Here is a 111,477-nt window from a genome sequence, read left to right on the forward strand (position 1 = left end):
GGGTTGGGGTCGGGGCAGGCTTTGTGTTCGTCATCGGTGCGACTTGGGCGAGCACACTGCCCGCCGCAAGGCCGGCGCCGCCCGTCAATATCGTTGCCGCAAGCGCAGCCGTAAGAACCCGCATCGTCCATTTCCCCGAATAGCTTGGCGTCATTCATGACGGTGTCTATCGCGGTCCGCAATGCAGTCCGACCAGACAACGGCCCTGGATGGCCTTCCCAAGCCCCGCCGGTTCCTCGCGATCGCCGCCATCTCGGCAGGCACCGCGCTGACCATCATCGACGGCGGCGTCGCCAATGTCGCGCTGCCGACGATCGCACGCGATCTGGGCGTCGACAGCAGCGCGGTGGTGACCGTCGTCACCGTCTATCAGCTGATCCTGGCGATGGCGCTGCTCCCCTTTTCGGGGCTCGGCGACCGGATCGGGCTGAAGCGCATGTATCAATATGGCCAGCTCGTCTTCACCGTCGCGACCCTGCTCTGCTTCTTCGCCAAGAGCCTGCCCTTCCTGCTCGTCGTCCGCGCCGCCCAGGCGCTCGGCGCGGCGGCGGCGCTCAGCGTATCGTCCGCGCTGATCCGCTCGATCTACCCGTCGCAGCAGCTCGGCCGCGGCCTCGGCATCAACTCGGTCGTGGTATCGAGTTCGGCCGCGCTCGCGCCGACGCTGGGCGGGCTGGTCCTCGCGGTCGCGCCCTGGCCCTGGGTCTTTGCCAGCGCGGTGCCGTTCGCGATCCTCAGCCTGGTCCTTGGGCGCGCCCTGCCCGATCCAAGCCCGCGGAGCGAACCGTTCGACGTACTCGGCGCGGTCATGTGTGCGGCGATGATCGGGCTCGTCATCGGCGGGTCGGAGACCGCGGTGCACGGCGACAGCCCCGTCGTCTCGGCGGCGATCGTGCTGACCGGGGTGGCGATCGGCTGGGTCTTCGTCCGGCGCGAACGCGGCGAGACCAAGCCGATCCTGCCGATCGACCTGCTCGCGCGCCCTGTCCTCGCGCTGTCGGCGATCGGCGCCTATACCGCGTTCATCGCGCAGATGACGCTGCTGCTGTCGACGCCGTTCCGGCTGACCCAGGCTTACGGCTTTTCCGCGGCCGAGGTCGGCGCGGCGATCGCGCCCTGGCCGCTTGCCAACATGGTCGTGGCGCCGCTGTCGGGATGGCTGTCGGATCGCTATCCCGCCGGGCTGCTCGGCGGCATCGGCATGGCGGTCTCGATCGCCGCGCTCTTGCTGCTCGCGTTCATGCCGGCCGATCCGAGCTATTTCGCCATCGCCTGGCGGATGGCGTTGTGCGGCTCTGGGTTCGGGATGTTCATGGCGCCGAACGCGCGGCTGATCATCGGCTCGGCCCCGCGCGAGCGGGCCGCCGCCGCCGGGGGCCTGATCTCGACGGTCCGGCTGGTCGGCCAGACCACCGGCGCCACCGTCGTCGCCGCGCTGCTCGCCATCGGGGTCGGCGCGGGCACGACGCCGCCGCTGGTCGCCGCCGGCATGGCGCTGGTCGCGGGCCTGTGCAGCGTGTCGCGCCTGCGCCCCTCGATCCGCAACCCACCGATCGACGAGACCCGCGACGTCCAGCCGGCCGCGCAGGCGCGCTAGCCGCCGCCTCCCGTTCAGAACGCCGCGATCGGCCTCGGCTCGCCCAGCATCGCCTGCCGGACCAGCGGGATCGGCGGCCCGCCATAGCGCAGCAGCCTGTCGTGGAACGCCTTCCACGCACGCCGCCCACCCCGCTCCGCGGTCCAGTCCTCGCGCAGCCGGCGGATCATCAGCTTGCCCATCGTGTAGTTGAGATAGGCCGGATCATAGGTGCCGCGCAGCGCCTGTTGCCGCGCATTGCCCTCGTCCTGGTAACATTGGTCGACGAACAGCGTGAACGCCTCCGCCTGGCTCATGCCGCGCGCATGCATCCCGATCGCGGCGAGGAACCGGCAGTCGCGCAGCAAAGCGTTCGACAGCTGGCCGATATGGATGTCCGCGCGGCCGCCGCCCAGCCCCGCCTCCCACATCATCTCCTCGGCGTAATGCGCCCAGCCCTCGGCATAGCCATAGCCGACGAACACCCGCCCGATCAGCGACGGCACGCGATTGGCGTGGAGGAAATGGACGAAATGCCCGGGCATCGCCTCGTGGATCGAGGTGAAGAGCAGGTCCGCCTTGCCCGGCACGAACGCATCCCGCACCGCCTGCGTCCAGCGCGGGTCGGGCGGCGAGATGTAATAGACCGACGGCACACCGCGATCGAACGGGCCTGGCGGATCGATATAGGCGAGGTTCTGCCGGCTATAGGGCGGGCTCTCCTCGACCAGCGCCTCCTCGTTACCCGCCAGGGTCAGCAGGTCGCGCCTGACGATGAACGCGCGCAGCATCGGGATCTGGCGGCGCGCCTCGGCGACCGGTCCGTCGACCGGCTTGTCCGCATTCACCTGCGCCAGACAGTCGCGAACCGTCAGGCCGAACGCGAACCGGGCACAGGCCGCGACGAGCGCACGCTGGTTGCGCGCCAGATCGGCCCGCCCCGCCGCCTCGAGCGTCGCGATCGGCGTGTCGACCCCCTCGGTCTCGCGCAGCATCTTCGCGAACAGCGCGGGCCCCAGCGCGAATGACCGGGTCGCGGTCGGCCGCTGCGTCTCGACCCAGAGCGCAAGGTCGCGCATCGCCTCCGACGCGGTCATCGCCGCATCGGCGAGCTCGCGCTGCAGCCCCTCGTCGGCGACCCCGGCGAACGCCTTGACCGAATCGTCCATGTAATAGGACGCGAAGCCGCGGAACGCATTCGCGGCATAGTCGACATGGCTGATCGGCATCGGCGTCGCGAGGTTCTGCTGGATCTGCAGCGTCGCCGCCGGGATCCGGCGCAGCAGCGCGATCAGCGCGCGCATCCGCCGGACCGGGTCGGCATAGGCGCGCACGACATAGACATTGGGGTCGAGCCCGCCCGCGACATACCAGGCCGGGTTGCGATGCGGCGCGTCCGCCGCCTCGAGCCAGAACAGCTTGTCGCGCGCGACCATCACCAGATAGTCGCGCTCGAACCGCTGCTCGGAGCTGAGCGCCGCCGCCTCGAACCGTCCCGCCGCCGCGATCGACCGGTGCAGGAATGCCGCCTGCCGACCCAGCCCGTCCGCGCTCCAGTCGGGCAGCCCGCCATCATGCTCATGCCGCCCCTGATAGACCGCGAAGGCCGGGTCGAGCGCGAACCACGTCGCGACGAACCGGTCGCGAAACGCAGTCCACGCATCGGGCGCGATCGCAGTGACGGGCGCGGCAACGGGCGTGGCGGCGACGCGGTTCCGCGTCTGCGGATCGTCGGGCGTACAGCTGCCCAGCGCCAGCAGCAGCGCCGCCGTCCTCGCCGGGAACCTCGTCCGCATCAATCTCCCCCCTCACGCCGTAGCGTGCCCGCAATGCTGCCAGCGGAATCGCGCGGACGCCAGAGTTGGAACGGCCAATAGCCCGGACCGTTGACGTAAGGACTTTGGCGACAACCCCGGAGATTGACATGCCCTTCATTAAGACCCGAGACGGCACAGACATTTACGTCAAGGACTGGGGCAGCGGGCGGCCCGTGATCCTGACGCATGGCTGGCCATTAAATGCCGACAGCTGGGACGCGCAGGCGATGGCGCTGGCCGAGGCGGGGTTCCGCGCGATCGCCTATGACCGTCGCGGCTTCGGCCGCTCGGGCCAGCCCTGGTCGGGCTATGACTATGACACGCTGACCGACGATCTCGCCGACGTCATGGCCGCGACCGGCGCGACCGAGGATGCGACGCTGGTCGGCTTCTCGATGGGCGGCGGCGAGGTCGCGCGCTACATGAGCCGCCACGACGGCAAGGGCGTGATCGCCGCCGGACTGATCGCCTCGGTCGTGCCCTATATGCTCAAGACCGACGACAATCCCCACGGCGTCCCCGAAGCGACGCTCGCCAGCATCGGCGCCGGGATCAAGGAGGATCGCCCCGCCTTCTTCCGCACCTTCCTGCAGCAGTTCCTGGGCGTCGGGTTCATCACCTCGCCGGTCAGCGACGAGATGGTCGACTGGGTCTGGGGTCTGGCGATGCAGGCGGGGCTGCGCCCGACGCTCGCCTGCGCCGAGTCGTTCGGCCATACCGACTTCCGCGCCGACCTTGCCGCGTTCCGCGTGCCGACGCTGATCGTCCACGGCACCGCCGACAAGACCGTCCCGATCGACGCCACGGGCCGCGCCGCGGCGAAGGGCATCGCGGGTTCGCAGCTGGTCGAATATGACGGCGCCCCGCACGGGCTCACGCTCACCGAAAGCGACCGCTTCACGCAGGACCTGCTGCGCTTCCTCGGCCGGTAACCCCGCCTATCAATCCTCCCCCGCAAGGGGGAGGATCGTAAGTCAGTTCCCCAGCGGCACGATCACCTCGTCCGGGTGCGCGACGTTCAGCTCCTTGCGGACCATCTCGTCGACCATGTCCGGATTGGCATGATCCGGGTTGAGCAGCGCCACCCGGTTCTTGAGCACCTCGCGCTTGCGGTCGAGCACGGCATAGTCCCGCTCCCGCTTCGCCAGCTGCCGCTTGTAATCGCCGTACGCGAACATCCCGTTCGGCCCGAGCACGGCATAGGCGCCGAAGAACGCCATCAGCGTCAGCCCCAGCGCAGGCCAGGCGGCCTTGCGCATCGTCCGCCGCAACTTGGTGCTCTTCGTCGTGCTCGTCGTGCGCGCCATGCCGTCCTCCGGGTCTTAGCCTATCAGCCGCCGATCAGGATGTCGCGACCCGCATAGCGCGCCGCGTCGCCCAGCTCTTCCTCGATCCGGATCAGCTGGTTGTACTTGGCGAGCCGGTCCGACCGCGCAAGGCTGCCCGTCTTGATCTGCCCGCAATTGGTCGCGACCGCGAGGTCGGCGATCGTCGAATCCTCGGTCTCGCCCGAGCGATGCGACATGACCGCGGTGTACTTGGCGCGCTGTGCCATCGACACGGCTTCCAGCGTCTCGGTCAGCGTGCCGATCTGGTTGACCTTCACCAGCAGCGAGTTGGCATAGCCGCCCTCGATCCCGCGCTTGAGGCGCTTCGGGTTGGTCACGAACAGATCGTCGCCGACCAGCTGGACCTTGTCGCCGATCAGGTCGGTGAGCGTCTTCCAGCCCTCCCAGTCGTCCTCGCCCATGCCGTCCTCGATCGAGAAGATCGGATAGCGGCGCGTCAGGTCGGCCAGATACTCGGCCATTTCGGCGCTCTCGAGGATCTTCCCCTCGCCCGAAATGTCGTACTTGCCGTTCTTGTAGAATTCGGTCGCGGCGCAATCGAGCGCGAGCATCACGTCCTCGCCGGGCTTGTAGCCGGCCTTCTCGATGCTCGACATGATGAAGTCGAGCGCCTCGGTCGTGCTGCCGATGTTCGGCGCGAAACCGCCCTCGTCGCCGACGCTGGTCGACAGGCCCTTCGCGCTCAGGCCCTTCTTCAGCGTATGGAAGATCTCCGAGCCGCAGCGCACCGCCTCGAGGATGTTCGACGCGCCGACCGGCACGATCATGAATTCCTGGAAATCGATCGGGTTGTCGGCATGCTCGCCGCCGTTGATGATGTTCATCATCGGCACCGGCAACAGGTGCGCCTGGACGCCGCCGACATAGCGGTACAGCGGCAGGCCGCGCGCTTCGGCGGCCGCCTTGGCCGCGGCCAGGCTGACGCCCAGGATCGCGTTCGCGCCCAGCCGTGCCTTGTTCTCGGTGCCGTCGAGCTCGATCATCGCGCGGTCGAGGTCCGACTGGTCCTCCGCGTCCATGCCCAGCACCGTGTCGGTGATCTCGTCGTTGACCGCGTCGACCGCGCTGTCGACGCCCTTGCCGCCCCAGCGCGTGGCGTCGCCGTCACGCTTCTCGACCGCCTCGTGCGCACCGGTCGAGGCGCCCGACGGCACCGCGGCGCGGCCGAAGCTGCCATCCTCGAGCAGGACGTCGACCTCGATCGTCGGATTGCCCCGGCTATCGAGGATCTGGCGGGCGTGAATGTCGATGATTGCGGTCACGTAACGATGCTCCTACAAATCCCCAAGCTGGTCGATCGCCCGGGACGTTCGCGCTGTCTCTACCGCCTCGCGTCATATCGGGCAATCGGGCCGACTAGGGGAACCGTGCCTGCGCACCGGTGTTGAGGGCGTAGCATTTCGAAAGGGACGACCATGGCCGATACCGACGCACAGCCGATGACCACAGGCGATGTCGCCGCCGCCGGCACTGCCACCATCGCAGAGCCGCTGAAGGGCGGCGTCACGCGTCTCGACGACGCCGCTGACACCACCGGCACCAAGGCGACCGAGGCCAAGCAGGTGATCAAGGACAATGCCAGCAAATATGGCCAGCAGGCCGCCGACAAGGCGCGTCTGTTCGCCGAGGACGGCAAGGCCCGCGCCGGCACCGCGCTAGAGCAGGTCGCACAGCTGCTGACCGACGCCGCCGCACAGGTCGACGACAAGCTCGGCGCGCAATATGGCGGCTATGCCCGCAGCGCCGCCGACAGCGTCTCGGGCTTCGCCGAGCAGGTCCGCGCCAAGGATATTGACGCGCTCGTCGACGACGTCACCGCGCTCGTCCGCAAGTCGCCCGCCGTTGCGGTCGGTGCGGCCGCGGCCCTCGGCTTCGTCGTGGCACGGCTGGTCCAGTCGGGCATCGATGCAAACCCGAAGGACTGAGGTCTTGGCGGATCCCATCCCCTTTGCGCTCGATGGTGAAGAAAGCCTGACCGCGGTCGTCGGCCGTCTGGCCGGCGAGACGCGCGCGCTCGCGACCGCGGAAATCGCGGTGTACAAGGCGAAGTTCGGCGAGACGGCGACGGCGTACAAATCGGCGGCGATGTTCTTCGCCATTGCCGGGGTGTTGGCGCTGGCCGCGTTGATCGCACTTCTGGTCGGTGCGATCTTGACGCTGGCGACGCTGGTGGGGCCAGGATGGGCGACGGCCATCGTCGTCCTTGTCGTGCTGGCGATCGCCGGCGCGCTCGCGATGGTCGGCAAGTCGAAGCTCAAGCCCGAAAGCGAGCCCGCCACATGACATCCGCCAAAGTCGCCGCCGCAGAGATCGAAGCGGCCCTTGCCCGTCAGCGCGTCATGATGACGATCGGGCAGTTGCAGGACCGTCTCAATCCGCGTCGGCTGGCGCTCAACGCCAGCCGCGACGTTGCTGATGTCGGCACCGCCGCGCTCAATGCCAGTGTCGAGACGGTACGCCGCAACCCCGGTCCCGCCGCGGGCGCCGCGGCGGTGGCGGGACTGTTTCTCGCTCGTCACCGTATCGTCGGACTGTTTCGCCGCGGGCGCTGATCGCGCCCCAACCATATTGTCCCGGCCGCGTCCCGATGGCGCCGCCGGAAATCAGAAGGACCGTCCCATGACCGACGCCCACACCAAGATCGAAAACGCCGAACATCGCCTGCGCGAGGGTCTCGACACCGTTCGCGACACCGCCGCCAAGGTCTATCATGACGCCGGCGACAAGGCCGCCGAGGCGCTCGACGCGTCGAAGGAAACCGCACGTCGCACCGTCAACAGCCTCGAATCCAACCCGCTCGGCATTCTCGTCGGCGGTCTGGTCGTCGGGGCGCTCGCGGGTGTGCTGATCCCGCGCTCCGCGCGTGAGAAGTCGTTGCTCGCGCCGCTCGGCAAGCGTCTCGGTGAGACCGCGATCGCCGCCACCGCCGCCGCCAAGGCTGCCGGCCAGTCCGAGCTCGGCGAGCTTGGCCTGACCAAGGACAATGCCCGTGGCCAGGCCAAGGGTCTCGTCGAGGGAATTGTCAAGGCGCTGACCACCGCGGGTTCCGCAGGTGCGAAGGCCGTTTCGCAAAAGACCCCCGGCTAAAGGACCGGTCCGCAAAGGGTTCAAAGCGCGGGTCGAACACGCTAGGGCGTCTGCAACCCCCATTCCAAGGACAGCAGCGCATGAGCAAGCTTCATCTCGTATTCGGCGGCCGCGTCAGCGACCCGCGCACCCTGGATTTCAACGACCTCAGCAAGATCGAATTTGTCGGCGTATTCCCCGACTATGCCAGCGCCGAAAAGGCCTGGCGTGCTGCAGCGCAGCGCACGGTCGACGATGCCGAGATGAAGTTCGTCGTCGTGCATCTCCACCGCATGCTCGAACCGAACCTGACCACTAACCCGACGGCGTAACACGCCGCGCGGCGACAAGGCGGCCCGGACCGCGGTCGGCACCCAGTGCCCGACCGCCCACCGCCTCAACCCGCTATGGCTGGCGCAAGACGTCCATCCCCCTCCCGTCATCCCGACGAAAGTCGGGACCCAGAGCCACAGGCGACACGTTCCGTAACTCTGGGTCCTGACGTTCGTCAGGATGACGGAAGAATTTGGGACCGCTAAACCCGCACCCGGCAATCAAGCCGTCCGGTACCGCCACAACAACAACGGCCGCGCGAGCACCAGCCCCGCCAGAAACCCGCCGATATGCGCGCCAACCGCGATCGAGCCATTGGCCCCGACCGACGCGCCGAACCCCGCGACCCCCATCATCAGCTGGATGCCGATCCACGCCGCGGCCAGCCACAGCACATGCACGACCCCCGCCGGCACCGGTCCGATCGCGCGCGCGCGTCGCTCACCATAGAGCAGCGCATAGGCGCCCACGACCGCCGAGATCGCGCCGCTGGCGCCGACCATCGGCGCGATCGATCGCGGATCGAGCACCCATTGCCCGGCCGCCGCGAAATACGCGCCGACGATGTAGAGGACGACGATCTGCGCGGTACCGATCGCCCGCTCAACGAACTGTCCGCAATAGACCAGCATGACGAGGTTGAGCGCGAGATGCGCCCAGCCGCCATGGAGCAGCGCCGCGGTCAGCGGCGTCGCCCAGGCGGGGATCGCGAAGTCGTGACCGCCCGCCATGCCGAGCTCGGTCAGCCGGAGCGGGATGAAGCCCGCATTCACCACCCAGTATGGCAGCGCGCCGGTCACCAGCAAAAGCCCCGAGATCACGACCGTCACGATCGTGATGATCGCCGTCGCCCGCGTCTCGAAAAATGTCATGATGCCTAGATGAACTCGATCTTGGAGACGACGTAATAGCGCTCGCCGGCGGGCACCGTGACCTCGACCTCTTCGTCGAGCTTGCGCCCGATCAGGCCGCGCCCCAGCGGCGAGTTGTACGAGATCCGGCCGGTCTTGGCGTTCGCCTCGGTCTGGCCGACGATCTGGTACTTCACCGGCTTGTCGTTCTCGTCGAGCAGCGTGACGGTCGCGCCGAACACGACCTTGTCGCCCGAAAGCTCCTTGGGGTCGATGATCTGCGCGCGGCTCAGCTTGTCCTCAATGTCCGAGATCGATGCCTCGACCTGACCCTGACGCTCCTTGGCGGCGTGATATTCGGCGTTTTCCGACAGGTCGCCATGCGCCCGCGCTTCCTCGATCGCATCGACGATCGTCGGGCGTTCGGCCTTGAGGCGCTTCAGATCCGCGGACAGCGTCTCATAGCCCTCTTGCAGCATTGGCATCTTTTCGACGGTCGCCATATCTCGTCCCCAATTCATTACCCAACGCAAGCCGTTACGCGGCCCGCTCACACATCACGCTCTCATGTCGGGATCAGTTGTGCGACTGCGAATAATAGGATTGCAAGGGCCGTACTTCAAGGCTGTGCGTCGAAAGCTTCGCGATCGCCTTGGCCGCCTCGAGCGACGCGGGGGCGGTCGTGAAGTAGGGAATCCGCTGGCCGAGCGCGGACGCGCGGATCGGCTGCGAGTCCTTCAGGCTCTGCCACCCCTCGGTCGTGTTGAAGATCAGCGCGATGTCGCCGTCCTTGATCCGGTCGACGATATGTGGCCGTCCCTGCGCGACCTTGTTGACCGTCTCCACCGGCAGGCCGGCGCGGGCGAGATGCTCCGCAGTGCCCCCGGTCGCGACGATCGAGAAGCCGGTGTCGACCAGTGCCTTGACCGCCTCGACGATCATCGCCTTGTCGCTGTCCTTCACGCTGACGAAGACGCTGCCCTTGGTCGGCAGGATCGTCCCCGCCCCCAGCTGTGCCTTGGCGAAGGCGATCGTGAAATCGGGATCGATTCCCATGACTTCGCCGGTCGACTTCATCTCGGGTGACAGCACGGGATCGACGCCCGGGAACTTGTTGAAGGGGAACACCGCCTCCTTCACCGCATAATAATCGATATGCCGGTCGATCTTCGGCAGGTCCTTCAGCTGCTCGCCCGCCATCACGCGCGCGGCGATCTTGGCGATCGGCGCACCGATCGCCTTGGCGACGAACGGCACGGTCCGCGACGCGCGCGGATTGACCTCGATAAGGTAGACCAGCCCGTCCTTGACCGCGAACTGGATGTTCATCAGCCCGACGACCGACAGCGCATGCGCGAGCGCGACCGTCTGCCGCTCGATCTCGGCGACGATCTCTGCCGACAGCGAATAAGGCGGGATCGAGCAGGCGCTGTCGCCCGAATGGACGCCCGCCTCCTCGATATGCTGCAGCACGCCCGCGACGACGACATCGGTCCCGTCGCAGATCGCGTCGACATCGACCTCGATCGCATCGCGCAGATACTGGTCGATCAGCACCGGCGAGTCGCCCGACACCTGCACCGCGGTCGCGATGTAGTGCTCGAGCTGCCCCAGCGTATCGACGATCTCCATCGCCCGCCCGCCGAGCACATAGGAGGGCCGCATCAGCACCGGATAGCCGATCCGCTCCGCCGCCGCGACCGCCTCGTCGCGGCTGCGCGCAAGGCCATTGGCGGGCTGGCGAAGCCCCAACTTGGTGATCAGCGCCGCGAACCGCTCGCGGTCCTCCGCCAGATCGATCGCGTCGGGCGTCGTCCCCAGGATCGGGATCCCGGCGGCTTCCAGCGCGCGCGCGAGGTTCAGCGGCGTCTGCCCGCCAAACTGCACGATCACGCCGACCAGCTCGCCCTTCGACGCCTCGACATGCAGGATCTCGAGCACGTCCTCGGCGGTCAGCGGCTCGAAATACAGCCGGTCGCTGGTGTCGTAATCGGTCGACACGGTCTCCGGGTTGCAGTTGACCATGATCGTCTCATAGCCCGCATCGGCCAGCGCGAAGCATGCATGGCAGCAGCAATAATCGAACTCGATCCCCTGCCCGATCCGGTTCGGCCCGCCGCCAAGGATGACGATCTTCTTCCGGTCGGTCGGCGCGGACTCGTTCTCGGGCTCGCCGAAGCTCGGCGCCTCATAGGTCGAGTACATATACGGCGTCTTGGCGTCGAATTCGGCCGCGCAGGTATCGATCCGCTTGAACACCGGCCGCACGCCGAGCTTCAGGCGATGCTGGCGCACCTCCTCCTCGGTCACGCCGCCGGTCATCGCCTTGACGACCTCGTGGATCAGCCCCGACCCGCGCGCGATCCCGCGGTTCATCCCGCGCAGATTGGCGGATTGCAGCGCGAGCCAGGCGAGCCTTTTGTCGCTGAACCCCATGCTCTTCAAGCGGCGCATGCCCTGTGCGTCGATCGGCAGCCCGTCCTTCATCACCTCGGCCTCGGCCGCGATGATCTCGGCGATCCGCTCGAGGAACCACGGATCGTACTTCGCGATCGCGTGCACCTCGGCGACCGTGAAGCCCTCGCGCAACGCCTGCGCCGCGACCAGCAGCCGGTCGGGGGTCGCGACGGCCAGTGCCGCCTCGATCTCCGCGCGCGGCGCGCCGACCAGATGGTCGACCTGGTTGAAGCCCGACAGCCCGGTCTCGAGCCCGCGCAACGCCTTCTGCATCGATTCATGGATGTTGCGGCCGATCGCCATCACCTCGCCGACCGACTTCATCGCGGTGCCCAGCGTGCTCGACGCACCCTTGAACTTCTCGAACGCGAAGCGCGGGATCTTGGTGACGACATAGTCGATCGTCGGCTCGAAGCTCGCGGGCGTCGCGCCGGTAATGTCGTTCTCGATCTCGTCGAGCGTGTAGCCGACCGCGAGCTTGGCCGCGACCTTGGCGATCGGGAAGCCCGTCGCCTTCGAGGCCAGCGCCGACGAGCGCGACACGCGCGGGTTCATCTCGATGACGACGAGCCGGCCGTCCTTCGGATTGACTGCGAACTGGACGTTCGAACCGCCTGTTTCGACACCGATTTCCCGCAGCACCGCGATCGATGCGTTGCGCATGATCTGGTATTCCTTGTCGGTCAGCGTCAGCGCCGGCGCGACCGTGATCGAATCGCCGGTATGGACGCCCATCGGGTCGACATTCTCGATCGAGCAGATGATGATCGCGTTGTCCTTGCGGTCGCGCACCACCTCCATCTCATATTCTTTCCAGCCGAGCAGCGACTCCTCGATCAGCACCTCGGTGGTCGGCGACAGGTCGAGCCCGTTGCGGACGATCGCGATGAACTCCTCGCGGTTATACGCGATCCCGCCGCCCGATCCGCCCATCGTGAAGCTCGGCCGGATGATCGACGGAAGCCCCGTCTTTTCAAGCCCTTCCAGCGCTTCCTCGACAGTATGTGCGATCGCCGAGCGCGCGCTTTCCAGGCCGATCCGGTCCATCGCGTCGCGGAACTTCAGCCGGTCCTCCGCCATGTCGATCGCATCGGCATCCGCGCCGATCATCGTCACGCCGAACTTCTCGAGCGTGCCGTCATGGAACAGCGCGAGCGCGGTGTTGAGCGCGGTCTGCCCGCCCATCGTCGGCAGGATCGCGTCAGGCCGCTCCTTCTCGATGATCTTGGCGACGATCGCGGGCGTGATCGGCTCGACATAGGTCGCGTCGGCCAGCTCGGGATCGGTCATGATCGTCGCGGGGTTCGAATTGACGAGGACGATGCGATAACCCTCCTCCTTCAACGCCTTGATCGCCTGCGTGCCCGAATAATCGAACTCGCACGCCTGGCCGATGACGATGGGTCCTGCGCCGATGACGAGGATCGAGGAGATGTCGGTGCGTTTTGGCATAACTAAGCGTCTATTCCAATTTGCTTCATCAGAGCGGCGATCAGCGCGGCGGCGAGCCCGCCAACCACCTCTTTTTCGTAACGTGCAACCAAATATTGCAAAGATTGAATAAGCGTAAGTTGAAGAAAATAGACCCGGAACGAACCGGCGCGTATCAACTCCCTCCCCGCCTTAAGCTGACCCAATATAAGTTCCCGAAGGCCCGCGACGCCTCCAATTTGGTTTTGAGCCGCAACGGCGTCGATAACCTCAGAAGTCTGCTTATCGAGCTCGGACATCTGATTGTCGGAAAAAGTAACAATCCGACCCGATGCCGGAGCGAGTCCCATCAATGGGATTTCGTCCTGGCCCTCTAAGACCGAAGATATATATCCGGTAAAAACGTCTGGAAAAAATCTAGCACCAATTCTCTGACCAGCATTGTAGATCGGATCTTGTACTAGAACTTTGTTCCGGTACTCTTGATAAGCTTGGGCTCGAAACGTCAGATATTCGCCAGCAAATTGAACAGCTTCGCGATAAATGACCTTCGCCGCAATTAATTCGTCTGCGATTAATTCGGCTAATGGAGGCGCTTCCGTCACGTCCGCAAAACCAACATCTGAGAGAAGTGATTTCACCCGCTCGACAATCACGGAAACCAATTCTGATCGTCGGAGCGGAGTTTCCGCAATTCCCAATTTGCCATACGATTGGATAAACAGCGTTCGAACATATGGATCGATTTCAGCCACGCGCCGAACGCCTATTGAGCGACCCCACAAAGCGCTCGAACAGATACAGGCTATCTTGCGGCCCCGGGCTCGCTTCCGGATGATACTGCACCGAGAAGGCCGGCTTGTCGGTCAGCTCGAGCCCCGCATTCGACCCGTCGAACAGCGACACATGCGTCTCGCGGACGTTCGCCGGCAGGCTGTTGCGCTCGACCGAGAAGCCGTGGTTCATGCTGGTGATCTCGACCGCGCCGTCGGACAGGCGCTTGACCGGATGGTTGGCGCCGCGGTGGCCCTGGAACATCTTGGTCGTGGTCGCGCCGACCGCGAGGCCGAGCAGCTGATGGCCCAGACAGATGCCGAACAGCGGCTTGCCCGTCTCAAGCAGCTCGCGGATCACCGGCACGGCGTATTTGGCGGTCGCGGCGGGATCGCCCGGGCCGTTCGACAGGAAGATGCCGTCGGGGGCGAGCGCCATCACCTCGTCATAGCTCGCAGTGGCGGGCACGACGGACACCTTCGCGCCAGCGGCGACGAGGTTGCGGAAGATGTTGCGCTTCGAGCCATAGTCGATCGCGACGACATGCGGGCGGGCCGCACTCGCGACGGGGGCATCGCCTTCGCCCGGCGCGAACGGTTGGGGCGACGCATCCCCTCCCCCGTTCGTGCTGAGCGCAGTCGAAGCACCGCCCTCCCCATACCCAAACCCAAGCCGCCACGTGCCGCCCGGCGCCTGATCCCCCCAGCCATAATGCATCTCGGTCGACACGCCCTTGGCGAGGTCCATGCCCTCGAGCCCCGGCCAGCCCCGCGCCATCGCCAGCAGCGCGGCGACGTCGAACTCGCCGCTCGCCGAATGCGCGATCACGCCGTTGGGCGCGCCGCCGACGCGGATCCGCCGCGTCAGCGCGCGCGTGTCGATCCCCGACAGGCCGATCCGCGCATGCCGCTTCATCCAGCCGTCGAGGCCCTCGACGGCGCGGAAGCTGGACGGCTGCGTCACGTCCTCGCGGACGATGATACCCAGCGCATGCGGGTCGTCCGCCTCGATATCGTCGGGGTTCGCGCCGACGTTGCCAATGTGCGGAAACGTGAAGCAGATCATCTGCCCGGCGAAGGACGGATCGGTCAGCACCTCCTGGTACCCGGTCATCGCGGTGTGGAAGCACACCTCGCCGACCGCCTCGCCCTCGGCGCCGAACCCGCGCCCCCAGATCACGTCGCCATTGGCAAGCACGAGCACGCCGGTCGCGCCGGCGGGCTTTGCCGAAGACATGGGTGTAGGCTGGGCGTCGGCCATCAGGCTGGGCACTCTCTTTACGTTGACGATGTCGCTAAGTGGTGTCCGCTAAGGCCGGCGTGCCGCAGCGTCAATCTGTTAAACCTTGGCTCGACGCGCTATCGCGTCCGGCTATCCCGAACCGCCTGAAAGACCCGTATATGATTCGCGACGACATCAAGGCCGCGCAGCTCACCGCCATGAAGGCCGGCGACAAGGAGAGCCGCAACGCCATCTCGTTGATCCAGGCCGCAATCAAGAACCGCGACATCGAGGCGCGGACCGGCAAGGCGCCCGAAAGCGACGACGCGCTGGTGATCGAAGTGCTCCAGAAGATGGTGAAGCAGCGCCGCGAGTCGATCGAAATGTTTTCGAACGGCGGCCGCCAGGAACTCGCCGACGCCGAGGCCGCCGAGGTTGCGGTGATCGAACGCTTCCTGCCGGCCCAGATGAACGAGGCGGAAACGACGGCCGCGATCCTCAAGATCAAGGACGAACTCGGCGCGACCGGCATGAAGGACATGGGCCGCGTCATGGCCGAACTGAAGGCGCGCCACGCGAGCGAGCTGGACATGAGCAAGGCGAGTGGCCTGGTGAAGGCGGCGCTGTCCTAAGAAGTTTTTGTTCGCGCGGAGGCGCGGAGGCGCGGAGGTGTTGCGCTCGCCGGGAGCGGGCGAGCACCACTATCGCCGCGCAGCGGCAGGGTAGATCGACATTTGCGCTGACGCGCAGCATTAGCCCCGGACGCACCCCCTCCGCGCCTCCGCGCCTCCGCGCGAACAAACCCTGCTTCTTCTCCTCTTCGGATTGCAGGTATCACTCCAATAGTGATACCGAGCTATACTCGCGCGCATGGCCCTGACCCCGCAATTTCTGGACGAGCTGCGCGGCCGTACGTCGCTGTCGGCGCTGATCGGCAAGACCACCAAGCTCACCAAGGCGGGGCGCGAGCACAAGGGCTGCTGCCCGTTCCATAACGAGAAGACGCCCAGCTTCTACGTCAACGACGACAAGGGCTTCTACCACTGCTTCGGCTGTTCCGCGCATGGCGACGCGATCAAGTGGATGACCGACCAGCGCGGCCTGCCGTTCATGGACGCGGTCAAGGAACTGGCCCAGGCCGCTGGGCTCGACATGCCCGCGATGGACCGCCAGTCCGCCGCCAAGGCCGAACGCGCCAAGGGCCTGCACGAGGTCATGGCCGACGCCGCCGACTGGTTCGTCGAGCAGCTGAACGGCCTCGCGGGCAACGACGCGCGCGCCCTCCTCGACCGCCGCGGCATCACCCCCGAGACCGCCCGCGCGTTCGGCATGGGGTTCGCCCCCGACAGCCGCGGCAAGCTCAAGACCGCACTCAAGACCTACGGCGACCCGATGCTTATCGAATCGGGCATGCTGATCAACGTCGAGGGCAAGGACCCCTATGACCGGTTCCGCGGCCGGCTGATGATCCCGATCCGCGATCCGCGCGGCCGGACGATCGCGTTCGGCGGGCGCGTGCTCGACGGCGGGGAGCCCAAATATCTCAACTCCCCCGACACCCCGCTCTTCGACAAGGGCCGCACGCTCTACAATCTGGACAAGGCCGCCCCCGCCTCGCGGAAATCGGGCCGCGTGCTGGTCGTCGAAGGATACATGGACGTCATCGCGCTCGCCCAGGCAGGCTTTGGCGAAGCGGTCGCCCCGCTCGGCACCGCGCTCACCGAGGCACAGCTCGAACGGCTGTGGCGGATGGTCGACGTCCCCCTCCTCTGCTTCGACGGCGACTCTGCCGGCCAGAAGGCAGCCCTGCGCGCCGCGCACCGCGCGCTCCCCCTGCTCGCGCCCGGCCGCAGCCTCGCCTTCGTCACGCTCCCGCAGGGCCAGGACCCCGACGATCTGGTGCGTGCAGGCGGCCCCGGCGCGTTCGAGGCGCTGCTGAAGGCCCCCGAACCGCTCGTCGACCGCCTCTGGGCGTCCGAAGTCGCCGCGGAGGCGCTCGACACCCCCGAACAGCGCGCCGGCCTCAAGCGCCGCCTCCACGAGCTTGCCGAAGGGATCGCCGACGCGTCGGTGAAGCAGGAATATCAGTCCGAGTTCAAGGACCGCTTCTACAAGCATTTCAAACCCGTCCGCGCGCCCTTCGTCCCCCGCGGCGAACGCCCCAAGGGCGGGTGGAAGCCCCCCTCCGCGCCGGTCACCGAAGACGCAAAGGCCTTCCTCGCCACCGGAATCGACCGCGTGCTGGCGAAGGCGGTGCTCGCCGGGCTGATCCGCCATCCGGTCGAGATCGCCCGTCACATGGAGGTGCTGGGGCCGCTGCAACTCATCGACGGCGCGCTCGGCCGGCTGTTCGAGGCGGTCGTGGATGTTGCACTTGAGGACCAGAAGCTTGATAGCGGCCGCTTGCTCACCATATTGGCGAGGTCCGGTTTCAATTCAGTCGCGAGTGACCTGTTGCGAGCCGATACGATGCCCTACTCGTTCACGCAGACCACGGCCGATCCCGCCCGCGTCCGCGCCGACCTAGACGAGGCGATCGCGATCATGGTCGCGCGTCCCGAGGTCGATGCGGCGCTCAAACAGGCGACCGCGGCGATGCAGACGCACTTCACCGAAGATGCGTTCGAACGACAAGTGGCAATGGTAAGAGAGAAACAGGCGTTGGAAGTCCGACTTGCAAATCTTGTACAGTCGAACGAAGACGCCCGAGCGTTGGGTACCGAGGGCGATTGATGGCTAAGGCGAACATGGCGGAACCCGCCGAGACGAACGACACCGGCGATGCGCCACTGATCGACATGAACGATGCGTCGATCAAGAAGGTCATCGCGCGCGCCAAGAAGCGTGGCTACATCACCTATGATCAGCTCAACGAGGCCTTGCCGCAGGGCGAGATGTCGTCCGACCAGATCGAGGACATCAGCGCCGCGCTGAGCGAGATGGGCATCAACATCGTCGACAACGACGAAGCCGGCGAGGAAGGCGAGGCCGAGCCCGCCAAGGACGACGACGACGAGCCCGAGGCCGCCGACGCCGAAGCCGACACAGGCCCCGCGATCGAGAAGAAGAAGGAGACCGTCGATCGCACCGACGATCCGGTCCGCATGTATCTTCGCGAGATGGGCGCGGTCGAGCTGCTCAGCCGCGAGGGCGAGATCGCCATCGCCAAGCGGATCGAGGCGGGTCGCGACACGATGATCCTGGGCCTGTGCGAATCGCCGATCACCTTCAACGCGATCATCGACTGGTCGACCGCGCTCAACGAGGGCACGATGCAGCTGCGCGAGATCATGGATCTCGACGCGATGCTCTCGAAGGACCCCGCGCCCGAGGCGATGGCCGAGGACGGCGAGGCCGACGACGGCGAGATCAGCGAGAAGAACGCCGGCCCCTCGTTCAAGGAAGAGGCCGAGCCCGAAGAGCCGTCCGCCGACGAGGACGAGGATGGCGAGCGCCGCGCCCCGCGCGCGTCCGACGACGAGGAGGAGGACAACACCCTCAGCCTCGCGCAGATGGAAGAGCAGCTCAAGCCGATCGCGCTCGAGCGCTTCGCCAACATCACCGCGCTCTACAAGAAGTTCAGCAAGATCCAGCAGAGCCGCGTCGACGCGATGGGCATCGGCGGCGATTTCTCCGCGGCCGACGAGCGCAAGTACCAGAAGCTGCGCGAGGAGTTGACGGCCGAGGTCGAGAGCGTCCAGTTCCACAACGCCAAGATCGAATATCTCGTCGATCAGCTCTATGCCTATAACCGTCGCCTGACCGCGCTGGGCGGCCAGATGCTGCGCCTCGCCGAACGCCACAAGGTGCCGCGCAAGGACTTCCTCGATCGCTATATCGGTCACGAGATCGACGAGAACTGGCTGGCGACGGTCAACAAGGTCGACAAGAAGTGGACCGCGTTCGTCGCCAACGAGAGCGAGGCGGTCGAGCGCATCCGCGCCGAGATCGCCGACATCACGCAGCAGACCGGCATGGCGCTCACCGAGTTCCGCCGGATCGTCAACATGGTCCAGAAGGGCGAGCGCGAGGCGCGTATCGCAAAGAAGGAGATGGTCGAGGCAAACCTGCGTCTCGTGATCTCGATCGCCAAGAAGTACACGAACCGCGGTCTTCAGTTCCTGGATCTCATCCAGGAGGGCAATATCGGCCTGATGAAGGCGGTCGACAAGTTCGAGTATCGCCGCGGCTACAAGTTCAGCACCTATGCGACCTGGTGGATCCGCCAGGCGATCACCCGCTCGATCGCCGACCAGGCCCGCACGATCCGCATCCCGGTCCACATGATCGAGACGATCAACAAGCTGGTCCGCACCAGCCGCCAGTTCCTCCACGAGCAGGGCCGCGAGCCCACGCCCGAGGAGATGGCCGAGCGCCTCTCCATGCCGCTCGAGAAGGTCCGCAAGGTGATGAAGATCGCCAAGGAGCCGATCAGCCTCGAAACGCCGATCGGCGACGAGGAGGATTCGCATCTCGGCGACTTCATCGAGGACAAGAACGCGATCATCCCCGTCGATGCCGCGATCCAGGCCAACCTCAAGGAAACCGTCACGCGCGTGCTGGCGAGCCTCACCCCGCGTGAGGAACGCGTGCTGCGCATGCGCTTCGGCATCGGCATGAACACCGATCACACGTTGGAAGAGGTCGGCCAGCAGTTCAGCGTCACCCGCGAGCGCATCCGCCAGATCGAGGCGAAGGCGCTGCGCAAGCTGAAGCATCCGAGCCGCAGCCGGAAAATGCGGAGCTTCCTCGACCAGTAAGGGTTGGGGAATTTCTGATCGAACGAACGGGCCGCGGTGGAAACACCGCGGCCTTTTTCGTTTTCGTACCGGCGTCAATGCGAGAAAGCACTGGCCCCCATATCCCCCGAACAACGACGAGCCGGCGTTCGCAAGACACCATGCCCTCCCCTGTTCTCCCGCGAAGGCGGGAGCCCAGTCTGGATCCCCGCCTTCGCGGGGAAACACGTCTTATGTGTCGGAAAGGGATAGCTGCCGAGAGCATCCGCAATAGCTTGCGTGAGCTTAACGCCACCCTCAGCCCGCCGGCGCTTCATGCAGCGTCGCTAGGCCATTCTGGACAGTGCAAGAAGCGGATCGTTTGGCGACTGCGACACGTCATGCGGGGATGGAGAACCACGCGCGATAATGCAGGTCGCGCTAGGCGTGTCATAATCGCCAGAGAGGCTAACCGGGTATACGGGGTAAACCGCGCTCACTCTTGTTAGAATTGCCCCCTCGCAAATCTCTAGCAATTTTTGGGCCTAGGGCGCTAGCATGTTCGGACTTGGAGATGCCGCAATGACCGACCCGACGATGGAAGAGGTTGCTCTGTATAATGATGTGACCGCCTTGGGAAAGGATTTATGGGATATATCCAAGGAGATTGAGGGTCTTACCAATGATCCCAAGATGTTATCTATAATGCTATTTAGACGGCTATGGAGCAATCATCAGGGCTATACATTGCTTTGGAAGAGTGAAATGAATTTAGAAGCCTCAATCGTTCTGCGGTCTGCGGTTGAGGCGGCTATATGCATTGCTGCCAATAAAAGTCTGGGAGCGGAATTTGTGATTCTAATGCTTCAAGATACAGCGTCTACTATAGAGGGACAAATCAGTGTCCAAGATAGCCATTTCGGCGGCAAGTCAGTAAAAGAGGCCAAGGAGGTATTGCAGATCATAAAGGCCAAAATGCCCGCCAATACCGTGTCTAAAAGGCTAAACTGGCCTAATCTGGCAAAGAAGGGTGGCGTTGACATTTTATACGGATTTCACAGAATGTTATCCGCGGGATCGTCTCACGTCACTGGAATCTCGATTTTACGAGGCGTGACCAGCGTTGGTTTAAAAACAGACATGATTGCGGTGGAAGCGTTAGAGCGTCGAATACATTTTATGCAGCTGGCGTGGACGACCCTTTTAGGGGTGCAGTTACACGCTGAAATGATCGGGGCCGATGCCGTTGCACAGCGTGCCCGCGAGGCTGGTGCGCGTATGGCTATTGCCTCCTCATCATGGGCTACTGTTTGTTAAATTGCCGCATCATCGTATAAAATAACTCGGCTCCTATTGCCTGGAGTTAGTACAAAGGGCTAATACAACGGTCCCGACGCCGAAATAAAAAGCCTTTGCTTATCAGTAGTTAGCGGGTTTGCCGGGGCTTCCCCTGGGCTCCACCGATACAGCCTTGCGAAGCGACAACTGCGGTCGAAACCAACTCGGAATCCCGCTAAAGCCCCGCCATGCCCCGCCTGATCCTCTTCAACAAACCCTACGACGTCCTCAGCCAGTTCACCGACGAGAAGTCGCCGACGCCGCGCGCGACGCTGTCGCAGTTCGTCGAGGTGCCCGGCGTCTATCCGGCGGGGCGGCTGGATCGGGACAGCGAGGGGCTGTTGCTGCTGACCGACGACGGCCGCCTCCAGGCGCGGATCGCGGATCCGAAGTTCAAGCTGGCCAAGACCTATCTCGTGCAGGTCGAGGGCGAGGCGGGCGAGGCCGCGCTCGATGCCTTGCGCGACGGCGTCGTGCTGAAGGACGGCCCCACCCGCCCCGCCGAGGTCGCACGGATCGCCGCACCCGACCTCTGGCCGCGCGTGCCGCCGATCCGCGTCCGCGCGAGCATCCCCGATTGCTGGCTGAGGATCACGATCCGCGAAGGCCGCAACCGCCAGGTCCGCCGGATGACCGCGGCGATCGGCCACCCGACGCTCCGGCTGGTCCGCTGGAGCATCGGCGACTGGACCCTGGCGGATCTCGCCCCCGGCCGCTGGCGCGACGCCTGACCCGGCCCCGCGCCGCCCGCCTCAACACCGCGGCCCTCGAACCACACAGGCCACCACCCCACCCACACCGTCAACCTGACGAACGTCAGAACACAGGGCCACAAGCGCCGCCGCCCCTCCCACGCCGTCATCCTGACGAACGTCAGGATCCAGGGTCACAAGGGCTGCCGCCCCTCCCACGCCGTCATCCTGACGAACGTCAGGACCCAGGGCCACAAGCGCCGCCGCCCCTCCCACGCCGTCATCCTGACGAAAGTCAGGATCCAGAGTCACGAGGGCGGCCCTCCATGGCGCTCGTCACCGCCCGGCCCGCTGTAAGGAACGCTGCTGGCCAAAATGCCACAAAAAGCGCAGCCTGCCCGCATGGCCTGGTCTGATCCAGCCTCGACTCGCACCCCCGCCTCAGCGGTCGCCGGGTCATGCCCGACAGGGGGTCGTCACCCCCGCGCGAAAAAACGCGCTATCGTCTCAACATTCGCAACATTCGCGGCCCCCGCCCCTGGCCCGACCCCTGCCGGACGCCGGACGCCGCGCACGAAAAAGGGCGCGGGGACCTTCGCCCCCGCGCCCTCGATCGCGTCTCGCAGGATCCGATTACTCGGCGGCTGCGGTGCCCTTGGCGGGGCGCATGTCGCGACGCTCGGCGATACGCGCTGCCTTGCCGGTACGGCCACGCAGGTAATACAGCTTGGCGCGACGCACGGCGCCCTTGCGGACGACTTCGATCGAATCGACGTTCGGCGAGTAGAGCGGGAAGACGCGCTCGACGCCCTCGCCGAAGCTCATCTTGCGCACGGTGAAGTTGCTGCCCATGCCCTTGTTCGAGCGCGCGATGCACACGCCCTCATAGTTCTGAATACGGGTGCGCTCGCCTTCGACGACCTTCACGCCGACCTTCAGCGTATCGCCGGGGCGGAAATCGGGGATCGTCTTGTTGGCCAGGAACTTCGCGATGTTCTCGGCTTCGATCGTCTGCAACAGGTTCATAGTCAGTCCTCGTGTCGCCGCGCGCCAGAGGGCGACTGGACCCGAGCGCCCTCATGGCGCTCCCAAAGGTCCGGTCGCCGTGACCGTGTATCAATCTCCGCGCGGCGTTTGCGCCATGCGTCGATCTTCGCATGATCCCCCGATCGCAGCACCTGCGGGATCGCGCGCCCTTCCCATATCTGAGGTCGGGTATAATGCGGATATTCGAGAAGCCCCGTTTCGAAGCTCTCGTCATCCCCACTAGAAGCCGCGCCCATTACGCCGGGCAGCAGCCGAATGCAAGCATCGAGCAGCACCAGCGCCCCCATCTCGCCCCCCGACAGGATATAGTCGCCGATCGACACCTCCTCGATATCGCGCGCCTCGAACAGGCGCTCGTCGAACCCCTCGAACCGCCCGCACAGCACGGTGACGCCCGGGCCCCTGGCGAGCTCACGGACGCGCTCCTGCGTCAGCGGCCTGCCGCGCGGCGTCATCGCCAGCACCGGCCGCCCGTCCGCGACGCTGTCGATCGCCGCGGCGACCACGTCCGCACGCAGCACCATCCCCGCCCCGCCGCCCGCCGGCGTATCGTCGACCGAGCGATGCCTGTCGGTCGCGAAGTCGCGCAGCTGGACGGGCTCGCATGACCACCGCCCCTCCCCCAGCGCCCGCCCGGCCAGCGACGTGCCGAGCGGCCCGGGGAACATCTCGGGGTACAGCGTCACGATCGTCGCCGCCCAGGGCAGCTCGCCCGCCGCCAGCCGTGCCAGCCGCGCCTCCTCCTGCGCCGCGGCGAGGATTTGGGGGACGACGTCGGCTGGAAACTCACACCCCCGCGCCTTCAGCCATTTCAGGCGTGCAAGGAACGCGTCGGCGCTGTCCTCGACATATTCCGCCTCCACCCCGCACCGTTCGATCGCAGGCTCGGCGACCTGCGCGACATACCGGCGCACCCCGTCCGCGGTGTGCGACGCATAGGCGTGGAGATCGCCTTCCGACCAACGACAATAGCTCATGCCGCACGCCGCTATCACTCCCGCGCCCGGCTTGCGATAGCGATCGAGCGTTTCGCCACCGGAACGGATTCGCCGCGCCGCGCTTATAGCGGGATGGACGATTGCATCATCATCGGCGCCGGCCCCGCAGGCCTCACCGCCGCGATCTATCTCGCGCGGTTCCACCTCTCGATCCGGCTGTTCGACTGCGGCAGCAGCCGCGCCGCGCTGATCCCCTGCACGCACAACCACGCCGGCTACCCCGAAGGCATCCGCGGCACCGACCTCCTCGCCCGGATGCTGACGCAGGCCGAGACCTATGGGGCGGTACGCGAGGCCGCGCGGGTCGATGCGATCGAGGTAGACGACGACGGCTTCACCGTCCGCCTCGGCGACCGCCGCGCCCGCGCCCGCAGCGTCCTGTTGGCAACAGGCGTCGTCAACAACCGCCCCGCCATGCCCGACGCGCTCCATGACGAGGCCCTGGAGGCCGGACTGCTCCGCTATTGCCCGATCTGCGACGGCTATGAGGTCACCGACAAGCGTGTCGGCGTGATCGGCACCGGCGACCACGGCATGCGCGAGGCGCTGTTCCTGCGCGGCTACACCGCCGACGTGACGCTGATCGCCCCGGACGGCGGCCATGATCTCGATCCCGCCTGCGAGGCGGCCCTCGACGACGCCGGTATCGTCCGCGTCGGCGGCCCCTGCGGCAACTACGCGATCGAAGACAACCGGTTCGCGCTCGACACGGTCGACGGGCGACTTTCGTTCGACAGCGTCTATCCGGCGTTAGGCTCGGTGATCCGGTCGGAACTCGCGGTCGCCGCCGGTGCCCGCGCGACGGACGAAGGTTGCCTAGAGGTCGACGACCATCAGCGCACCTCGATCCCCGGGCTGTTCGCAGCGGGCGACGTCGTGAAGGGGCTCGACCAGATCAGCCACGCGATGGGCGAGGCCGGGGTGGCCGCGACGACCATCCGCAACATGCTGTCGGAACAGCGCCCTATCCGGCGCTGACTTCGGATGCCTCACCAACAATAAGCCCGGAGGGCATTATTCGGTAGCGAAGGACGCCTCGACCACCAGTCGCTCGGCATCCCACTCTGGAACCGCCTCGACGCGCATCGGCACCATGAACCGCTTTGCCGTCGGCCGTTCGATCTCGATCACGTCGCCCGCACCGAAATTATCAATCGCGACAACGCGCCCGATCGCCTCACCATCGGTAGAGACGACGGAGAGCCCGATCAGGTCGGTGTGGTAATATTCGCCATCCTCGAGCGGCGGCAACGACGATCGCGGCACCGTCAATTCGGTCCCGCGCATCGCTTCTGCAGCGTTCCGATCGGCGACCTCGGCAAAGCGGGCGATCGTGCCGTTGTTGCCAGGGCGCGCGGACTTGAGCGTCAGCGTACCGTCGTTGAAACTCTTATAGCCCGACATGGTCTCGGCAAAGACCTTCAGCCGCACCTCGCCGCCGATGCCGTGCGCGCCGATCACGACGGCGAGCGTGACCTTATCCCTGCGCGGAGCCGGTGTCGGGTCCAGGGGTGTCGTCGGCGCCTTCTGCGGGGTCGTCGGCGGAGACGCCTTCATTGCTGGCATCTTCGATGTCCTCGGGTGCGGGGGCTGTTCTGGGATCTGGATCGGGGGTCATCATGCGCTCCTTGTGGGTGATGGACCGACAAAGAACGCATGAACCGCCATTCGGGTGCGGGCATCGCCCACCCCAAGCCGTCATCCTAGGCTAGACCCAGGATCCAGAGCCGAGGACGCTGCCGTCCCTGGCTCTGGATCCCAGCCCTCGCTGGGATGACGAGGAAGACGATCTTACGAAGCGGCTTCTTCGGTCTCAGCAGGAGCTTCCGCGTCGGCAGCAGGTGCCGCCTTTGCAGCTGCTTCGGCCTCGGCAGCTTCAGCCGCCTTGGTCGCACGCTCTTCAGCGCGCTCGGTGGCCTTCTCGCCGGGCTTGCCCTTGTTCGGGTTGTTGCGTGCCGAACGCTCGAGAACGCCTGCTGCGTCGAGGAAGCGGGCGACGCGGTCCGTTGGCTGTGCGCCGACGCTCAGCCAATGCTTCGCGCGATCGGCGTCGAGCTGCACGCGCTGCTCGTTGTCCTTGGCGAGGAGCGGGTTGTAGTTGCCGATCTTCTCGATGAAGCGGCCGTCACGCGGGCTGCGCGCATCGGCAACGACGATCTTGTAATAAGGACGCTTCTTGGAGCCGCCACGTGCGAGACGAATGTTGATTGCCATGATATTTTCCTTCGTTTTCTAATATTTCGCCCGGCAAACGCCGGGGTAATGGGGTTGAGTAAGAGGTTATTTCTTCTTCAGAAAATCGTCGAAGCCCGCAGGCAGCTGCGGCATCTTGCCGCCCAGGCCCGGCAGGCCACCCCCGGAATTGCCCCCGGGGAGCCCACCTGCGCCGGCCTTGTTGAGCATGTCGCCCATCTGCGGCCCGCCGATCGCGTTACCGATGCCGCCGAGACCGCCGCCCATGCCGCCCTTGCCGAGCATCGCCATCATGCCCTTCATGCCGCCCATCTTCTTGATCTTCTTCATGGCGGTCGACATTTCGAGGTGCATCTTGAGCAGCTTGTTGACCTCCTGCACCGTGGTGCCGGAGCCCTTGGCGATGCGGATCTTGCGCTTGGCGTTGATCAGCTCGGGCTTGGCGCGCTCCTTGATGGTCATCGAACCGATCATCGCATCCATGTGGACGAGAACTTTCTCACCGCCGACCGAAGCGACCGCGCCCTGCGCCTTCTTCATGCCGGGGATCATACCCGCCAGCGCACCGAGCCCGCCCATCCGCTGCATCTGCGCCAGCTGAGCACGCAGGTCGTTCATGTCGAACTGACCCTTGGCCATCTTGGCCGCCATCCGCTCGGCATCTTCGGCCTGGATCGACTCCGCGGCGCGCTCGACGAGGCTGACGACGTCGCCCATGCCAAGGATACGCCCGGCGACCCGCTCGGGATGGAACGCCTCGAGCGCATCGAGCTTCTCGCCGGTACCCGCAAACTTGATCGGCTTGCCGGTAACCGCACGCATCGACAGCGCCGCACCGCCGCGCGCATCGCCGTCCATACGGGTCAGCACGATACCGGTCAGCGGCACCTGGTCGGAGAAGTTCTGCGCGACGTTGACCGCATCCTGACCCGTCAGCGAGTCGACGACGAGAAGGATCTCGGCCGGGTTCGCGACATCGGCGACCGCCTTCATCTCGTCCATCAACGCCTGGTCGACGTGGAGTCGACCCGCGGTGTCGAGCATCAGTACGTCGAAGCCCTGCAGCTTGGCCGCCTGCATCGCGCGCCGTGCGATATCGACCGGCTGCTGGCCGGCGACGATCGGCAAGGTCGCGACCGAAATCTGCGTGCCGAGCGTCGCGAGCTGTTCCTGCGCGTTCGGGCGATTGACGTCGAGCGACGCCATCAGCACCTTCTTGCGATCACGCCCACCCGGCCCTGCCGACAACCGCTTGGCGATCTTGGCGGTGGTGGTCGTCTTACCCGAGCCCTGAAGCCCAACCATCATGATGATCGCGGGCGGCGTGACGCCCAGATCGAGCTCGGACGCATCCGCACCCAGCATCTCGACCAGCGCATCGCTGACGATCTTGACGACCTGCTGCCCCGGCGTGACCGAGCGCAGGACGTTCTGGCCGATCGCCTTCTCGGTCGCCTTCTCGACGAACTCGCGCGCGACGGGCAGCGCGACGTCGGCTTCGAGCAGCGCGACGCGCACCTCGCGCATCGCCGCGCGCACGTCCGCTTCGGTCAGCGCACCCCGGCCGCGAAGGCGGTCGAAGACGCCGCCAAGACGATCGCTCAGGCTTTCGAACATCGAGACACTCCCAATCACCATTACCGGACACATGACGACGCCCAACGCAAAAGCGCCGGCGGGCGAAACCTCGCCGGCCAGCGTGCATCCTTGGATGCTCGTCACATGTGCCCCGTAACGGAACGTGGCGTGCTGCTTACGCGACCCGGGCCGCCGACGCAAGCGACCCGTCCGTCGATGCGCTGCGACGGCGTCCAATGTCAAAGCCCCTCCCCGCCATATTGGACGGATCGACGCTCTTAACCGGTCCTACACTTATGCTATGTCATATGTGTGTCCGCCCCGACCTCACAGGCGATCCAGCCCATGACCGCACCGCCGGCGGCGACCCGTTCGCCCCGCACCATCAACCGGGAATTCGTCACCGGCGCCGTGACCGGGGCTGCAGCGTTGATGCTCGTCGGTACCGGCGGCGCCGTTCTGGTCGGCATCTTTGCCCGTCTGACGGGACGCAGTTCGGGTATCGACCAGGGTCTGGTTGTCGCCGTGCTGCTCAACGTCGCGCTGTTGCTGTTTGGCTGCCTGCGCTATCGCACGCTCACTGCCGAGCTCAACGAGGCGACCGATGCGGGTCATCGCGCCCGCGTTCTGGCACAGCGGGATTCGCTGACCGGATTCCTCAATCGCCGCAGTCTGTCCGAAGATGGCGCGACCCTGTTCGGCAGCGCGAGACGCCGGGGCAAGGTGGTGGCGATGCTCACGATCGACGTCGACTTCTTCAAGAGTGTCAACGACATGCACGGCTATGCCGTCGGCGACCAGGTGCTCGTCCATGTCGCGGAGACGATCGCGGCCATCGCCCCCACATCAAGCCTTCTGGCACGCCTGGGCGCTGACGAGTTCGCCTGCGCCTTCGTCTTCGATCCGGCGCATCAAGGGGTGGCAGATCGGATCGCGGAGCGTCTCGTCACCGGCTTCGCGCGGCCCTTCCGTGCGAACGGCGTCGACATCCACGCCACCGTGTCGATCGGCGTCGCCCGCTCGGACGCAGACTGTGCCTCGATCGACGCGCTGCTGCGCAATGCGGACATCGCCCTCCACGCGGCCAAGACGGCGGGCCGCAATCGCCACGTCTGGTTCAACACCGCGATGGAGCAGTCGCTGCAGGTGCGCGGAGAACTCGAATCCGGGCTCCGCCTTGCGGTCGCCGCGCAGGACATCATCCCCTATTTCGAGCAGCAGGTGGACCTCGCCACGGGGCTTACCACCGGGTTCGAGGTTCTGGCGCGCTGGGACCATCCGACGCGCGGGATGATCCCCCCGGACGTCTTCATCCCGATCGCCGAGGAGATCGGCGTCATCGGCGACCTGTCGCTGTCGCTCATGCGCCAAGCCTGTACTGCGGCACGCGACTGGGATTCGGCGCTGACGCTGTCGATCAACATTTCCCCGGTCCAGCTGCGTGACGCGTGGCTGGCGCAAAAGATCATCAAGACGCTGGTCGAGACGGGCTTTCCCGCCAGCCGGCTCGAGATCGAGGTCACCGAAAGCGCGCTGTTTGACAATCTGGCGCTTGCCCAGTCGATCGTCGGCAGCCTGAAGAATCAGGGCATCCGGCTGGCGCTCGACGATTTCGGCACCGGCTTTTCGAGTCTTGCACATCTGCGCGCGCTCCCGTTCGACCGCATCAAGATCGACCACAGCTTCGTCGCGTCGATCCTCGACAATGCGGAGAGTATGGCGATCGTCAACACGATCGTCCGGCTTGGCGACAGCCTGAACCTGCCGGTCACCGCCGAGGGCATCGAGGACGCCGCGGTCGAGGAGCGGCTACGCGCGCTCGGCTGCGCCAAGGGACAGGGCTATCTCTACGGTCGCCCCATGAACGCCGCGCAACTGCGCCGGCTGCTCGCCGAACAGCGCCTGCTCGCACACCAGCCCGATGGCGACTTCCCGCCGGTCCGCGGCATAGCGCCACGACTCGCAGGCTGACCGCGGCCCCGCCGCACTCTGACCACGGACGTGCTGACTGCCGAGCCGCCACCCTTACTCCAGCCCGGCGCTGCAAGCCGTGGACTTTGCCCCCCGCCCCTCCTAGATCGCGCAACATGCCGTCTGCCCCGCTGCCAGAGGTCGTCAGCCTCGGCTGCCGTCTCAACATCGCCGAAAGCGAGACCATCCGCGCGCTCGTCGCCGGGCGGGACATGGTCGTGGTCAACAGCTGTGCCGTCACCAACGCGGCAGTGAAGGCGACGCGGGTTGCGATCCGCCGGGCCCGGCGGGATCGCCCGGATGCGCAGATTGTCGTCACCGGATGCGCAGCCCAGATCGACCCGGGTGCCTTTGCCGCGATGCCCGAGGTCGATCGCGTGATCGGCAATGCCGACAAGCTCTCCGCCGCAGCCTGGGACATGCCCGCCCCGGTGGTCGTCAGCGACATCATGCAGGTTCGCGAAACCGCGCCGCATCTGGCCGCGAGCTTTTCGACGCATGCCCGCGCCTTTGTCGAGGTCCAGAATGGCTGCGACCATCGCTGCACCTTCTGCGCGATTCCCTTCGGACGCGGACCAAGCCGCTCCGTACCCGCGGGCGCGGTCGTCGACCGCGTCGCCGGGCTGGTCGATGCGGGACACCGCGAGATTGTGCTGACGGGCGTTGACCTGACCAGCTATGGCCCCGACCTTCCCGGCGCCCCCACGCTCGGGCTGCTGGTCGAGCGCATTCTGCACGCCGTGCCGCGGCTCGAGCGGCTCCGCCTGTCTTCGCTCGACGGCATCGAGATCGACGACAGGCTCTTCGCGCTGCTCACGACCGAGCCCCGGATCATGCCGCATGTCCACCTCTCGCTCCAGGCGGGCGACGACATGGTGTTGAAGCGGATGAAGCGACGTCATTCGCGCGCCGAGAGCGTGGCGCTCGTCCAGCGGCTCAAGACTGCCCGTCCCGACATCGCGATCGGCGCGGACCTGATCGCCGGGTTTCCGACCGAGGACGAGGCGATGTTCCAGAACACGCATGCGCTGATCGCCGACTGCGACATCGTCCATTCGCACATCTTCCCCTATTCGCCGCGCGCCGGTACGCCCGCTGCCCGGATGCCGCAGGTCGAGCCCGAGATCCGCCGCCGGCGTGGCGCGATCCTTCGCGAGACGGGCCAGGCCGTTCGCGCGGCATGGTTGCAGACGCTGGTCGGGACGACGCAGCACCTGCTGGTCGAACGTCCGGGCGACCGCGGCCATGTCGGAAATTTCGCGGAAGTCCTGCTGGACGCGCCTGCGGCACCAGGCGACATCCTTCGAATCACGATCACCGGCGTTCTGGGCGAGCGCCTGAGCGCAACACGGGAATCCCTATGAGCACCACCCCAAGCTGGCACGACAAACTCATCGGCGGCTTCAAGCGTACCTCTGACCGTCTCGTCGGCAATCTTGCGGGCCTTAGCGGCGCGCGGCTCGACGATGCGACGCTCGACGAGATCGAGGAGGCGCTGATTGCATCGGACCTCGGTCCCGAAACCGCCGGCCGCATCCGCCATCGTCTTGCCGAGGGCAGTTTCGAGCGCAACATGGAAGAGCTCGGCATCCGCGTCATCGTCGCGGAAGAGGTCGAAAAGGTCCTCGCCAAGGTCGCCAAGCCGCTCGAGATCGACGCCTTCCCACGCCCGCAGGTTATCCTGGTGATTGGCGTCAACGGGTCGGGCAAGACCACCACCATCGCCAAGCTCGCGCATCTGCTGATGGAACAGGATTACGGCGTCATGCTGGCGGCGGGCGACACGTTCCGCGCCGCTGCGATCGGTCAGTTGCGCACCTGGGCCGAACGTGTCGGCGTGCCGATCGTCACCGGACCGGAGGGCGGCGACGCAGCGGGCGTCGTCTGGGATGCGGTGAAGAAGGCGACCGAAACGGGGATCGACGTGCTGATCGTCGACACCGCCGGCCGCCTGCAGAACAAGCGCGAACTGATGGACGAGCTCGCCAAGATCCGTCGCGTGCTCGGCCGTATCAATCCCGAGAGCCCGCACGACATCGTCCTCGTCCTCGATGCAACGACCGGGCAGAATGCGCTCCAGCAGATCGAGGTCTTCAAGGAAGTGGCGGGCGTGACCGGGGTCGTGATGACCAAGCTCGACGGCACCGCGCGCGGCGGCGTGCTGGTCGCAGCGGCGGAGAAATACGGCCTGCCGATCCACGCGATCGGTATCGGCGAAGGCATGACGGACCTGCGCCCGTTCGACGCAAACGAGGTCAGCCGGATCATCGCGGGCGTCGAAAGCGTCCGAAAATAACACGCCGCCCCGCTCTCCGGTCTTACCGCAATTCCTGGATACAATAGTGACCAAGCCCCCCCTGTCCCCCGGCCTGCGCATGGCGATCGATTATGGTCCGCTCGCGATCTTCTTCGCAGTGAACTTCCTCACCCCCGGCGCACCGATCGCACGAGTCGTCACCGCGACGACCGCGTTCATCGTCGCGACGATCGTTGCGATGATCGTCTCGAAGGTAAAGGCGGGACATATCTCGCCGATGCTGTGGATGTCGGGTGCGCTGATCGTCGTATTCGGTGGCCTGACGATCTATTTCCATGACCAGCGCTTTATCCAGATGAAGCCCACAATCATCTACGCGATGTTTGCCGCCATCCTGACCTTCGGGCTGGTGACCCGGCGCCCGCTGCTTCAGGCGCTGCTGGGCACCGCTTATCCAGGACTGACGGCCGAGGGCTGGCGCAAGCTCACGCGAAACTGGACCGTGTTCTTCGTGTTCATGGCGGTGTTGAACGAAATCGTCTGGCGCAACACCACGTGGGATTTCTGGGTCGGCTTCAAGCTCTGGGGCGCGATCCCGATGACGTTGATCTTCGCCTTTGCCAACATTCCAATGCTGCTCAAGCATGGATTGCAAACGGGCGACAAGGCCGTAACCGACCTGCCGCCCGAAGGGTAATCCTTTTCCGTCATCCCGGCCAACCCGGGATGACGGTAACGGGATCGGCTCAGCCAGCGACCTTCGCGTAGCGCTCGCCGACCACATCCCAGTTCACAATATCCCACCACGCCTTCAGATAGCCCGGACGATCATTCTTGTACGTCAGGTAATAGGCGTGCTCCCAGACGTCGTTGCCGAGCAGCGGCGTACCGGGCTCCTTGGCATCGTCCATCAACGGGTTGTCCTGATTCGGCGTGCTCGTGACCTTAAGCTTGCCGCTGTCATCGGCGATCAGCCATGCCCAGCCCGACCCGAACTGCCCTGCACCCTTAGTGTTGAACTCTTCCTTGAGCTTGTCGAGGCTGCCGAAATCGCGATCGATTGCCTCGGCGAGCTTGCCCGACGGCGCCTGGCCCGTCTTGGCTGCCATCGTCTTCCAAAAGAAGTCGTGGTTCCAGAAACCGCCGCCATTGTTGCGCACGAGCGGCGGCTGCGACGAGATCATGCCGAGAATGTCCTCGATCGACTTGCCCGCAAGCGCGGAGTCCTTCTCAACGCCCTCGTTCAGCTTAGCCGTGTATGCCGCATGATGCTTGTCGTGATGAAACTTCATCGTTTCCTGATCGATCACGGGCTCGAGCGCGTCATAGGCATAAGGCAGCGGGGGAAGTTCGAAAGCCATCAGGAGTCTCCTCAAAGACAATGGGTGAATGGGGTCGGACGTCAAACGCCCGCGGCCCCCAAATGGTCCCCGGACGGTCGTTACACAAGCGGATCGGACCTCGATCAGGCGCCGGCGTGCAACAGCTCGTGCCGCTTCAGGGCATGTCGCAGCTGATCATAGCTGAGACCGAGCGCCTCGGCGGTGGCGCGCTGGTTGAAGCGATGCTCGGCCAGCGCGCGCGACAGCAGGTCGCGCTCGAACCGGGACACGCGCGACTTGAAATCCGACGGCCCGTCCTCGCATGCGACGACTGGATCGTCGGCGTCATCCTCTGTCGCGCTACCAGTCGCGCCGGCAGACGGCGATGCTGGGGCTGGTGGCAGGACCGGCTTGCGGTCCGCGGCGCCCGGCCTGTGCGGCGACTGGAATGGATCGATCTCGATCGCATCGATCGGCCCCTCATGCTCCCAGCGATAGACCGCGCGTTCGACGACGTTGCGCAGCTCGCGGACATTGCCCGGCCAGTCATAGTCCGCGAGAGCAGCGCGTGCGGAAGGTCCGAACCCCTCCCACCGCTCGCGACCGAGCTCGGACGCCATTCGTCGACCGAAATGGTCCGCCAGCACCATCACGTCGCCGGCGCGCGCACGCAGCGGGGGCAGCGTGACGACCTCGAATGACAACCGATCGAGAAGATCGGCGCGAAATTCATGCCGCATCACCTTGTCGGGCAGATGCTCGTTCGTCGCAGCCACGATCCGGACGTCAACGCGCAGCGGCCGCGATGAGCCGATCCGGGTGATCTCGCCATATTCGACGGCACGCAGCAATCGGTCCTGCGCCGCCATCGACAGCGTACCCAGCTCGTCAAGGAACAGGGTTCCACCATCTGCCTCCTCGAACCGCCCGACCCGTGCCTTGGTCGCGCCGGTGAACGCACCGGCCTCATGCCCGAACAATTCGGCCTCGATCAGCGTCTCGGGCAGCGCGGCGCAGTTCATGATCACGAGTGGCTGGTCCCAGCGCGGGCTCAGCCGGTGTAGTCGCTCGGCGACCAGTTCCTTGCCCGTACCGCGTTCCCCAATCACGAGCACCGGTCGGTCGAGCGCCGCCGCGCGCGACGCACGTTCGAGCGCTCCCATGAACGCGCCGGACTGGCCGATGACCTGCGTTGTTCTCTCCATTGCCAAAGTGTGGCGGAAATTCCCAACGCATAGCAAGGAACAATCTGCCCGCTCGACGCTCTGCCGGCACAACCGCATGATTTCCGGGCTTTTCTAAAACTGGCACGACTGATGCAAAGCTTTGGACAACCCGCCCAAAGGCGGAACTTACCATCGCCTCAAAGGGGACACATCATGATCAAGACCGACATCGTCCGCACCGTCGCCACGCTCGCCTGCACCTTCGTCGTCAGCGCCACCTTCATTCTTGCGGCGGTGGCGCCCGCACATCAGGCGCCCGCTACGCGACACACCGCAATCGTGGCATAAGGTTCGTCCGCCGCACGAAGACCCTGGAGTAGAATTTACATGGGCATTTTTTCCCGCACCCGCGACATCGTTGCCGCCAACTTCGCCGACCTCATCGAGAAGGCGGAGGATCCGGCCAAGATGATCCGGATGATCATCCTGGAGATGGAGGAAACGCTGGTCGAGGTTCGCGCTTCCGCCGCGCGCACCATCGCGGACCAGAAGGAGATGCGCCGCCATATCGCCAAGCTGGAACAGCTCCAGGAAAACTGGACCGAGAAGGCCGAGCTCGCGCTGAGCAAGGACCGTGAGGATCTTGCCAAGGCTGCGCTGGTCGAACGCCAGAAGGCGTCCGACATGGCCGAACAGCTCAAGGCGGAAGTCGGCGTCCTCGACGACGCGCTCAGCGCGTCCGAGGCGGACATCGCCAAGCTGCAGACCAAGCTGCGCGAGGCGCGGACCAAGCAGAATGCGGTGCAGACGCGGCTGGAAAGCGCGAACAACCGCACCCGGCTTCGCGAGATGTATAACGGCCCGAAGACGCACGAGGCTTTCAGCCGCTTCGACATTCTCGACCGCCGCGTCGACGAGGCCGAGGGTCGCGCCGACGCGATGGGGCTCGGTGTCGTCAAGACGCTCGAGGAAGAGATTGCCGAGCTGCGCAGCAACGACAAGGTCGATGCCCAGCTCGCCGCGCTCAAGGCCCGCCTGAAGAAGGACGACTGAAATGGATTTCGAAGGACTCGTCGCCATTCTCGGCGCGCTCGTCGGGCTGCCCTGGCTGATCCTGCATTATGTCACCAAGTGGAAGACCGCACCCAAGATCACCGATGAGGACGAACGACTGCTCGACGAGATGCAGCTCCTCGCCCGCCGGCTCGAGGACCGGGTGCTGACGGTCGAGCGGATCATCGCCGCCGATAATCCCGACTGGAAGCCGGGGCTCGGCACCAGCCAGTCGTCCTATCTGTCCGATCGCCAGGCTGACCGCCCGATCGACTCCCGCTTTGAACGCAACATGGATCGGAGGAACTGAAATGTCCGCCAGCCGCACCCAATTCTACCTCGACAAGCAGAACGCCAAATGGAAGGGCGTCTGCGCAGGGATCGCCGACTATACCGGGATCGATGTCCTGATCGTCCGCGTCTCGGTCGTCCTGCTGACGCTGGCCGGGGGCTTTCCCTGGACGCTGATCGCCTATTGGCTGGTCGCGTGGATGGGACAGCCAAAGCCGTTCGGACTGTACGAAACGCCCGACGACGCGAAGTTCTGGCAGGGCGTCCGCTCGAACCCGAAGCGCTCGACCGCAGAGGTCCGCAGCAAGTTCCGCGACATCGACCGTCGTCTCGCCGACATCGAGACGCACTATACCAGCCGGAGCAGCAGCAGCCTCGCGGCAGAGATCGACAGCCTGCGCTGAGACGCGGCGTAGACGGGGAGAATGACAATGAATTGGGGTGGACCGGGTTTCGTCGTCGCGATCATCGCGATCACGACGATGGGATGGGTGATCAACAACTGGATCCGCGCAAAGCATGGCTATGCGCTGGAGGATGAGTGGAGCGGGAAGACGCACCGGGTCGACCCGAACGACGCACGCAAGCTGGAACTGCTTTCCGGTGAGAACGAGCGCCTGACCGGCCAGGTTTCCCGTCTCGAAGAGCGGATTGCCGTTCTTGAGCGCATCGCCACCGATCCCGCGGAGCGTACCGCCCGCGAGATCGAGGCTCTCCGCCTCCAGCCTCGATAGAGGACGCCGCCATGATCAGCCCCCTGCTCATCCCCATCCTCGGCATATCCTGCGGCCTGCTCGCGATCTTCGGCGGCGTCTTCGTGAAGCCCTGGTTCGCCTATCGGCAGCGCCGGATGGAAATCGATGCCCAGCTCGTCGCCGAAAAGTCCGCGCAATATGCGGCACAGAATGAACGTCTCGAACAGCGCGTGAGGGTGCTGGAACGGATCGTCACCGACCGCGGGATCGGCCTGGCGGACGAGATCGACCTGCTCCGCGACGAGCGCCCCCTAAACTAATCCGTATTCAGGAGCTGACCGATGAATCCCTTCACGATGGTCGTCTGTATCGTTTTGATCGTGGCGGTCTCCCGCGTGCTCCGGGCGCGGTACCAAGCCCAAGGATCGCTTTCCGCCCCGGCTGACACCGCCGACACGCTGCGTCTGCGCGACGAGGTGCGCCAGATGAAGGAGCGCATCCAGGTGCTCGAACGCGTCATCACCGACAACCACAAGAGCGTCGATCTCGACCGAGAGATCGAGCGACTCCGCGACCGCTAGGAGGAGGCGGACATGACCGAACCGAACGTCTATATCACGCTCGCGCTGACCGGCCTGGTGGCGCTCGCGATGATCGTCACCGCGGGACTCGCCGGCTGGCGCGGCTGGCTGTCGCTCAGGCGCCTGGAGATCGACCTAGCGCACGACACCGGCCTGCCCGTTGCGGTGTCGACTGGCGCGCGCATCGAGATCGCCGACCTGAAGGAACGCATTAAGAAGCTGGAGGCGATCGCCGCCGGGGTCGACCTGTAGCGCGGCAATCGTGTCCTGCCGCACGCGCAGCGGTTGCGGGCGAGATGACGCGGGAGTACCGCGACGCCATGCCCAAGCTAGCCGATATCCATGAGGAATATGACTTCCTCGAACCCGACGACCGCTACCGCCTTCTGATCGACCTCGGACGCGATCTCGAACCCATGCCCGATGCCCTGAAGACCGATGCGACGCTGGTTCGCGGCTGCTCGGCATCCGTGTGGGTCTATCCGATGAAGACCGACGACGGCCGACTCCATTTCCTTGCGGATTCGAACGCTGCGATCACCAAGGGGATCATCGCGCTCGTCCTGCAGGCGGTGCAGGACCAACCGCCGGCGGCGATCGTCGCGACCGACATCGGTTCGGAACTGGCGCCGTTCGATCTCGGCAAGCAACTCAGTTCGAACCGGACGCAGGGAATCCCGAACATGATCGCGTTGATCCGCGAGACCGCCGAACGCTACGCCAGCTAGGCGGCCTTGAGGCCGTCTTCCACCCGAGAAGGGGACGGCGGAGCGGCATCGCCCCCGCGCAGCGTCGTTACGATCTCGCCAACGTCGGCGCCGGCGGGGACCAGCATCCATCGGTCGGGCTGGGCCGCATCGATCATCACGACCGCGTTCTTCGGGCAGACCCCGAGACATTTGACCTCGACCACGCCGCGGTCGGCCTTGCGTCCCTTCTTCAGCCCGAACGCGGCGCGCAACAGCTTGGCGAGCGGCGTGCGGCGCTTGTCGCCGAACCCGCCCGCGAGCTTCTTCGAACATTTGCCGCAGACCAGCACGCTTCCCTGCCAGCGGCTCGCCAGCACGCGGATCACGCCGGCTTCCACGTCCGTGCATCCTCTGCGGCGCGCAAGACCTCGTAAGCGGCCTGGACACCCTGGAACCGTGTTGCTGCATCCTTGTCGCCCGGACGCACATCGGGGTGATTGGCCTTGGCCATTCGCCGCCACGCGGCACGGACATCCTCAAACGTCGCATCAGGTTCGAGTTGCAGCACTTCAAGCGCGCGCATCTCGTCGCGCGACCGACTGCCGTCGCCCGATCCCGCCCAGGCATAATGCTTCGCATCCGCATAGCCATCCGCAGTGCGCGTCTCCGCCGCCTCGCGCTCGGCGGCTTCCTCAGCGCTCAGGCCTTCGAAATAATTCCAGCCGCGATTATACTCGCCCGCATGCGTCATGCAGAAATACCAGCGGTCCGGGCTGTTGGGCGATTTCGGCGCCGGGCAATTGCCGGGTTCGTTGCAGCCGTGCCGGTCGCACAATCGAACCGTCACCGCCTCGCTGCTCGAGCCATAGCCGCGCCACCGCGGAAATCCCCAATCGGGTGTACGTGTCGTGCTTCGCGCCATAGCCGTTCGAGATAGGCGTCCCCACCGACAACGCAACCGCGTACCGCACCGCCAAACAATCAAGCCACGCGGCCGCACCTGCGGCCGGGACCGACATTGCGCCTTGAGTCAGGAGGTGTTCATCGCCTAATGAACATGAATAAATTGTCATCTGGCATAGGGTAAAGCGTCTGCTCCGGGCGCATCCCGGCCGACGTCGCGGCGACAGGAGCCCTGGTGCAAACTCTCATTCCGAAGCTAAGCACGTGGCGGGCCGATCTTCCCGCGTCGATCGTGGTCGCCCTTGTCGCCCTGCCCCTGTGTCTGGGCGTTGCGCTAGCGTCAGGTGCGCCACTGTTCGCGGGTGTCATCGCCGGGATCGTCGGCGGCATCGCCGTCGGGCTCTTCTCGAAATCTCCTTTGTCGGTCAGCGGACCGGCTGCAGGCTTGACCGTGATCGTCCTCGCGGCGATCGAAAGCATGCCGAGCTACCAGATGTTCCTGATGGCCGTCGTGCTGGCGGGCGTGCTTCAGATCGGCTTTTCGCTGACGCGCGCGGGTATCCTCAGCGAATTCGTGCCCTCCTCGGTGATCACCGGGATGCTGGCCGCGATCGGCCTGATCCTTATCCTCAAGCAGATTCCGCACGCGGTCGGCTTCGACCGCGAGGCCGAGGGGATCTTCGAATTCTCCACCGCCAACGGCGTCAACACCTTCTCGCGAATCATCGACAGCCTGAGCGCGAGCGTGACCCCCGGTGCGATCCTGATTGCCGGGATCAGCCTGGCATTCCTGTTCTGGTGGGACGGCGCGAAACCGAAGAATGGCCCGCTCCGGTTCGTCCCCGGCCCGCTCGTCGTCGTCCTGATCGGCGTGCTCGGCAACGCGCTGCTGGGCGCGGTCAAGCCTGATTGGCAGCTCCAGGCGACACATCTCGTCCAGGTACCCGTCACGCAGAAGCTTTCCGAATTTCCCACGCTGTTCACGCTCCCGGACTTTTCCGGCATCAGCATGGGCATCGTCTGGACGACTGCGGTCACGCTCGCAATCGTCGCGAGCTTGGAGTCGCTGCTCAGCGTGAAGGCGGTCGACGAGATCGATCCGCGCCGTCGCTCCACCGACAAGAACTGGGAGTTGCTCGCGCAGGGCGGGGGTAACATCCTGTCGGGCATGATCGGCGGGCTTCCCGTCACGTCGGTGATCGTCCGATCGTCGGCCAATGTCGACGCCAAGGCGGAGAGCAAGCTTTCGACCATGCTCCACGGCTTCTGGCTGCTGATCAGCGTTGCACTGATTCCGTCGCTGCTTAACCTGATCCCGCTCTCCGCGCTTGCCGCGGTGCTGATCGCGACCGGTTACAAGCTGACCAAGCCGAAGCTGTTTCTGGAACGCTACAAGCAGGGCTGGACGCAGTTCATCCCCTTCGTCGTCACGGTCGGCGCGATCCTGTTCACCGATTTGCTCGAGGGCATCGTGATTGGCATCGTTGTCGGCTTCGTGTTCGTCATTGCGCGCAACTTCCGTACCGCGATCACCTTTGCCTGCGATGGCGATGACTGCCTCGTCCGTGCCCGCCGCAACCTGTATTTCATCCACAAATATGAATTGCAGAAGTCGCTGAACCGCGTGCCCGACAATACGCAGGTGCTGATCGACCTGTCGTCGACCAGTTATGTCGACCTCGACAATATCGACATCATCAACGCGTTCATCAAAGGCGCGGAATATCGCGGTATCACCGTCAGCCTGCGCGGCGATATCGCCGGCAAGCGTGCTGCGTTGATCAACGCGCCATCGAGCGAGGTTCTGTACACATGAGACGCTACAAACAGCTGCTGCTCGCCAACAAGGCCTGGGTTGCAGAGCATACCGACGAGAACCCCGACTTCTTCAGCCGCCAGACGGTCGGCCAGAAGCCGGAATTCCTGTGGATCGGCTGCTCGGACAGCCGCGTCAGCCCCGAACAGATGACGATGACTCAGCCGGGCGGGATGTTCATCCATCGTAACATCGCCAACCTCGTCAACGATCACGACCTGAACCTGATGTCGGTGCTGCAATATGCGGTCGACGTGCTGAAGGTGAAGCATGTCATCGTCTGCGGCCATCACGGTTGCGGCGGCATCATGGGTACGCTGCAAGGTGGCCTGGACGGTCCCGTCGACGAGTGGCTCGACACTGCGCGCGAAGTGCTGCGCGATCACCGCGACGAGATCGATGCGCAGCCTACCGAAGAGGCCAAGGTCAATCGCTTCGTCGAGGTCAACGTCCGCGACCAGCTCGTTCGCCTCGCGCGCACCAAGACGGTGCAGGATGCATTCGCCAAGGGCCAGGAACTGGCACTACACGGTTGGGTCTACGACATGCGTGACGGCCACATCAAACCGTTGATGGAGATCGCCGCCGACACGGTTCTCGACGAGATTGGCAGGCCGGAGAAGGTGCTGGTCTAGGCTTGAAGCAAAGTCAGCGTCCACCTTGCCGCCTAATGGATTGGCAGCAAGGTGTGCGAGGCTCCCGACGGACGTCACATTGCCGCCCGAGCGCCGCAACGCTTAGCCCGGCAATGTGAACCTGATACGATTCACCGTTGCGCCACAACCCAGCCCGCCGTCCGGACGATAGGTCTTCGCAAATTTCACCTTGGTGAGGAACTTCGTTCCAGCCTCGGAAAAGATGAACGGCGGATAGCTCAGCAATGCGCGCTGATTGATGACATGGCCATCGGCTGCGACGTCGAACTGGAGCTGGGTCCACCCCTCAAATCCCCAGCGCTGTGCCTCCATGGGAAATGCCTCCGAACCCGGCATGGCGATCATCTTGGGCGGGGCATCCATGATCGCGCACTGATTTGCCGTCAGCCCACTTAATGCGAATGTCGCGCGCGCCGCCTCGATCTGCCCATTGCTTTCCTCGATCGCGGCAATCCGGATCAAGGCACCCACCCGCAACGGATCGTTCGCCTGAAGTCCCTTGTCCTCCGCGACCTGCCGCAGGATCGCGAGCGACACGCCGTTCTTGTCCGACTTGCGGGATCGCGACACATTGCCGTCGACCATCATCAGCCGGATCGCGGCCCGAGCCTGCGGATCATTTGCGTAGACGGGGTCTGACAGCAGCGGCGATACCGTTCTCTGATAGACGCCTGGCTTCCAGATGTCGGTGACCGCATTGATACGCGCGGGCAGATCGAAAGCCAGGCGTGCGCTTGGTGGCGCATCATTTGCCGTGGCAATAGCCAAACCACGCGCATGCAGAGCGGCGCGCTCTTCCTGTGCTACGGTCGGATTGCCGGTTACCCGGTAAAGCGCCGCCAACGTCTTCAATCCGTTCGGCGACTGGGTCATTGCCGAGGCCAACTCCGCGCGCTGCGCACCCAAGGCCGCCGCCGCCGGCCCTGGCGGCGCGGGCGGAACCGCCACGCCTTTATCCGCCAGCCACTGCTCGAGAGCCCCGCCCAGCCCGTCGCCGATGGACGGACGCTCGAACGCGGTCGAACACCGCATTTCGACCCGCACATTATAGCGGTAGAAGGCGGGGATCGCCTGCACGTCTGCGGCGGGCCATGACCAGCCCTTGACCGCGCGCGCAAATTCCAGCGCTACCTGGCCTCCGCCCGCCGCGTAGATTGGCCGCGCGCGCTCTATGGTGCCGTCGTCTGCAATGTTGAATTCGACCACGGCAACATCATTGGGCTTCAACCCCGCATCCCCGCCGCAATCGGGGGATCGCATCTCTGCTGCAGGGTCGAACGATCCCTTCTTCATCCGCCCGGCGCCGGTATAGGCCATATAGCGCCGCGCTTCGTCGGCATTGCCACCAAGCAGAAAAGCGATCGCAGCATCGGACCGCGCCGCCGCGTCCATCGGGTCGATCTTGGCCGTTTCCATACCACCAAGAAGCTTCACCGCTTGCAACGAACTGGCACGCGCACCGGCGATATCGCCTGTATTCAGCTTCTGGATAGTCCGTTCTCTGACGAACCGGGCGGCGGTTCTATTGTCGAGCTTCGAATTGGCGATCAACGTATCGCTCCGCGCCAGCGTTGCCGCCGCGGCCGCCGGATCGACAAACGTCTGTACCGCAACCAGTGACAGCATCGCCCCCAGCTTGTCGGCGCTGCTGATCGCGGCAGCCTCGGCCTGCTGAAGCGCGGTGACCGCGCCGGCATAGTCGAGCGTGTCGGTGGCAACCTGGCCGAGGATGAGAAAGGCGCGCGTGCGATCTTCCGCAAGGTTCGCATCGTCTGCCGGAAGCAACGCCAGGCCAGCCCGCGCGGCCCTTACCGACTCATCGGAGCGTTTCAGTGAGAACAGTACCGGTGCCTTGCGCACCAGGACGATGCCGCGATTGCGCGATCCTGCCTTGGTTCGCGCTTCGAGTTTTTCCCAGGCCGCGAGCGCCGCCGCGCGATCGGGCGTCGCATCGAGCGCAGCCGCCGCTTCGAAATCCTGCTGGACCGTCGTCGATGCCGCCGTTTGCGCAACGCCCGGCAACGATCCGCAGATCATCGCCAGCACGCCCGCATGCAAAGCCGCAGCCCCATTGATACGCATTACGTCCCCCCTGAGAATTTGGGACAGTCTGCAATGCTTCAACAATCGATGCCAGAGGGTCTGTAAGCCGGGTTCTGTCCATTTCCGACCCTTCGGTCGAAAGTTAGGCGACCATTCCTCTAGGACGACGGTTGCCCGCCGCCTCAAGCAATCAACCCGGGTGACGAGCCGGAACGAAGCCCATGTGCCACCCCTATTCGATCTTGCTCCCGGTGGGGTTTGCCGTGCCGCCCCTGTTACCAGGCGCGCGGTGCGCTCTTACCGCACCCTTTCACTCTGACCGCCCCGGCTTGCGCCGAGGGTTGGCCGTCTGCTCTCTGTGGCACTGTCCCTGGGGTCACCCCCGCCGGGCGTTACCCGGCACCGTCGTTCCGCGGAGCCCGGACTTTCCTCGCGGATGCCATTACAACACCCCCGCGGCCGCCCGACCCTCTGGCGCGCCGATCCCTAGTCGTCACCCATCGGTTTGGGAAGCAGCAAAGCAAGCAGGATGCACCGGCATTCGGCATCGATCTCGCCGTCCACCAGCTCGGGGCGAAACCGGCGCTGGAACGCCATGATCGCCGCCATGCGGTTCTCCACGTCATAACCGAACCGTTCGAGCGCAAGGCAGAACCCGCCCTCGGTCCAGCCGGGATCCATCAGATTCTTGGTCGGCCGCGGCAGCGCGAGCCGGCGTCGCGCCAGTTCGTGCCACGGGAACAACTCGCCGGGATCGCGCTTGCGCGTCGGCGCGATGTCGGAATGACCGACGATGTTACCCCGCGTGATCTCGTGGCGGTCCTTGATCTGCGCCACCAACGGCAGCAGCGCGGCGATCTGTTCCGGCGGGAACGGGCGATAGCCGAACTCATGCCCAGGATTGACGATCTCGATGCCGATGCTCGCCGAATTGACGTCCTCGATCCCGCGCCAGTGCGATCGTCCCGCGTGCCAGGCGCGCTTGTCCTCGGCGACCATCCGCAGGACGGTACCGTCCTCCTCGATCAAATAATGCGCCGACACCTTCGCGTCCGGATCGCGCAGGCGGGCAATCGCGGACGGGCCGTCCTGCATGCCGGTATAGTGCAATACGATCATGCTGACAGGCAGCGTTCGGTCGTCGAAATTCGGTGACGGCGTCTCGATGATCGTCAAGCCAGCTTCCCCTCCAGCCGGTCCGCGCGTGCGGTCCGGATCGTGACGATCGCGACGCCGAGCATCGCAACGCCTCCGCCTGCAAGCATCAATAGCGTCAACGGGTTGCCGAAGTAATAGGCCGCGGCGAACACAGAGATAATTGGTGCGGCGAGCGTCATCGGCGTGACCACGCTGACCGAATGACGCTGCAACAGCCACGACATCGAGCCCTGGCCGATCACCGTCGATCCGATCGCGGAAAACGCCACCCAGCCGACAGTGCGAAGCGGCAGGTCGGGGATCGCGCGCATTGCTACGGGCTCGGTGATCATCGCCACGACCGCCATTACCAGGCTGCCCATCAGCCCGACCCAGGCATAGATCGTCAGGACCGGCACGCCGACGAGCCGCCGCTGGATCAGCGACGTGATCGCCCAGATCAGGCTTGCCAGCGCGGTCAGCGCCAGACCGGCGCCCTCGCGCGCTGCAGACGGATCGAAGACCAGCAGCACCACTCCCAGGATCGACAGGCCTATCCCCAGCATCCGGGGCCAGTGGATCCGTTCGCGAAAGACGACGATCGCGAGCAGCAGCGCGAACGGGACGCCGAGTTGGCCAGCGATCGCCAACGCGCCGATATTCGTCGCGACCGACAGCGACAGATTGATCACCAGATAGAAGATGCCGCCCGACAACAGTCCGAGCAGTGCCAGCGTCGCGGTCCGTCCCGGCACCAGCCGGAACCAGCTCGCGCAGACTGCGAACACGATGACCTGACGCAGGAACCCGGCCGTCATCGGCGCGATCTCCGTCACCGCCATCTTCACGGCAATGATGTTGAGCCCCCACAGAACGTTCATCACGACGACGATCGCAAAGTCCCGCAGGCCAAACCGATGCGTCGCGGGAGGTGCGGCTTGGATCGTCATCCCCCAACGCTTGCCGGGATCGTGCCGCGATGTAAACTGCCGCAGGCCTCTATCGCGGGATCAGGACCCGGGCGCGCGAAGCCGCGGATCGCCAGTGCTTGACGACGGCGTTTCGTAGAAGCCGCGATAGCGCTGGCTCGGCTCAAACAACGGGGTCTGCCCGCTCACCGTCTCCCCCGCGCCCATGACGAACAGGCCGCCGGGCCGCAACGCCCGTGCGATCGTCGAGAACACCCGCAATTTCGTCTCCGCCGTCAGGTACAACAGGACATTGCGGCACAGGACCAGGTCGAAACGTCCTGCGGGCGCCGCATCGGACACGAGATTCACGCGCCGGAACGTGACAAGCTTTACCAGCTCTGGCTTGGCGACCCAGTCCGCGCCGACACCGTCGAACCACCGCATCATCCGACGGATCGGCAACCCACGCTGAATTTCGAACTGCGTGAAACGCCCCGACCGTGCGCGGGCGATTGCGGCGCCCGACACGTCGGTCGCGATGATGTCCGGAACCGGCGCACCGGTCGTCTCGTGCCGCTCGGCGAACAACATCGCCAGTGACAGCGGCTCCTGCCCGGTCGAACATCCCGCGCACCAGATCCGGATACGATGACCGGCTGCCTCGGCATCCGCGATCGCCGCAACGAGGTGCTCGAAGACCTGCGCGTCGCGGTAGAAGGACGTTTCCTGGTTTAGTAGCGCATCGACGATATGCTCGCCGATCTCCCGATCCTTTCCGGCCAGCAACTGCGCAACCAGCTCGTCAAGGCTGCCGAGCTGGCGTTCACGCAACAGCGGCTTGAGCGCTGTATCGAGGCGCCAGGAGCGATAGGCCGCGATCTGCTGCCCCGTCCGCGCTTCCAGCAGCGCGGTCAGCACGTCGATCGTCGCCTGGGAGGCCGCCGGGGCCGGTGAGGATGACGGGGCCGTGGTCGGCATGCTCCGTCCGCGCAACGCTGACGCGCCCATCATGGACGACGCTGCGACGCGATGAGCCGCCCGATCGCCTCGGGGGGCAGTATCGCCGCAGCAACACCCGACGACACGACTGCGCCCGGCATGCCCCAGACGACCGACGTCGTCTGATCCTGAGCCACCACGCTGCCGCCGGCGTCATGGACCTGTCGCGCCCCCTCCGCACCGTCGCGGCCCATGCCGCTCAGCATGATAGCCAGCGCGCGCGCGCCAAAGACTTGGGCGACCGATCCCAGCATCGGATCGACCGAGGGCAGGCAACCGCTGCTGACGACGCCCTGCCTGAGGCGGATCGCGGCACCGCCGTCCCTCAGCCGCACGCAGGTCATGTGGGCGTCGCCGGGGGCGATGAACAGGCGGCCGGGGCGGATCCGCAGGCGGTCGGTCGCGACGTCGCACGGCCGGCCGGACAGGACCGTGAGTTGTGCCGCGAAATACGGCATGAACGACGCGGGCAAATGTTGCGTGATCAGGATCGGCAGCTGGAACTTGGCGGGCAACTCACGCAGCAACTGGCTCAGCGCGTGGATCCCGCCGGTCGATGCACCGATCGCGACGATGTCATAGGCGTCGCCGGCCGCGACGGAACGGCCCTGATCCGCAGCACCCCGGCCGCACAGCGGCTCAAGCGCGGCCGTGACGTTGCGCGCGCTTCTCAGTCCCGACGCGCGGGTAGGCACGATCGCGGCCGGGGCTTCGCACAGGCGTTCGAGCTTTTCGACAAGTGCGGTTGCAAAGCGGCCAGACATGCCGCTGGCGCCCGGCTTCACCAACGTTTCCGCCGCCCCGAGCGCGAGCGCCTGGACCGCGGCCGCACCGCCCTCATCGGCTGAGGAGGAGACGATCAGGATCTTGGCACCCTGTCCCGCGGCAATCAGGTCCGGCAGCGCGGTCAGCCCATCGACCCCCGGCATTTCGATATCGAGCAGGATGAAATCGACCTCGGCAGAGCGCAGGAACTTGAGTGCGGCTCCCGCATTGGCGACCGCACCGACGACGGTAAACTGCGCGCTCGCGTCGATCAGCCGTGCCATCACCGCGCGGGCGACGACCGAATCATCGACGATCAGGACGCGCGCGGCGGCGGACGAAGGCGACCGCGGCAGCGGTGGAAGGGGCAGCGAGGCGGCCACGGTGTCGTAAGACCCGCTCAGGCCATGCCGACGATTTGCAACTTCGATGCGAGGGTTTCGCGGTCGAACGGCTTCATGACATATTCGTCGGCGCCCGCCTCGATCGCGGCGCGGATATAGGCCATGCCGTTCTCGGTCGTGCAGAAGACGACCTTGGGACGCTGCGTGATATCGCTGTCGCGCAACGCCCGCAGGAAATCCATGCCGCTCATGACGGGCATGTTCCAGTCGAGGAGGATGACGTCCGGAACCGACTCCAGACAGCACTGGAGCGCCTCCTGGCCGTCACATGCCTCGCGAACGGTAAAATCAAGCGTTTCGAGGATGTGACGCGCGACCTTGCGGATCACCTTCGAATCATCAACGACAAGACAGGTCTTCATGGAAAGCCTTCCGGGGTGATCATGGCGCCCGCCTTAACCGGCAAAGCGTAAGCACCGGGTTAAGCGCGCGCGAGTTGGCCGCTGTTCAGGCGACGAGCGCGGGCAAGGACGACGGCACGACTGCGGTCAGGTCGAGCACCAGCATCGGCTCGCCATCGCGATCGACCAGCCCCGACGCCGCCGCCGCCCAGCCGTGGTTGAGCGCCAGCCCCGACGACAGCGGCAGCCGCTCGAACGGCGCGACATCCTCGAGCGAGTCGACCAGGATCGCATAGTCATGCCCGTCGACCTGCGTGATGACTGCCCGCCTGGCGGTTTCGGGCGTCGGCGCGAGCCCCAGTGCAGTGCCGGTATCGATCACCGTCACAACCCGGCTGCGAAGCGCGGTCAGCCCGCGGATCGCCGCCTCCGCCTGCGGCACCGCGACGACATCACCGATATCGACAACCGAGCCGACCTGCTCTGCCGGAATCGCGACGCCGCGCCCGGCGATATGCGCGATCAGAAACAATTCCATCAGCGCGCTCCCCCACTCGTCACGGCGCGAATATACGGTGCTGAATCCCCTTGTAGCGCGCCGGCCTGCGCCGCGACCCGCCGCGCGAGTTCCTCGATCAGCGCCGGACGGTCATAGCGATAGATGCTGTGGTCCTGCGCACCTGTACCCTCCCGATTACGGCGCAGCGTGACGATCGGAGCGGCGACCGCCTCGACCGGTCCATCCTCCATCGCCAGCGCGACCGCAGGCGTCTCGCCCGCGGCGAGGCGTGTCACACACCGATAGCCCGACGCCTCGAGCGCGGGTTTGAGGAACGTCTCCATCCACCCGCTGCTGTCGCTCTGCAACAGGCAGACCGGGCGCGAGGCGCGCCGGACCGGCTCGCCCGCGAACAACGCGTGCGGATCGATCAGCTCGACCTGCTCACCGCCGATGATCACGACGCCCGCGATCGGCCCGCCGCCATTAGCCGGCGCCATTTCGGGCGGCAATTCGACGATCTCGATGGCCTCCGCGATCGCATAGGCCATCTCGCTGTCGCCATCGGTCAGACGGAGTACGGCGACCTCTTCCCGGTCGCCGATCGTGCCGACCGAATGCAACGGCACGATCGCCCCGCCGATGGCGAGACGCAGCGCGCCCGCCGTAAAGCTGATCGCCGACGTCGCCACCGGTTCGACCCGGTCGATCACCGCCAGCGCGATCACGCGGCGCTTGCCGTCCAGATCGTCGAACAGCAGCGCCTGTACGCCGGCAACGCTGTCCGCCGCCGCCTCGTCGTGCGAGACCGCGAGGGCGGAAAACCGCAGCCCCGCGACATGCGCGATCCCCGCTCCGTCGAGCAGCAGCATCGGCAGGCCGCTGTCGGGCAGCGTCTGGCCGGCGTAGACGCCGGTCGCCATCACGTGCGGCGAGGCGGGTTTGACGACCAGTTCCTCCGCGTCGAGCACATCGTCGACGCCGAGCGCATAATCGCCTTCGCGGGTCGACACGATCACGAGCGTGCCAGGGTCATGGTCGCCCAGCCCGAACAGCGCGGCCAGCGAGACCAGCGGCATCCGCCGTCCCCTGACCGCGACGGCAGATGCATCTCCGATCGTGTCGATCCGCACCTGCGTTCCACGGACCCTGACGATCTCCTCGATCGACTGCCGCGCCAGCGCGAAACGCTGCGTCCCCACGCTGACGATGATCGTGGACAGGATCGACAGCGTCAGCGGCACGTGAATGACGATCCGCAACCCGCGGCCGGGCATGTTGCACAGCGCGATGCGCCCGCCGATATGCTCGATATTGGCGCGCACGACATCCATGCCGACGCCGCGTCCCGAGACTGTCGTGACCGTGTCGCGGCTCGACAGTCCCGCTTCGAATACGAGATCGAGCTGTGCGTCCTCATCCATCGCGCCGATCTGCGCTTCGGTACGCAGGGCCTGGTCCTTGGCCTTGCTGACGATCCGCGCAACGTCGATGCCACGTCCGTCGTCGCTGATCTCGATGAGGATCTGGTTGCCCGACTGGCGTGCGGACACGACGAGTCGCCCCGTCGCGGGCTTGCCCGCGGCCAGACGGTCGGCCGGCGACTCGATCCCGTGATCGACGGCGTTGCGGATGATATGTGCCAGCGGATCGCGAATCAGCTCGATCAGCTCGCGGTCGAGCTCGACGTCAGAGCCCTCGATCACCAGGTTGACCGCCTTGCCCAGTTCCGCGCTGGTATCGCGGACCATGCGCGGCAGCGCCGAGAACAGCGCATCGATCTTCTGCATCCGGGTGCGCGTCACCGTGTCGCGCATATCGGCGACCGTCAGCGAGAGCCGTTCGAGCGCAGCATCGACATGCGGATCGCTGACGTTATCTCGCAATCGCCGCGCCAGTTCGTTGCGCGCAAGCACCATGTCGGACATGCCGCTCATCATCCGGTCGAGCAGATCGACGTTCAAACGGACACTGCGGCTGCTGGCCCGCACGGTTGCGACATGTACGGGCACGGCCGCCGGCGCGGCGTCCTCCGCCAGCGCCGTGATCAGCAACTCCTCGCTTGCATCGTCCAGCGCTGCGCCGGCATCGATCGCCTCGACGATCTCGCCGATCCGGTCGACGATCGCGAGCACGGCATTCACCAGCGCGGTGTCGGGCACGCGCTTGTTGTCCCGAACCGCCGCAAGCACGTCTTCAGCGGCGTGGCTGAGCCGGGCCAGCCGGGGGATGTCCAGAAACCCACAGCTGCCCTTCACCGTGTGAACGAAGCGGAAGATTGCGTCGAGCCGCGCGCGATCCGTCGGCGCCGCCTCCCAGGCGACAATCTCGCCCGACAGTGCCTCCAGCGTCTCGCGCGTCTCGGCTATGAATTCCTGTAGAAGATCGTCCATGCGGGCCCCGGAACGCGTGCGTCGGGCCCGTCATGACGAACAGGGGTTAAGGCCGCGTTAGGATCGCTCCTCCCCCGCCGCACCACCGTATACAGCCGTGTTATCGCGCGTTGAACACGGCACCGAAGATCATGACGCCGTCGGACGGTTCGAAGATCTGCATGCTGCCCCCGTTCTCGGCGACGAGCGTGTGCACCATAAAGGCGGCGGCCGCGCGCGGCGTTACCGCCGTGTCGCCAGGACCGTCGACCAGCGTCCGACGAATCTCGGGGTCCAGGACGAGCCGCGGCCCCTCGACCTTCACGACCACCTCGAGATGGCCGGCATTGTCCTCGCCGCCAATCTCCATCCGGCCGCCACGCACCAGCGATTCGCCGCCGATCAGCACCAGGTTGAGCAGGACCTTGATCGCCGCCTTGGGCATCGTTTCCTCGTCCACGAGCCAGGCGAGCTCGATCCGCTTGTTCTCGGCGATCAGCCCTTCAATCGCGGACTTGGCCTCGCGGGTTGCGACCTCCTCGCCAAATCCTCCCGCAGCGCCGAAGGCCAAGCGAAAGAATTTGAGCTTGCTCGCCGATGCGCGTGCGCTGTCCGCCAACAGCTCCATGCACCGCGCACGCATTGCCGGATCGGTTTCGTCTGCCAGCAGTTCGAGCCCGTTGTTGAGCGCGCCGACCGGCGACAGCAGGTCGTGACACAAACGCGAACACAACAGGCTGGCAAAATCGACCGGGCTGACAGTCATGAATATCCTCTCGAAAACATGTGCCGTTCTGACCTCGCCACGATTGGCTGGCAAGCGGCAAGGCGCATCGTTGGCGCTTCGCGCTTTATGCTCCGCGGATCACGTCAAATCAGCACAATGGCAACCTCGGCAAATGCGCCGGGGGCATGAGAGCGCCAAGCGCGGGCTTGCCTGCCGCCGATGATCAGCCAGATCGCTCCGTCGCCCATCGCCTGCGCGGCGTCGCGCGGCGACGGCACGGGGTTGCCCGTGGGATGCGAGTGGTAATGACCGATGACCGCTGGGCCGCCGTGGCGCGCGCGACGATGCGCGGCCAGCAGCGCTGCAGGATCGATTTCGAAGCTGTGGGCGGGATGGTCCGCGACGTTCTCGCAAGGCTCTGCCGTCGCGATGGCACCCGGCGTACCGAAGAGCAGTCCGCAAACCTCCTCCGCCGGCGATGCCGCCGCCCGTGCAAGCATCCGATCGAGGACGCCGCTTGAAATCTTAACGCTCATCGCCACATCGCTATCGCATGGACCGGGGGGTTGCCACGATTGAAGCGAGAATCGCCGCGGCGGCCGATGGATGGCGTCTGGACCGCGCGCTCGCGGATGCCGTCCCGACGATGTCGCGCGAACGTCTGAAAACGTTGATCGCCGCTGGCGCGGTATCGCAGGCAGGTCAGCCCTGGCGTGATTCGTCAAAAAAGGCGTCTGCCGGTCAGACCTTCGCGATCGCCGTGCCGCCACCGACGCCGCTGCATAACGAGGCGCAGGACATCCCGCTCGTCATCGCCTATGAGGACGAGCATCTGATCGTCGTCGACAAGCAGGCGGGTCTGGTCGTGCATCCCGCAGCGGGCAATTTCGACGGCACACTCGTCAATGCGCTCCTGCACCATTGCGCGGGCAATCTGTCGGGGATCGGCGGGGTCGCGCGTCCGGGCATCGTCCACCGTATCGACAAGGATACCTCCGGGTTGATGATCGCCGCGAAGAGCGACCGCGCGCATGAGGGACTGGCCAAGCAGTTCCACGATCACAGCATCGACCGCCGCTACTGCGCGATCGTCGGCGGGATCCCGCGCCCTTCCTCGGGGACCGTCGATGCCCCGCTGGCGCGCAGTCCGCAAAACCGGAAGAAGATCGCCATCGTCCAAGGCGGCAAACGCGCCGTCACGCATTTCACGACGCTGCAACCGCTTCGCGATGCCGCGCTGGTCGAGTGCCGGCTCGAAACGGGTCGCACGCATCAGGTGCGCGTCCACATGGCCTCGATCGGGCACGCCTTGCTCGGCGACCCGGTCTACGGTAGAAACCGGCCCGGTCAGAAGACGCTGCTCGAAACGCTTGGTTTCCGCCGTCAGGCCTTGCACGCCGCGTATCTCGGGTTCATCCATCCTATAAATAGTAACGCTTTGGCGTTCGAAAGCAGGATGCCTGCGGACATGCAGGAACTGTTCAGCGAGCTTCACGTATAGATATCGGACCCTGCCGCAGTGCGGTATGGTTTCGCAGAAAGGGAAGACTACCATGGCAGCCCGCTCCAACGTTCCAGCGACGATACCTGCGCTCGGCAGCGAGGCGGGTCTCAATCGCTATCTCGCCGAGATCAAGAAATTCCCCATCCTGCAACCTGAGCAGGAATATATGCTCGCCAAGCGGTTCCAGGAGCATGGCGACACCGATGCTGCGGCGCAGCTGGTGACGTCGCATCTTCGTCTCGTGGCCAAGATCGCCATGGGCTATCGTGGCTACGGCCTGCCCACCTCCGAGCTGATTTCGGAAGGCAATATCGGCCTGATGCAGGGCGTGAAGAAATTCGAGCCTGAGCGCGGCTTCCGCCTCGCTACCTATGCGATGTGGTGGATCCGCGCATCGATCCAGGAATATATCCTGCGCAGCTGGTCGCTTGTGAAGATGGGCACCACCGCAGCGCAGAAAAAGCTGTTCTTCAATCTGCGCCGGATGAAGAGCCGCCTCGATGCATTCGAGGACGGTGATCTGCGCCCCGAGCACGTGACCAAGATCGCCACCGATCTCGGTGTCGCCGAGACCGACGTCGTCAGCATGAACCGCCGCATGGCGATGGGCGGTGACACCTCGCTCAACGTGCCGATGCGTGAGGACGGCGAAGGCCAGTGGCAGGATTGGCTGCAGGACGACGCACCGCTCCAGGACAAGATCGTCGCCGACGCACAGGAGGCCGACGTCCGCCACTCGATGCTGGTATCCGCGATGGACGACCTCAACGATCGTGAACAGCATATCCTGACCGAACGCCGCCTGACGGACGATCCCAAGACGCTCGAGGAATTGTCGCAGGTCTATGGCGTCTCGCGCGAGCGAGTTCGCCAGATCGAAGTTCGCGCGTTCGAGAAGCTGCAAAAGGCAATGATGCGCATCGCCGGCGAAAAGCGCCTGCTCGCCGCCTGACGTCATGCGCACCGTCGTCATCGGCGGCGGTGCGGCCGGTATTGCGGCGGCGCGGACGCTCCATGACGCCGCGCATGATGTGTTGCTGGTCGAGGCGAGCGACCGCCTTGGTGGTCGGGCGCATAGTCTTTCGATAGACGCGTTATTGAGCCGCGAGGGCAGTGTGGCAGAGGCGAATCCTGTCCCTGCGGGATCTAATGTCGATGCCGGTTGCGGGTGGCTCCACTCCGCGCAGCGCAACCCATGGACCGCGATCGCGGAGCTTTCGGGTTTCAACGTCGACCGGTCGGACGCGAACTGGCGCACGCAATGGCGTAACCTCTGTTTTTCACCCGAAGAGCAGGCGTCTTCGTCCACCGCCTATCAGGAGTGGAACGCCCGCGCATTGGCGGCAGTCGACGGTCCCGACCGCGCCCTGTCCGAGTTTGTCGGTGTGAACGATCCGTGGCGGTCGAGGATCGACGCGATCTCCGGCTATGCGAATGGCGCGAACCTGTCGCAGGTGTCGCTCCATGACTGGGCCGCGTATGAAAATGCGGCGTCGGACCATAATTGGACCGTGAAGCAAGGCTATGGCACGCTGGTCACCAGCCATGCCGCCGGTCTTCCGATCAGCCTCTCCACGCTGGTCACCCGTATCGACCATGGCGGTCGGCAGATCAGGCTCGACACGACGTCGGGGACGATCGACGCGGATCATGTCATCGTCTGCGTGCCCACCACCGTGCTTGCCCGATCGCAGATCAGGTTCGACCCGCCCTTGCCCAACAAGCATGCCGCCGCCGCCGACCTCCCACTCGGTCTGGCGGACAAGGTGTTCCTGCATGTCGATCGCCCGGAATGGCCGGCGAATGCGCATCTCGTCGGCAACCCCTATGCCGCCTGCACCGCCAGCCACCGCCTGTCGCCGTTCGGCTGGCCGATCATCGAGAGTTTCTTCGGCGGCGACTGCGCGGAGATGCTGGAGGATGGCGACGCCGCGGCGTTCGCGATCGACGAACTCGTTGCCCTGCTCGGCAGCGACTGGCGCAGCCGCTTCACGCCGCTTGCCGCGACGCGCTGGCGCCGAGAGCCGTGGATCGGCGGTAGCTATAGCCATGCGCGGATCGGATGCGCGGGCCAGCGTGCGGTGCTCGCCGAGCCGGTCGACGGCCGGATCTTCTTCGCTGGCGAGGCCTGCCACCGCGAGGATTTCTCTACGGCGCACGGCGCATATGAAACCGGTGTCGCGGCGGCGCGGGCGATCATTGGCGGGGGCGTGGTGATCGCATAAGGAGCGGCGATGGGCCTTATCCGCATCCTCGCCAAATTCGCGTTCGTCTTCGTCGTCGTGACGGTCGCCTGGGTCGGCCTGTACCGGTTCGTCCCGCCGCCCTTCACCTTCACGATGATGGGCGACCTTCTGTCCGGGCATACGGTGACGAAGGACTGGATGCCGTTGTCGGAGATGGATCCCGACATGGCGCGCGCCGCGATTGCGGGCGAGGATTCGGGGTTCTGTTCGCACAGCGGCTTCGACTTCAAGGCGATCGCCGGGGCTGCGGCCCGCAATGCGCAGGGCGGGCGGATCCGTGGCGGGTCGACGATCAGCCAGCAGACCGCGAAGAACGCGTTCCTGTTCCAGGGCGGCGGCTATGTCCGCAAGGCGTTCGAGGCGTATTTCACCGTCCTGATCGAGACGCTGTGGCCGAAGCGGCGGATCATGGAGGTGTATCTCAACATCGCCGAGACCGGGATCGGCACCTATGGCGCCAATGCCGGGGCGATCCGGTATTTCAACCATGATGCGTCGCGGCTGTCGGCGACCGAGGCGGGGCGGATCGCGGCGGTGCTGCCGCTGCCGAAGAAGCGCGCGGCGATCGCGCCGCGCGGTTTCGTCCGCCGCCACGGCAACACGCTGTCGCGCCGCGTCTCGACGGTCCGCACCCAAGGGCTCGACGGCTGCCTACGCTAGGGGCCGGCAGCCGCCGCACCCGGCAGATCAGAACGGCAGCTTGAAGCCCGGCGGGAGCTGCAGGCCGCTGGTCATCTTGGACATTTCGGTACCCGAGACCGCATCGGCCTTGGCGCGGGCATCGTTGAAGGCGGCGGTCAGCAGATCCTCGAGCATCTGCTTCTCGCCGACCTGCATCAGCGAATCGTCGATCGCGATGCCGATGATCCGGCCCTTGGCGGACGCCTTGACCTTGACCAGCCCGCCGCCCGACGCGCCCTCGACCTCGATCGTGTCGAGATTGGCCTGCGCCTTTTCGAGCTCGGTCTGGACGTTCTGCGCCATGGCGAGGATTTCGTCGATATTCTTCATGCGTTGCTCCTTTGACCCGGCCACGATTCAAGCTTGGCGTCGGGAAACGCTGCCACCGCGGCCTTCATGATGGGGGATTCGAGTATGGCCTGCTTCACCGCCTCATCGGCGGCGTCCTGCGCCTCGCGCAGCGTCGGTTCGCCCGGTGCGTCGACGATCGACACCTTCCAGGCAGTCCGCGTGACCGACTTCAGCAGCGTGCCCAGTTCGGCCAGCGTGTCGGCCGAGACCGGCCGGCTGCCGCTGAGCGCGAATTCGGGCGGCGCATAGGAGACGATCCGTGCGCCGTGGCGGAGCCGCGCGGCGATCGCCAGCCCGCCCGAATCGTCGAGCAGATCGACCAGAGCCGCGAAGGTCGGCGGCAGGATCGGACCGGTGTCGACGGGTGCCGGCGGAGCGGACGCCCCCGCACCGGCCCAGGGCGGTGCCTCGCCGGAGGATGCGGGAGCGGGCGCCGGCGCCTGTGTCGACGCCGTGGCCGCAGCTGCGGGTGGCGGAGCGCCGGCGAGCTGCCGCGCGAGTTCGCCGGGATCGGGCAGCGTCGATGCGTATATCGTCCGCAGCAGCGCCATCTCCGCCGCCTCGATCGGCAGGACTGCCTTGGCGACCTCGTCATGGCCCTTGAGGAACAGCTGCCAGAGGCGATGCAGCGCGGGGTAGGACAGGTTGGCCGCCCACTCCTCGCGCGCGGCGCGCTCCTCCGCGGGCTGCGCGGCGTCGGCCGGCGTCCCGACCTTGGTCAGCGTGATGCCGTGGACGGTTTCGAGCAGCGACCGCAGCACCGACAGCGGATCGACGCCATAGTCATATTGCCGCCGCAGCGAGGCGAGCGCCCCTGCCCCGTCGCCCGCCAGGATCAGGGCGAGCAGGTCGCGCACCGCGCCGCGATCGGACAGGCCGAGCATCTGCCGCACCGCGTCCGCGGTGACGCCGCCGCCTTCGAGTCCGGCATGCGCGATCGCCTGGTCGAGGATCGACAGGCCGTCGCGCGCCGACCCTTCGGCGGCGCGCGCGATCAGCATCAGCGCCTCGGGCTCGGCGACGACGCCTTCCTCGGTCGACACCCAGGCGAAGTGCCTGGCAAGCTGTTCCGCCGAGATGCGGCGCAGGTCGAAGCGCTGGCAGCGCGACAGGACCGTCACCGGCACCTTGTTCACTTCGGTCGTCGCGAACAGGAACTTCACATGCGCGGGCGGTTCCTCCAGCGTCTTCAGAAGCGCGTTGAACGCGTTCTTCGACAGCATGTGGACTTCGTCGATGATGTAGATCTTGAAGCGCGCGGTGACCGCCGAATAGCGCGACGCGTCGATGATCTCGCGGACGTCGTCGACACCGGTATGGCTCGCGGCGTCCATCTCGATCACGTCGATATGGCGGCCCTCGGCGATCGCGCGGCAGGGTTCGCAGACGCCGCACGGGTCGATCGTCGGACCGCCCTGCCCGTCCGGACCGATACAGTTGAGCGCCTTGGCGATCAGGCGCGCGGTCGACGTCTTGCCGACCCCGCGCACTCCGGTCATCAAAAAGGCATGCGCCAGCCGGTCGCGCTTGATCGCGTTGCCGAGCGTCTGGACCATCGCGTCCTGCCCGATGAGCTCGGAAAAGGTCTGCGGACGATATTTGCGCGCGAGCACGCGGTACGCGACATCCGCCTTAGCAGCCGGCTGCGGCGGTTCGCCCAAGTCGAAGGAATCTGACATTGCGGTCGTCATAGCGGCTGTCGGGTCCGGTGTCGAAGGGCATGGCCGGGACCGCGAATGTTGCGAATGTTGAGACGATAGCGCGATTCAACATTGGGTGTCGGGTCGACATCGGGCGTCGTCGCGGTGCAGCCCGAGATCGGAGTGCGGCCGTTCGGGACGGCGTATCGGGGGCCGGAACTGGGAGCGATCTGGGCCATGGTGCGGCGTACCACAATCGCGGACGATTTTACAGCGAAATGGAACGTTTCGGGAACGTCTTTGTGAAAGCTGTTTCGGATCAGGGGTTTGGTAGCGAGGTGGGGGCGCCACGGCGACGCCGTGTCGTCAGACGGCGCTTTCCGCCGCTGGCCGCGCTCACATTTGCTTGCAAATGTTCGCGGTGGGAGCCGGGACGACCCGGGGCGAAATCGTTGTGGCTGCTTCCTTCCGGATCTGACCAAGTTGGCGACGACCCCGTCCGCCCGACTCCCGCTGCGCATATGGCGGGGTCGGACGGGATGATCAAGCCGCTTTACGGCCTGACCCGGGGGAAGGCCCGTTCTCAGCGGTTGACGCGGACCGTGCGGCAGACGCGCTGGCGATGATGGTTGCGGACCACGTTGCGGCAGACCTGACGCGTGCGCGTACGATGACGGACGCCAGGGCGGTTGTCGTTGTGACGGACGACGGTCCGCTCATGGACGACGGTGCGCTGTGCGGATGCCTCGGCGGCAAAGCCGACGGGCGCGAGGCCGGTGAGCGCAACGAGACCGGCGGCGGCGAGGGTAAACAACTTCATGGAAAGTCTCCTGAGCGGTCTGGATTCGCGTGAATCCCATAACCTATGTTAGCAAACTCGCCCCGCCTCATTACGGTTCCGTATCAACGACGGAAACAGCGGCGAACCGGGCCGTAATAGCCGCGCTGGATGCGGCACACGACGCGCGAGCGGCCATAGCCACGCGGCCCGCCATAGCCGTAATGCGCGCGGTAGCCGCCGTGGTGCCCGCGATAGCCGCCGCGATATCCGTCCCGGTACCCGCCCCGATATCCGCCACGGTAACCGCGATTCCGATAGCCGTCATAGCGGTGGCGCGGGCCATGCCAGCTGCGGTCATGATGCCCGCCGCCGCGCGGCCCGTCCCAGCCGTAACGCTGTGCGTCCGCGGGGGCCGCTGCGACCAGGGTACCGGCGGCCAGGGCGCCGGCGGCGAAGAAAGCGATGATCCTCATGAGAGCTACTCCACTCGAGCCCCGGGCAGCGGGGCTGTATCTATGCCCCGTATACTGGGGCGGTGGAGGCTTGATCGCCGAACCGCCGTGGCTCGACGCTGAACCGGCCGTTGTCATTCTGTAAGGTTCGCCCGGTCGGTCATCCGGGGATGCGCACCGTCAGTCCGTCGAGCGCCTCGGTGAGGCGGATCTGGCAGGCGAGCCGGCTGGTCCGGGTCGCGCCGGGGGCGAGATCGAGCATGTCCTCCTCGTCCGCGCTTGCCGGCGGCAACCGTGCGACATCGGCGGCGTCGACGATGACATGGCAGGTCGCGCAGGCAAGCTGGCCCTCGCACGTCCCCTCGAGCGGCTGGCCGTCCGCCTGGGCGGCGTCGAGCAGCCGGTCGCCGGGAGTGGCGGCGACGCTGCGGATGCTGCCGTCGCGGGCGATGAAGTGGACGATCATGGAAAGCGGACGATCATGGCCATTGCCCTTCCGCGGCGGCCGCGATCGCGTCAGTCGCGGCGGCGAGCTCTGTTTCGCTGGTGTAGCGGCCGAAGCCGAGGCGGATGCTCGACCGGGCCTGGGTCTCGGTCAGGCCGATCGCGCGCAGGACGTGGCTCGACCGCCCCGACCCGCTCGCACAGGCGGAGCCCGCGGAAAAGGCGATGTCGCGCAGGTCGGACATCAGCCGGTTCACGTCGAGCCCCTCGCGGCGGATGTTGAGATTGCCGTGATAGCGCGGGTCGGTGGCGCCGTTGATCGTCCAGCCGGGGCCGAGCCGGTCGCGCGCGAGCGACCAGAGGCGGTCGACATGCGCGGCGTCCTGATCCCTGCGGTCGGCCATCAGCTGCGCAGCGATACCGAAGCCGGCGCACAGGGCGGGCGACAGCGTGCCCGAACGGCCGGGCGCTTCCTGCCCGCCGCCGTGGAGCAGCGGGGCGAGCGTGACGCCGTCGCGGATCCACAGCGCGCCGATGCCCTTGGGGCCGTGGATCTTGTGCGCGGAGATGGCGATCAGGTCGACGGTGTCGGGGATCGCTACGCGGCCATAGCCTTGCACCACGTCGCAGAGCAGCAGCGCGCCGGCGGCGTGCGCGGCATCGGCGAGCGCGGCGATCGGCTGGATCACGCCGATCTCGTTGTTGACGAGCATCGCCGCGACCAGACCCGTGCGGGCGACGGCATCGGGATCTACGATCCCGTCCGCGCCGACCGGCAGGATCGTCACGTCGCGCCCCTGCGCTGCTTCCGCCGCCGCGGTGTCGAGGACGGCGGCGTGTTCGGTGGCGAGCGTCGTGATGGGCCCCGCTGTCCCCTTGATCGCCCAGTTGAGCGCCTCGGTCGCGCCGCTGGTGAAGGCGACGCGGCCGCCGGAGGGGAGCAGCGCCGCGACCTGGTCGCGCGCATATTCGACCGCGGCCTTCGCGCGGCGGCCTTCGCGGTGGGGCGAATGCGGGTTGGCGTGCTGCGATTCGAGCCAGGGGAGCATCGCGGCGAGCGCCTCGGGCGCGAGCGGGGTGGTCGCCTGATAGTCGAGATAGCTCATGCGGCCGCCCTGATGTCGCGGGCGATGCGCGTCCAGGCCTCGGCGAAGCGCGCGACGTCGTCGGCGGTGGTGGTCCAGCCGAAGCTGACGCGAACGACCTGCGCGGCGGCGTCGGCGGGATAGCCCATCGCGGCGAGGACATGGCTCGGCCGCATGCTGCCCGACGAACAGGCGCTGCCCGCCGAGACCGCGAAGCCGGCCATGTCGAGGCGGATCAGCTGCGCCGCCGCGCCGACGCCGGGCATGCGGTAGGAGGCGATGGTCGGGATGCGGGGGCTGGCCTGCGCGACGATCTCGCCGCCGTTTGCGAGGATCGCGGCGTCGAGCTCGGCGCGCAACTCGGCGAGCGGCGCGAACCAGTCGCGCGGGGCTTCGAGTGCGGCGGCAAAGCCGAGCGCGCCGGGGAGATTCTCGGTCCCGCCGCGATAGCCGCGCTCCTGCCCGCCGGTCGGATCGAGCAGGCCGAGGTCGTGGACGAGCAGCGCGCCGATCCCGGGCGGGCCGCCGAGCTTGTGCGCGGAGACGATGATCATGTCGGCGTCGGGGAGCGGGAGCTTGCCGGCGGTCTGCGCGCAGTCGGCGATGCGCGGGCTGGCGGTTGCGGGCTGGAGGACGCCGGTTTCGCTGTTGGCGGACTGGAGGGCGGTCCAGTCCCGCCCCTCGGTCCTGACGAGACCGCCCGCATCGACATCGAGCATGACCGGGCGGTCCGCCGCGCGCAGGACCGCGTCATGCTCGACCGCGGCGACGCCGATGCCCGGCCGGCCGCGCAGTGCGAGGCTTGCGGATTCGCTCGCGCCGCTGGTCAGGATGACGTGGTGCGGCCAGTCGAGCGCCTGCGCGATCCGCCGCCGCGCATCCTCCAGCGCCGCCCGTGCCGCGCGCCCCTCGGCATGCGGCGAGGACGGGTTCGCCCAGCGCGTCATGCCCTCGATCACCGCCGCGACGGCCTCCGGACGCATCGGCGTGGTGGCGGCGTGATCGAGGTAGATGCGGGGTTCGTTACGGGACAGGGTCGGTTCCAATTGCGAAAAGGGGTGCATTACCTATATAGCGCGCATCGTCCGGCACTCCACCCGAGTGCGTATCCCAGCTCGCGAGTGCCCATGCCAGAAGTCATTTTTCCCGGTCCCGAAGGCCGTCTCGAAGGTCGTTTTGCGCCGGGTCCGCGCCCGCGCGCGCCCGTTGCGATGATCCTCCACCCGCACCCGTCTGCGGGCGGCACGATGAACAACGCGATCGTGCAGCAGCTCTACAAGACCTTCCAGCGGCGCGGCTTTGCGACGCTGCGGTTCAACTTCCGCGGGGTCGGCAAGAGCCAGGGCGTGTTCGACAACGGCGTCGGCGAGCTCAGCGATGCGGCGAGCGCGCTCGACTGGGTGCAGAGCTTCCATCCCGAGGCGCAGACGACGTGGATCGCAGGCGTCAGCTTCGGTGCGTGGATCGGCATGCAGCTGCTGATGCGCCGGCCCGAAATCCGCGGCTTCATCTCGATCGCGCCGCCGGCGAACCTGTACGACTTCACGTTCCTGGCCCCCTGCCCGTCGAGCGGGATCATCATCCAGGGCGAGGGCGACGAGGTCGCGACGCCGGGTGCGACGCAGAAGCTGGTCGACAAGCTGCGCACGCAGAAGCACATCACGATCCATCACGACACGATCCCGAAGGCGAACCACTTCTTCGAGCATGAGATGCCCGAGCTGATGGGGTCGGTCGACAAGTATCTCGACATGCGGCTGGATCCGAATTCGCCGATCCGGTGACGGATGAGGGGGTGCCTGGGGCGAGCGTTGCTCTCCCCGGCGTGCCCTCACCCTCCCACCGCTGCGCGGCGGGCCCCTCCCTCTCCACCGGGGGGAGAGGGGTTAGAGGGTCCAGATTGCTACATTGGCCAGCAGGACTGCGGCCATCACCAGCATGAGTATGCCTTTGCGGCGGTCGTGGTTCTTCACGATCAGCGTGATGCCGCCGATCAGGCAGGCGAACATGCCGAGCATGGCGATGGCGGGCGCGGCGGCGGCGATGGTGACGAGGGCGGCGTTCATGCGCCAGCGTTACGCCGAGCCGCGCCGATAGGGAAACCGGACGTGCCGCATTGACTTGATCGTCCGCGAAAATAGCATGGCCCCCGTCCCTTCCGGACCTGGGAGCCGCCATGCCGATCCTGATCGCCCTGCTCGTCGCGCAGGCCGCACCCACGCCCCCTGCCCCCGCAAATTGCCGCTATGATAAGGCGGCGATGCTCGCGCTCGTCGAACGCGCGTTCGACCAGACACCGACCAGCGGCTGGCGACCGCTCGCCGCGGCGGGATGCGATCTGGTCGCGGCGGATGCGATCGCGGCGTGGCGCGCGAGCCATGCGGGCGATCCGCGCACGGCGGGCCTGCTCAACTGGCACGAGGGACAGTTGCGCGCCAATGCCGGCCAGACCGCGCCCGCGATCGCGCTGTTCGAGGCCGCGCGCAAACCGCCGGCTGAGGATATGGGGTTCGGCTGGAACCTGTATGTCGACGGCAGCATCGCCTTTCTGCGCCGCGATCTGGCGGGCCTCGATACCGCCCGCGCCAAGCTCGCCGCACTCCCCCGGCCGGCGGGCTATGCCCCGGTCGGCGTCGACGGCAAGCCGCGCGCCTATGCCTGGCCGATGAACCTCAATATCCTCGACGGCTTCGTCGCCTGCTGGAACCGCGGCTACAAACAGGCCTATGCCTGCGCGAAGCCCGCGGTCCGCACGCTGCCGCCCGCGGCCGACTGAGATCAGCCCGCCAGCACCGCTGCATAGGCGGCGCGGTCGACATTGCCGCCTGACAGGATGACGAGCAGCCCGGGTTCGGGATGCACCTTGCCCGCCAGCAGCGCCGCGAGCGCGACCGCGCCGCCCGGCTCGATCACCAGCCGCAGCCGCTCCGCCGCCCAGCGCTGCGCCGCCGCGGTCTCTGCCTCGCTGACCGCGACGCCGGTCGCATCGCGGCGCGACAGCACGTCGAAGGTCAGCGGCGACACGCGCTGCGTCTGGAGCGAATCGCACGCGGTCGGCGGCGGGTTCGGCCCGACCGGCTCGATCCACGACGCTTCGAGAGAGCGTCGCATGTCGTCCCACCCCTCGGGCTCGACCACCGTGATCGCCGCGTCCTTGACCGCCAGCGCGACCCCCGCCGCAAGCCCGCCGCCACCACACGGGACGACGATGCGGGAGGGCGACCCCAGACCCAGCGCCGCCATCTGGGCATGCGCCTCGATCCCCGCGCTGCCCTGCCCCTCGATGATCCACGGATCGTCGAAGCTCGGCACCAAAGTCGCACCGCGTGCCTTGGCGAGCCGTGCGGCGATCGCCTCGCGGCTCTCGGTCGCGCGGTCATAGGCGACGACCTCCGCGCCGAGCGCCAGCGTCGCGTCGCGCTTCGTGCGCGGGGCGTCCGACGGCATGACGATCGTCGCGGCGATGCCGAGTCGCCGCGCCGCCCACGCCACGCCCTGCGCATGATTGCCCGACGAGAAGGCGACGACGCCGCGCGCCCGCGTGGCCTCGGGAATCGCGGTCAGCCGGTGCCAGGCGCCGCGAATCTTGAACGCGCCGACCGGCTGCAGCGATTCCGCCTTGAACGCGACCGCTATCCCCCGGATTTCGGCCACGAACAGCGGCGTCGGCGGCAGGATGCGCGCGATCTTCTCTGCCGCGTCACGGACCCCGGCCCGTGTCGGCTGTCGCAAAATCGTCACACGTCGTCTCCTGTGGTGCAGATGCTATTTACATGGGGGGCGTGCGCCCCTAAATCGCGCTTCCGCTGCCCCATGGGACTTCCAACCGCAAGGCAGTGTTTTCGTAATTTGTCTCAGGACATTGGAGGTCCCTTGAATTGGTCAAGCATCATATCGCGCTGGGGTTAGCGAAAGCCCATTCGACCGCCGACACTCCCCTCATCGGGGGCGGCATCGACATCGCTAAGGGGCGCCCGGTCAATCCGGTCACGCTCGTTCGTCCGCACGCTGCTGCGCGCGCCGCTCGGTTCTTCGTCGAGAAGTTCCCGGGCCGCTCGATGTATGCGGTGAAGGCGAATCCATCTCCCGAACTCCTGCAGATCCTGTGGGACAATGGCATCACACATTACGACGTGGCGTCGATCGCCGAAGTGCGCCTGGTCGCGCGGACGCTGCCTGAGGCGACCCTGTGCTTCATGCACCCGGTCAAGGCCGAGGAAGCGATCGCCGAGGCGTATTTCACGCACGGTGTCCGCACCTTCAGCCTCGACAGCCTGGAAGAGCTGGACAAGGTCGTGCGCGCCACCCGCGAAGCTACCGACCTGACGCTGTGCGTCCGGCTGCGCGTGTCGTCCGAGCATTCGAAGCTGAGCCTCGCGTCGAAGTTCGGTGCCGCACCGCAAGAAGCCAAGGAGCTGCTGTTCGCGGCCCGCCAGGCGGCGGACGCACTCGGCATCTGCTTCCATGTCGGCAGCCAGGCGATGACTCCCGAAGCCTATTCCAACGCGATGGAGCGCGTCCGCGCGGCGATCGTCGAGGCAGCGGTCACGGTCGACGTGATCGACGTCGGCGGCGGCTTCCCGTCCTCCTATCCGGGGATGGAGCCTCCTCCGCTCGAGCGTTTCTTCGAGACGATCCACCGTGCGTTCGAATCGCTGCCCGTCAGCTATTCGTCCGAGCTGTGGTGCGAGCCCGGCCGGGCGCTGTGCGCGGAATATTCGTCGATTATCGTGCGCGTCGAAAAGCGCCGCGGGACCGAACTGTACATCAACGACGGCGCCTATGGCGCGCTGTTCGATGCGGCGCATATCGGCTGGCGCTTCCCGGTCGAGCTGCTCCGCGAGCCGGACAGCCGGGCGAAGGACATGGAGTTCAGCTTCTATGGTCCGACGTGCGACGACATGGATCACATGGCCGGGCCGTTCCTGCTGCCCGCCGACATCCAGGCCGGCGACTATATCGAGATCGGCATGCTCGGCGCGTACGGCTCGGCGATGCGGACCGCGTTCAACGGGTTCGGATCGGACGAGACGGTGATCGTCACCGACGAACCGATGGTCTCGCTGTACGACGAACGGTACCAGGACCTCGCGTCCAACGTCGTCACGCTGTAACCACTAGCTATTATTTCTACCGTCATTCCCGCGCAGGCGGGAATCCATAAACGCTATCGGCGCGGCTCCACCTGCCCCCGAGTTTATGGATCCCCGCCTGCGCGGGGATGACGACGTTTGAGGATGATGACCATGACCGAAGACACCCGCATCGACGCGCAGCGCAAGGCTGAGCTCCTGTCCACCACCGTCGAGCATATCGACATCACCAGCTTCGACGCGCGGCCGATCGTCGACGCGATGAAGAAGATGTCGTTCACCAGCCGCGACCTTGGCCGTGCGACCGACATCTACAACCAGATGCTCGCCGACAAGGACTGCACGATCTTCCTCGTGATCGCCGGCTCGACGAGCGCTGGCGGTTGCATGGACCTCTATGCCGAGCTGCTGCGCAACAACATGATCGACGGCATCGTCGCGACCGGCGCGACGATCGTCGACATGGATTTCTTCGAGGGCCTTGGCCACAAGCATTACCAGGCGCTCGAGGTGCCGCACGACGACGTGCTGCGCTCGCTGATGATCGACCGGATCTACGACACCTATATCGACGAGGAAGAGCTCCAGCACGTCGACCACACGATCTTCGAGATCGCCGAGACGCTGGAACCCCGCCCCTATTCGAGCCGCGAGTTCATCCGCGAGATGGGCAAGTATCTCGTCGAGCACGGCAAGAAGGAGAACAGCCTCGTCAAGCTCGCCTATGAGCATGACGTGCCGATCTTCTGCCCGGCGTTCGTCGACAGCTCGGCCGGCTTCGGTCTGGTCAAGCACCAGGTCGATGCCGCGAAGGCGGGCAAGCCGTACATGGTCCTCGACGCGATCGCCGATTTCCGCGAGCTGACCGAGATCAAGATCAAGGCGGGCACCACCGGCCTGCTGATGATCGGTGGCGGCGTGCCGAAGAACTTCATCCAGGACACCGTCGTCTGCGCCGAGATCCTCGGTCACGACGACGTCCAGGTCCACAAATATGCGGTGCAGATCACGGTCGCCGACGTGCGCGACGGTGCGTGCTCGTCGTCGACGCTGCAGGAGGCGGCGTCGTGGGGCAAGGTCAACACCGGCATCGAGCAGATGGTGTTCGCCGAAGCGGGTTCGGTCATGCCGCTGCTCGCGTCGGACGCGTATCATCGCGGCCTGTGGAAGGACCGTCCGGTCCGCAAGTGGGGCGCGAGCTTCGACAAGGCCTGAGGCGGGCGCGCTGATCCTCCCCTCTGCAAGGGGGAGGATTCTGCGATTGCTCCCGATGCGTGATTGATGCAGCCTCCTCCGGGGAACCGGGGGAGGCTTTTTCATGAATGACGACCTGATCCACAGCGAGATCCTGCGGCCGATGGTCGCGCTGATCGCCTGGACGCTGGTGATGCTGCTCTGGATGCTGGCGACCCGCCTGCCCGCGATGAAGGCGGCGGGGGTCGACCTCAGCCAGCTCGTCGGCACGCGCGCCGCCGATGCGGATCGCTCGCTGCCCGCCAGTGCGCAGTGGAAGGCGCATAACTACAACCATCTGATGGAACAGCCGACACTGTTCTATGCGGTGTGTGCGGTGCTCGCGCTCAGCCATACCGGCGACGGGGTCAACGCGTGGATCGCCTGGGCCTATGTCGGCTTGCGGGTCGCGCACAGCATCGCGCAGGCGACGACCAACCGGGTGCAGACGCGGTTCATCCTGTTCCTGCTGTCGAGCCTCGCGCTGATCGCGCTCACGCTGCACGCGGCGATGGCGGTATTCTGACAAGACCATTGACGGCGATGCGTGTCGATCGCCCCTTCCCCTGCGCGATCGGGATCGGCTAGCTACCGCGCCATGACCTTCGACCGCCGAACCTTGCTCGCCCTGCCGCTCGCGGCCGGGATCGCCCCCGCCGCCCTGCTCTCCGACGCCGCCGGCCAGTCCGCGACGAACGGGAGCGCCAGTCGAGGCGCGCGTCTTGCCGGCGATCCGGTCTGGCCGCCCGCCGAGCGGTTCGCGCTGTGGCCCGGCATTCCCGCCGGCGCGCCGACCCCGCTGCCGCGCCCGCGCCCGATGATCACCGGACGCCCGGGCGGCTACCGTGACGTGCAGATGCGCGGCGTGGTCCAGCCCGAGGTCGGCGTGTTCCGCGCCGCCCGCCCCGATGGCCGTGCGGTGCTGGTCTGCCCCGGCGGCGGCTATTCGATCACCTCGCTGCGCAACGAGGGGATCGACGTCGCGCGGGTGCTGAACGGCTTCGGCATCACGGTGTTCGTGCTCAGCTACCGGATGCCGGGCGAAGGCTGGGCGGACCGCGCCAACGTGCCGCTGTCCGACGTGCAGCGCGCGATGCGGCTGATCCGCGCCAATGCGAAGCGCTATGCGATCAACCCCGAGACGCTCGGCGTGCTCGGCTTCTCGGCGGGCGGGCATCTCGCCGGATCGCTCGAGATCCATCATGGGCTCGAGGTCTATCGCCCGGTCGATGCCGCGGACCGGCTGTCGGCGCGGCCGGCCTTTGCCGGTTTGATGTACGCGGTGTCGAACATGGATCCGGGGCGCAGCCATGGCGGGTCGCGCGCGCAGCTGCTGGGGCCCAATCCCGATCCGGCGATGCAGGTGCGCTATGCGATCGACCGCAATCTGCGCAGCGGCGACGCGCCGCTGTTCCTGGTCCATGCCGAGGATGACGACACGGTGCCGGTCGCCAACAGCCTCGACATGCTCGCCGCCGCGCGCCGCGTCGACATTCCGGTCGAGGCGCATATCCTGCGTCGTGGGCGCCACGGCTTCGGCACGCGGCTGCCCGCGAGTTCGCCGGGCTCGCTCTGGCCGCAGCTGTTCGACCGCTGGATGCGCGAGGCGATCGGGCCCGAAGTACCGCTCTGACGACGGGTGTGAGTACCCGGGGTTAGCCGAACACCCGCTTCAGCGACCGTTCGAGCATCATCAGCTGCCACAGCGTGCGGCCATGCTCGGCGCGCCCGCCGCGATGTGCCTCGGCGAGCGCGGTGATCGCGGCCATGTCGAACCAGCCCGTCTCGGCGAGCATCCGCGACGATCCCAGCGCGCTCGCCTCGCCCGCCAGCGCGCCGCGGAACCAGGCGCTGATCGGCGTCACGAACCCCATTTTCGGGCGGTAGAGGATCTCTTTGGGCAGATAGGGCTCCATCGCCTTCTTCATCAGCCATTTGCCCTCGCCGTGGCGCAGCCGCAGGCCGACGGGCAAGGTCGCGCAGAACTCGACCAGCCGGTAGTCGAGCAGCGGTTCGCGCGCCTCGAGCCCGACCGCCATGCTGGTGCGGTCGACCTTGGTCAGGATGTCGCCGGGCAGCCAGTGCTTGAGATCGGCATATTGCGCGCGGTCGATCGCGTCGCGCGCGGGCGCATTGGCCATCGTCGTGACATAGCGTTCCTCCGCGCGGTAGCCGCCCAGCGTGGCCTGCGCGGCGTTCGAGAACAGCCGCGCGCGGACCTCTGGCGTCGTGACGCCGACCGAGCGGGCATAGGCCTCGCCCCCGCCTGCCGCGAGCGCGAGCAGGGTCGATTTCGCGCGGAACGGTCGCGGTGCCCAGTCGGCCTTGGGGTAATGCCGGCCAAGCGCGCCGAATATCTGCGTCCTGAGATGCGCGGGGAGCAGGCCGCGCACGCGTTCCTCCGCCGCCTGGAAGCGGTAGCGCCTGTAGCCCGCAAGCGCCTCGTCCGCGCCGTCGCCCGACAGCGCGACCGTCACCCGCTCGCGGGCGAGCGCGCAGACCTGATAGGTGGCGAGCGCGGACCCGTCGGCGAACGGCTCGTCGAACGCGGCGACCAGCGTGTCGATCAGCGCGAAATCGTCGGGATCGACCACGCGCTCGGCATGATCGGTGGCGAAGCGGCGCGCGATCGTCGTCGCATGGGTGCGCTCGTCATGCCCCGCCTCGTCGAAGCCGATCGTGCAGGTGCGGACCGCGCGCGGGCTCGCCTCCGCCATCAGTGCGACCACCGCCGAGCTGTCGACCCCGCCCGACAGGAACGCGCCGAGCGGCACGTCGGCGACCATCCGCGACCGCACGCCCGCGCGCATCCGATCGACCAGTTCCTCGCCCAGCGCCTTGGTGGAGCCGGTCGCGCGGTTGGAGAAGTCGACGTCCCACCAGCGGCGCGGCGCGGGCATGCCGCGCCCGCGCTCGATCAGCAGGAAATGCCCGGCCGCGAGCTTCTTCACGCCTGCGACCAGGCAGGCGTCGTCGGGGACGTAGCCGAGCGCCATGTAATCCTCGACCGCGGACAGATCAGGCGCGCGCCGGACGAGCGGGTTGGCGAGCAGGCCCTTCAGTTCGGAGGCGAACGCGACCGAGCCGTCCGCCAGCTCGACATAATGAAGCGGCTTCACCCCCAGCCGGTCGCGCGCGAGGAACAGCGCGCGTGCCCCCGCATCGTGGATTGCGAAGGCGAACATGCCGTTCAGTCGGTCGAGCATCGACGGCCCCCAGGCGCGCCAGCCGTGGAGCAGCACCTCGGTATCGCCTTTGGTCCGGAACCGTGCGCCACCTGCGATCAGGTCGGCGCGAAGCTCGGCGAAATTGTAGATCTCGCCGTTGTAGCTGATCGTCAGCTCGCCGTCGGACATCGGCTGCGGTGAGCCTTCGAGGTCGATGATCGACAACCGGCGATGCCCCAGCCCGACGCCCGGCGCGGTCCAGATGCCGTCGCCATCGGGACCACGATGCGCGAGCGCGGCGATCATCGCCTGGATGCGGTTCGGATCGACCGGCTTTGGCGTGCCCGGGTGGAAGATCCCGGCAATCCCGCACATTCAGCGCAGGCCCGCGGCGTGATCGGCGACCGTGCCGACCGGTCCGAGGGCGGCAAGGAAGCGCGCCATCGGTCGCGGATCGCCGCCCTCGACCGACAGATGCACCGCAACCGCGCGCTGCGGTCCGCCGAACAGCCGCGCCTTCATCGTCTCGATCTTCACGATCATCCCGTCATCGGTGGTAGCATCGCCGACCCGGTACCACGTCGCGACGATGCGCTCCACGGGTCCCGGCGCGGTAATCCGCATCGCCGAACCGCGCGCGCCCGCGGCGTCCGCGAGCGGGGGAAGATCCGCGACGCGGACCCAGCGATCCTCCTCGCGCAGCACCCCGGTGCCGAACGCGATCAGCTCGTGCCCGTCGCCCTGCCGCCCGAATACCGCGAGCGCCATGTCGACGGTCGCGCCCGACGCATCGGCATAGCGCCCGAACAGATAATGGTCCGCGCCCGGATACCAGGGCATCCACGGCGCGCGGACGCTGACATCGACGCGGTGCCAGCCCGGCACGTCGGGCAGCGTGATCTGCGCTGGCAGCATCTGCCGCCGCCCGGCGATGGCCGTGCTCCACGCGGGAAACGCCGATGCCACCACCAGCACGAGCAGCGTGACGGTGGCGAGGTCGCCCCGATAGCGCGGCACCGTTTGCAGTCGCGTCGGCTCGAAGGCGGGATCGTCGGGCGCGCGGTCGAACCAGCGCCAGCCGATCGCGAGCACCGCCGCCATCACGAGCGCGAAGAACAGCCAGCCATAGACGATGTGGTCGATCCCCGTCGCCGCCTCGACCGAGGTCAGCTCGGCGGCCCAGATCGTCCCGAACGCGCGAAACCCGTTGGCGACGACCGGCACGACGACCGACACGGCGAGGAACACCGCGCGGCGCCGCCACGACACGAAACAGACATTGGCGACCAGCACCCCGAACGCGACCATCGCGATCACGAACTTGGCGCCCGAACACGCCTCCGCCACCTCGAAATAATAGCGGCCGGCATGGATCAGCACGCCGTCGACGACCGCGGGCACGCCGACCAGATGCAGCAGCGGCATGACGATCGCGACGGTCACCGCCTGCAACGGCGGCTCAATCCCCTCGCCGAAGGGCACGAGGAACAGCGCATAGCCGAGCGGGAACAGCAATCCGCGCGCGACATCGGGGCCGAGGATCGCGACGACCGCGCCCTGCAGCATCAGCACCAGCCCCAGTTGCCGCGCGAGATTGACCGAGGCCGCGTCGCCCATCAGCCACCCTGCCCCGCCGACCGCGACCAGCGCCAGCCCCGGCCACCAGCCGACGGGCGTCAGCTGCGCGAGCTCGCTACGCCGCTGCCACACCAGCCAGGCGATCACCGGGGCGATGAACAGACAGTGGCCGAAGGTCGTGCTGGTCCACCAGATCGTCGTCAGATCGGCGACGTCGCGGCGGAACAGCGCGAGCAGCAGGATCGCCGCGACGCCGAGCGCGAGCAGATGCCGGGGCCAGGACGTCGCGGGGCGATCGGTCACGATGGGGACCGGCTGCCATCGACTCCGAACAGCGCATCGAGCGGTGCGAGCCGCGCGTCCCAGCCATAGCGTCGCAGCACCTGCGCGCGCGCGGCCCGGCCGAGGTCTGCCGCGTCGGCGGGCGCTTCGAGCAGCGCGAGGACCTGCGCGGCGAATTCGCTCGCGTCCGCCGCGACGCGGATCGTGCCGGCGTGGTCGATGCCCTCCGCTGCCGCCGCCGAGGCGACGACTGGCCGCGCCATCGCCATCGCCTCCAGCACCTTGTTCTGGATGCCGCGGGCGAGCTTCAGCGGGGCGACGCAGACATCGGCCGCGGCGAGCCATCCGCGCACGTCGTCGACCGCGCCGGTGACGATCACCGCGTCGCCTGCGAGCGCCTGCACTGCGGGGGTTGGGGCGCGGCCGACGATCGCGAACCGGGCTGTCGGGTGGCGCGTGCGGATCCGGGGGAGGATGTCGCAGGCGAACCAGGTCACGGCGTCGATATTGGGGCGGTAGTCCATCTGGCCGGTGAAGACGATCAGTGGGTCTGCGTGGGCGCTGCCGATGACCAGCCCACTCTTCACCTCCCCGGCGGAGGCCGGGGTCCAGTTGGGGGACGTCGATGGCGACGGACTGTCCGGTGTTACTGCGACCTTTCCAACTGGGCCCCGGCCTTCGCCGGGGTGGTAGGATGGGGCTGTGGCCTGCCCAGCCTCCTTAGCCTTCTCAACCTGCGCAGCCGGGTCGAACGTCGCCGAGTCGATGCCGTTCTCGACCGCGAGGATGCGGCCGGTGGTGGCGCCGGTGCGGAACAGGGCGGCTTCGGCTTCGCTGACGAACAGGCTGGCGGAGACCCTCGCCGCGATCTCCCGCTCGAAGGCCCCTAACAGCCGTGCCTCGCGGCGCATCATCCAGCGCATCGGGCCGCGGGAGTCGTCCGCGAAGCCTGCGAACTTGGCGGAGTCCATGTCGACGAAATCCATGACCACGGGTGGCCCGTCATCGGGGAGGTACTGCGCCATCTGACCCGAGAAACAGTAGATGCCGTCGACGCGCGGCAGGACGCGGTCAACCGCGGCCTGCATGGCGGGAGAGGCGAACGCCGTCAGCGAGACGGGCTTGCCGGTGGCCAGCGCCTCGAGTCCGGCGCGCGCCTGCGACTTGCCGCGTGGCAGGATCGTGCAGCTCGCCAGCATGTCCGTGAAGGCGGCTGGCGGATCGAGGTCCGCCGCGTCGTCGGCAAATGCGACGAGATGGACGCGCATGCGTGCGCCGAGATAGCGGAGGACGTGGAAGCTGCGGATCTTGTCGCCGCGATCGGGCGGGAACGGCACCCGGTGCGCGAGGAACAGCAGGTCGCTCACCCCAGACCCCGGGAAATCCACGGTCCGGCGAGGTTCGCCGCCCAGAGCGGCATCTTCTTCCAGCTACGCACCATCAGCGCATATTTGGGATTGAGCGGATTGACCTCGCGCGCGGGGCCGTCGCTGCGCTTGGCATAAAGCCGCGGCACGGGCGTAAATCCCCAGTTCTTCTTGAACGCGGCCGCGCCGGTACCGGTCTTGGACCGTCCGAAATCGAACCGCGTGCAGCCGCGCGCACGGGCATGCGCCATCAGCGCGAAATACATCCGGTCGTTGGCGCGCAGGCCGCGCGCCGCCTCGGTCCCGCCGCCCCAATAGGGATAGACCGTCCCGCGGTGATAGAGGCTGAGCACGCTCGCGACCGCGCGGCCGCGGTGGCGGACGGTGAGTACGTCGGCGTCCATCGTCTCGACGACCGAGCGGAACAGCTGCGCGGGAAAGACCGGCGTCCCCAGATTGCGCACCGATTCGGCATAGACGCGGTAATGCTCGGCGAGCATTGCGCGGTCGCGGCCGGTCGCGATGTCGAGATCGAGGCCGAGCGCGCGCCGCACCTCGGCGCGCTGCTTGCGCGGGATGGCGAGCAGTTCGGCATCGTCATCCGCCGCCAGATCGCGCGCGAACCCCAGATAGCTGTCCGCGTCACTGTCCCAGCCCGCGGGCACAGCGCCACCGCGAAGCTCGACCGACGGGCAGCCGCGCCGCTGCGCCAGCTCCCAGGCCGCCGCGGCGAGCGGCTCGACCGCGGCATCGCCGAGCACACCGCCATCGACCGCGAACCCCGCCGAGACGAGCGCCCGTCCGAACAGCGGCGACCGCATCTCGGTCAGCGGCAGCACGCCGGTGATCGTGCCGCCCCGCTCCGCGACCAGATAGCGTGCGCGCTGGCCGCAACCGCGCGCGACCGCGATGCTCCACGCGGGCAGATGGAACGGCGTCGCCGCCGCCGTCGCATCGACGAACGCCGCGATCCGCGCGCGCTCGTCCGCGTCGGCGAGATCCGCCTCGCGCACGGTGGCCGTCGTCACCGCAGCCGACCCGCCTCGACCGCGACCGCGGCATCGACGCGACCCCAGTCATGCCGCCCGAGCAGCCCGCGCAGCTTGCCCGCCATCGCGCCAAGCCGCGAATAATGCCGGATCTTCGAGCGCAACGGCGCCGCCGCGACGCGCGGCTGGGCGGGGTCGATCTCCCAGGGGTGGAAATAGAACATCGCCGGGTGGTCGGCGGCGTTCACCTGACGCACCGCGAAATCCATCAGCGCGGCGGGCAGCAGCCGGAAGAAGCCGCCGCCCGTGGCGACGCGACGCTTGCCGAACTGCGCGACGGTGACGGGCACTTCGAGCAATGCGCTGTCGGCCAGCGGGCGGAAGGCGAAGCGCGGTGCGTCGCGCCAGCCATAATGGTCGTGCGCGAGCGGTGCGACGCTCGACGAATAGGCATAGTCCGCTTCCGCCAGCACGGCGTGCGCCCAGGGCGTGCGCTGGTCGATCGAGAAGCTCGGCGCGCGGTAGCCCGTGACACGCTGTCCCGCCGCATCCTCGATCGCCGCGCGCGCACGCGCGAGGTCGGCGCGGAACAGGCCTGCGTCCATCGTGAAGACGCGCTGGTGATCCCAGCCATGGCTCGCAATCTCGTGCCCGGCATCGACGATCCGGCGGATCAGCGCAGGATAGCGGTGCGCGACCCAGCCGAGCGTGAAGAAGGTCGCGTGCACACCGCTTTCGGCGAACAGCGCGAGTACGGCATCGGTATTCGCCTCGACCCGCGGCTGGAGACCGTCCCAGTCCGCCTTGTCGATCACCGTCTCGAACGCGCCGACCTGGAACCAGTCCTCGACATCGACCGACATGCCGTTGCGGATCGGGCCGGCCGTTACCGCCGTCGTCACCGGATCACGCCGCGTCGTGCCAGTGCGACGCGCCGCGGATCGGCTTGTAATCGGGCCTGGGCTCGTCGCCCTCGACCCACTCGACGAGCAAGGTCAGGACGCGGCGCAGTGCCTGGTCCTGCTGCTCGACGCGCGCCTCGAGCATCGCGAGCCGGTCGAGGACCGCAGGGTCGGTGGCGGGGTCGGGCGTGCCGCGGGGCTGTGCCTTGGGTTCGGCGGCGGGTTCGGGGGCAGGCTCGGGCGTGGGCGTCGTCGCGAGTGTCGGCAGGTCCGCGGTCAGGTCGCTCTGCACGGCGCGGACGACGGCGCCGTCGATGACGCGCAGATCCTCGATCGCGGCATAGAGCATGACGCGGCCCGCCAGCATGTTGAGGCGGCGGGGGATGCCGTCCGACCCGTCGAACAGCGCGGCGACCGCGTCGTCGGTGAACGCCGGATTGCCCTCCCAGCCGACCACCGACAGGCGGTGCGCGATATAATCGGCGACCTCATGCGGCTCCATCGGGTCGAGATGGTGGATCGCGATCACCCGCTGGCGCAGCTGTTCGAGCCCGTCCGAGCCGTGGAGCCGGTCGCGGAATTCGGGCTGGCCGAGCAGCAGGATCTGCAGCAGCGCATGGCCGGCGGTCTGGAAGTTGGACAGCATCCGCAGTTCCTCGAGCGCGGATACGGGCAGCGCCTGCGCCTCGTCGACGATCAGCAGCGTGCGCTTGCCGGTCCGCGCGACGGCGTGCAGCCCGCGTTCGATCGCGGTGAGCAGCTGCGCCTTTTCGAGCCCCGCCGGGTCGACGCCGAGCGCGGTCGCGACGATCCGCAGCAGGTCGCTCGCCTCGATCGCGGTCGACACCAGCCGGATCGCGTTCAGGCTCTGATGGTCGATCGTGTCCATCAGATGCCCGACCAGCGTGGTCTTGCCCGCGCCGATATCGCCGGTCATGACGATGAAGCCCTCGCCCTGCGCGAGGCCATAGCCGAGATACGCCATCGCCTTGCGATGAGTCCCCGATTCGAACCAGAATCGGGGGTCCGGGGTGAGCTGGAACGGGCGTCCCGTCAGTCCGTAATGTTCGTCGTACATCTGCCAAATATCCTAGAACTGATACCGTGCACCGAGCAGCGCCTGTGCGGACCAGTCGCTGTCGAAGTCGCCGACCTTGAAGCTGTATAACCCGAGCGACGCGGTCGTGCCGAGCCGTCCGAAATTGCGGTAATAGGTGCCGGTCGCGCCATAGGACCAGACCCCGCCATCGCCCGCGGTGACGAAACCGCCGCCGAGCTGGCTGTCGAAATAGTTCACGAACGCGGTCGCATTGATCCCCGATACCGAAGACAGCGACCGCGCGAAATAGAGCTGACCGTAATAGCTCTCGTCCTCAAGGCCCGTGACGACGAGGCCGGGCGCGCCGCCCGGCGCGAAGAGGCGGCGATTGGCATAGCCGATCCCGCCGCCAAAGGTCGTCCGCCCGCGCGTCGCGACGAGCACCGCGTCGATCCCGCGCGCACGGTAGCTCGAGGTGGAGATCGACTGGAACACGTCGTCGAGGCACCCGCCGGGCGCTGCGCCGGTCGCGCCGAACACGCAGCCGTTGAACTGCTGCGCGAAACCCTGATTGGGCGCGAGGAAGCTGGTCGGCAGGTTGGCGAGGCCGGTGCGCAGCTGGCGGCCGAAGGTCTGCACGCCGTCATAGACGTTGACCGCGACGCCGACGTCCTTCGACGCCTGGTAGGTCGCGGTGCCGGTAAAGCTGAGCGAGCCATAGCGTTCGCCGATCCGCGCCTCGACCGAGGTCCGCCGGTTCGGCCGCCAGATCACGCCCGCGTCGTAATAGAGCCCGTCGGTGCGATAGGCGATCCGGCGCGGCGATCCCGGCGCGGTCCGGAACCGGCCGTCGCGGTCGAGCACGGGGACGCCCGCGGCATCGACCAGCGCATCCTTCTGGCTCGTCTCGATCCGTTCATAGCCGAGGCCCGCGGTCAGCGCGACATAGGGCGACACCGGCAGCACCGCGTCGCCGCGACCGAAATAGCCCTGGTAGCGCTGGCTGAGCTGGCCCGCGGTCTCGCGGTCAAACCCCGCGCTCGCGGTCAGCCCGACCGGCAGCAGCGTGCCCGGCCGGAAGCCCGCGCTGGCGGTCGCGGTGTGGCCGATCGAATCGTCGTAATAATCGAGCCGCTGGCCACCGGTCGCCGCGGTGCCGAAGGTCGGGGTCTCGACCTTGGTATAGCCCAGCCGGTAGTTGGCGTTGACCGCAACGTCGCCGGCCTGCGCGGCGAAATTCGGGCCGCCATAGACGGCATAGACCTGCGCGATGTTCGAGACGTTGCCGACCAGTACGCCGGGCGCCGCGCCGCGGATGTCCGAGCGCGACCGCGTGGCGATCCCGCCCGCTTCCAGCGAGAGGTTGCGCGTCAGTTGCGCCTCGACCCGCGCGAGGCCCGAATGGATGTCGGTGTCGCCGATATCGTCGTCATAGGCGAAGCGGCGCTCGTAGCGATAGCTGACCTGCCCGTTGATCCGCGCGGTCGACACCGCGGCATCGACGCCGGCGGCGAGCGAGGTGTAGGTGAGCACATCGCCACCGCCGAGATCCGCGGTGAGGATCTGCGTCGCCTCGATATAGGGCCGGACGACGACGCGCCGTGCGCCCTGCCCGCCTCCGGACCCCGTATCGGAGACCGACTGGGCGAGCGCGGGCCCCGCGACGAACAGCGCCGCCGCGCCGCCGAGGATCAGGCGGACATCGCTCACCGCGCGCCGCCTTGCTCGTAATAGCTGCCGAACCGCGCGCCGCCGGGGACGAACGACACCGCGTTGAGCACCAGCTGGATATGCTCGCAGCTGTCGAGCCGGTTGACCGCGGCGCGGACCTCGCTTTCGGGCGTATGATCGGCGCGGACGACGAGCATGACCTGCCCGACCAGCATCGCGAGCACGCCCGCAGGCGACGCGGCGAGCGCAGGCGGCGAATCGAAGATCACGATGCGCCGCGGATCCGCCGCGAGCAGCCGCGCGAGCACCGCGCGGGTCCGCGCGCTGGCGAGCAGTTCGGTGTCCATCGTCGTCCGGTCGCCCGCGGGCAGGATCGAGAGATGCGGCACGTCGGTGCGGATCACCAGCGTTTCGACGTCGATGCTCGTGTCGGCCAGCGCATCGAGCAGGCCGGGACCATCGTCGAGCCCGAGCTGCCGCAGTACGTCGGGCTTGGCGACATCGGCGTCGACCAGCAGCACCTCGGTATCGCGCTCCGCGGCGATCGAAAGTGCGAGGTTGATCGCACAGAAGGTCTTGCCGTCGTTCGGCCGCGCCGAGCAGACGAGGATCGTGCGCGCCTTGTCGGGCACCGCGCTGGCCTCGATCTGCGCGCGCGTGATCAGCAGCTGCCGCTTGATGAGGCGGAACTCCTCCGCCAGCGGACCGACCGGCGCGCCGGGCACCATCATGCCGTTCGCCGCCAGCATCCCGCGATCGATCATCGCCGTGTCTCTGGCGACGAACGGCAGATGAAACTCGTCGGGCAATTCCTGTCCGATCGGTGCGCGAAGCTCGGCCGGGATCGCGAGGAAGGTCGCATCGTCGGAGTCCGGCGCGTCGGCCTCGAACGCCGCAACGGGCTCGGCGGCAGGCTCGGGCGCGGGTGCCGGTTCGACCGGCGGCACCGGCGGTCGGGCCCGCACCTGCTGGTTGAAGTCATAGACCGTGGCGGCGCGTTCGAGCAGCGACGGCGCGCGTGGCGGCTCGCCGCTGGCATCGTGCGATTCGGGGATCTTGCTACGCATGGTCACGTCCTCAGGCCGCCAGGCCACGCTGCAGGATCTCGACGCCCAGCAGCAGCACATAGGCGGCACCGAGTGCTGCCGTGCCGCCGAGGAACATCCGGAACTGCTTGGCGCGCAGCTCGGACTGGGTGCGCGTCACGACCTCGCCGATCGACCCGATCACCGGCATCCCCGCCACGCGTTCGAGGCGGGCGCTCGTCGCGAACGTGCCGCGGAGCTGGCCGAGCAGGAACGCGCCGCCGATCCCGGCACCGAGCCCGGCGATCAGCACGCCCGTCAGCAGCAGCATCCGGTTCGGGGCGCTGGGCTTTTGCGGCGTGGTCGGCGGGTCGATCACGCTGAACTTGACGCGATCGGTCTGCGACTGCGCCTGGCCGCGGAGTGCGATCTGCTCGCGCTGGGTCAGTAACTGGTCATACTGGTCCTTCAGCACCTGATAATCGCGGTCGATCGCGCCCTGTTCGGCGGCGACGGTCGGATCCTCGGACAGCTTGGCGTTCAGCTGGTCGAGATCGCCCTGCAGCTGCGCGCGGCGGATCCTGAGCGACGCGACCGCCGCCTGCTTGTCCGCCATCATCGCCTGCAGCGAGACATAGAGCGGATTGGGCGACGAGCCCGCGCCGCTGCCGCCCGACAGCGGTTCGCCGCGCGCCGCCGCGGTTGCCTGGGCGAGCTGCGCGCGCAGTGCGACGACGTCGGGATGGCTTTCGGTATAGCCCCGCGCACGCGCGTCGGCGAGCTGCCCCTGGATCGCTGCCAGCCGGGCGCGTGCGGGTCCGGCCGCACCGGCGACGCCGCCGCTGCCAGCGACCGTCCGCGCGACGCCGGCCATCTGTCCCTGCACCGCGGCGAGCCCCGACTGCGCCGCGGCGAGATCGCCATCGACCTGCGCCATCTGCGACCGAGCGGCGCCGATCCGGTCGGCGACCGACCCGGTGCCGGGCAGCGCGCCGAGATAGCGGTTCTGGAAGTCGGCGCGCTTGGCCTCCGCGTCCTGGAGCTGCTTCTGCCGCTGCGCCAGCTGCTTGTCGAGGAAGCTGAGGCTCTGGCTGGTGCTCGTCCGGTCGCCTGCCAGATTGCCCTCGACGAAGATGTCGATCAGCTTCTGCGTGATCGTCCGCGCCAGCTTCGGACTCGCCGCGGTCGTCGCGATCTCGAACAGATTGTCCTGCGCCGACGTCACCTTGATCGACTGCGCAAGGCTGGCGACGCGGTCGGCGACGTCGCGGTCGCTGGCCACCGTGTTGGCAAGGTCGGTGCCGCGCACGACCTTCTCCAGATTGACCGCGGAGGTCAGCGTCTGGCGGATCGTGTCGATGTCGGTGCGGCTCGAGGCCGACGGCTGGTCCATGCTCGCGGGCAGCAGGTTCTGCATCTGGACGAAGACGCGCGCGCGCGATTCATAGCGGCTCGGGATCTGCGATACGAACAGCCAGCCGAGGACGCACACGCCCCACGCGATCGCGAGCGCGAGCCAGCGCCGCGTCCAGATCGCGTGCAGCGCGACCCGCGCCTCGTCATAGATGCCGTTCATACCGCCACGCCTCAGAACATCGATTCGGGGATGATGATGACGTCACCGGGCTCGAGCCTGACATTGGCGGACGAATCGCCCTTTTTCAACAGGTTCGAGATTTGCAGCGAGAACTCGCTCTGCTTGCCGCTCGCGCGGTCGTAGCGCACCAGCCGCGCCTTGTTGCCCGCCGCATACTGGCTGAGCCCGCCGACCGCGATCATCGCGTCGAGCAGCGTCATATTGGCACGATAGGGAATCGAGGCGGGCTTTTCGGTCGCGCCGACGATGCGGACCTGCTGGCTGTAGGTCCCGCTGAAATTCTCGACGATGACCGAGACGATCGGGTTTTTGACATATTCGCCGAGCGCCTTCTTCATGTCGTCGGCGAGCTGTGCGGGCGTCTTCCCCACCGCGGACATGTCGTTGACCAAGGGCGTCGTGATCCGGCCGTCGGGGCGGACCTGGACCTTCGACGACAGTTCGGGATTGCGCCAGACGAAGATGTTGAGCTGATCGAGCGGGCCGATCACATATTCCTCGCCCGGCAGTTCCTTGTTCGCGACATAGGCCGCGGGCGGCAGTTCGGGCGGACCGCCGGTGCTGCTGCAGGCGGCAAGCGACGACGCGGCGAGCCCCAGCGTGAACAGGGAACGGGAAACGGGTCCGGAACGCATGGGCACTGATCTCCTGGCGCCATCCCGGCAACGGGTGTCCGATGGCCGGTTAAACTCGCACGGGCTATGCAGGGAAACAGGTGAAGATAGCGTTTAGGAGCGCTCCGCAACCCTGCCCGCCGCCACGCTCATGGCTGGGGTTGGACTGAAGTAACGATCTCGAGCGCGGGTGGATGCCCGAGAAACGCCGCCGGGCTCGCGCTGGCGCCGTATGCGCCCGCCATGAAGATCGCGATCAGGTCGCCCGGCACGACCGGCGGCAGCGCGACGCGGTCGCCGAGCCGGTCGAGCGGGGTGCATAGCGGTCCCACGACCGACACTGCGTCCGTGGCGGCCGCCTCCCCCATCCGCGCGGCGACCGCGATCGGATAGTTGCGCCGGACCACGGTGCCGAAATTGCCGCTCGCCGCGAGCTGGTGGTTGAGCCCGCCATCGACCACGACGAAGACTTCGCCCTGGCTCTGCTTCACGTCGATGACGCGGGTCAGGTATACGCCGGCTTCGGCGACCAGCCACCGCCCGAGCTCGATCGCGAACCGGGTGTCGCGCAGCACCGCCGCGCGTGTCTCGAGTGCCGCGTGCAGCGCCGCGCCGACCCGCTCGACGTCGAGCGCGACGTCGTTCGCGAAATAGGGCACGCCGAACCCGCCGCCCAGATTGACCAGCGGCGGCGCGACGCCCGCCGCGTCGGCGAGCCGCGCGGCGAGGTCGAGCGTGGCCGCCTGCGTCTCGATGATCGCGCCCGCGTCGAGCGCCTGGCTGCCCGCATAGATGTGGAACCCGCGCCAGTCCGCGCCCGCCGCGACGATGGCGCGCACCAGCGCCGCCGCACGCTCTGCATCGACGCCGAAGGGCGAGGCGCGGCCGCCCATCCGCATTCCCGATCCGCGCAGTTCGATATCGGGGTTCACGCGCACCGCCATCCGCGGCGCGATGCCGAGCCCCGCGCCGATCGCGAAGCCGCGCGCGGCCTCGCCCTCCGATTCGACGTTCAAGGTCGCGCCGGCGCGGATCGCTGCCGTCAGTTCGTCGTCGCGCTTGCCGGGACCGGCAAAGCTGATCGCATGTGCCGGCTTGACCGCCAGCGCCATGCCGAGCTCGCCCGCCGACGCGACGTCGAGCCCGTCGACCAGCGGCGCGACCGCCGCGAGCAAGTCCGAATGCGGGTTCGCCTTGATCGCGTAGTGGAGGTCGATCGCGGGCATCGCCGCGCGGAACCGCGCGATCCGCGCCGCGACGATGGCGCTGTCATAGACGAACAGCGGCGTGTCGCCGGCGTGTGCGACCCAGGCCTCCGCGGACCGCCCGCCGATGGTCAGCGCGCCCGACTGGTGCGCATATTCGGGCGGCAACGCCCCCATCGGCTTCATCATGCCTGTCCCTGTCCGTTGGCGGTCGACCATGCCCGGACCTCGGCCGCGATCGCGGACCGGTCGAGCTTGCCGTTGGCGTTCCGCGGCAGCGCGTCGCGCCAAAGATAGCCGGCGGGCTGCATGAAGCTCGGCAGCGCGGTGCGCAACCGGGTCCTGAGCGCGGGCTCGTCCGCCGCGTCGCCCGCGAGCATCACGACGATCGCCTGCCCCAGCCGCGGATCCGCCACGCCGACCGCGACCGCCTCGCGGGCTTCGTTGCCGGCGAGTACCGCCTCCTCGACCTCGAGCGGGCTGATCCGGTTGCCCGCGCTCTTGATCATCTCGTCGTCGCGGCCGACGAAGCGGAGCAGCCCGTCCGCGCCCTCGACCACCGTGTCGCCCGACCAGGCCGCCATGCCGTTGCCGTCGGGCGCGGGGCGGAAGCGCTGCGCGGTCCGCTCGGCATCGCGCCAATAACCCTGCGCGACCAGCGGCCCTGCATGGACCAGCTCGCCCGGCTCGCCCGGCGCGGCGCGGGTGCCGTCGGGCCGGATCACCGACACCTGCGCGAACGGGATCGCGCGCCCCATCGCATCGGGGTGCGCGTCGATCAGCGACGGGTCGAGATAGGTCGAGCGGAACGCCTCGGTCAGCCCGTACATCGCGTAGATATCCGCGCCGGCGAACCGCGCACGCAGCCCCGCGACGAGCCGCGGCGTCAGCGCGCCGCCCGAATTGGTCAGCCGCCGCAGCCGCGCCGCGGTCTCCGCGGGCCAGTCCGCCTCGAGCAGTTGCACCCAGAGCGGCGGGACACCGGCGAGCGTCGTCGCGCCGACCCGCTCGACCGCCTTCACGACGTCGCGCGCGACCATATAGTCGATCGGCGCGACCGCCGCGCCCGCCGCCCAGGTCGAGAAGAGCTGGTTCTGGCCGTAATCGAACGACAGCGGCAGCACGCCCAGCACCCGGTCGTTGCGCGAGAGCTTCAGATAATGCGCGACCGACACCGCGCCGAGCGACAGATTGGCGTGGCTCAGCATCACCCCCTTGGGCCGCCCGGTCGATCCCGAGGTGTAGAGGATCGCGGCGAGCGTGGCCGGATCGGCATCGGACGGTCCCAAGCCGCCCTCGCCTTGCAGATCGAGCACTGCCTCGTCGACGATTGGACAGTCCGCGGGCACGTCGCCCGGCTCGAGCGTCGCCGCGCGCGCGCCCTGCGTCACGAGCAGCGCAGCACCGCTGTCGGCGAGGATATGCGCAACCTGCGCGCGCCGCAGCAGCGGATTGACCGGCACATGGACCAGCCCCGCGCGCGCCGCCGCGAGCGGCATCACGCAGGCGACCCGCGTCTTGGGCAGCCAGGTCGCGACGCGCTCACCCTTCGCCAACCCCTGCCCCGCCAGCCAACCCGCGAGCGCGGCGACCGCGGTTTCGAGGTCGCGGAACGTCATCGTCCCTGCGCGGTCGATCAGCGCAACGTCGTCGGCTGCGCCGCGCGAGGTCAGGTGATCGATCGGAAACGGGACGGGGTCGAGCGGGATCATGGTCCCTCCATAGCGCCAAGCCGTTGCCGAATTCACCCCCACAGGCTAGCGGGGCCCGGTTCGCAACGGTTCAGGCGATGCTCGTGATCTTCGAAGGTACTTCCCAGGTTGAAACGACGGTCCGCGCCGTCCTTGCCGACATCCTTGGCCTTAGCGCCGAGCGAGTCGCGGCATTCACCGACGACACGCCGTTGTTCGGCGCGCTCCCCGAACTTGATTCGATGGCGGTGGCGAGCGTGCTGACCGAGCTCGAGGACCGGCTCGGCATCCTGATCGAGGATGACGAGATCGACGGCGAGATGCTCGAGACGTTCGGCGCGCTCGTCCAGTTTGCGGCGCGCAAGGCGCTGGTCTAGCCTCGGCCGGGATGACCGGCCCCCGCTTCGATCACTATGACTGGGCCGGCGGGCGCGAGGCGATGCTGCGCTTCGGCCCCGATGCCGGACCGCTGGTCGTCGCGGTGCTGCCGCTGTTCGAGGAGGCGAACCGCACGCGTGCGTTCCTCGTCGCGATGCTGCGCGCGCTGGCGGGGCGCGGGATCGGCAGCATCTTGCCCGACCTGCCCGGTACCGGCGAGAGTGTGGTCGAGACGCGCGACCTGCGGTTGGCCGACCTGCGCCAGGCGTTTGCCGCGCTTGTCGGGACGCTCGACGTGCCGGTTTACGCGGTCACGATTCGGAGTGGTGCGCTCGTCGATTGCAACGCCAGTCTTGCCGGGCGGTGGCGGCTCGCACCGCAGTCGGGCGATGACCTGTTGCGCGACCTGAGCCGGATCCGCGCCGCGTCGACGATGCATGATGCGGATGGGTATGCGGGCAACAGCCTGTCCGCCGCGCTGCTCGCCGATCTGCAGGACGCGGTGCCATATGCCGCGTCGCGAACGGTGCGACTCAAGAGCGATCCGCGTCCGACGGATGCGCGCTATCCCGGGGCGCCGCTGTGGCGGCGGTCGGAGCCGGGCAGCGATGCAACGCTCTCCGACACGCTGGCCGCGGACATCGCCGGGTGGATCGCGACATGCGGCGGCTGATCACGGTCCCCTGCGAGGGCGAGACGCTGGTCGCGACGCTCGACGACGCGGCGGGCGCGACCGGGGTGCTGATCGTGTCGGGCGGCAACGAGATCCGCAGCGGTGCGCACCGCGGCATGGCGATGCTCGCGCGGCGGCTGGCGGCTGGGGGCACGCCGGTGTTCCGCTATGACCGCCGCGGCATTGGCGATTCGAGCGGCGAGAATCGCGGCTTTCTGTCGGCGCAGGCCGATCTGGTCGCCGCCGCCGCCGCGTTTCGCGCCGCTGCGCCGCACGTCACGCGGCTGGTCGGGTTCGGCAATTGCGACGCGGCGAGCGCGCTCGCGCTGTTCGGCGCGGCGGCGGGGGTCGACCGGCTGCTCCTCGCCAATCCCTGGGTGATCGCGCCGACCGACGACCTCCCCCCCGCCGCTGCGATCCGCGCGCACTATGCCGCGCGGCTGCGTGATCCGGCCGCGTGGCTCAGCCTGATCCGCGGTGGGATCGATCTGCGCAAGCTGGTGCGGGGTCTGGTGAGGGTGTCGCGAGCGTCGGGGGAGGTCGAGGGCGATCTCGCGAGCCGGGTCTGCGGCGCGATCGACGGTTGGGCGGCGCGCGTTGTCATCTTGCTCGCGACCGGCGACGTGACCGCGCAGGTGTTTGCGGCACGTTACCGCGGCGCGGCGCGGATCGTGCGACTGGCTACCGATTCGCACAGTTTTGCCGGTTCCGCGAATGCCGGTGCGTTGGAGGCGGCGCTCAGGGCCGTGATCGACCGCACGGACGATGCAGGCGCCGCCAGTTCCGCCCACTCGTCATCCTGACGAACGTCAGGACCCAGGGTTATGGGCGATGCCGTCTCTGGCTTTGGATCCTGACTTTCGTCAGGATGACGGAGGGTGTGGGGGGACGCTGGCACTCCCCCGTCCGTCATCCTGGCGAAAGGTGTGAGGGGAACACCGGTACCTCTACTCTCGTCATCCTGACGAAAGTCAGGATCCAGGGTTACGGGCGACGCCATTCCTGGCTCTGGATCCTGACTTTCGTCAGGATGACGGAGGGTGGGAGGGGCGTGGATCAAACGCACGCCCCGCCGCCACTACTCCGCGGCATCGGCCAGTTCGGCGAATTCCGCGGCCGCCAGGAACCGCTCCGCGTCGAGGGCGGCCATGCAGCCGGTGCCCGCCGCGGTTACCGCCTGGCGGTAGACCTTGTCGGCGACGTCGCCGCACGCGAACACGCCCTCGACGCTGGTGCGCGTCGAGCCGGTCTCGACCGAGATATAGCCGTCCGAATCGAGATCGATATGCCCGCGGAACAGCTCGGTCGCGGGGTGGTGGCCGATCGCGACAAAGCCGCCATCGACGGCGAGGCGCGAGCGCTCGCCCGTCACCGTGTCCTCGAGCTCGAGCGCGACGAGCCCGGCATTGCCGCCGCCGTCGACGAATTCGCGGACTTCCTTGTTCCACAGCACGGTCACGCCCTTGTGCGCGAACAGCCGCTCCTGGAGGATCTTCTCCGAACGCAGCGAATCGCGGCGGTGGATCAGCGTCACGTCGGGCGAATGGTTGGTGAGGTACAGCGCCTCCTCGACCGCGGTGTTGCCGCCGCCGATGACGGCCACCTTCTTGCCGCGGTAGAAGAAGCCGTCGCAGGTCGCGCAGGCGCTGACGCCCTTGCCCTTCATCGGCTCCTCGCTGTCGATGCCGAGCCACTTGGCCTGCGCGCCGGTCGCGATGACGAGCGTCTCGCCCTCATACACGTCGCCGCTGTCGCCGGTCAGGCGGAACGGGCGACTGCTGACGTCGACCTTGACGATCGTGTCCCACATCATCCGCGTGCCGACATGCTCGGCCTGCGCCTGCATCTGCTCCATCAGCCACGGGCCCTGGATGACGTCCTTGAAGCCGGGATAATTCTCGACATCGGTCGTGGTGGTCAGCTGGCCGCCAGGCTGGATCCCCTGGACGACGATCGGCGCCATCCCGGCGCGCGCGCCATAGATCGCGGCCGACAGCCCGGCAGGCCCGGAACCGAGAATGAGCATGCGGGTCGTGTGCGTCGTCATCGTCATATCCTTGGAGTTTCCGACCCCATCTAGGCGATGGGACGTGCGATTTGAACCATCACCGCTGCAATCGGCCTGCATCGATTGTCGCCTCGCTTCGTTGGAGGACAAAGCGGAGGTGAGCATGAGCGACGACCGGACGATTGAGATCGAGGACTATACCGCACCCGCAGGCGGCTGGGGGTCGATGAAATCGCTCGTGGAAATATCCGCGCGCGAGAAGATCGGTCCCGAAGCGCTGCGCGAACTCACGCGGCAGAACAAGCCCGAGGGCTTTGCCTGCGTCAGCTGCGCCTGGGGCAAGCCCGCGCACCCGCATGCCGCCGAATTCTGCGAGAACGGCGCGAAGGCGACTGCGTGGGAGCTGACCTCCTACCGCGTTACGCCCGCGTTCTTCCAGGAGCATACGGTTACCGAGCTGCTCGGCTGGAAGGATTTCGATCTCGAACAGGCCGGACGCCTGACCCATCCGCTGAAATATGACGCCGCGACCGACAAATATGCCGCGTGCAGCTGGGACGAGGCGTTCGCCGGGATCGGTGCGAAGCTCAAGACCTATGACCCGACCAAGGTCATCTTCTACGCCTCGGGTCGCGCGAGCCTCGAGACCTCGTACATGTACAGCCTGATGGCGCGGATGTACGGCAGCCAGAACCTGCCCGACAGTTCGAACATGTGCCACGAAACGACCTCGGTCGGGCTGAAGTCGGCGATCGGCTCGGCGGTCGGGACGATCCACCTCTCGGATTACGAGAAGTGCGACGCGATCTTCTATTTCGGCCAGAATCCGGGCGTGAACAGCCCGCGGTTCCTCCATCCGCTGCGCGACTGCGCCAAGCGCGGCGTCGAGATCGTCGTGTTCAATCCGCTGAAGGAGCGCGGGCTCGAGAAATTCCAGGATCCGCAGAATCCGCTGGAGATGGTCACTGGCAAGTCGACGCCGATCGCCTCGCAATATCACCAGGTGAAGACCGGCGGCGACGTCGGCGCGCTGATGGGGATGTGCAAATATCTGATCGAGGCGGATGATCGCGCGCGCGAACTCAACACGCTGCGGATCCTCGACCACGCCTTCCTCGCCGAGCATACCACCGGGTTCGAGGCGTTCGCGGATGTCGCGCGCGGCACTGACTGGGCGACGATCGAACATGAGAGTGGGTTGTCGCGCGTCGAGATCGAATCGGCCGCCAAGGTCTATGCCAAGTCAAAGGCGGTCATCGCGGTGTACGGCATGGGGCTGACCCAGCATGTCGGCGGGATCGACAACGTCCATATGCTCGTCAACCTGATGCTGCTGCGCGGCAATATCGGCAAGCCGGGCGCGGGCATGGGCCCGGTCCGCGGCCATTCGAACGTCCAGGGGCAGCGCACCGTCGGGATCACCGAAAAGCCGGAGCTCGCCCCGCTCGACAAGCTCGCCGAGCAATATGGCTTCGAGCCGCCGCGCGAGCTCGGCTGGGACACGATCGCATCGTGCGAGGCGGTGCTTGACGGCGAGGCACAGGCGTTCATCGGGCTCGGCGGCAATTTTGTCCGCGCGATCCCCGACCATGCGCGGATGGAGCCGGCGTGGCGTGGGATCGACCTGACGGTGCACATCGCCACCAAGCTCAACCGTTCGCACCTGCTGCCCGGCAAGACCTGCTATCTGCTCCCCTGCCTCGGCCGGATCGAGACCGACATGCAGGGCACCGGGCCGCAGAGCGTCTCGGTCGAGGATTCGTTCAGCCAGATCTATGGCTCGAAGGGCAAGGCGACGCCCGCCGCGGAGACGCTGCTGTCCGAGCCTGCGATCCTCGCGGGTATCGCTAAGGCGACGCTGGCGCCCAATCCGAAGCTCGACTGGGATGCGTGGGTGCGCGACTATGCGCGGATCCGCGATGCGATCGCCGAGACCTATCCGGACATGTTCTCCGACTTCAACGCCAAGATGTTCACCCCCGGCGGCTTCTGGAAGGGCGTGCCGGCGGCGCACCGCGAATGGCTGACTGAGAGCGGCAAGGCGGAGATCAACGTCCCCCACTCGCTCAACGTCACCGGGTTCGAGGAGAGCGAGGGGCGGTTCCGGCTGATGACGCTGCGGTCGAACGATCAGTTCAACACCACCGTCTATGGCTATCACGACCGGTTCCGCGGCGTGAAGGGCACGCGCGACATCGTCTTCATGAACCGCAGCGACATGCTGCGCATGGGGCTGACCGATGGTGACGACGTCGATCTGGTCGGCGATGCGGGCGACAATGGCGACCGCCGCTTCAACAAGCTGCGCGTCGTCGAATATTCGATTCCGGAAGGGTGCGTCGGGGCCTATTACCCCGAGTGCAACCTGCTCATGCCGGTCGCGCACCATGCGCGCGAAAGCCATGTGCCTGCCGCCAAGTCGGTGCCGGTGCGGATCGAGAAGACGCGCTGAGCACGCCCAGGATCCTCGGCGTCGTCCTGGCGGGCGGGCGATCGTCGCGGTTCGGGTCGGACAAGGCGCAGGCGCTGCTCGCCGGGCGCCGCTTGGCCGACCACGCCTGTGCGCTGCTCGGGCCGCATGTCGATGACGCGGTGGTCGCGGGGCGGGATGGCCTGATCCGCGACCTGCCGGGGCCCGATCTGGGGCCGCTGGGGGGTATAGCGGGCGCGCTGCATCATGCGGCGGGTCTGGGCTACACATCGGTTCTCACGATCGCCTGCGACGTGCCTGCGCTGCCCGATGGGCTGCTGGCGGCGCTGGCCCGCCGCGCGCCCTCCTTCTGCCCTGACGCGCCCGTGCTGGGGCATTGGGAGACCGCGTCCGCTGCCGCGCTGATCGCGCATATCGAATCGTCGCCGCGCCGCTCGGTGCACGGCTGGGCGGAGGCGATCGGCGCCTTGCCGATCCCTGCGCATGGGGTCATCCCGAACATCAACACCCCCGAGGACATGGCCGCGCTGTGACGACTGCCCGTACCGAAGCGATCACCATCCTGCGCCCCGACGCCGTCGCGGCGGGCACGCGCGCGATCGCGATCGAGGTGCCCGTCGCGATCGAGATCGACGGGCTTGGCTATGCGGTGATGATGATGACGCCCGCCGACCTGCCCGCCTTCACCACCGGGTTCCTGCTGACCGAGCGGCTCGCCGACAGCGCCGACGACGTGCGCGACATCGACGTGTTCGAGGCGGAGGCGGGCTGGATCGTCCGTGTCGGCCTGTCGGAGCGGTGCCGGGGGCGGATCCACGACCGCGTCCGCCACCGGACCAGCGACACGTCCTGCGGGCTGTGCGGCATTTCCGGGCTCGAACAGCTGCGCAAGCCGGTGGCGGGTACCCCGCCCCGCCCCGACGTGCCCGTCACCGCGATCTTCGCCGCGCTGGCGGGGCTGCGCGCGCACCAGCCGCTCAACGCCGCGACGGGGGCGATCCATGCCGCCGCCGCGTGCGACCGGTCGGGGGACGTGCTGGCCGCTTATGAGGATGTCGGCCGCCACAATGCGCTCGACAAGCTCGTCGGCGGGCTGGCGATGCGGTCGACCGAGCCCCCCGCCTTCATCCTCGTCACGTCGCGGATCAGCTTCGAGATGGTCGACAAGGCGCTGGTCGCGGGCGTGGCGATGCTGGTGGGGATTTCCGCGCCGACCAGTCTCGCGATCGATCACGCGCGCGCGCACGGCCTGACGCTGCTCGCGCTCGCCCGGAGCGACGCGATCCTGGTCGTCAACGACCCGTTCGGTGTGTTTGAAAATGGTAGCGAAGGAGGGACTTGAACCCCCGACCCCAGGATTATGATTCCCGTGCTCTAACCAACTGAGCTACTTCGCCGTACCGTCTGCGGGGAAGCATTCTTCCCTGCGAGGCGCGGCCTATAGGAAGCGGATTCGAGGCGGTCAAGCAAACATGTGGCGGGAAATCGCTTCCCAGGGCCCGCCGCGATACCACCAGGCGCCGAGCCCGGCGATTTCGACGTCCCGCGCCGCGAAGTCGCGCTGCAGATTGCCGAGCAGCAGCTTGGCGACCGACGGGTTGACCTTGTTCTGGATCGTGACGTGCGGACGCCAGCCGCCCGCGTCCTGCGGCGTCAGCATCCCCGTGAACGCATCCGCCAGCCGCGCGCGGATCCCGACCAGCTCGGGCGATTCGATCCGGTAGGCGACACCGCGCCCCAGCGACATCAGCCCGCCGATCCGCGCCCGCGGCGCCGGCAGCCCGCGCGTCTCCTGGTTCAGCCGGTGCTTGAGCTCGTCGAGGCCCGAGGGCGGCAAATGGTGGAACAGCGTCAGGTGCGAATCGAGCTGGTTGCGCTCGGGCGGGAAATGCTCGCGCCGCATCGCGTCGAAGAACGCGGTGTCCTGGCGGCCGAACAGCGCGGTGACGATGATCGGGGCTACTTCGGTCGTGCTTGCCATCATGCAGATACCTCCCCGGCGCAGGCCGGGGTCCAGTTGGAAAGGTTGATGTAACTTCGTGTGACGTCCGCCATCGACGTTTCCCAACTGGGCCCCGGCCTACGCCGGGGAGGTGCTGGGTGCCGACCGACTGAGATCAAATCTCGATCTGGCTGCCGAGCTCGACGACGCGGTTGGTCGGCAGGCGGAAGAATTCCATCGCGCTTTCGGCGTTGCGCAGCATCCACGCGAACAGCTTTTCGCGCCAGAGCATCATCCCCGGCTTGTCCGAGGCGAGCAGCGTCTGGCGCGAGAGGAAGAAGCTGGTGTCCATCATCTTGAAGTCGGCGCCGCAGCTGTGCACCTGGCGCAGCGCGGCGGGGACGTCGGCATCCTCCATGAAGCCGTAGCGCAGGATCAGACGGTGGAAGCCGTCGCCGAGCTCGTCGCGCACCGCACGGTCGTGCGCTGGCCAATAGGGCTGGCCGACGATCTTGACGGTCAGCAGGATGACGCGCTCGTGCAGCACCTTGTTGTGCTTGAGGTTGTGGAGCAGCGCGTGCGGCACGCCGTCGGAGGTCGAGGTCATGAACACCGCGGTCCCCGGCACGCGCGACGCGGAGTTCGCGGCCGAGCCGATGAACACCTTGATCGGCATCGCCGCCTCGCGCATCCGGTCGATCATCAGCTGCCGCCCCTTCGACCAGGTCGTCAGGAAGGTGAAGATGATGAGGCCGATCAGCAGCGGGAACCAGCCGCCATCGGGCACCTTGGTCAGGTTCGCGGCCAGATACGCGCCGTCGACCAGGAAGAAGATCGCGAGCAACGGGATCGCCGCGATCTTCGGCCAGTTCCACAGCCGGAACAGCACGACACCGAGCAGGCAGGTGTCGATCAGCATCGCCCCCGTCACCGCGATGCCGTAGGCGCTGGTCAGGTTCGACGAGGTGCGGAAGAACAGCACCAGCAGGATCACCATCACCATCAGCGCGCCGTTCACCAGCGGGATGTAGATCTGGCCCGCGGTAGCGGCACTGGTGTGCTCGATCCGCAGCCGCGGGATGAAGCCGAGCTGGATCGCCTGCTGCGTGACCGAGAACGCGCCCGAGATCACCGCCTGCGACGCGATCACCGCGGCCATCGTCGCGAGCAGGACGAGCGGCAGCTGGAGGCTTTCGGGGGCGAGATTGTAGAACGGGCTGACGAGCGCCGCCTGCCCGTCGCGGAACAGCAGCGCGCCCTGCCCCATGTAATTCAGGATCAGCGCCGGCAGCACGAAAAACAGCCAGGAGATGCCGATCGGCCGGCGGCCGAAATGCCCCATGTCCGCATAGAGCGCCTCCGCGCCGGTCACCGCGAGCACGACCGAGCCGAGCGCGAGGAAGGCGCGGGTCGGATCGATCAGGAAGAACTCGACCGCGTAATGCGGGGAAAAGGCCCAGAGCACGCCCGGCGTCTGGATGATGCTGAGGATGCCGAGCACCGCGATGACGCTGAAATACACCAGCATGATCGGCCCGAACACCATGCCGATTCGCGCGGTGCCGCTCTTCTGGACCCAGAACAGCGCGATCAGGATCGCGATCACGATCGGCAGGACGAGCCCGGCGAAGCTCGGCGCGGCGACCGCGAGCCCCTCGACCGCGGACAGCACCGAGACCGCGGGGGTGATCATGCTGTCGCCGTAGAACAGCGCGGTCGCGAAGACGCCGAGCAGGATGATCCCCTTGCTCCAGCGCCGCGTCTTGGTCTTGCCGGAGACGAGCGCGAGCAGCGCGAGACTGCCGCCCTCACCCTTGTTGTCCGCACGCATGATGATGATGACGTATTTCACCGTCACGACGATCATCATCGACCAGAACATCAGGCTGATGACGCCCATGATGTGCGCCGAATCAAGTGCGAGCTTGTGGTGCCCCGCAAAGGTCTCGCGGAATGCGTAGAGCGGGCTCGTGCCGATATCGCCGAAGACGATGCCGATCGCGCCAAAGGCGAGTTTCAGCATGCCGTCCGCATGATGGTGGCCGGTATCCGGATCGAGTCCGGCGGGGGGCACGGTCGAGGCCGCGGCTGTGGGATCGACGCTCACTGGACGGTGAATCGACCCGGAAGTGCAGCAATCATCATCGAAATTCCGATTTCACCCTGTGCCCCAAGCTGGCGCATTTAGCATGGGGGTTGGAGAGCGGCAACGCCGCCGCCGGCAACGTGGATTAACCGGGGCTGATCACGCCGCTTCGCCTGTTTGCGGCAGGACGCTATCGGTAACGGGCATTGCCGTGCTTGGCCTTGGAGTCCTGGGCGCGCAGGAAAACGTCAGCGCGTGACGACTTCGCGAATCACGAAATGCGACGCCAGCCGCGTGACGCCCGGCAGTTGCGACAGCGTCTCGCGGTGGATCCGTTCGAACGTCTCGCCGCGGCGGAGCTCGACGTGAAGCATGTAATCCGCCTCGCCACTCATCAGGAAGCATTGCACGACCTGCGGGCAGTTCACGATCTCCGCCTCGAACGCCGCCATCGTCTCCTTGCGCTGGTCGCGGAGCGTGACGTTGACGAGGACGATGCTCGGATCGCCGCGCGCCGCGCGCGACAGGACCGCGCGATAGCCGGTGATCGCACCGCTCTCACGCAGCTGCGCGACGCGGCGATGCGCGGCGCTCGGCGACAGGCCCACCGCCTCGCCCAGCTCGGCGCTGGTCAGGTCCGAATTGGCCGCCAGCAGGTCCAGGATCCTGCGCTCGATCGCGATACTCACAATTTTCCTGCTTCGTCGTCTCTGAGTGCAATATTCTCCCAAATCCGATAGGGCAGCGGGACGGCTTTGCGAACCCTTCCCGGTCGATGCGCGCTACACTGCGGTCAAAGATAATGGAGTGGAAATGATGCGCGTCGGTGTTCCCAAGGAAATCAAGAATCACGAATATCGTGTTGGTCTGACCCCGCCGTCGGTCGCCGAACTGGTCGCCGCGGGCCATGAGGTCGTCGTCGAGACCCAGGCAGGCTCGGGCATCGACTTCGAGGACCAGGACTATGTCGACGCGGGCGCGACGATCCTGCCGACCGCCGCCGCGGTGTTCGCCGCCGCCGACATGATCGTGAAGGTCAAGGAGCCGCAGCCGGTCGAGATCGCGATGCTCGAACCGCGCCACCTGCTCTTCACCTATCTTCACCTCGCCGCCGACAAGCCGCAGGCCGAAGGGCTGATGAAGTCGGGCGCGACCTGCATCGCGTACGAGACCGTCACCGACCATCGCCGCGGCCTGCCGCTGCTGAAGCCGATGTCCGAGGTCGCGGGCCGCATGTCGGTGCAGGTCGGCGCGCATTATCTCGAAAAGGAACAGGGCGGCCGCGGCGTCCTGCTCGGCGGCGTCCCCGGTGTCGCGCCTGCCAAGGTCGCGATCCTCGGCGGCGGCGTGTCGGGCGTCAACGCGGCGCAGATGGCGGTCGGGATGCGTGCCGACGTGACGATCTACGACATTTCGAACGATCGTCTGGCCGAGCTCGACATGTTCTTCTCGAGCCAGATCAAGACCGCCTATGCGTCGAAGGCGGCGATCGCGGCGGCGGTGAAGAACGCGCATCTCGTCATCGGCGCGGTGCTCGTCCCCGGCGCGGCGGCCCCCAAGCTGGTCACGCGCGAGATGCTCAAGACGATGAAGCGCGGTTCGGTGCTGGTCGACATCGCGATCGACCAGGGTGGCTGTTTCGAGACGAGCCATGCGACCACGCATGAGGATCCGGTGTTCGAGGTCGACGGCGTGATCCATTACTGCGTCGCCAACATGCCCGGCGCGGTCGCGCGCACCTCGGCGTTCGCGCTCAACAACGCGACGCTGCCGTTTGCGCTGAAGCTCGCCAATCTGGGTGCGGAGGCCGCGATGAAGGCCGACCCGCACCTCGCCAACGGGCTCAACGTCTACAAGGGCAAGATCGCGTACAAGGCGGTCGCGGATGATCTGGGTTTACCTTACGAAGCTTGGTCGAATTAAGCGGGAACGGATGCGGAACACGGGGGTTGGACAGGCGGAAGGAATTTCACGCATGTCCGACACCCCGAACCCCAAGTCCGAGCCCTTTTCGAACGCCGAGAAGGATCCGCACGACTGGACGACCGGCGACGAGAAGATGACCGGCGCACAGGCCAGCTATCTGAAGACGCTGTCCGAAGAGGCGCATGAGGAATTCGACGAATCGCTGTCGAAGGCCGATGCCTCGCTGAAGATCGACGAGCTTCAGGGCAAGACCGGCCGCGGCCAGTAAGCCCTTTTGCGGCACGGAACGGGACCCAGGATCCCCGGCATCGCGCCGGACGATCCGGGTCCCGTTTTGCGTCGGTGGTCAGCTCGCCGGAGCGGCGTCCTGTGCGGCCGTCACCTGATCGAGCAGCGCGAGGCGCACCGCGATCTCGTCGTGATAGGACACGCTTTTCGGGGTCAGCGCGAGCGCGCGGGCCCAATAGGGTCGTCCCGCCGCGAAATTGCCCGACCGGACATAGGCGAGGCCGAGGAAGAAGGGCGGCGCCGGGTGGCGCGGTGCGATCCGCATCGCCTGCTGGAACGCGAACAGCGCCGGCGGCGAGACCTGGTCGCCGTCGTGTGCGGCGAGCGCATTGGCCAGCCCGGTCCACAGGACGAGGCTTTTCGGCGCGACGCGGATCCCGCCGAGCAGGACCTTCACCGCCGCGCGACGCTCGCCGATCCGCGTCATCGCATCCGCCGCGACCAGATAGGCGGCGGCACCGGTATAGCGTTCGAGCATCTTGTCGCGCAGCTCGATCATCGACCCGTCATCGGGCGTGATCGTCGTGCCCGTCACGACCGGATGCCCGGCAAGCTCGGGCTCGCCCTGCAGCGCATAGCCCGCCGCGCCGAGCATCAGCGCGGCGGCGACCATCGACCAGAGCAGCCGGTCGACCCTCAGCACCGCCAGCAGCGCGAACGCCCCGACCGCGATGATCCCGAGCCAGAGCCAGCCCATCAGCGCGTCCTCCGGCGGAAACTCGACCGCGCGATCCACGCGCCGATCGCCAGCAGCGCGATCGGCGCCAGCCATAGCGGCCAGGTCAGCCCCGACAGCGGCGGGTCATAGGTGACATAGTCGCCATAGCGCGACACCAGCCAGTCGCGGACCGAGGCGGGCGTCTCGCCGCGCGCGATCCGTTCGCGGACCAGCGCGCGCATGTCGGCGGCCATGTCCGCATCGCTGTCCGCGATCGACTGGCCCTGACAGACGAGGCAGCGCAGTGTCTCCATCAGCGCCTTGGCGGAGGCTTCCTTGGCGGGGTCGGCGAGCTGGACATTGGCGTAATGCGCGGGCGGCGTGACGGGCTGCGCGGCGGCGGGCGCGGTGCAGAACAGCAGCGTCGCGACCGTCGCGCCTGCCGCCAGCGCCAGGCTCAACCGCCCGCTCATCGGGCTTCCCTCACGGCCTGAACGATCTCGCCGATATTGTCCTCGCGGATGTCGCCGATGATCTGCTTGACGACGATCCCGCGGCCATCGACCACGAAGGTCTCGGGCACGCCCGACGAGCCGAGCGCGAGCTGGACCCGGCTCGCGGTGTCGCTGCCGATCCGCGCATAGGGATCGCCGTTGCGGCGCAGGAAGCCGGCGATCGCGGGCGTGGTGTCGCGGATTGCGATCGCGTCGATCGGGATGCCCATCGTCTTCAGCCGCATCAGATGCGGGGCCTCGGCGATGCAGGGCACGCACCAGCTCGCGAACACGTTGAGCAGCCGCGGCTGACCGCCCTTGAACGAAGCGCTGGTCAGCCCCGGCTTGCCCGGCACCATCGCGGGCAGCGCGAAATCGGGCAGTGGCTTGCCGACCATCGCCGACCGCACGACCTTGTCCGCCGGCCGGAACAGCCCGCTCGCCACCACCGCGAACAGCAAGGCGAAGATCACCAGCGGCGCCCAGAGCGCGAACCGCTTCATGCCCAGGCCGCCCGGACCGCGCTGCGCCGTTCGCGACGCAGCCGCCCGACCAGCGACAGCGCCCCGCCCAGCGCGATCAGCACGCCGCCGAACCAGATCAGCGTCACGAACGGCTTCCACCACAGCCGCAGCTGCCACCGCCCCTGCCCGTCGGGCTGGCCGAGCACGGTATAGAGCTGGCCGTCGAGCGCGGTCAGGATCGCCGATTCATTGGTGCTGGTCGGCGGATTGGCGAAGAAGCGAAGCTGCGGGTGGAGCCGCATGCTGTCATCGCCGCGCGTCGCGGTCAGCTGCGCCTCGAGCGCGGACCAGTTCTCGCCGATCACCGGCGAGATCCCGTCGAGCGTGACGCTATAGGGCCCCACGCGCGCCGCCTCGCCTGCGCGCACCGCGACCAGCGTTTCCTTGGTGAACGCGCTGTCTGACGCCATGCCGGCCAGGCTGACCGCGATGCCGAGATGCGCGAGGACCATGCCATAGGTGAACATCGGCGTGCGCCGGAGATTGCGCTTCCACAAGGGGGCGATGCTGGCGACCGCGAGACCTGCGGCAAGGCTGAGCCCGGCCCAGGGCAGCACGCCCGGCCAGACGAACAGCAGCGCGACCGCCGCCACCACGGTGGCCGCGATCGGCAGCGCGACGCGGCCGACGACCGCCCTCGCCTCGTCGCGGCGCCAGCGCAGCAGCGGCCCGACCGCCATCACCGCGACCAGCAATAGCGCGATCGGTCCTGCGGCCTTGTTGAAGAAGGGCGGGCCCACCGACAGTTGCACGCCGAAGCTCGCCGCGACGATCGGGTAGAGCGTGCCGATCAGGACGATGCCGAGGATCACCGACAGCAGCAGGTTGTTCGCGACCAGCCCGCCCTCGCGGCTGACCGGATCGAAGGTCGTGCCCGCGCGCACGGTGCCGATCCGCGCGGCGAACAGCGCGAGCGCACCACCGATATAGATGGCGAGCAGCGCGAGGATGAACGCGCCGCGCTCCGGATCGACCGCAAAGGCGTGGACGCTGGTCAGGATGCCCGAGCGCACCAGGAACGTGCCGATCATTGACATCGAGAAGGCGACCACCGCGAGCATGATCGTCCACGCGCGCAGCCCGTCGCGCGTCGCCAGCACGGTCACCGAATGGAGCAGCGCGGTCGCCGCGAGCCACGGCATCAGCGACGCGTTCTCGACCGGATCCCAGAACCACCAGCCGCCCCAGCCGAGCTCGTAATAGGCCCAGTAGCTCCCCGCGGTGATGCCGAGCGTGAGGAAGATCCACGCGATCAGCACCCAGGGGCGCATCGCTTTGGCGAAGCCCGGCCCGACGTCCCGCGTGACCAGCGCACCGACCGCGAACGAGAAGGCGACCGAAAGCCCGACATAGCCGGTGTAGAGCGTCGGCGGGTGGAACGCCAAGCCGGGGTCCTGGAGCAGCGGGTTGAGCCCGAGCCCGTCGGGTGCCGCCGGGGTCAGCCGCGCGAACGGATTGGAGGAGAAGAGCAGGAACGCATAGAAACCGAGCGCGATCGTCGCCTGCGCACCGAGCGTCGCGACCAAAGTGCGTTCGGGCAGCGACCGTTCGAAGATCGCCACCGCGCCGCCTGCCAGCCCCAGGATCGTCACCCAGAGCAGCATCGACCCCTCGTGATTGCCCCAGGCGCCGGCGAACTTGTAGAGCCAAGGCTTGGCCGAATGGCTGTTCTCGACAACAAGCTTCACCGACATGTCGGAGTTGAGGAACAGGTTGATCAGCAGCGCCATTGCCAGCGCGGCGAGCACGCCCTGGACGATCGCCACCGGCCGCACCGCCGCGGCAACGTCGTCGCGACCGCGCGCGATCCCGATCACCGCCATCGCCAGCTGCAGTGCCGCCAGCGCGCCGGCGAGCCAGAGCGCCGCGAGTCCGGCTTCGGCGATCATGAGCCGCGGTCCGGTGCGAGCGTCTTGGTCTCGTGCATCTTGCCCGCCATTTCGGGGGGCATGTATTTCTCGTCATGCTTGGCGAGCAGGTTGGACGCGACGAAGCGGCCGTCCGCTTGGAACTGCCCCTCGGCGACGACCCCCGATTTCTCGCGGAACAGGTTCGGGACGATTCCGGCGAAGACCACCGGCGTGGTCGCGGCGCCGTCGGTGACGGTGAAGTGGACGGTGACGCCGTCCGCCGCGCGCTTGACCGATCCGTCCGCGACCATCCCGCCGAGCCGGACCGCGCGGCCGAGCGGCAGCCCGTCGCGCTTCACGTCGGACGGCGCGTAGAAGAACGACGCCTGATCCTTCAGCGCGGACAAAGCGAGCAGCCCCGCGACGACGACCGCGCCGAGCGCGAGCAGCGCGAGGGTAAGCCGCTGATGCTTGGCCTTCATCGCTCCGCCTTCCGCATCGCCAGATAGCTGAGCAGTGCGACGACGGCGCCGCCGCCCAGCGTCACGGCATAGGCGGCAATCACGAACGGCCAGGCGGTCATGCGCGCACCTTCACGCTCTGGCCATCCGACGCATCCGCGCCTCGGCCTTGGCGGTGGCGAGCAGGGTCCGCATCCGCATCAGCACGATGCCGGCAAAGACGAAGGTGAAGCCCGCGAGCATGATCGGCAGCGGCCAGAGGATCGCGCCGTCGATCGTCGACTTGGTCAGCCCGATGCTCGGCCCCTGATGCAGCGTGTTCCACCAGATCACCGAATAGCGGATGATCGGCAGCAGCACCGATCCGGCGACGCCGTAGAGCGCGGGCACGCGCCCGTCGCCGCCGCGGTCCGCATCCGCCTTCGCCAGCGCCATATAGCCAAGATAGACGAAGAACAGCAGCAGCATCGAGGTCAGCCGTCCGTCCCATTGCCACCACGTCCCCCAGGTCGGCCGTCCCCAGATCGAGCCGGTCATCAGGCACAAAGCCGCGAACACCGCGCCGGGCAGCGCGATCGCGCGTGCGGCGATGCCGGCCAGCGGGTGACGCCAGACGAGCAGCATGATGCTGGAAATCGCGATCCCGCTCCAGCCGCCCATGCCGAGCCAGGCGGCAGGGACATGGATGTAGAGGATCCGCACCGTCTCGCCCTGCAGATAGTCGGGTGGGGTCTGCGTCAGTCCCGCCCAGCAGCCCAGCGCGATCAGCGCGACGCCCGCCCAGAACAGCGCAGGCGTCAGCGGCCTGGCGATCTTCAGGAAGCGCGCGGGATTGGCAAGGGCGTGCAGGGTGGCCACTGGGTGTTACCACTATGGCAAGTCGTGACGGACTTAAAGCCCCTCTCCCCACGTGGGGAGAGGGAGTGGCCCGCCGTGTCACCGTCCCCGCGAAAGGGGGACGGACTTAACGGCCGATCAGGCGCTTTGCGATCGAATCGGCGACGTCGGACGACGGTTCGCCGCTGCGGTCGCTCTCGTCCCAGACCTGGATCAGCCGCTCGGGGATGCGTGCGATCCGTGCCTTCACTTCAGCTTCGTCGCCCTGGCCGAGATATTCGAGCCCGACATTGATGATGCCGCCCGCGTTGATCACGTAATCCGGCGCATAGAGGATGCCGCGCGCGTGCAGTCGCGCACCGTCCTCGCGGACGCTGAGCTGGTTGTTCGCGCCGCCCGCGACGACCTTTGCCTTGAGCGCCGCGATCGACATTTCGGTCAGGATCGCACCCAGCGCGTTCGGGCTGAAGATGTCGGTGTCGGTCGTCAGGATCGCCTCGGCGGGGACTGCGGTCGCGCCGAGTTCACCCGCCAGCGCCTGCGCGCGGCCCTCGTCGACGTCCGCGAGCGTCAGCACCGCGCCGTCCTTCGCGAGCAGCCGGGCGAGCCCGCCGCCGACCGAGCCGACGCCCTGGATCGCGACGCGCACGCCCTTCATGTCGGTCGCGCCGAGCCCGCGCTGCGCCGCCGCCTTGACGCCCAGATAGATGCCGAGCGCCGTGTACGGCCCCGGATCGCCGCCCGCCGCACCGCTCGCGACCGGCAGGCCCGAGACGTAGCGCGTCTGGGTTGCAATCACCTTCATCCGCTCTTCGGACATGCCGACGTCCTCGGCGGTCACGTAGCGGCCGCCGAGCGATTCGACTGCGCGGCCGAACGCCTCGAGCTGTTCGGTGGTGATCACGTCGCCGGGCTTGGCCGCGAGGACGACGCCCTTGCCGCCGCCCAGCTCAAGCCCGGCCATCGCGTTCTTGAAGCTCATGCCGCGCGACAGGCGCAGCGCGTCGGTCACCGCGCGGCCATTGTCCGCATAATGCCAGAAGCGCGTGCCGCCGGCCGCGGGGCCGAGCTTGGTCGAATGCAGCGCGATGACGGCGCGGAGACCCGAAACCGGATCGGTGAAGACGTGAACGCCCTCATGGTCGTCGAAATCGGGAAGGTCCCAAACCGCTGTCATCGCCGGCTCCATCAGGAAGAAGAAAATTGCTTAAACCTGAAATATTATTTTCCGGCCGGTTTTACCAGCACAAAGCGGCGCAAGGCCAAGCAGTTGGGAAAATAATGGGGCGACCGACGGGACTTGAACCCGCAACATCCGGCATCACAAGCCGACGCTCTAACCAATTGAACTACGATCGCCGCGAAGGCCCGTGCCCCTAAGCGGGCTGTTCGGGTCCGTCAAGCGCCGCGATCATGCGGGGCGTCGAATGTCGTCAAAAACTGCCTTCGATCGCCTGGCTATAGCCGCCTGCCCCGCGCACGAAGCCGATCGATTCGAGCCGCTGCTGGACGATCGGGTCGGTCGGTTGCAGCGTCAGCACCGCGCGGTAGCGGCCCGTGCCGTCGATCCGCAGCGTGATGCCCTCGGTCCCCGCCTGGCTGGCGAGCGGCACGATGAGCGCGTCGCCCTCGCATTTGGGCGTCCCGCTGACCGACTGCGGCAGCGTGATCCCCGCGACCTCGCCGCCCAGCGTCGCGCGCACCCGCCCCTCGGCACGCTCGCACTGGCCATCGGCGAACCGCACGGTCACGCCGTCGAGATCGAGCGTGGTGACCGGCACCGGCGCGAACACCGCGCCGGTCGGGATCGTCGCGGTCAGATCGTCGACGCCGAACCCGTGACGGCTGACGCTCGCCGATCCGCGCAGCGGTCGAGGGTCGGTTTCGGGGCCGGCCAGCACGATCCGCGCGCGACCCGCGAGCAGCGGCAAGGGCGCGAGCCGGGCATGTAGGTCGCCGAGCGACAGCTCGCCGAACCGCGCATCGGTCAGCGTCGCGCCCCAGATCGTGCCCGTCACGCGGCGCGCGACGAGGCCCGCATCCTCGATCCCGACCCAGCCAAGCGCAGCGCGCATCGGCAAAAACACGATCAGTGCGAGCAGCAGCATGCCGCCGAACATCGCGGTCGGGCCGGTCCGCAACCGGATCCGCGTGACGCGGCGTGCGCCGACGCTCACGAAGCGTGCGCTGTCGCTCATGCGGCGCGCGCCTTCAACGTCATCGTCACGCTCACCGTGCGGTCACCCTTGTCGGTCATGGTCAGCGCGTCGACCAGGATGCCCGCGCGCTCGAGCCGCGCGAGCCATGCGGTCAGCGCACCCGGCCGCGCCGACGGCATCACGATCCGCACCCGGTCCGCGCCCTCCTGGTCGAGGCTGGTGATCGCGAACCCCGCCAGATCCGCCTGGGTCCGCACGATCGCATCGAGCGAGCCCGTCAGCGGCGTGGGCCGCGATCGCTGCGCGTCGCGGAGCAGCGCGACCATCGCCTGCGTCTCGCCGAGCCGGGTCACGGCATTGGCATGGCGTTCGCGCGCGCTCGACAGACCGTCGCCGACCGGGCGGATCACCGCGCCCCAGAGCAGCGTCAGCACCGCGAGCGCCGCCATCACCAGCAACAGCCGCTTCTCGCGCAGCGATCGCCCTTCGAACCAGTGCCGCAACCCGGTCATGCGCCCTCGCCTCCGCCTGCACGGCCCGCCGTGATCGTGAATTCGCCCGACACGCGGCCCGCCGCCGCCTGGAAGACGCCCGCCTGAACCGCAAAGCCGGCACGCTCGAGCGCACTCCTGAGATCGGTCGCCAGCGCCTCGCGCTCGACCGCGACGCCCAGTCGGACGGTCCCGTTCGGCTGGAAGTCGAGCGCGGTGATCTCGCTGCCCGGCGTCGCCTGGACCACGGCGAAGATCGTGGCGGTGGTCGTGCTGAAGCCCAGCCCCGGCCCGCGCACGCGCGACAGCCGTTCGCCAAGCTGGCGCCCGGCATCGTTCACCGTCTCGCCGCGTGGCAGGCCCGAGCGGGCAATCTGTTCGGTCTGCGCTTCGATCATGTCCGCGCCGAAGCTGTATTTCGCGATCCGGACCAGCGTGATCGCCAGCGTCACCGCGAGGATCAGCCCCGACAGCACCGCCAGCCGCCGGATCAGCGCCCAGTCGAGCGCGAATCGCCGCCGCCGCGCGAACATCCCCTGCCGCAGGTCGAGCGGCCATGTCGCGACCGCCGCCGCCAGCGCCGCCTCGAGCGCGGCGGGCTCGACGGCCACCGGCGGCGTGTCGCCCGTCACCAGTGCGGTCAGCCCCGGTTCGTCGGCAAATCCGGTCGACGTTCCGCGCACGACCGTGTCGCCGGCAAGCTCGGCGCGGACATAGCCCTCGTCCGGGCGCGGCAGCAGCATCGGTGCGGGGAGCATCGCGACCGGGTCGACGCCGGCCGCCGCGAGCATCCGCAGCCAGCCCTGCATCGCCTCGATCCCGACCACGCCGATCGGCCGGTCGCCCTGCCCCTCGTCACCGACCGCGACATGGAGTTCGCCGAGCGGCGCCGCGCTCGCCTCGGCCGCGAGCAGCCGGGCGGCGGCGGTCGCCTGCGCAGTGCTGCGCGACGGTAGTTCGGCCCAGTGCAAGGTCACCGCCTCTGCCGGCGCGACCGCGATGACGCCGTGGTCCGCGTTCAGGTCGCCGCGATCATCGGCGGTCGGGATCCCCTCGCCCTGCGCGACGATGCGCTGGTCGGCGATCCGCATCCAGCGAAAGCCGGTCACGCCGGAGGGAAGGAACAGGAGCGTGGTCATGATGGCTCGCCCCATTGCCGCGATACGAGCCGCGCGGGAAGCGTCGTCGCGTCCATCAGTGCCTGTTCCTGCAAAACCGTCGTCCCCACCGTCACGTCGATATCGAGCGTGAACCATTTCGACACCACTGCCGTCCCCCGTTCGCCATCCGCATTGGAATTGCCCTGCAGCGCCGCGCTCTTGAAGAACACGTCGGTGGTCGCGACCCCTTGCGGCGGGCGTTGCAGGATCATCTGGCGCGCGCCCGCGATCGACATCGTGTCGGGAAACAGCATCGCCAGGATCGGCGCCTGTTCGGGGAGCAGCGTGTTGACGTTGATCGGCGCCGCCTGCGCGACCGGCAGTGTACAGATCCACGGCCTGAGCGTCGCATAGATTTGCGGCGTCATGCCGACCACCGCGCGGAGTTCGCTCGGGTCGGTCATCAGCGTGCCCGCGGTGCGATAGGGCGTCTCGCGGTTCAGATAGGCGCCGTCCTCCGCGCCCATCGCCTGCTGGTCCTGATCGCTGTCGATCCAGTCGGCCGCGCCCGCGGCGATCTGTTCACCGACCTGCGCGGGGATGTCGAGCAGCCGCATCAACCGGACGAATTGCGGCCGCATCAGCGGGTCGGTGACATAGGCGCCGGCGCGCCCGCTCACCAGGCTGTTGAGATTGAAGCAGTTTCCCCCGTCCCGCACGCGCGCGGTCGCAAAGCCGCCGCCGGGCAGCGGCATTCCGAACGGCTTGCCGCTCCAGTCGCCCTGCAACGTCACGCGTTTCACATTGGGGCCCAGCATCGCGTCGATCCGCGTCAGCGCGAGCGTCTCGGCGGCCAGCGCATAGGCGCGGGCCTGCTCGCCCGCCGCGGCATTGCCCGCCAGTCGCGTCGACAGCCGCAGCTTCTCGAGCGCCGCCCCCGCCATCACCGCGACGATCGCGACGAGCATGAGGACGGTCAGCAGCGCGGCGCCTCTTTCCTGCTCAGGGGGCTTCATTCTGGACCTCCCGCGCGGGCGGCGCATAGCCCGATCCGACGAGGAACAGCTGGCGATAGACCAGGCCGTCGGTGCGCTGGACGCTCAGCTCCATCGCCTCGGGCAAGGGCACCCCCTGCACGCCGTCCCAGCGGTCGCTCCACGCGCCGCCGAGCCGGTAGCGCAGCCGGACCTGGCGGACATTGGGCAGCAGCACGGCGGGCGGCAGCGGCGGCGCGCCGTCGACCATCGGATAGGCGATCCGCTGCAGCGCGCCGTCCGCGACCCGGTACGCCACCTTCTGCGTGCTCGACCGCGCTGCGCCGTCGATATTGGTCCAGCCACCGCGGACGAGGCGGAGCATCGGTGCGACGTCCGACCCGCTCTCGCCGACGAAGGCGGGCAAGGGCGCGCCGGATTCGTCGCGCGTGCCCCGCAGCGCCGCCTGGCCGAGATCGGCGGACAGGATCGACATCGTCCGCGTCAACGCGCCGAGATCGTCGAGCTTCGTCCCCGTCGCACTCTGCGCCTTCACGCTGAACGACAGGATCGCCACCCCCGCCGCCGCGATCATGCCGAAGATCAGCAGCGAGACCATCACCTCGACCAGTGTGAAGCCGTGCTCGGCGGAGCGCCTCACGGGGGTGAAGCCGTGCTCGGCGGAGCGCCTCACGGGGGTGAAGCGGTGTTCGGCGGAGCGCCTCACGGGCGTGAAGCCGTGTTCGGCGGAGCGCGCCGTGCGTCGCGCGGTCATGACGTCGTCACCGTCGTCGCGGACTGGCGCGGGGCGGGGCGGATCATCGTGAGGCGGCCGAGCACCGCGCCGCCGCGATCCGCGACCGCCACGTCGATCCGCAAGACGGACGATCCGCCCATCGCGCGCACCGAGCGGGTCCAGGCCCAGCGGCGCCCGCCATTGGTCTCGGCGCCGGTGACGGTCCCGGCGGTCGGCGGCTGCGCCTGCGTCACCGCGTCGATCGCGACGTTGCGCGCGACCATCTGCGCGACCAGCGTGTCGTCGAGGATCGACGCGCCGCGGATCGTCGCGCTCTCCAGCCTTACGAGCGCCATCGCGGCCAAGCTGAACACCGCCAGCGCGACCATGATCTCGATCAGCGTGAACCCGCCATCGGTTTCAGCGCGCATCGGCGTGCAAATATGAGAATCAGCGCGCATCGGCGCGCACGGTGCCATCGGCGTCGATCGTCACGGTCGCGTTCGCCCCGCCGCGGCTGAGCGTCACGACGGCGGGCCGGTCGACCAGCCCGGTCGGGTCGAAGGTCACGCGGACGCGGCTGCTCATGTCGCCGATCACCGCGCGCGTGCCGTCGTTCCAGCGTTCGACGCGCATCGGTTTCTCGCTGATCGGCGTCCAGCCGCCCGCGAGCCGCTGGTCGAAGCCATAGCCGCCGCCGGTGATCCAGACGCTGACCGGGCGTGCCTCGACGATCGCCGAATCATGCGCCGCACGCGTCCGCGCCGCGAACCGCGTCGCCTCGTCGAACACGCGGCCGCGCGGATCGGGCATCACGAAGACCGCCACCGCCGATGCGAGCCCTATGATCGTCACCACGACCATCAGCTCTACCAGCGTAAAACCGCGGTCGGCGTGACGCCGGGACCTACTGCCAGCTGCCAATATCGGCATCGATCCCCTCGCCGCCTTCCTTGCCATCGGCGCCGAAGGTCCAGACGTCGGCCTCGCCATGCGTGCCGGGCGAGGCATAGAGATACGGGCGACCCCAGGGATCGTTCGGCAGCTTCTTGAGATAGCCACCGCGCTGGTAGCGCGACGGATCGGTCAGCCCGGCGGGTGCGGTGACCAGCGCGTTCAGCCCCTGCGACGTGTTGGGGAAGGTCATGTTCTGCAGCTTGTAGAGCTCCAGCCCGCCCTCGATCTGCGCGATGTCGGCCTTTGCCTTCTGGATCCGCGCGGTATCGCCCGAGGGCAGCACGTTGAGCGCGACGATCGTCGCCAGCAGGCCGATGATGACGATGACCACCATCAGCTCGACGAGCGTAAAACCGGCCTCGCGGCGCTTCTTCTTCTCTTCCGGACGCATACAAAACCTCATTGGCCTGCCAGCGTGTTGAGCTGGAGGATCGGGAGCAGGATGGATAGCACGATCGTCGCGACGATGCCGCCCATCACGACGATGATCAGCGGTTCGAGCAGCGACAGAGCGGTAGCGGTGAAGCGGTCGAATTCGCGCTCGAGATAGTCGGCGGCGCGCTCGAGCATCTCGTCGAGCCGCCCCGCCGCCTCGCCCGACGCGGCGAGATAGGTCAGCAGCGGCGGGAACACGCCCGCGCGCCGCATCGCCGCGGACAGGCTGCCGCCGCCGCGGATCGCGTCGACGATCTGGTCCGATGCAAGGCGCAGCCGACGGTTGTGGATCGTGCTCGCGGTCAGGTTGAGCCCGTCGAGCAGCGGCAAGCGGCTCGCGACCATCGTCCCCAGCGTCCGCGCCATCCGCGCCGCATGCAGATCGCGCAGTAGCCGCCCGAGCATCGGGATCCTGAGCAGCCAGCTGTCGAAGGCGAGCCGGAAGCCCGGATCCTTCAGCGCGCGCCACAGGATCAGCCCCGACAGCAGCAGGACCAGCGCGATCACCCACCAGTATCCGACGAGGAACGCCGAAAACGCCATCACCATCCGCGTCAGCAGCGGCAGCTCCTGCCCGACCGTGTCGAACTGTTCGACCACCTGCGGCACGACGAACATCATCAGCGCGGTGACCACCCCCATCGCGACGAGCGCGAGGATCGACGGATAGGCGAGCGCGGTGATCAGCTTGCCGCGGATCTCCGCCTGGCGTTCGAGCAGCGCGGCGAGCCGGTCGAGGATCGTCGGCAGCGACCCCGAACTCTCGCCCGCCGCGACCATCGCGCGGTAGAGCGGCGGAAAACTCTTGGGCTCACGCGCCATCGCATCCGCGAGCCGCCGGCCCTCGACGACGCCCGCATGGACGTGCTGGACGATCGCGCGGACGCTGTCCTGTTCGGTCTGGCGGGTGATCGTGCGCAATGATTCCTCGAGCGGCGACACGCGGTTGAGCGTGGCGAGCTGGCGGGTGAACAGCGTCAGATTCTTGCCCGACATCTTGGGCTTGCCGAGCTGCAACCCGAACAGCGGCCGCCCCTTGGTCGCCTGGGGCGGCGCGCCCGGGCCGATCTTGACGACGTAGAATTTGCGCGCGTCGAGCGTCGCGCGCGCGAGGTCGATGTCCGCCGCGGCGATATGGCCGCGGCGCTCGGCGCCCTTGGTGTCGATCGCGACATAGTCGAAATCAGCCATGCGGGTTGCCCGGGTGCCGCATTATCCCGTTCGTTTTGAGCGAAGTCGAGAAACCGTCGCCGCGCGCGCGGACAGGAGTTTCTCGACTGCGCTCGAAACGAACGGAAGGCCAGAGGGGCATCATGCCGCCGCCACCTCGACGACTTCCGTCGTGTCGCGGCGCGAGACGCGGACCGCCTCCTCCGCCGTGGTCTGTCCCGACAGGACGAGCTCGCGCGCCGACTGCGCCAGGTTCGGCGACTTGGCAAAGGCATGCGCGGTGATGTCGGATTCGGCGCCGTCGGTGTTGATCAGGCGACGAATCGTGTCGTCGATGCGGACCGCCTCGAACACGCCGATCCGGCCCTTGTAGCCGGTCTGGTTGCAGTCGTCGCACCCTTGCGCGACGTACACCACCTGGTCCGGGGCGATGCCGAGCAGCGGTGCGACCGTGTCCGATGCGGGTACCGCCTTGCGACAGGTCGGACACAGCCGCCGCACCAGCCGCTGCGCGATCACCGCGCGGAGCGTCGAGGCGAGCAGGAAGCTTTCGACCTTCATGTCGCGCATTCGCGTGATCGCGCCGATCGCGTCGTTGGTATGGACGGTCGACAGGACGAGATGCCCGGTCAGCGACGCCTGCACCGCGATCTCGGCGGTCTCGCGGTCGCGGATTTCGCCGACCATCACCACGTCGGGATCCTGACGCAGGATCGCGCGCAGCCCCGCCGCAAACGTCAGCCCGACCTTCGGATTGACCTGGGTTTGTCCTACCCCGTCGACCGCGTACTCGACCGGATCCTCGACCGTCAGGATGTTACGGCTGCCGTCGTTGAGCAGGCGCAGCGCGGCGTAGAGCGAGGTCGTCTTGCCCGAGCCGGTCGGTCCGGTGACGAGGATGATCCCGTTCGGCTCGCTCAGCGCCTCGTTGAGCAGCGCGAACAAGGCGGGCGGCAGGCCCAGCGCCTCGAGGTCGATGCCGGCATTCTCCTTGTCGAGGATACGCAGCACGACGCGTTCGCCCGCCCGGCTCGGCAGCGTCGAGACGCGGACGTCGAGCAGCTTGCCGCCCAAAGTCAGCCCCATGCGGCCGTCCTGCGGCACGCGGCGCTCGGCGATGTCGAGCCGCGCCATGACCTTGATCCGGCTGACCACGACCGGCGCGACGTTGGGCGGCATGCGCAACGTCTCGCGCAGCACGCCGTCGATGCGCATCCGGACGACGAGCCCGGTCTCGTACGGCTCGATATGGATGTCGGACACGCCGTTGCGTGCGGCGTCGGCGATGATTCCGTTGATCAGCCGGATCGCGGGCGCGTCGTCGGCGGTGTCGAGCAGGTCCTCCGCGGTCGGCATGTCGCCTGCGAGCAGATCGAGCTCGTCACCCATCCCAACCGCGGCGAGCGCGTTGGCCTGGCCGTCCATCGCATAGACGTTGGACAGCAGCCGGTCGAACGCGGGCGCCTCGACCGTGCCGATCGCGAACGGGCGGCCGAGATAGCGGCGCAGTTCGAGCAGCACCTTCGGGTCCGCGCCCGCGCGCATCGCGATCGTCAGCGGCGAATCGGGGTCAGTGTGGTCGACGACGACTCCGAACTTGCGTGCGAAGGCGTAGGGGATGGTGATCTGGGGGAGTGCGACATCAAGCCCCTCGCGGATGATCATTTCTTCACCGGCCGGAAGACCGTGCTCGTGCTGCGCACCGGCACCGCGATCCGCGGATCCTCGATGCTGCCGGGGATCGGTCCCGACGGGATCGGCGGCGCCGCGCCCATGTAATCGCGCACCAGCTGGTCGATCGACGGCTCGCGCTCGGGTTCGGCCAGCCCCTGCTGCAACCGCAGATAGCCGTAACGCTGTTCGGTGATCCGCCGGCTGTCGCCCGCGGTACGCAGGATCGTCGGCCGGATGAAGATCATCAAATTGGTCTTCGACCGCTGTTTCGCCTTCGACGTGAACAGGTGCCCGAGCACCGGCAGGTCGCCGAGCAGCGGGATCTTCTCGATCGTGCGGCGCTCGTTGTCGTCGAGCAGGCCGCTGATCACCGCGATCTGGCCGTCGTCGACGGTTCGCACCGTCTCGACCTCGCGCTTGTTGAGGATCAGGTCGCTATTGTCGCTCGACACCGGCCCGGCGATCGAACTGACCTCGAGCCGCAGGTTGAGCTTGACCGTACCGCTCGAATTCACCTGCGGCCGCACGGTCAGCTCGATGCCGACATTCTGCCGCTGCGTGGTGCGGAACGCGTTGTCGAAATTGTTCGACAGCGCCTGGCCGGTGGTGATCGGGATCTCTTGCCCGACCAGGCTGTGCGCCTCCTGATTGTCGAGCGTGACGAGGTGCGGGACCTGGAGCAGGTTCGACGTCGTGTCGCTCTTCACCGCGTTGATGATCGCGCCAAAGAAGGTGCTGCCGATCTTGCCGCCAAAGCCACCGAACCCGCCGGTCGCGGCGAGGATCGAGCTGATCGCCGATTGCTGGAGCGTGTCGGCGGCGCTGCTGGTGTTCTTCGTCACCGTCGTGCTGCCGTCGGTGTTCGTCGTCGTCGTGGTCGAGGTGTTGAGCTGCGTCGCGCCGATCGCGCCCGCGATCTGCAGGATGTTCGGCGCGGAATTGGAGAAGGTCGACGCGCCGAACGCGCCGCCGCTGGGATCGCCGACGATGAACTGCGCGCCGAGCGTGCGCGCGGTGGTGTCCGAGACCTCGGCGACGATCGCCTCGACCAGCACCTGTTCGCGGCGCGTATCGAGCTGGCGGACCACCTCGGCGAGCTGACGCTGGATCTCGGCGGGCGCGGCGATGACGATCGCGTTGGCGCCGATGAAGCGCGTGACGACCGCGGCGGTGCGCCCGCCCGCGGCGGTGATCGCGGGCTGGCCAGAGCCCGATCCCGCCGATCCGCCGCTCGACTGGACCGGCTGGCTGACCTGCGCCTGCTGGGTGCCGCCAAAGCCCGATCCGCCGCCATTGCTGCCACTGCTGCTGTTCGCGCCGAAATTGGAGCGCGACAGCGGCTGGGTGCTCGGCTGGGTCGGGGTCTGGCCGACCAGTTCCTGCAGCACCGGCAGCAATTGTTCGGCATCGGCGTTTTCGAGGAACACGACCTTGATCTCTGTGCCGTTGCGCGCCTTCTGGTCGAGGTCGGCGGCGACCTGTGCCAGTCGCGCGACCGTGGTCGGATCGCCGCGCAGCGCGACCGCGTTCGATCCCTCGACCGCGACCACC

At 67.3% G+C, this 111,477-nt stretch carries 116 protein-coding genes, 2 tRNA genes and 2 other RNA genes (1 of these 120 cut by a window edge); 46 read left to right on the forward strand and 74 right to left on the reverse strand.

The features are described from left to right. Positions 1–181: 181 nt before the first annotated feature. On the forward strand, positions 182–1,597 hold the full coding sequence (locus GV027_RS04380) for an MFS transporter (protein WP_159511100.1): 1,416 nt from the start codon (positions 182–184) through the stop codon (positions 1,595–1,597). A gap of 14 nt (positions 1,598–1,611) precedes the next feature. Here GV027_RS04380 and GV027_RS04385 read toward each other — a convergent pair whose 3' ends face one another. Beyond that, complete coding sequence (locus GV027_RS04385; RefSeq protein WP_159511101.1) at positions 1,612–3,372, reverse strand: DUF885 domain-containing protein; 1,761 nt, start codon at positions 3,370–3,372, stop codon at positions 1,612–1,614. A 128-nt stretch (positions 3,373–3,500) separates the two neighbouring features. On the opposite strand from GV027_RS04385, the gene GV027_RS04390 reads away from it, so the two are divergent. Then, positions 3,501–4,325: an alpha/beta fold hydrolase gene (locus tag GV027_RS04390; RefSeq protein WP_056405548.1), complete on the forward strand. Its 825-nt coding sequence runs from the start codon at positions 3,501–3,503 to the stop codon at positions 4,323–4,325. Between the two features lie 42 nt (positions 4,326–4,367). Here GV027_RS04390 and GV027_RS04395 read toward each other — a convergent pair whose 3' ends face one another. Beyond that, on the reverse strand, positions 4,368–4,700 hold the full coding sequence (locus tag GV027_RS04395; protein WP_042466854.1) for an FtsB family cell division protein: 333 nt from the start codon (positions 4,698–4,700) through the stop codon (positions 4,368–4,370). 23 nt (positions 4,701–4,723) lie between these two features. Further along, the gene (gene eno, locus GV027_RS04400; protein WP_031393148.1) at positions 4,724–6,004 is read right to left on the reverse strand and encodes a phosphopyruvate hydratase; all 1,281 of its coding nucleotides are present in this window, start codon (positions 6,002–6,004) and stop codon (positions 4,724–4,726) included. A 153-nt stretch (positions 6,005–6,157) separates the two neighbouring features. Here eno and GV027_RS04405 point away from each other — a divergent pair, with 153 nt between their 5' ends. From GV027_RS04405 to GV027_RS04425, 5 genes are all read left to right on the forward strand, one after another. Then, entirely contained in the window at positions 6,158–6,667 is a 510-nt protein-coding gene (locus tag GV027_RS04405) for a hypothetical protein (protein ID WP_107932479.1), read from the forward strand. A gap of 4 nt (positions 6,668–6,671) precedes the next feature. Beyond that, on the forward strand, positions 6,672–7,025 hold the full coding sequence (locus GV027_RS04410; protein WP_234387280.1) for a phage holin family protein: 354 nt from the start codon (positions 6,672–6,674) through the stop codon (positions 7,023–7,025). After that, positions 7,022–7,294 carry a hypothetical protein gene (locus GV027_RS04415; RefSeq protein WP_052149343.1) on the forward strand — a complete coding sequence of 91 codons (273 nt, stop codon included), beginning with the start codon at positions 7,022–7,024 and terminating at the stop codon, positions 7,292–7,294. The genes GV027_RS04410 and GV027_RS04415 overlap by 4 nt, the downstream gene beginning before the upstream one ends. A 67-nt stretch (positions 7,295–7,361) precedes the next feature. After that, positions 7,362–7,829 (forward strand): hypothetical protein, encoded by a 468-nt coding sequence (locus GV027_RS04420; RefSeq protein WP_159511102.1) that lies wholly within the window; start codon positions 7,362–7,364, stop codon positions 7,827–7,829. A gap of 80 nt (positions 7,830–7,909) precedes the next feature. Further along, positions 7,910–8,140: a DUF4170 domain-containing protein gene (locus GV027_RS04425; RefSeq protein ID WP_031440187.1), complete on the forward strand. Its 231-nt coding sequence runs from the start codon at positions 7,910–7,912 to the stop codon at positions 8,138–8,140. A gap of 222 nt (positions 8,141–8,362) precedes the next feature. On the opposite strand, the gene GV027_RS04430 is transcribed toward GV027_RS04425, so the two are convergent. From GV027_RS04430 to carA, 5 genes are all read right to left on the reverse strand, one after another. Beyond that, positions 8,363–9,013 (reverse strand): rhomboid family intramembrane serine protease, encoded by a 651-nt coding sequence (locus GV027_RS04430; protein WP_031440186.1) that lies wholly within the window; start codon positions 9,011–9,013, stop codon positions 8,363–8,365. Between the two features lie 5 nt (positions 9,014–9,018). Then, positions 9,019–9,495 carry a transcription elongation factor GreA gene (gene greA, locus GV027_RS04435; protein ID WP_031394601.1) on the reverse strand — a complete coding sequence of 159 codons (477 nt, stop codon included), beginning with the start codon at positions 9,493–9,495 and terminating at the stop codon, positions 9,019–9,021. 73 nt (positions 9,496–9,568) lie between these two features. Further along, positions 9,569–12,901 (reverse strand): carbamoyl-phosphate synthase large subunit, encoded by a 3,333-nt coding sequence (gene carB / locus GV027_RS04440; protein WP_159511103.1) that lies wholly within the window; start codon positions 12,899–12,901, stop codon positions 9,569–9,571. Positions 12,902–12,903: 2 nt separating this feature from the next. Further along, entirely contained in the window at positions 12,904–13,635 is a 732-nt protein-coding gene (locus tag GV027_RS04445) for a hypothetical protein (protein ID WP_159511104.1), read from the reverse strand. Further along, entirely contained in the window at positions 13,628–14,914 is a 1,287-nt protein-coding gene (gene carA / locus GV027_RS04450) for a glutamine-hydrolyzing carbamoyl-phosphate synthase small subunit (protein WP_159511105.1), read from the reverse strand. The genes GV027_RS04445 and carA overlap by 8 nt, the downstream gene beginning before the upstream one ends. A gap of 140 nt (positions 14,915–15,054) precedes the next feature. Here carA and GV027_RS04455 point away from each other — a divergent pair, with 140 nt between their 5' ends. From GV027_RS04455 to GV027_RS04475, 5 genes are all read left to right on the forward strand, one after another. Next, the gene (locus GV027_RS04455; RefSeq protein WP_031440182.1) at positions 15,055–15,507 is read left to right on the forward strand and encodes a GatB/YqeY domain-containing protein; all 453 of its coding nucleotides are present in this window, start codon (positions 15,055–15,057) and stop codon (positions 15,505–15,507) included. 238 nt (positions 15,508–15,745) lie between these two features. Continuing rightward, positions 15,746–17,608, forward strand: a complete 1,863-nt coding sequence (dnaG, locus tag GV027_RS04460) for a DNA primase (protein WP_159511106.1) — start codon at positions 15,746–15,748, stop codon at positions 17,606–17,608. Next, the gene (rpoD, locus tag GV027_RS04465; RefSeq protein ID WP_031440180.1) at positions 17,608–19,635 is read left to right on the forward strand and encodes an RNA polymerase sigma factor RpoD; all 2,028 of its coding nucleotides are present in this window, start codon (positions 17,608–17,610) and stop codon (positions 19,633–19,635) included. Before dnaG ends, rpoD begins: the two co-directional genes overlap by 1 nt. A gap of 540 nt (positions 19,636–20,175) precedes the next feature. Further along, positions 20,176–20,910: a hypothetical protein gene (locus tag GV027_RS04470; protein WP_159511107.1), complete on the forward strand. Its 735-nt coding sequence runs from the start codon at positions 20,176–20,178 to the stop codon at positions 20,908–20,910. A 209-nt stretch (positions 20,911–21,119) separates the two neighbouring features. Continuing rightward, the gene (locus tag GV027_RS04475) at positions 21,120–21,662 is read left to right on the forward strand and encodes a pseudouridine synthase (RefSeq protein WP_159511108.1); all 543 of its coding nucleotides are present in this window, start codon (positions 21,120–21,122) and stop codon (positions 21,660–21,662) included. Positions 21,663–22,256: 594 nt separating this feature from the next. Here the strand turns inward: GV027_RS04475 and rplS are convergent. Next, positions 22,257–22,649: a 50S ribosomal protein L19 gene (gene rplS, locus GV027_RS04480; protein WP_031395442.1), complete on the reverse strand. Its 393-nt coding sequence runs from the start codon at positions 22,647–22,649 to the stop codon at positions 22,257–22,259. 2 nt (positions 22,650–22,651) lie between these two features. After that, entirely contained in the window at positions 22,652–23,377 is a 726-nt protein-coding gene (gene trmD / locus GV027_RS04485) for a tRNA (guanosine(37)-N1)-methyltransferase TrmD (protein ID WP_159512726.1), read from the reverse strand. A gap of 363 nt (positions 23,378–23,740) precedes the next feature. On the opposite strand from trmD, the gene GV027_RS04490 reads away from it, so the two are divergent. After that, the gene (locus GV027_RS04490) at positions 23,741–24,646 is read left to right on the forward strand and encodes an NAD(P)/FAD-dependent oxidoreductase (protein ID WP_159511109.1); all 906 of its coding nucleotides are present in this window, start codon (positions 23,741–23,743) and stop codon (positions 24,644–24,646) included. 36 nt (positions 24,647–24,682) lie between these two features. On the opposite strand, the gene rimM is transcribed toward GV027_RS04490, so the two are convergent. The 3 genes from rimM to ffh form a co-directional block, all read right to left on the reverse strand. Then, on the reverse strand, positions 24,683–25,225 hold the full coding sequence (gene rimM / locus GV027_RS04495) for a ribosome maturation factor RimM (RefSeq protein ID WP_159512727.1): 543 nt from the start codon (positions 25,223–25,225) through the stop codon (positions 24,683–24,685). 234 nt (positions 25,226–25,459) lie between these two features. Then, positions 25,460–25,882, reverse strand: a complete 423-nt coding sequence (gene rpsP, locus GV027_RS04500; protein ID WP_159511110.1) for a 30S ribosomal protein S16 — start codon at positions 25,880–25,882, stop codon at positions 25,460–25,462. A 66-nt stretch (positions 25,883–25,948) separates the two neighbouring features. Next, positions 25,949–27,478, reverse strand: a complete 1,530-nt coding sequence (gene ffh, locus GV027_RS04505) for a signal recognition particle protein (protein WP_056405683.1) — start codon at positions 27,476–27,478, stop codon at positions 25,949–25,951. Between the two features lie 306 nt (positions 27,479–27,784). Between ffh and GV027_RS04510 the strand changes: the two genes are divergently transcribed. The 4 genes from GV027_RS04510 (at position 27,785) to GV027_RS04525 (ending at position 32,364) form a co-directional block, all read left to right on the forward strand. After that, positions 27,785–29,410, forward strand: a complete 1,626-nt coding sequence (locus GV027_RS04510; protein ID WP_042466603.1) for a putative bifunctional diguanylate cyclase/phosphodiesterase — start codon at positions 27,785–27,787, stop codon at positions 29,408–29,410. A 116-nt stretch (positions 29,411–29,526) separates the two neighbouring features. Continuing rightward, complete coding sequence (mtaB, locus tag GV027_RS04515; protein ID WP_159511111.1) at positions 29,527–30,774, forward strand: tRNA (N(6)-L-threonylcarbamoyladenosine(37)-C(2))-methylthiotransferase MtaB; 1,248 nt, start codon at positions 29,527–29,529, stop codon at positions 30,772–30,774. After that, positions 30,771–31,706: a signal recognition particle-docking protein FtsY gene (gene ftsY / locus GV027_RS04520; protein WP_031396330.1), complete on the forward strand. Its 936-nt coding sequence runs from the start codon at positions 30,771–30,773 to the stop codon at positions 31,704–31,706. Before mtaB ends, ftsY begins: the two co-directional genes overlap by 4 nt. 46 nt (positions 31,707–31,752) lie before the next feature. Beyond that, entirely contained in the window at positions 31,753–32,364 is a 612-nt protein-coding gene (locus GV027_RS04525) for a septation protein A (protein WP_268893535.1), read from the forward strand. 49 nt (positions 32,365–32,413) lie between these two features. Here the strand turns inward: GV027_RS04525 and GV027_RS04530 are convergent, their stop codons facing one another. Beyond that, positions 32,414–33,028 (reverse strand): superoxide dismutase, encoded by a 615-nt coding sequence (locus GV027_RS04530; RefSeq protein ID WP_159511112.1) that lies wholly within the window; start codon positions 33,026–33,028, stop codon positions 32,414–32,416. 104 nt (positions 33,029–33,132) lie between these two features. Continuing rightward, the gene (gene pspF, locus GV027_RS04535; protein ID WP_159511113.1) at positions 33,133–34,194 is read right to left on the reverse strand and encodes a phage shock protein operon transcriptional activator; all 1,062 of its coding nucleotides are present in this window, start codon (positions 34,192–34,194) and stop codon (positions 33,133–33,135) included. 174 nt (positions 34,195–34,368) lie between these two features. Here pspF and GV027_RS21655 point away from each other — a divergent pair, with 174 nt between their 5' ends. The 9 genes from GV027_RS21655 (at position 34,369) to GV027_RS04575 (ending at position 37,503) form a co-directional block, all read left to right on the forward strand. After that, positions 34,369–34,503 (forward strand): hypothetical protein, encoded by a 135-nt coding sequence (locus GV027_RS21655; RefSeq protein ID WP_260171278.1) that lies wholly within the window; start codon positions 34,369–34,371, stop codon positions 34,501–34,503. A gap of 39 nt (positions 34,504–34,542) precedes the next feature. Further along, on the forward strand, positions 34,543–35,208 hold the full coding sequence (gene pspA, locus GV027_RS04540) for a phage shock protein PspA (protein WP_031396334.1): 666 nt from the start codon (positions 34,543–34,545) through the stop codon (positions 35,206–35,208). Between the two features lies 1 nt (position 35,209). After that, entirely contained in the window at positions 35,210–35,518 is a 309-nt protein-coding gene (gene pspB / locus GV027_RS04545) for an envelope stress response membrane protein PspB (RefSeq protein WP_159511114.1), read from the forward strand. A gap of 1 nt (position 35,519) precedes the next feature. Beyond that, positions 35,520–35,903 (forward strand): envelope stress response membrane protein PspC, encoded by a 384-nt coding sequence (pspC, locus tag GV027_RS04550; protein ID WP_031396336.1) that lies wholly within the window; start codon positions 35,520–35,522, stop codon positions 35,901–35,903. A 27-nt stretch (positions 35,904–35,930) separates the two neighbouring features. Beyond that, positions 35,931–36,233 (forward strand): hypothetical protein, encoded by a 303-nt coding sequence (locus tag GV027_RS04555; RefSeq protein ID WP_056680443.1) that lies wholly within the window; start codon positions 35,931–35,933, stop codon positions 36,231–36,233. Between the two features lie 11 nt (positions 36,234–36,244). After that, positions 36,245–36,514 carry a hypothetical protein gene (locus GV027_RS04560; protein ID WP_031396338.1) on the forward strand — a complete coding sequence of 90 codons (270 nt, stop codon included), beginning with the start codon at positions 36,245–36,247 and terminating at the stop codon, positions 36,512–36,514. Positions 36,515–36,535: 21 nt separating this feature from the next. Continuing rightward, complete coding sequence (locus tag GV027_RS04565) at positions 36,536–36,775, forward strand: hypothetical protein (RefSeq protein ID WP_031439668.1); 240 nt, start codon at positions 36,536–36,538, stop codon at positions 36,773–36,775. Positions 36,776–36,787: 12 nt separating this feature from the next. Continuing rightward, entirely contained in the window at positions 36,788–37,027 is a 240-nt protein-coding gene (locus GV027_RS04570; RefSeq protein ID WP_159511115.1) for a hypothetical protein, read from the forward strand. A 68-nt stretch (positions 37,028–37,095) separates the two neighbouring features. Next, positions 37,096–37,503 (forward strand): SufE family protein, encoded by a 408-nt coding sequence (locus tag GV027_RS04575; RefSeq protein WP_159511116.1) that lies wholly within the window; start codon positions 37,096–37,098, stop codon positions 37,501–37,503. Here GV027_RS04575 and GV027_RS04580 read toward each other — a convergent pair. Both GV027_RS04580 and GV027_RS04585 read right to left on the reverse strand, forming a co-directional pair. Beyond that, the gene (locus tag GV027_RS04580; protein WP_328799374.1) at positions 37,500–37,862 is read right to left on the reverse strand and encodes a (2Fe-2S) ferredoxin domain-containing protein; all 363 of its coding nucleotides are present in this window, start codon (positions 37,860–37,862) and stop codon (positions 37,500–37,502) included. The two genes, GV027_RS04575 and GV027_RS04580, sit on opposite strands and share 4 nt — an antisense overlap. After that, on the reverse strand, positions 37,847–38,386 hold the full coding sequence (locus GV027_RS04585; RefSeq protein ID WP_159511117.1) for a J domain-containing protein: 540 nt from the start codon (positions 38,384–38,386) through the stop codon (positions 37,847–37,849). Before GV027_RS04585 ends, GV027_RS04580 begins: the two co-directional genes overlap by 16 nt. Before the next feature lie 216 nt (positions 38,387–38,602). Between GV027_RS04585 and GV027_RS04590 the strand changes: the two genes are divergently transcribed. Together GV027_RS04590 and GV027_RS04595 are read left to right on the forward strand one after the other, a co-directional pair. Continuing rightward, on the forward strand, positions 38,603–40,183 hold the full coding sequence (locus GV027_RS04590; protein ID WP_051916675.1) for a SulP family inorganic anion transporter: 1,581 nt from the start codon (positions 38,603–38,605) through the stop codon (positions 40,181–40,183). Continuing rightward, positions 40,180–40,818, forward strand: coding sequence for a carbonic anhydrase (locus GV027_RS04595; RefSeq protein WP_159511118.1), 639 nt, complete (start codon positions 40,180–40,182; stop codon positions 40,816–40,818). The genes GV027_RS04590 and GV027_RS04595 overlap by 4 nt, the downstream gene beginning before the upstream one ends. A 102-nt stretch (positions 40,819–40,920) precedes the next feature. On the opposite strand, the gene GV027_RS04600 is transcribed toward GV027_RS04595, so the two are convergent. The 11 genes from GV027_RS04600 to GV027_RS04650 form a co-directional block, all read right to left on the reverse strand. After that, positions 40,921–42,921: a hypothetical protein gene (locus GV027_RS04600; protein ID WP_159511119.1), complete on the reverse strand. Its 2,001-nt coding sequence runs from the start codon at positions 42,919–42,921 to the stop codon at positions 40,921–40,923. A gap of 47 nt (positions 42,922–42,968) precedes the next feature. Beyond that, positions 42,969–43,357: RNase P RNA component class A (gene rnpB, locus GV027_RS04605), an RNA gene on the reverse strand. A gap of 11 nt (positions 43,358–43,368) precedes the next feature. Next, positions 43,369–44,001, reverse strand: coding sequence for an N-acetylmuramoyl-L-alanine amidase (locus GV027_RS04610; RefSeq protein WP_081874152.1), 633 nt, complete (start codon positions 43,999–44,001; stop codon positions 43,369–43,371). Positions 44,002–44,054: 53 nt separating this feature from the next. Next, the gene (locus tag GV027_RS04615) at positions 44,055–44,969 is read right to left on the reverse strand and encodes a DMT family transporter (RefSeq protein ID WP_031439674.1); all 915 of its coding nucleotides are present in this window, start codon (positions 44,967–44,969) and stop codon (positions 44,055–44,057) included. A 60-nt stretch (positions 44,970–45,029) separates the two neighbouring features. Beyond that, a complete protein-coding gene (locus tag GV027_RS04620) occupies positions 45,030–45,908 on the reverse strand; it encodes a CheR family methyltransferase (RefSeq protein WP_236559045.1) in 879 nt (292 codons plus the stop codon). 29 nt (positions 45,909–45,937) lie between these two features. Continuing rightward, complete coding sequence (cheB, locus tag GV027_RS04625) at positions 45,938–47,077, reverse strand: chemotaxis-specific protein-glutamate methyltransferase CheB (RefSeq protein ID WP_268893536.1); 1,140 nt, start codon at positions 47,075–47,077, stop codon at positions 45,938–45,940. 17 nt (positions 47,078–47,094) lie between these two features. Next, the gene (locus GV027_RS04630) at positions 47,095–47,460 is read right to left on the reverse strand and encodes a response regulator (protein WP_031396352.1); all 366 of its coding nucleotides are present in this window, start codon (positions 47,458–47,460) and stop codon (positions 47,095–47,097) included. A gap of 85 nt (positions 47,461–47,545) precedes the next feature. Continuing rightward, positions 47,546–47,977, reverse strand: coding sequence for a chemotaxis protein CheW (locus GV027_RS04635; protein ID WP_056680424.1), 432 nt, complete (start codon positions 47,975–47,977; stop codon positions 47,546–47,548). Beyond that, the gene (locus GV027_RS04640) at positions 47,977–50,331 is read right to left on the reverse strand and encodes a chemotaxis protein CheA (RefSeq protein WP_159511121.1); all 2,355 of its coding nucleotides are present in this window, start codon (positions 50,329–50,331) and stop codon (positions 47,977–47,979) included. The genes GV027_RS04635 and GV027_RS04640 overlap by 1 nt, the downstream gene beginning before the upstream one ends. 100 nt (positions 50,332–50,431) lie before the next feature. After that, complete coding sequence (locus GV027_RS04645) at positions 50,432–51,076, reverse strand: histidine phosphotransferase family protein (RefSeq protein ID WP_159511122.1); 645 nt, start codon at positions 51,074–51,076, stop codon at positions 50,432–50,434. A gap of 104 nt (positions 51,077–51,180) precedes the next feature. Then, positions 51,181–51,573: a Mov34/MPN/PAD-1 family protein gene (locus GV027_RS04650; RefSeq protein WP_159512731.1), complete on the reverse strand. Its 393-nt coding sequence runs from the start codon at positions 51,571–51,573 to the stop codon at positions 51,181–51,183. A gap of 17 nt (positions 51,574–51,590) precedes the next feature. Here GV027_RS04650 and GV027_RS04655 point away from each other — a divergent pair, with 17 nt between their 5' ends. From GV027_RS04655 to mtgA, 4 genes are read left to right on the forward strand one after another with little or no spacing between them, the layout of a single operon-like run. Further along, positions 51,591–52,538: an RluA family pseudouridine synthase gene (locus tag GV027_RS04655; RefSeq protein ID WP_159511123.1), complete on the forward strand. Its 948-nt coding sequence runs from the start codon at positions 51,591–51,593 to the stop codon at positions 52,536–52,538. A gap of 52 nt (positions 52,539–52,590) precedes the next feature. Further along, the gene (gene rpoH, locus GV027_RS04660) at positions 52,591–53,493 is read left to right on the forward strand and encodes an RNA polymerase sigma factor RpoH (RefSeq protein WP_031396358.1); all 903 of its coding nucleotides are present in this window, start codon (positions 52,591–52,593) and stop codon (positions 53,491–53,493) included. A gap of 4 nt (positions 53,494–53,497) precedes the next feature. Continuing rightward, positions 53,498–54,766 (forward strand): flavin monoamine oxidase family protein, encoded by a 1,269-nt coding sequence (locus GV027_RS04665; protein WP_159511124.1) that lies wholly within the window; start codon positions 53,498–53,500, stop codon positions 54,764–54,766. A gap of 9 nt (positions 54,767–54,775) precedes the next feature. After that, positions 54,776–55,447 carry a monofunctional biosynthetic peptidoglycan transglycosylase gene (gene mtgA / locus GV027_RS04670; RefSeq protein WP_107045134.1) on the forward strand — a complete coding sequence of 224 codons (672 nt, stop codon included), beginning with the start codon at positions 54,776–54,778 and terminating at the stop codon, positions 55,445–55,447. Positions 55,448–55,474: 27 nt separating this feature from the next. Here the strand turns inward: mtgA and GV027_RS04675 are convergent, their stop codons facing one another. The 8 genes from GV027_RS04675 to GV027_RS04710 all read right to left on the reverse strand — a co-directional run bounded on the left by GV027_RS04675 (position 55,475) and on the right by GV027_RS04710 (position 61,285). Then, entirely contained in the window at positions 55,475–55,798 is a 324-nt protein-coding gene (locus GV027_RS04675) for a YbaB/EbfC family nucleoid-associated protein (protein ID WP_031395321.1), read from the reverse strand. Next, entirely contained in the window at positions 55,795–57,498 is a 1,704-nt protein-coding gene (locus GV027_RS04680; protein ID WP_159511125.1) for a DNA polymerase III subunit gamma/tau, read from the reverse strand. Before GV027_RS04680 ends, GV027_RS04675 begins: the two co-directional genes overlap by 4 nt. Before the next feature lie 380 nt (positions 57,499–57,878). Beyond that, an RNA gene (ffs, locus tag GV027_RS04685) (signal recognition particle sRNA small type) lies at positions 57,879–57,972 on the reverse strand. A 70-nt stretch (positions 57,973–58,042) separates the two neighbouring features. Continuing rightward, on the reverse strand, positions 58,043–58,279 hold the full coding sequence (locus tag GV027_RS04690) for a hypothetical protein (protein ID WP_031441523.1): 237 nt from the start codon (positions 58,277–58,279) through the stop codon (positions 58,043–58,045). Between the two features lie 83 nt (positions 58,280–58,362). After that, complete coding sequence (locus GV027_RS04695) at positions 58,363–58,713, reverse strand: hypothetical protein (RefSeq protein ID WP_159511126.1); 351 nt, start codon at positions 58,711–58,713, stop codon at positions 58,363–58,365. A gap of 139 nt (positions 58,714–58,852) precedes the next feature. Continuing rightward, on the reverse strand, positions 58,853–59,158 hold the full coding sequence (locus GV027_RS04700; RefSeq protein ID WP_159511127.1) for a 2Fe-2S iron-sulfur cluster-binding protein: 306 nt from the start codon (positions 59,156–59,158) through the stop codon (positions 58,853–58,855). Positions 59,159–59,171: 13 nt separating this feature from the next. Next, positions 59,172–60,242 (reverse strand): cysteine desulfurase family protein, encoded by a 1,071-nt coding sequence (locus tag GV027_RS04705; RefSeq protein WP_159511128.1) that lies wholly within the window; start codon positions 60,240–60,242, stop codon positions 59,172–59,174. Then, positions 60,239–61,285, reverse strand: coding sequence for a cysteine desulfurase family protein (locus tag GV027_RS04710; RefSeq protein WP_159511129.1), 1,047 nt, complete (start codon positions 61,283–61,285; stop codon positions 60,239–60,241). The genes GV027_RS04705 and GV027_RS04710 overlap by 4 nt, the downstream gene beginning before the upstream one ends. Before the next feature lie 63 nt (positions 61,286–61,348). On the opposite strand from GV027_RS04710, the gene GV027_RS04715 reads away from it, so the two are divergent. Further along, positions 61,349–62,005: an alpha/beta hydrolase gene (locus GV027_RS04715; protein ID WP_031395613.1), complete on the forward strand. Its 657-nt coding sequence runs from the start codon at positions 61,349–61,351 to the stop codon at positions 62,003–62,005. A 102-nt stretch (positions 62,006–62,107) separates the two neighbouring features. Here GV027_RS04715 and GV027_RS04720 read toward each other — a convergent pair whose 3' ends face one another. Then, positions 62,108–62,287: a hypothetical protein gene (locus tag GV027_RS04720; RefSeq protein ID WP_159511130.1), complete on the reverse strand. Its 180-nt coding sequence runs from the start codon at positions 62,285–62,287 to the stop codon at positions 62,108–62,110. Between the two features lie 110 nt (positions 62,288–62,397). On the opposite strand from GV027_RS04720, the gene GV027_RS04725 reads away from it, so the two are divergent. Beyond that, the gene (locus GV027_RS04725) at positions 62,398–62,997 is read left to right on the forward strand and encodes a hypothetical protein (RefSeq protein ID WP_236559046.1); all 600 of its coding nucleotides are present in this window, start codon (positions 62,398–62,400) and stop codon (positions 62,995–62,997) included. Positions 62,998–62,999: 2 nt separating this feature from the next. Here GV027_RS04725 and GV027_RS04730 read toward each other — a convergent pair whose 3' ends face one another. After that, positions 63,000–63,962, reverse strand: a complete 963-nt coding sequence (locus GV027_RS04730) for a threonine ammonia-lyase (RefSeq protein ID WP_037531084.1) — start codon at positions 63,960–63,962, stop codon at positions 63,000–63,002. Positions 63,963–64,099: 137 nt separating this feature from the next. Between GV027_RS04730 and GV027_RS04735 the strand changes: the two genes are divergently transcribed. The 4 genes from GV027_RS04735 to GV027_RS04750 all read left to right on the forward strand — a co-directional run bounded on the left by GV027_RS04735 (position 64,100) and on the right by GV027_RS04750 (position 68,180). After that, positions 64,100–65,335, forward strand: a complete 1,236-nt coding sequence (locus tag GV027_RS04735; protein WP_159511131.1) for a type III PLP-dependent enzyme — start codon at positions 64,100–64,102, stop codon at positions 65,333–65,335. 132 nt (positions 65,336–65,467) lie between these two features. Continuing rightward, positions 65,468–66,529, forward strand: coding sequence for a 1,9-bis(guanidino)-5-aza-nonane synthase (locus GV027_RS04740; protein ID WP_031396469.1), 1,062 nt, complete (start codon positions 65,468–65,470; stop codon positions 66,527–66,529). Between the two features lie 118 nt (positions 66,530–66,647). Next, positions 66,648–67,073, forward strand: coding sequence for an MAPEG family protein (locus GV027_RS04745; RefSeq protein WP_031396468.1), 426 nt, complete (start codon positions 66,648–66,650; stop codon positions 67,071–67,073). Positions 67,074–67,145: 72 nt separating this feature from the next. Further along, entirely contained in the window at positions 67,146–68,180 is a 1,035-nt protein-coding gene (locus tag GV027_RS04750; protein ID WP_159511132.1) for an alpha/beta hydrolase, read from the forward strand. Between the two features lie 22 nt (positions 68,181–68,202). On the opposite strand, the gene GV027_RS04755 is transcribed toward GV027_RS04750, so the two are convergent. From GV027_RS04755 to GV027_RS04805, 12 genes are all read right to left on the reverse strand, one after another. Further along, positions 68,203–70,089: an XrtA/PEP-CTERM system amidotransferase gene (locus GV027_RS04755; RefSeq protein WP_159511133.1), complete on the reverse strand. Its 1,887-nt coding sequence runs from the start codon at positions 70,087–70,089 to the stop codon at positions 68,203–68,205. Continuing rightward, on the reverse strand, positions 70,090–71,595 hold the full coding sequence (gene xrtA, locus GV027_RS04760) for an exosortase A (RefSeq protein ID WP_236559047.1): 1,506 nt from the start codon (positions 71,593–71,595) through the stop codon (positions 70,090–70,092). Further along, the gene (locus GV027_RS21370; RefSeq protein ID WP_236559048.1) at positions 71,592–72,941 is read right to left on the reverse strand and encodes a glycosyltransferase; all 1,350 of its coding nucleotides are present in this window, start codon (positions 72,939–72,941) and stop codon (positions 71,592–71,594) included. The genes xrtA and GV027_RS21370 overlap by 4 nt, the downstream gene beginning before the upstream one ends. Beyond that, the gene (locus GV027_RS04765; protein WP_159511135.1) at positions 72,938–73,969 is read right to left on the reverse strand and encodes a FemAB family XrtA/PEP-CTERM system-associated protein; all 1,032 of its coding nucleotides are present in this window, start codon (positions 73,967–73,969) and stop codon (positions 72,938–72,940) included. The genes GV027_RS21370 and GV027_RS04765 overlap by 4 nt, the downstream gene beginning before the upstream one ends. Continuing rightward, positions 73,966–74,793 (reverse strand): XrtA system polysaccharide deacetylase, encoded by an 828-nt coding sequence (locus GV027_RS04770; RefSeq protein WP_159512733.1) that lies wholly within the window; start codon positions 74,791–74,793, stop codon positions 73,966–73,968. The genes GV027_RS04765 and GV027_RS04770 overlap by 4 nt, the downstream gene beginning before the upstream one ends. 43 nt (positions 74,794–74,836) lie before the next feature. Next, complete coding sequence (locus GV027_RS04775) at positions 74,837–75,910, reverse strand: ExeA family protein (protein ID WP_159511136.1); 1,074 nt, start codon at positions 75,908–75,910, stop codon at positions 74,837–74,839. A 12-nt stretch (positions 75,911–75,922) separates the two neighbouring features. Beyond that, positions 75,923–77,581 (reverse strand): hypothetical protein, encoded by a 1,659-nt coding sequence (locus tag GV027_RS04780; RefSeq protein ID WP_159511137.1) that lies wholly within the window; start codon positions 77,579–77,581, stop codon positions 75,923–75,925. After that, a complete protein-coding gene (locus GV027_RS04785) occupies positions 77,578–78,609 on the reverse strand; it encodes an AAA family ATPase (protein WP_159511138.1) in 1,032 nt (343 codons plus the stop codon). Before GV027_RS04785 ends, GV027_RS04780 begins: the two co-directional genes overlap by 4 nt. 10 nt (positions 78,610–78,619) lie before the next feature. Next, positions 78,620–80,143 (reverse strand): XrtA system polysaccharide chain length determinant, encoded by a 1,524-nt coding sequence (locus tag GV027_RS04790; RefSeq protein ID WP_159511139.1) that lies wholly within the window; start codon positions 80,141–80,143, stop codon positions 78,620–78,622. Positions 80,144–80,154: 11 nt separating this feature from the next. Continuing rightward, the gene (locus GV027_RS04795) at positions 80,155–80,799 is read right to left on the reverse strand and encodes an XrtA/PEP-CTERM system exopolysaccharide export protein (protein ID WP_031393819.1); all 645 of its coding nucleotides are present in this window, start codon (positions 80,797–80,799) and stop codon (positions 80,155–80,157) included. A gap of 128 nt (positions 80,800–80,927) precedes the next feature. Beyond that, on the reverse strand, positions 80,928–82,169 hold the full coding sequence (locus tag GV027_RS04800) for a pyridoxal-dependent decarboxylase, exosortase A system-associated (RefSeq protein ID WP_159512734.1): 1,242 nt from the start codon (positions 82,167–82,169) through the stop codon (positions 80,928–80,930). After that, positions 82,169–83,695, reverse strand: coding sequence for an acyl-CoA ligase (AMP-forming), exosortase A system-associated (locus GV027_RS04805; protein ID WP_159511140.1), 1,527 nt, complete (start codon positions 83,693–83,695; stop codon positions 82,169–82,171). Before GV027_RS04805 ends, GV027_RS04800 begins: the two co-directional genes overlap by 1 nt. Before the next feature lie 77 nt (positions 83,696–83,772). On the opposite strand from GV027_RS04805, the gene GV027_RS04810 reads away from it, so the two are divergent. Genes GV027_RS04810 through GV027_RS04820 form a run of 3 tightly spaced genes read left to right on the forward strand, consistent with a single transcriptional unit; the run spans position 83,773 to position 85,528 of the window. Beyond that, a complete protein-coding gene (locus GV027_RS04810; RefSeq protein WP_031441379.1) occupies positions 83,773–84,051 on the forward strand; it encodes an acyl carrier protein in 279 nt (92 codons plus the stop codon). An 11-nt stretch (positions 84,052–84,062) separates the two neighbouring features. Further along, positions 84,063–84,725, forward strand: coding sequence for a hypothetical protein (locus tag GV027_RS04815; RefSeq protein ID WP_159511141.1), 663 nt, complete (start codon positions 84,063–84,065; stop codon positions 84,723–84,725). Beyond that, entirely contained in the window at positions 84,713–85,528 is an 816-nt protein-coding gene (locus GV027_RS04820; RefSeq protein WP_159511142.1) for a hydrolase 1, exosortase A system-associated, read from the forward strand. The genes GV027_RS04815 and GV027_RS04820 overlap by 13 nt, the downstream gene beginning before the upstream one ends. A 275-nt stretch (positions 85,529–85,803) precedes the next feature. Here the strand turns inward: GV027_RS04820 and trxB are convergent, their stop codons facing one another. Continuing rightward, entirely contained in the window at positions 85,804–86,772 is a 969-nt protein-coding gene (trxB, locus tag GV027_RS04825; RefSeq protein ID WP_159511143.1) for a thioredoxin-disulfide reductase, read from the reverse strand. Between the two features lie 124 nt (positions 86,773–86,896). Here trxB and GV027_RS04830 point away from each other — a divergent pair, with 124 nt between their 5' ends. The 3 genes from GV027_RS04830 to fdhD are packed head-to-tail and all read left to right on the forward strand — an operon-like array spanning position 86,897 to position 90,506. Then, entirely contained in the window at positions 86,897–89,185 is a 2,289-nt protein-coding gene (locus tag GV027_RS04830) for an FdhF/YdeP family oxidoreductase (protein WP_159511144.1), read from the forward strand. A gap of 26 nt (positions 89,186–89,211) precedes the next feature. Beyond that, positions 89,212–89,697, forward strand: coding sequence for a molybdenum cofactor guanylyltransferase (gene mobA, locus GV027_RS04835; RefSeq protein ID WP_236559307.1), 486 nt, complete (start codon positions 89,212–89,214; stop codon positions 89,695–89,697). After that, a complete protein-coding gene (fdhD, locus tag GV027_RS04840) occupies positions 89,694–90,506 on the forward strand; it encodes a formate dehydrogenase accessory sulfurtransferase FdhD (RefSeq protein WP_159511145.1) in 813 nt (270 codons plus the stop codon). The genes mobA and fdhD overlap by 4 nt, the downstream gene beginning before the upstream one ends. On the opposite strand, the gene GV027_RS04845 is transcribed toward fdhD, so the two are convergent. The 4 genes from GV027_RS04845 to GV027_RS04860 form a co-directional block, all read right to left on the reverse strand. Continuing rightward, a tRNA-Met gene (locus GV027_RS04845) sits at positions 90,485–90,561 on the reverse strand. The genes fdhD and GV027_RS04845 overlap by 22 nt on opposite strands. 65 nt (positions 90,562–90,626) lie before the next feature. Beyond that, positions 90,627–91,145 carry a 2'-5' RNA ligase family protein gene (locus tag GV027_RS04850; protein ID WP_159512736.1) on the reverse strand — a complete coding sequence of 173 codons (519 nt, stop codon included), beginning with the start codon at positions 91,143–91,145 and terminating at the stop codon, positions 90,627–90,629. 136 nt (positions 91,146–91,281) lie between these two features. Beyond that, entirely contained in the window at positions 91,282–93,129 is a 1,848-nt protein-coding gene (locus GV027_RS04855; protein WP_107932838.1) for a potassium transporter Kup, read from the reverse strand. Between the two features lie 311 nt (positions 93,130–93,440). Further along, the gene (locus GV027_RS04860; protein ID WP_159511146.1) at positions 93,441–93,881 is read right to left on the reverse strand and encodes an Lrp/AsnC family transcriptional regulator; all 441 of its coding nucleotides are present in this window, start codon (positions 93,879–93,881) and stop codon (positions 93,441–93,443) included. A gap of 127 nt (positions 93,882–94,008) precedes the next feature. Here GV027_RS04860 and ald point away from each other — a divergent pair, with 127 nt between their 5' ends. Both ald and GV027_RS04870 read left to right on the forward strand, forming a co-directional pair. Further along, complete coding sequence (gene ald, locus GV027_RS04865; protein WP_037532307.1) at positions 94,009–95,115, forward strand: alanine dehydrogenase; 1,107 nt, start codon at positions 94,009–94,011, stop codon at positions 95,113–95,115. A 52-nt stretch (positions 95,116–95,167) separates the two neighbouring features. Beyond that, positions 95,168–95,386: a DUF3072 domain-containing protein gene (locus tag GV027_RS04870; RefSeq protein WP_031440730.1), complete on the forward strand. Its 219-nt coding sequence runs from the start codon at positions 95,168–95,170 to the stop codon at positions 95,384–95,386. Positions 95,387–95,464: 78 nt separating this feature from the next. On the opposite strand, the gene GV027_RS04875 is transcribed toward GV027_RS04870, so the two are convergent. From GV027_RS04875 to gspD, 19 genes are all read right to left on the reverse strand, one after another. Continuing rightward, positions 95,465–96,103 (reverse strand): tetratricopeptide repeat protein, encoded by a 639-nt coding sequence (locus GV027_RS04875; protein ID WP_159511147.1) that lies wholly within the window; start codon positions 96,101–96,103, stop codon positions 95,465–95,467. After that, positions 96,103–96,537: a cytochrome c-type biogenesis protein gene (locus GV027_RS04880; RefSeq protein ID WP_107932393.1), complete on the reverse strand. Its 435-nt coding sequence runs from the start codon at positions 96,535–96,537 to the stop codon at positions 96,103–96,105. Before GV027_RS04880 ends, GV027_RS04875 begins: the two co-directional genes overlap by 1 nt. Further along, the gene (locus GV027_RS04885; RefSeq protein ID WP_159511148.1) at positions 96,534–97,061 is read right to left on the reverse strand and encodes a redoxin family protein; all 528 of its coding nucleotides are present in this window, start codon (positions 97,059–97,061) and stop codon (positions 96,534–96,536) included. Before GV027_RS04885 ends, GV027_RS04880 begins: the two co-directional genes overlap by 4 nt. Then, positions 97,058–98,971 carry a heme lyase CcmF/NrfE family subunit gene (locus GV027_RS04890; protein ID WP_159511149.1) on the reverse strand — a complete coding sequence of 638 codons (1,914 nt, stop codon included), beginning with the start codon at positions 98,969–98,971 and terminating at the stop codon, positions 97,058–97,060. Before GV027_RS04890 ends, GV027_RS04885 begins: the two co-directional genes overlap by 4 nt. After that, positions 98,968–99,414, reverse strand: coding sequence for a cytochrome c maturation protein CcmE (ccmE, locus tag GV027_RS04895; protein ID WP_107932389.1), 447 nt, complete (start codon positions 99,412–99,414; stop codon positions 98,968–98,970). The genes GV027_RS04890 and ccmE overlap by 4 nt, the downstream gene beginning before the upstream one ends. A 111-nt stretch (positions 99,415–99,525) precedes the next feature. After that, positions 99,526–100,251, reverse strand: coding sequence for a heme ABC transporter permease CcmC (ccmC, locus tag GV027_RS04900; RefSeq protein ID WP_031440724.1), 726 nt, complete (start codon positions 100,249–100,251; stop codon positions 99,526–99,528). A gap of 106 nt (positions 100,252–100,357) precedes the next feature. Beyond that, a complete protein-coding gene (locus tag GV027_RS04905; protein WP_192007233.1) occupies positions 100,358–101,407 on the reverse strand; it encodes a Leu/Phe/Val dehydrogenase in 1,050 nt (349 codons plus the stop codon). 105 nt (positions 101,408–101,512) lie between these two features. Beyond that, a tRNA-His gene (locus GV027_RS04910) sits at positions 101,513–101,589 on the reverse strand. 74 nt (positions 101,590–101,663) lie between these two features. Further along, positions 101,664–102,428 carry a type II secretion system protein N gene (gene gspN / locus GV027_RS04915; RefSeq protein ID WP_159511151.1) on the reverse strand — a complete coding sequence of 255 codons (765 nt, stop codon included), beginning with the start codon at positions 102,426–102,428 and terminating at the stop codon, positions 101,664–101,666. Continuing rightward, positions 102,425–102,901 (reverse strand): type II secretion system protein GspM, encoded by a 477-nt coding sequence (gspM, locus tag GV027_RS04920; RefSeq protein ID WP_037532937.1) that lies wholly within the window; start codon positions 102,899–102,901, stop codon positions 102,425–102,427. Before gspM ends, gspN begins: the two co-directional genes overlap by 4 nt. Beyond that, positions 102,898–104,019 (reverse strand): type II secretion system protein GspL, encoded by a 1,122-nt coding sequence (gene gspL / locus GV027_RS04925; protein WP_159511152.1) that lies wholly within the window; start codon positions 104,017–104,019, stop codon positions 102,898–102,900. The genes gspM and gspL overlap by 4 nt, the downstream gene beginning before the upstream one ends. After that, positions 104,016–104,996, reverse strand: a complete 981-nt coding sequence (gene gspK, locus GV027_RS04930; RefSeq protein WP_159511153.1) for a type II secretion system minor pseudopilin GspK — start codon at positions 104,994–104,996, stop codon at positions 104,016–104,018. The genes gspL and gspK overlap by 4 nt, the downstream gene beginning before the upstream one ends. Further along, positions 104,983–105,729: a type II secretion system minor pseudopilin GspJ gene (gspJ, locus tag GV027_RS04935; protein ID WP_159511154.1), complete on the reverse strand. Its 747-nt coding sequence runs from the start codon at positions 105,727–105,729 to the stop codon at positions 104,983–104,985. The genes gspK and gspJ overlap by 14 nt, the downstream gene beginning before the upstream one ends. Next, positions 105,726–106,121, reverse strand: coding sequence for a type II secretion system minor pseudopilin GspI (gspI, locus tag GV027_RS04940; protein ID WP_159511155.1), 396 nt, complete (start codon positions 106,119–106,121; stop codon positions 105,726–105,728). The genes gspJ and gspI overlap by 4 nt, the downstream gene beginning before the upstream one ends. 19 nt (positions 106,122–106,140) lie before the next feature. After that, positions 106,141–106,623 (reverse strand): GspH/FimT family pseudopilin, encoded by a 483-nt coding sequence (locus GV027_RS04945; RefSeq protein ID WP_159511156.1) that lies wholly within the window; start codon positions 106,621–106,623, stop codon positions 106,141–106,143. Continuing rightward, positions 106,598–107,038, reverse strand: a complete 441-nt coding sequence (gene gspG / locus GV027_RS04950; RefSeq protein ID WP_031395041.1) for a type II secretion system major pseudopilin GspG — start codon at positions 107,036–107,038, stop codon at positions 106,598–106,600. Before gspG ends, GV027_RS04945 begins: the two co-directional genes overlap by 26 nt. Before the next feature lie 8 nt (positions 107,039–107,046). Continuing rightward, entirely contained in the window at positions 107,047–108,273 is a 1,227-nt protein-coding gene (gene gspF, locus GV027_RS04955; RefSeq protein ID WP_159511157.1) for a type II secretion system inner membrane protein GspF, read from the reverse strand. Between the two features lie 120 nt (positions 108,274–108,393). Beyond that, entirely contained in the window at positions 108,394–109,917 is a 1,524-nt protein-coding gene (locus tag GV027_RS04960) for a GspE/PulE family protein (RefSeq protein ID WP_159511158.1), read from the reverse strand. Then, positions 109,914–111,477, reverse strand: the 3' portion of a protein-coding gene (gspD, locus tag GV027_RS04965; protein ID WP_159511159.1) for a type II secretion system secretin GspD. Its footprint extends 680 nt past the window's final position; only the last 1,564 of its 2,244 coding nucleotides appear in the window; the start codon falls outside the window, past its right edge; the stop codon is at positions 109,914–109,916. Before gspD ends, GV027_RS04960 begins: the two co-directional genes overlap by 4 nt.

Origin of the sequence: Sphingomonas sp. T1 (assembly GCF_902506585.1) — a bacterium.
Taxonomy (GTDB): Bacteria; Pseudomonadota; Alphaproteobacteria; order Sphingomonadales; family Sphingomonadaceae; genus Sphingomonas; species Sphingomonas aerolata.

Excerpts from the sequence above, each read along its gene's own strand:
- GV027_RS04380 (WP_159511100.1), top strand. The coding sequence starts at position 182 with ATGCAGTCCGACCAGACAACGGCCCTGGATGGCCTTCCCAAGCCCCGC.
- GV027_RS04385 (WP_159511101.1), bottom strand. The coding sequence starts at position 3,372 with ATGCGGACGAGGTTCCCGGCGAGGACGGCGGCGCTGCTGCTGGCGCTG.
- GV027_RS04390 (WP_056405548.1), top strand. The coding sequence starts at position 3,501 with ATGCCCTTCATTAAGACCCGAGACGGCACAGACATTTACGTCAAGGAC.
- GV027_RS04395 (WP_042466854.1), bottom strand. The coding sequence starts at position 4,700 with ATGGCGCGCACGACGAGCACGACGAAGAGCACCAAGTTGCGGCGGACG.
- GV027_RS04405 (WP_107932479.1), top strand. The coding sequence starts at position 6,158 with ATGGCCGATACCGACGCACAGCCGATGACCACAGGCGATGTCGCCGCC.
- GV027_RS04415 (WP_052149343.1), top strand. The coding sequence starts at position 7,022 with ATGACATCCGCCAAAGTCGCCGCCGCAGAGATCGAAGCGGCCCTTGCC.
- GV027_RS04420 (WP_159511102.1), top strand. The coding sequence starts at position 7,362 with ATGACCGACGCCCACACCAAGATCGAAAACGCCGAACATCGCCTGCGC.
- GV027_RS04425 (WP_031440187.1), top strand. The coding sequence starts at position 7,910 with ATGAGCAAGCTTCATCTCGTATTCGGCGGCCGCGTCAGCGACCCGCGC.
- GV027_RS04430 (WP_031440186.1), bottom strand. The coding sequence starts at position 9,013 with ATGACATTTTTCGAGACGCGGGCGACGGCGATCATCACGATCGTGACG.
- greA (WP_031394601.1), bottom strand. The coding sequence starts at position 9,495 with ATGGCGACCGTCGAAAAGATGCCAATGCTGCAAGAGGGCTATGAGACG.
- carB (WP_159511103.1), bottom strand. The coding sequence starts at position 12,901 with ATGCCAAAACGCACCGACATCTCCTCGATCCTCGTCATCGGCGCAGGA.
- carA (WP_159511105.1), bottom strand. The coding sequence starts at position 14,914 with ATGGCCGACGCCCAGCCTACACCCATGTCTTCGGCAAAGCCCGCCGGC.
- GV027_RS04455 (WP_031440182.1), top strand. The coding sequence starts at position 15,055 with ATGATTCGCGACGACATCAAGGCCGCGCAGCTCACCGCCATGAAGGCC.
- dnaG (WP_159511106.1), top strand. The coding sequence starts at position 15,746 with ATGGCCCTGACCCCGCAATTTCTGGACGAGCTGCGCGGCCGTACGTCG.
- rpoD (WP_031440180.1), top strand. The coding sequence starts at position 17,608 with ATGGCTAAGGCGAACATGGCGGAACCCGCCGAGACGAACGACACCGGC.
- GV027_RS04470 (WP_159511107.1), top strand. The coding sequence starts at position 20,176 with ATGACCGACCCGACGATGGAAGAGGTTGCTCTGTATAATGATGTGACC.
- GV027_RS04475 (WP_159511108.1), top strand. The coding sequence starts at position 21,120 with ATGCCCCGCCTGATCCTCTTCAACAAACCCTACGACGTCCTCAGCCAG.
- rplS (WP_031395442.1), bottom strand. The coding sequence starts at position 22,649 with ATGAACCTGTTGCAGACGATCGAAGCCGAGAACATCGCGAAGTTCCTG.
- GV027_RS04490 (WP_159511109.1), top strand. The coding sequence starts at position 23,741 with ATGGACGATTGCATCATCATCGGCGCCGGCCCCGCAGGCCTCACCGCC.
- rimM (WP_159512727.1), bottom strand. The coding sequence starts at position 25,225 with ATGAAGGCGTCTCCGCCGACGACCCCGCAGAAGGCGCCGACGACACCC.
- rpsP (WP_159511110.1), bottom strand. The coding sequence starts at position 25,882 with ATGGCAATCAACATTCGTCTCGCACGTGGCGGCTCCAAGAAGCGTCCT.
- ffh (WP_056405683.1), bottom strand. The coding sequence starts at position 27,478 with ATGTTCGAAAGCCTGAGCGATCGTCTTGGCGGCGTCTTCGACCGCCTT.
- GV027_RS04510 (WP_042466603.1), top strand. The coding sequence starts at position 27,785 with ATGACCGCACCGCCGGCGGCGACCCGTTCGCCCCGCACCATCAACCGG.
- mtaB (WP_159511111.1), top strand. The coding sequence starts at position 29,527 with ATGCCGTCTGCCCCGCTGCCAGAGGTCGTCAGCCTCGGCTGCCGTCTC.
- ftsY (WP_031396330.1), top strand. The coding sequence starts at position 30,771 with ATGAGCACCACCCCAAGCTGGCACGACAAACTCATCGGCGGCTTCAAG.
- GV027_RS04530 (WP_159511112.1), bottom strand. The coding sequence starts at position 33,028 with ATGGCTTTCGAACTTCCCCCGCTGCCTTATGCCTATGACGCGCTCGAG.
- pspF (WP_159511113.1), bottom strand. The coding sequence starts at position 34,194 with ATGGAGAGAACAACGCAGGTCATCGGCCAGTCCGGCGCGTTCATGGGA.
- GV027_RS21655 (WP_260171278.1), top strand. The coding sequence starts at position 34,369 with ATGATCAAGACCGACATCGTCCGCACCGTCGCCACGCTCGCCTGCACC.
- pspA (WP_031396334.1), top strand. The coding sequence starts at position 34,543 with ATGGGCATTTTTTCCCGCACCCGCGACATCGTTGCCGCCAACTTCGCC.
- pspB (WP_159511114.1), top strand. The coding sequence starts at position 35,210 with ATGGATTTCGAAGGACTCGTCGCCATTCTCGGCGCGCTCGTCGGGCTG.
- pspC (WP_031396336.1), top strand. The coding sequence starts at position 35,520 with ATGTCCGCCAGCCGCACCCAATTCTACCTCGACAAGCAGAACGCCAAA.
- GV027_RS04555 (WP_056680443.1), top strand. The coding sequence starts at position 35,931 with ATGAATTGGGGTGGACCGGGTTTCGTCGTCGCGATCATCGCGATCACG.
- GV027_RS04560 (WP_031396338.1), top strand. The coding sequence starts at position 36,245 with ATGATCAGCCCCCTGCTCATCCCCATCCTCGGCATATCCTGCGGCCTG.
- GV027_RS04565 (WP_031439668.1), top strand. The coding sequence starts at position 36,536 with ATGAATCCCTTCACGATGGTCGTCTGTATCGTTTTGATCGTGGCGGTC.
- GV027_RS04570 (WP_159511115.1), top strand. The coding sequence starts at position 36,788 with ATGACCGAACCGAACGTCTATATCACGCTCGCGCTGACCGGCCTGGTG.
- GV027_RS04575 (WP_159511116.1), top strand. The coding sequence starts at position 37,096 with ATGCCCAAGCTAGCCGATATCCATGAGGAATATGACTTCCTCGAACCC.
- GV027_RS04585 (WP_159511117.1), bottom strand. The coding sequence starts at position 38,386 with ATGGCGCGAAGCACGACACGTACACCCGATTGGGGATTTCCGCGGTGG.
- GV027_RS04595 (WP_159511118.1), top strand. The coding sequence starts at position 40,180 with ATGAGACGCTACAAACAGCTGCTGCTCGCCAACAAGGCCTGGGTTGCA.
- GV027_RS04600 (WP_159511119.1), bottom strand. The coding sequence starts at position 42,921 with ATGCGTATCAATGGGGCTGCGGCTTTGCATGCGGGCGTGCTGGCGATG.
- GV027_RS04610 (WP_081874152.1), bottom strand. The coding sequence starts at position 44,001 with ATGATCGTATTGCACTATACCGGCATGCAGGACGGCCCGTCCGCGATT.
- GV027_RS04615 (WP_031439674.1), bottom strand. The coding sequence starts at position 44,969 with ATGACGATCCAAGCCGCACCTCCCGCGACGCATCGGTTTGGCCTGCGG.
- GV027_RS04620 (WP_236559045.1), bottom strand. The coding sequence starts at position 45,908 with ATGCCGACCACGGCCCCGTCATCCTCACCGGCCCCGGCGGCCTCCCAG.
- GV027_RS04630 (WP_031396352.1), bottom strand. The coding sequence starts at position 47,460 with ATGAAGACCTGTCTTGTCGTTGATGATTCGAAGGTGATCCGCAAGGTC.
- GV027_RS04635 (WP_056680424.1), bottom strand. The coding sequence starts at position 47,977 with ATGGAATTGTTTCTGATCGCGCATATCGCCGGGCGCGGCGTCGCGATT.
- GV027_RS04640 (WP_159511121.1), bottom strand. The coding sequence starts at position 50,331 with ATGGACGATCTTCTACAGGAATTCATAGCCGAGACGCGCGAGACGCTG.
- GV027_RS04645 (WP_159511122.1), bottom strand. The coding sequence starts at position 51,076 with ATGACTGTCAGCCCGGTCGATTTTGCCAGCCTGTTGTGTTCGCGTTTG.
- GV027_RS04650 (WP_159512731.1), bottom strand. The coding sequence starts at position 51,573 with ATGAGCGTTAAGATTTCAAGCGGCGTCCTCGATCGGATGCTTGCACGG.
- GV027_RS04655 (WP_159511123.1), top strand. The coding sequence starts at position 51,591 with ATGGACCGGGGGGTTGCCACGATTGAAGCGAGAATCGCCGCGGCGGCC.
- rpoH (WP_031396358.1), top strand. The coding sequence starts at position 52,591 with ATGGCAGCCCGCTCCAACGTTCCAGCGACGATACCTGCGCTCGGCAGC.
- GV027_RS04665 (WP_159511124.1), top strand. The coding sequence starts at position 53,498 with ATGCGCACCGTCGTCATCGGCGGCGGTGCGGCCGGTATTGCGGCGGCG.
- mtgA (WP_107045134.1), top strand. The coding sequence starts at position 54,776 with ATGGGCCTTATCCGCATCCTCGCCAAATTCGCGTTCGTCTTCGTCGTC.
- GV027_RS04675 (WP_031395321.1), bottom strand. The coding sequence starts at position 55,798 with ATGAAGAATATCGACGAAATCCTCGCCATGGCGCAGAACGTCCAGACC.
- GV027_RS04680 (WP_159511125.1), bottom strand. The coding sequence starts at position 57,498 with ATGTCAGATTCCTTCGACTTGGGCGAACCGCCGCAGCCGGCTGCTAAG.
- GV027_RS04690 (WP_031441523.1), bottom strand. The coding sequence starts at position 58,279 with ATGAAGTTGTTTACCCTCGCCGCCGCCGGTCTCGTTGCGCTCACCGGC.
- GV027_RS04695 (WP_159511126.1), bottom strand. The coding sequence starts at position 58,713 with ATGAGGATCATCGCTTTCTTCGCCGCCGGCGCCCTGGCCGCCGGTACC.
- GV027_RS04700 (WP_159511127.1), bottom strand. The coding sequence starts at position 59,158 with ATGATCGTCCACTTCATCGCCCGCGACGGCAGCATCCGCAGCGTCGCC.
- GV027_RS04705 (WP_159511128.1), bottom strand. The coding sequence starts at position 60,242 with ATGAGCTATCTCGACTATCAGGCGACCACCCCGCTCGCGCCCGAGGCG.
- GV027_RS04710 (WP_159511129.1), bottom strand. The coding sequence starts at position 61,285 with ATGCACCCCTTTTCGCAATTGGAACCGACCCTGTCCCGTAACGAACCC.
- GV027_RS04715 (WP_031395613.1), top strand. The coding sequence starts at position 61,349 with ATGCCAGAAGTCATTTTTCCCGGTCCCGAAGGCCGTCTCGAAGGTCGT.
- GV027_RS04720 (WP_159511130.1), bottom strand. The coding sequence starts at position 62,287 with ATGAACGCCGCCCTCGTCACCATCGCCGCCGCCGCGCCCGCCATCGCC.
- GV027_RS04725 (WP_236559046.1), top strand. The coding sequence starts at position 62,398 with ATGCCGATCCTGATCGCCCTGCTCGTCGCGCAGGCCGCACCCACGCCC.
- GV027_RS04740 (WP_031396469.1), top strand. The coding sequence starts at position 65,468 with ATGACCGAAGACACCCGCATCGACGCGCAGCGCAAGGCTGAGCTCCTG.
- GV027_RS04750 (WP_159511132.1), top strand. The coding sequence starts at position 67,146 with ATGACCTTCGACCGCCGAACCTTGCTCGCCCTGCCGCTCGCGGCCGGG.
- GV027_RS04755 (WP_159511133.1), bottom strand. The coding sequence starts at position 70,089 with ATGTGCGGGATTGCCGGGATCTTCCACCCGGGCACGCCAAAGCCGGTC.
- GV027_RS04770 (WP_159512733.1), bottom strand. The coding sequence starts at position 74,793 with ATGTCGGTCGATGTCGAGGACTGGTTCCAGGTCGGCGCGTTCGAGACG.
- GV027_RS04775 (WP_159511136.1), bottom strand. The coding sequence starts at position 75,910 with ATGTACGACGAACATTACGGACTGACGGGACGCCCGTTCCAGCTCACC.
- GV027_RS04785 (WP_159511138.1), bottom strand. The coding sequence starts at position 78,609 with ATGCGTAGCAAGATCCCCGAATCGCACGATGCCAGCGGCGAGCCGCCA.
- GV027_RS04790 (WP_159511139.1), bottom strand. The coding sequence starts at position 80,143 with ATGAACGGCATCTATGACGAGGCGCGGGTCGCGCTGCACGCGATCTGG.
- GV027_RS04795 (WP_031393819.1), bottom strand. The coding sequence starts at position 80,799 with ATGCGTTCCGGACCCGTTTCCCGTTCCCTGTTCACGCTGGGGCTCGCC.
- GV027_RS04800 (WP_159512734.1), bottom strand. The coding sequence starts at position 82,169 with ATGAAGCCGATGGGGGCGTTGCCGCCCGAATATGCGCACCAGTCGGGC.
- GV027_RS04805 (WP_159511140.1), bottom strand. The coding sequence starts at position 83,695 with ATGATCCCGCTCGACCCCGTCCCGTTTCCGATCGATCACCTGACCTCG.
- GV027_RS04810 (WP_031441379.1), top strand. The coding sequence starts at position 83,773 with ATGCTCGTGATCTTCGAAGGTACTTCCCAGGTTGAAACGACGGTCCGC.
- GV027_RS04815 (WP_159511141.1), top strand. The coding sequence starts at position 84,063 with ATGACCGGCCCCCGCTTCGATCACTATGACTGGGCCGGCGGGCGCGAG.
- GV027_RS04820 (WP_159511142.1), top strand. The coding sequence starts at position 84,713 with ATGCGGCGGCTGATCACGGTCCCCTGCGAGGGCGAGACGCTGGTCGCG.
- trxB (WP_159511143.1), bottom strand. The coding sequence starts at position 86,772 with ATGACGACGCACACGACCCGCATGCTCATTCTCGGTTCCGGGCCTGCC.
- GV027_RS04830 (WP_159511144.1), top strand. The coding sequence starts at position 86,897 with ATGAGCGACGACCGGACGATTGAGATCGAGGACTATACCGCACCCGCA.
- GV027_RS04850 (WP_159512736.1), bottom strand. The coding sequence starts at position 91,145 with ATGGCAAGCACGACCGAAGTAGCCCCGATCATCGTCACCGCGCTGTTC.
- GV027_RS04855 (WP_107932838.1), bottom strand. The coding sequence starts at position 93,129 with ATGCTGAAACTCGCCTTTGGCGCGATCGGCATCGTCTTCGGCGATATC.
- ald (WP_037532307.1), top strand. The coding sequence starts at position 94,009 with ATGCGCGTCGGTGTTCCCAAGGAAATCAAGAATCACGAATATCGTGTT.
- GV027_RS04870 (WP_031440730.1), top strand. The coding sequence starts at position 95,168 with ATGTCCGACACCCCGAACCCCAAGTCCGAGCCCTTTTCGAACGCCGAG.
- GV027_RS04875 (WP_159511147.1), bottom strand. The coding sequence starts at position 96,103 with ATGGGCTGGCTCTGGCTCGGGATCATCGCGGTCGGGGCGTTCGCGCTG.
- GV027_RS04880 (WP_107932393.1), bottom strand. The coding sequence starts at position 96,537 with ATGAGCGGGCGGTTGAGCCTGGCGCTGGCGGCAGGCGCGACGGTCGCG.
- GV027_RS04885 (WP_159511148.1), bottom strand. The coding sequence starts at position 97,061 with ATGAAGCGGTTCGCGCTCTGGGCGCCGCTGGTGATCTTCGCCTTGCTG.
- GV027_RS04890 (WP_159511149.1), bottom strand. The coding sequence starts at position 98,971 with ATGATCGCCGAAGCCGGACTCGCGGCGCTCTGGCTCGCCGGCGCGCTG.
- ccmE (WP_107932389.1), bottom strand. The coding sequence starts at position 99,414 with ATGAAGGCCAAGCATCAGCGGCTTACCCTCGCGCTGCTCGCGCTCGGC.
- GV027_RS04905 (WP_192007233.1), bottom strand. The coding sequence starts at position 101,407 with ATGACAGCGGTTTGGGACCTTCCCGATTTCGACGACCATGAGGGCGTT.
- gspN (WP_159511151.1), bottom strand. The coding sequence starts at position 102,428 with ATGAGCGACAGCGCACGCTTCGTGAGCGTCGGCGCACGCCGCGTCACG.
- gspM (WP_037532937.1), bottom strand. The coding sequence starts at position 102,901 with ATGACCGGGTTGCGGCACTGGTTCGAAGGGCGATCGCTGCGCGAGAAG.
- gspL (WP_159511152.1), bottom strand. The coding sequence starts at position 104,019 with ATGACCACGCTCCTGTTCCTTCCCTCCGGCGTGACCGGCTTTCGCTGG.
- gspK (WP_159511153.1), bottom strand. The coding sequence starts at position 104,996 with ATGAAGCCCCCTGAGCAGGAAAGAGGCGCCGCGCTGCTGACCGTCCTC.
- gspJ (WP_159511154.1), bottom strand. The coding sequence starts at position 105,729 with ATGACCGCGCGACGCACGGCGCGCTCCGCCGAACACGGCTTCACGCCC.
- gspI (WP_159511155.1), bottom strand. The coding sequence starts at position 106,121 with ATGCGCGCTGAAACCGATGGCGGGTTCACGCTGATCGAGATCATGGTC.
- GV027_RS04945 (WP_159511156.1), bottom strand. The coding sequence starts at position 106,623 with ATGCCGATATTGGCAGCTGGCAGTAGGTCCCGGCGTCACGCCGACCGC.
- gspG (WP_031395041.1), bottom strand. The coding sequence starts at position 107,038 with ATGCGTCCGGAAGAGAAGAAGAAGCGCCGCGAGGCCGGTTTTACGCTC.
- gspF (WP_159511157.1), bottom strand. The coding sequence starts at position 108,273 with ATGGCTGATTTCGACTATGTCGCGATCGACACCAAGGGCGCCGAGCGC.
- GV027_RS04960 (WP_159511158.1), bottom strand. The coding sequence starts at position 109,917 with ATGATCATCCGCGAGGGGCTTGATGTCGCACTCCCCCAGATCACCATC.